This is a genomic window from Sphingobacterium kitahiroshimense (assembly GCF_025961315.1).
Classification (GTDB): Bacteria; Bacteroidota; Bacteroidia; order Sphingobacteriales; family Sphingobacteriaceae; genus Sphingobacterium; species Sphingobacterium anhuiense.
The window spans coordinates 4,902,079-5,017,421 of record NZ_JAOQNK010000001.1 but is presented as its reverse complement, the minus strand read 5'-3'; the positions used below and the strand labels follow the sequence as shown (position 1 = coordinate 5,017,421).

Annotated in this window: 85 protein-coding genes and 1 tRNA gene (2 of these 86 only partly in view); 38 read left to right on the top strand and 48 right to left on the bottom strand. The window is 36.1% G+C overall.

Going from position 1 to position 115,343, the window contains the following annotated elements; genetic code table 11:
* The 3 genes in view from M2265_RS21735 to M2265_RS21725 are tightly spaced (at most 25 nt apart) and all read right to left on the bottom strand, a layout consistent with a single transcriptional unit that may run on beyond the window.
* Window positions 1-249, bottom strand: the 5' portion of a protein-coding gene (locus M2265_RS21735) for a Glu/Leu/Phe/Val dehydrogenase dimerization domain-containing protein (protein WP_232789195.1). The gene continues 987 nt to the left of window position 1, outside the view; the window shows 249 of its 1,236 coding nt (coding positions 1-249); the start codon lies at window positions 247-249; the stop codon falls past the left edge of the window.
* An 18-nt stretch (window positions 250-267) separates the two neighbouring features.
* On the bottom strand, window positions 268-1,395 hold the full coding sequence (hppD, locus tag M2265_RS21730; protein WP_132770755.1) for a 4-hydroxyphenylpyruvate dioxygenase: 1,128 nt from the start codon (window positions 1,393-1,395) through the stop codon (window positions 268-270).
* 25 nt (window positions 1,396-1,420) lie between these two features.
* A complete protein-coding gene (locus M2265_RS21725; RefSeq protein WP_132770757.1) occupies window positions 1,421-2,578 on the bottom strand; it encodes a homogentisate 1,2-dioxygenase in 1,158 nt (385 codons plus the stop codon).
* 385 nt (window positions 2,579-2,963) lie between these two features.
* Between M2265_RS21725 and M2265_RS21720 the strand changes: the two genes are divergently transcribed.
* Together M2265_RS21720 and M2265_RS21715 are read left to right on the top strand one after the other, a co-directional pair.
* Window positions 2,964-3,938: a fumarylacetoacetate hydrolase family protein gene (locus M2265_RS21720; RefSeq protein ID WP_132770759.1), complete on the top strand. Its 975-nt coding sequence runs from the start codon at window positions 2,964-2,966 to the stop codon at window positions 3,936-3,938.
* Between the two features lie 30 nt (window positions 3,939-3,968).
* Window positions 3,969-4,874: a flavin reductase family protein gene (locus tag M2265_RS21715; RefSeq protein WP_132770760.1), complete on the top strand. Its 906-nt coding sequence runs from the start codon at window positions 3,969-3,971 to the stop codon at window positions 4,872-4,874.
* 144 nt (window positions 4,875-5,018) lie between these two features.
* On the opposite strand, the gene M2265_RS21710 is transcribed toward M2265_RS21715, so the two are convergent.
* Window positions 5,019-6,788: an aromatic amino acid hydroxylase gene (locus M2265_RS21710; protein WP_132770762.1), complete on the bottom strand. Its 1,770-nt coding sequence runs from the start codon at window positions 6,786-6,788 to the stop codon at window positions 5,019-5,021.
* Window positions 6,789-7,079: 291 nt separating this feature from the next.
* Window positions 7,080-7,616: a GNAT family N-acetyltransferase gene (locus tag M2265_RS21705; RefSeq protein ID WP_207902443.1), complete on the bottom strand. Its 537-nt coding sequence runs from the start codon at window positions 7,614-7,616 to the stop codon at window positions 7,080-7,082.
* Window positions 7,617-8,152: 536 nt separating this feature from the next.
* Between M2265_RS21705 and M2265_RS21700 the strand changes: the two genes are divergently transcribed.
* Entirely contained in the window at window positions 8,153-9,151 is a 999-nt protein-coding gene (locus tag M2265_RS21700) for a beta-ketoacyl-ACP synthase III (protein ID WP_132770764.1), read from the top strand.
* Window positions 9,152-9,245: 94 nt separating this feature from the next.
* Here the strand turns inward: M2265_RS21700 and M2265_RS21695 are convergent, their stop codons facing one another.
* The 5 genes from M2265_RS21695 to M2265_RS21675 form a co-directional block, all read right to left on the bottom strand.
* Window positions 9,246-10,928, bottom strand: coding sequence for a sodium/sugar symporter (locus M2265_RS21695; protein ID WP_132770765.1), 1,683 nt, complete (start codon window positions 10,926-10,928; stop codon window positions 9,246-9,248).
* A gap of 37 nt (window positions 10,929-10,965) precedes the next feature.
* Complete coding sequence (gene xylA, locus M2265_RS21690; protein ID WP_132770767.1) at window positions 10,966-12,294, bottom strand: xylose isomerase; 1,329 nt, start codon at window positions 12,292-12,294, stop codon at window positions 10,966-10,968.
* Between the two features lie 11 nt (window positions 12,295-12,305).
* Complete coding sequence (locus M2265_RS21685; RefSeq protein WP_132770769.1) at window positions 12,306-13,781, bottom strand: xylulokinase; 1,476 nt, start codon at window positions 13,779-13,781, stop codon at window positions 12,306-12,308.
* 515 nt (window positions 13,782-14,296) lie between these two features.
* Window positions 14,297-16,687 (bottom strand): glycosyl hydrolase family 95 catalytic domain-containing protein, encoded by a 2,391-nt coding sequence (locus M2265_RS21680; RefSeq protein WP_132770771.1) that lies wholly within the window; start codon window positions 16,685-16,687, stop codon window positions 14,297-14,299.
* A gap of 17 nt (window positions 16,688-16,704) precedes the next feature.
* Window positions 16,705-17,547, bottom strand: coding sequence for a sugar phosphate isomerase/epimerase family protein (locus tag M2265_RS21675; RefSeq protein ID WP_132770772.1), 843 nt, complete (start codon window positions 17,545-17,547; stop codon window positions 16,705-16,707).
* Between the two features lie 357 nt (window positions 17,548-17,904).
* On the opposite strand from M2265_RS21675, the gene M2265_RS21670 reads away from it, so the two are divergent.
* Window positions 17,905-18,186: a hypothetical protein gene (locus M2265_RS21670; protein ID WP_132770774.1), complete on the top strand. Its 282-nt coding sequence runs from the start codon at window positions 17,905-17,907 to the stop codon at window positions 18,184-18,186.
* A gap of 178 nt (window positions 18,187-18,364) precedes the next feature.
* Here M2265_RS21670 and M2265_RS21665 read toward each other — a convergent pair whose 3' ends face one another.
* The 4 genes from M2265_RS21665 to M2265_RS21650 all read right to left on the bottom strand — a co-directional run bounded on the left by M2265_RS21665 (window position 18,365) and on the right by M2265_RS21650 (window position 25,627).
* Window positions 18,365-20,746, bottom strand: coding sequence for a family 20 glycosylhydrolase (locus tag M2265_RS21665; RefSeq protein ID WP_132770776.1), 2,382 nt, complete (start codon window positions 20,744-20,746; stop codon window positions 18,365-18,367).
* 219 nt (window positions 20,747-20,965) lie between these two features.
* Window positions 20,966-23,614, bottom strand: a complete 2,649-nt coding sequence (locus M2265_RS21660) for a hypothetical protein (RefSeq protein WP_132770778.1) — start codon at window positions 23,612-23,614, stop codon at window positions 20,966-20,968.
* Between the two features lie 22 nt (window positions 23,615-23,636).
* Window positions 23,637-24,452 (bottom strand): GLPGLI family protein, encoded by an 816-nt coding sequence (locus M2265_RS21655; protein WP_132770780.1) that lies wholly within the window; start codon window positions 24,450-24,452, stop codon window positions 23,637-23,639.
* Window positions 24,453-24,871: 419 nt separating this feature from the next.
* Window positions 24,872-25,627 carry an MgtC/SapB family protein gene (locus tag M2265_RS21650; protein WP_021189984.1) on the bottom strand — a complete coding sequence of 252 codons (756 nt, stop codon included), beginning with the start codon at window positions 25,625-25,627 and terminating at the stop codon, window positions 24,872-24,874.
* A gap of 263 nt (window positions 25,628-25,890) precedes the next feature.
* Here M2265_RS21650 and M2265_RS21645 point away from each other — a divergent pair, with 263 nt between their 5' ends.
* Window positions 25,891-26,559 carry an HAD family hydrolase gene (locus M2265_RS21645; protein WP_132770782.1) on the top strand — a complete coding sequence of 223 codons (669 nt, stop codon included), beginning with the start codon at window positions 25,891-25,893 and terminating at the stop codon, window positions 26,557-26,559.
* A 173-nt stretch (window positions 26,560-26,732) separates the two neighbouring features.
* On the opposite strand, the gene M2265_RS21640 is transcribed toward M2265_RS21645, so the two are convergent.
* A complete protein-coding gene (locus M2265_RS21640) occupies window positions 26,733-28,979 on the bottom strand; it encodes a DUF5703 domain-containing protein (RefSeq protein ID WP_132770784.1) in 2,247 nt (748 codons plus the stop codon).
* A gap of 363 nt (window positions 28,980-29,342) precedes the next feature.
* On the opposite strand from M2265_RS21640, the gene M2265_RS21635 reads away from it, so the two are divergent.
* A complete protein-coding gene (locus tag M2265_RS21635) occupies window positions 29,343-29,936 on the top strand; it encodes an HD domain-containing protein (protein ID WP_021189979.1) in 594 nt (197 codons plus the stop codon).
* Between the two features lie 16 nt (window positions 29,937-29,952).
* Here M2265_RS21635 and M2265_RS21630 read toward each other — a convergent pair whose 3' ends face one another.
* From M2265_RS21630 to M2265_RS21585, 10 genes are all read right to left on the bottom strand, one after another.
* Complete coding sequence (locus M2265_RS21630) at window positions 29,953-31,146, bottom strand: metallophosphoesterase (protein WP_132770786.1); 1,194 nt, start codon at window positions 31,144-31,146, stop codon at window positions 29,953-29,955.
* 71 nt (window positions 31,147-31,217) lie between these two features.
* Window positions 31,218-33,143 carry a histidine kinase gene (locus M2265_RS21625; RefSeq protein ID WP_132770788.1) on the bottom strand — a complete coding sequence of 642 codons (1,926 nt, stop codon included), beginning with the start codon at window positions 33,141-33,143 and terminating at the stop codon, window positions 31,218-31,220.
* The gene (locus tag M2265_RS21620; protein ID WP_132770790.1) at window positions 33,140-33,883 is read right to left on the bottom strand and encodes a LytR/AlgR family response regulator transcription factor; all 744 of its coding nucleotides are present in this window, start codon (window positions 33,881-33,883) and stop codon (window positions 33,140-33,142) included. Before M2265_RS21620 ends, M2265_RS21625 begins: the two co-directional genes overlap by 4 nt.
* 277 nt (window positions 33,884-34,160) lie before the next feature.
* A complete protein-coding gene (locus tag M2265_RS21615; protein ID WP_132770792.1) occupies window positions 34,161-35,792 on the bottom strand; it encodes a PepSY-associated TM helix domain-containing protein in 1,632 nt (543 codons plus the stop codon).
* 9 nt (window positions 35,793-35,801) lie between these two features.
* Entirely contained in the window at window positions 35,802-36,083 is a 282-nt protein-coding gene (locus M2265_RS21610; RefSeq protein ID WP_021189975.1) for a hypothetical protein, read from the bottom strand.
* Between the two features lie 3 nt (window positions 36,084-36,086).
* Window positions 36,087-36,419, bottom strand: a complete 333-nt coding sequence (locus M2265_RS21605; protein WP_132770794.1) for a hypothetical protein — start codon at window positions 36,417-36,419, stop codon at window positions 36,087-36,089.
* 101 nt (window positions 36,420-36,520) lie between these two features.
* The gene (locus tag M2265_RS21600) at window positions 36,521-37,741 is read right to left on the bottom strand and encodes a DUF4374 domain-containing protein (protein WP_021189973.1); all 1,221 of its coding nucleotides are present in this window, start codon (window positions 37,739-37,741) and stop codon (window positions 36,521-36,523) included.
* Between the two features lie 35 nt (window positions 37,742-37,776).
* On the bottom strand, window positions 37,777-40,113 hold the full coding sequence (locus tag M2265_RS21595; RefSeq protein WP_132770796.1) for a TonB-dependent receptor domain-containing protein: 2,337 nt from the start codon (window positions 40,111-40,113) through the stop codon (window positions 37,777-37,779).
* A gap of 127 nt (window positions 40,114-40,240) precedes the next feature.
* On the bottom strand, window positions 40,241-40,948 hold the full coding sequence (locus M2265_RS21590; RefSeq protein ID WP_132770798.1) for a DUF4198 domain-containing protein: 708 nt from the start codon (window positions 40,946-40,948) through the stop codon (window positions 40,241-40,243).
* Window positions 40,949-41,254: 306 nt separating this feature from the next.
* Window positions 41,255-43,741: a ThuA domain-containing protein gene (locus M2265_RS21585; protein ID WP_132770800.1), complete on the bottom strand. Its 2,487-nt coding sequence runs from the start codon at window positions 43,739-43,741 to the stop codon at window positions 41,255-41,257.
* 272 nt (window positions 43,742-44,013) lie between these two features.
* Between M2265_RS21585 and M2265_RS21580 the strand changes: the two genes are divergently transcribed.
* A complete protein-coding gene (locus M2265_RS21580) occupies window positions 44,014-45,450 on the top strand; it encodes a DUF1080 domain-containing protein (RefSeq protein ID WP_132770802.1) in 1,437 nt (478 codons plus the stop codon).
* 21 nt (window positions 45,451-45,471) lie between these two features.
* Window positions 45,472-47,484, top strand: coding sequence for a c-type cytochrome (locus M2265_RS21575; protein ID WP_132770804.1), 2,013 nt, complete (start codon window positions 45,472-45,474; stop codon window positions 47,482-47,484).
* A 126-nt stretch (window positions 47,485-47,610) separates the two neighbouring features.
* Here the strand turns inward: M2265_RS21575 and M2265_RS21570 are convergent, their stop codons facing one another.
* From M2265_RS21570 to M2265_RS21515, 12 genes are all read right to left on the bottom strand, one after another.
* Window positions 47,611-48,969, bottom strand: coding sequence for an alkaline phosphatase family protein (locus M2265_RS21570; RefSeq protein ID WP_132770806.1), 1,359 nt, complete (start codon window positions 48,967-48,969; stop codon window positions 47,611-47,613).
* 1 nt (window position 48,970) lies between these two features.
* Window positions 48,971-50,179 (bottom strand): metabolite traffic protein EboE, encoded by a 1,209-nt coding sequence (gene eboE / locus M2265_RS21565; protein ID WP_132770808.1) that lies wholly within the window; start codon window positions 50,177-50,179, stop codon window positions 48,971-48,973.
* A gap of 11 nt (window positions 50,180-50,190) precedes the next feature.
* Entirely contained in the window at window positions 50,191-51,360 is a 1,170-nt protein-coding gene (locus M2265_RS21560) for a 3-dehydroquinate synthase (RefSeq protein WP_132770810.1), read from the bottom strand.
* 16 nt (window positions 51,361-51,376) lie between these two features.
* Window positions 51,377-52,231, bottom strand: coding sequence for a UbiA-like protein EboC (eboC, locus tag M2265_RS21555; protein WP_132771060.1), 855 nt, complete (start codon window positions 52,229-52,231; stop codon window positions 51,377-51,379).
* A 41-nt stretch (window positions 52,232-52,272) separates the two neighbouring features.
* Window positions 52,273-53,259, bottom strand: a complete 987-nt coding sequence (locus M2265_RS21550) for a TatD family hydrolase (protein WP_132770812.1) — start codon at window positions 53,257-53,259, stop codon at window positions 52,273-52,275.
* A gap of 14 nt (window positions 53,260-53,273) precedes the next feature.
* The gene (locus M2265_RS21545; protein WP_243655430.1) at window positions 53,274-53,969 is read right to left on the bottom strand and encodes an EboA domain-containing protein; all 696 of its coding nucleotides are present in this window, start codon (window positions 53,967-53,969) and stop codon (window positions 53,274-53,276) included.
* Window positions 53,970-53,980: 11 nt separating this feature from the next.
* Window positions 53,981-54,355, bottom strand: a complete 375-nt coding sequence (locus M2265_RS21540; protein ID WP_132770816.1) for a transmembrane 220 family protein — start codon at window positions 54,353-54,355, stop codon at window positions 53,981-53,983.
* Between the two features lie 147 nt (window positions 54,356-54,502).
* Window positions 54,503-55,096 (bottom strand): TIGR00730 family Rossman fold protein, encoded by a 594-nt coding sequence (locus M2265_RS21535; protein ID WP_132771061.1) that lies wholly within the window; start codon window positions 55,094-55,096, stop codon window positions 54,503-54,505.
* 10 nt (window positions 55,097-55,106) lie between these two features.
* Complete coding sequence (locus tag M2265_RS21530; protein ID WP_132770818.1) at window positions 55,107-56,264, bottom strand: esterase; 1,158 nt, start codon at window positions 56,262-56,264, stop codon at window positions 55,107-55,109.
* Window positions 56,265-56,702: 438 nt separating this feature from the next.
* A complete protein-coding gene (gene mnmE, locus M2265_RS21525; RefSeq protein ID WP_132770820.1) occupies window positions 56,703-58,079 on the bottom strand; it encodes a tRNA uridine-5-carboxymethylaminomethyl(34) synthesis GTPase MnmE in 1,377 nt (458 codons plus the stop codon).
* 465 nt (window positions 58,080-58,544) lie between these two features.
* Window positions 58,545-60,476 (bottom strand): LTA synthase family protein, encoded by a 1,932-nt coding sequence (locus tag M2265_RS21520; protein WP_132770822.1) that lies wholly within the window; start codon window positions 60,474-60,476, stop codon window positions 58,545-58,547.
* Window positions 60,477-60,485: 9 nt separating this feature from the next.
* Window positions 60,486-62,366, bottom strand: coding sequence for an LTA synthase family protein (locus M2265_RS21515; RefSeq protein WP_132770823.1), 1,881 nt, complete (start codon window positions 62,364-62,366; stop codon window positions 60,486-60,488).
* Window positions 62,367-62,704: 338 nt separating this feature from the next.
* Here M2265_RS21515 and M2265_RS21510 point away from each other — a divergent pair, with 338 nt between their 5' ends.
* The 4 genes from M2265_RS21510 (at window position 62,705) to M2265_RS21495 (ending at window position 67,174) form a co-directional block, all read left to right on the top strand.
* A complete protein-coding gene (locus tag M2265_RS21510) occupies window positions 62,705-65,320 on the top strand; it encodes a valine--tRNA ligase (protein WP_132770825.1) in 2,616 nt (871 codons plus the stop codon).
* Between the two features lie 292 nt (window positions 65,321-65,612).
* Complete coding sequence (locus M2265_RS21505; RefSeq protein WP_132770827.1) at window positions 65,613-66,485, top strand: hypothetical protein; 873 nt, start codon at window positions 65,613-65,615, stop codon at window positions 66,483-66,485.
* A 131-nt stretch (window positions 66,486-66,616) separates the two neighbouring features.
* Window positions 66,617-66,811: a YqaE/Pmp3 family membrane protein gene (locus M2265_RS21500; protein WP_021188471.1), complete on the top strand. Its 195-nt coding sequence runs from the start codon at window positions 66,617-66,619 to the stop codon at window positions 66,809-66,811.
* Window positions 66,812-66,880: 69 nt separating this feature from the next.
* Window positions 66,881-67,174 (top strand): DUF4342 domain-containing protein, encoded by a 294-nt coding sequence (locus M2265_RS21495; protein WP_037525171.1) that lies wholly within the window; start codon window positions 66,881-66,883, stop codon window positions 67,172-67,174.
* 60 nt (window positions 67,175-67,234) lie between these two features.
* Here M2265_RS21495 and M2265_RS21490 read toward each other — a convergent pair whose 3' ends face one another.
* Window positions 67,235-67,666: a Dabb family protein gene (locus tag M2265_RS21490; protein WP_132770829.1), complete on the bottom strand. Its 432-nt coding sequence runs from the start codon at window positions 67,664-67,666 to the stop codon at window positions 67,235-67,237.
* A gap of 287 nt (window positions 67,667-67,953) precedes the next feature.
* On the opposite strand from M2265_RS21490, the gene M2265_RS21485 reads away from it, so the two are divergent.
* The 5 genes from M2265_RS21485 to M2265_RS21465 all read left to right on the top strand — a co-directional run bounded on the left by M2265_RS21485 (window position 67,954) and on the right by M2265_RS21465 (window position 77,688).
* On the top strand, window positions 67,954-73,224 hold the full coding sequence (locus M2265_RS21485) for a translocation/assembly module TamB domain-containing protein (protein WP_132770830.1): 5,271 nt from the start codon (window positions 67,954-67,956) through the stop codon (window positions 73,222-73,224).
* Complete coding sequence (locus M2265_RS21480; RefSeq protein WP_237682784.1) at window positions 73,214-75,517, top strand: BamA/TamA family outer membrane protein; 2,304 nt, start codon at window positions 73,214-73,216, stop codon at window positions 75,515-75,517. Before M2265_RS21485 ends, M2265_RS21480 begins: the two co-directional genes overlap by 11 nt.
* A gap of 127 nt (window positions 75,518-75,644) precedes the next feature.
* Window positions 75,645-76,583, top strand: a complete 939-nt coding sequence (locus tag M2265_RS21475; protein ID WP_132770832.1) for a malate dehydrogenase — start codon at window positions 75,645-75,647, stop codon at window positions 76,581-76,583.
* A 49-nt stretch (window positions 76,584-76,632) separates the two neighbouring features.
* Window positions 76,633-77,160 (top strand): helix-turn-helix domain-containing protein, encoded by a 528-nt coding sequence (locus M2265_RS21470; protein WP_206368423.1) that lies wholly within the window; start codon window positions 76,633-76,635, stop codon window positions 77,158-77,160.
* Window positions 77,161-77,220: 60 nt separating this feature from the next.
* On the top strand, window positions 77,221-77,688 hold the full coding sequence (locus tag M2265_RS21465; protein WP_021188476.1) for an aspartyl protease family protein: 468 nt from the start codon (window positions 77,221-77,223) through the stop codon (window positions 77,686-77,688).
* Here M2265_RS21465 and M2265_RS21460 read toward each other — a convergent pair.
* The gene (locus M2265_RS21460) at window positions 77,650-78,870 is read right to left on the bottom strand and encodes an MFS transporter (RefSeq protein ID WP_132770834.1); all 1,221 of its coding nucleotides are present in this window, start codon (window positions 78,868-78,870) and stop codon (window positions 77,650-77,652) included. The two genes, M2265_RS21465 and M2265_RS21460, sit on opposite strands and share 39 nt — an antisense overlap.
* A 169-nt stretch (window positions 78,871-79,039) precedes the next feature.
* On the opposite strand from M2265_RS21460, the gene fsa reads away from it, so the two are divergent.
* The 3 genes from fsa to rnr all read left to right on the top strand — a co-directional run bounded on the left by fsa (window position 79,040) and on the right by rnr (window position 82,897).
* Window positions 79,040-79,699, top strand: a complete 660-nt coding sequence (fsa, locus tag M2265_RS21455; protein WP_021188478.1) for a fructose-6-phosphate aldolase — start codon at window positions 79,040-79,042, stop codon at window positions 79,697-79,699.
* A 100-nt stretch (window positions 79,700-79,799) separates the two neighbouring features.
* On the top strand, window positions 79,800-80,258 hold the full coding sequence (locus tag M2265_RS21450; RefSeq protein ID WP_021188479.1) for a Fur family transcriptional regulator: 459 nt from the start codon (window positions 79,800-79,802) through the stop codon (window positions 80,256-80,258).
* Between the two features lie 509 nt (window positions 80,259-80,767).
* Window positions 80,768-82,897, top strand: a complete 2,130-nt coding sequence (rnr, locus tag M2265_RS21445) for a ribonuclease R (protein WP_132770835.1) — start codon at window positions 80,768-80,770, stop codon at window positions 82,895-82,897.
* A gap of 74 nt (window positions 82,898-82,971) precedes the next feature.
* Here rnr and M2265_RS21440 read toward each other — a convergent pair whose 3' ends face one another.
* Both M2265_RS21440 and M2265_RS21435 read right to left on the bottom strand, forming a co-directional pair.
* Entirely contained in the window at window positions 82,972-83,538 is a 567-nt protein-coding gene (locus M2265_RS21440) for a DUF1572 family protein (protein WP_021188481.1), read from the bottom strand.
* A 145-nt stretch (window positions 83,539-83,683) separates the two neighbouring features.
* Window positions 83,684-84,619 carry an MBL fold metallo-hydrolase gene (locus tag M2265_RS21435; protein ID WP_132770836.1) on the bottom strand — a complete coding sequence of 312 codons (936 nt, stop codon included), beginning with the start codon at window positions 84,617-84,619 and terminating at the stop codon, window positions 83,684-83,686.
* A gap of 205 nt (window positions 84,620-84,824) precedes the next feature.
* On the opposite strand from M2265_RS21435, the gene M2265_RS21430 reads away from it, so the two are divergent.
* From M2265_RS21430 to rpsJ, 5 genes are all read left to right on the top strand, one after another.
* Complete coding sequence (locus M2265_RS21430; RefSeq protein ID WP_165905920.1) at window positions 84,825-86,675, top strand: acyltransferase family protein; 1,851 nt, start codon at window positions 84,825-84,827, stop codon at window positions 86,673-86,675.
* Between the two features lie 131 nt (window positions 86,676-86,806).
* Window positions 86,807-87,220 carry a 30S ribosomal protein S12 gene (rpsL, locus tag M2265_RS21425; RefSeq protein ID WP_002993550.1) on the top strand — a complete coding sequence of 138 codons (414 nt, stop codon included), beginning with the start codon at window positions 86,807-86,809 and terminating at the stop codon, window positions 87,218-87,220.
* A 19-nt stretch (window positions 87,221-87,239) separates the two neighbouring features.
* Complete coding sequence (rpsG, locus tag M2265_RS21420; RefSeq protein ID WP_021188484.1) at window positions 87,240-87,707, top strand: 30S ribosomal protein S7; 468 nt, start codon at window positions 87,240-87,242, stop codon at window positions 87,705-87,707.
* Window positions 87,708-87,835: 128 nt separating this feature from the next.
* Window positions 87,836-89,953: an elongation factor G gene (gene fusA, locus M2265_RS21415; protein WP_031287331.1), complete on the top strand. Its 2,118-nt coding sequence runs from the start codon at window positions 87,836-87,838 to the stop codon at window positions 89,951-89,953.
* Window positions 89,954-90,029: 76 nt separating this feature from the next.
* Window positions 90,030-90,335, top strand: coding sequence for a 30S ribosomal protein S10 (gene rpsJ, locus M2265_RS21410; protein ID WP_013667229.1), 306 nt, complete (start codon window positions 90,030-90,032; stop codon window positions 90,333-90,335).
* Window positions 90,336-90,571: 236 nt separating this feature from the next.
* Here rpsJ and M2265_RS21405 read toward each other — a convergent pair whose 3' ends face one another.
* Complete coding sequence (locus tag M2265_RS21405; protein WP_132770838.1) at window positions 90,572-91,681, bottom strand: AI-2E family transporter; 1,110 nt, start codon at window positions 91,679-91,681, stop codon at window positions 90,572-90,574.
* 127 nt (window positions 91,682-91,808) lie between these two features.
* Complete coding sequence (locus tag M2265_RS21400; RefSeq protein ID WP_132770839.1) at window positions 91,809-92,456, bottom strand: porin family protein; 648 nt, start codon at window positions 92,454-92,456, stop codon at window positions 91,809-91,811.
* Window positions 92,457-92,743: 287 nt separating this feature from the next.
* Between M2265_RS21400 and M2265_RS21395 the strand changes: the two genes are divergently transcribed.
* Window positions 92,744-92,814 (top strand) — tRNA-Cys (locus tag M2265_RS21395).
* Window positions 92,815-92,846: 32 nt separating this feature from the next.
* Window positions 92,847-93,026: a hypothetical protein gene (locus M2265_RS21390; protein ID WP_021188488.1), complete on the top strand. Its 180-nt coding sequence runs from the start codon at window positions 92,847-92,849 to the stop codon at window positions 93,024-93,026.
* Between the two features lie 41 nt (window positions 93,027-93,067).
* On the opposite strand, the gene M2265_RS21385 is transcribed toward M2265_RS21390, so the two are convergent.
* The gene (locus tag M2265_RS21385; RefSeq protein WP_132770840.1) at window positions 93,068-93,817 is read right to left on the bottom strand and encodes a copper homeostasis protein CutC; all 750 of its coding nucleotides are present in this window, start codon (window positions 93,815-93,817) and stop codon (window positions 93,068-93,070) included.
* 330 nt (window positions 93,818-94,147) lie between these two features.
* On the opposite strand from M2265_RS21385, the gene M2265_RS21380 reads away from it, so the two are divergent.
* From M2265_RS21380 to M2265_RS21355, 6 genes are all read left to right on the top strand, one after another.
* The gene (locus M2265_RS21380) at window positions 94,148-94,552 is read left to right on the top strand and encodes a hypothetical protein (protein WP_132770841.1); all 405 of its coding nucleotides are present in this window, start codon (window positions 94,148-94,150) and stop codon (window positions 94,550-94,552) included.
* Window positions 94,553-94,615: 63 nt separating this feature from the next.
* Complete coding sequence (locus M2265_RS21375; RefSeq protein WP_132770842.1) at window positions 94,616-94,909, top strand: Smr/MutS family protein; 294 nt, start codon at window positions 94,616-94,618, stop codon at window positions 94,907-94,909.
* A 52-nt stretch (window positions 94,910-94,961) separates the two neighbouring features.
* Entirely contained in the window at window positions 94,962-95,633 is a 672-nt protein-coding gene (locus tag M2265_RS21370) for a response regulator transcription factor (protein WP_132770843.1), read from the top strand.
* 176 nt (window positions 95,634-95,809) lie between these two features.
* Window positions 95,810-97,048: a sensor histidine kinase gene (locus M2265_RS21365; RefSeq protein ID WP_206368420.1), complete on the top strand. Its 1,239-nt coding sequence runs from the start codon at window positions 95,810-95,812 to the stop codon at window positions 97,046-97,048.
* A gap of 62 nt (window positions 97,049-97,110) precedes the next feature.
* Window positions 97,111-97,551: a PepSY-like domain-containing protein gene (locus tag M2265_RS21360; protein WP_206368419.1), complete on the top strand. Its 441-nt coding sequence runs from the start codon at window positions 97,111-97,113 to the stop codon at window positions 97,549-97,551.
* 12 nt (window positions 97,552-97,563) lie between these two features.
* Entirely contained in the window at window positions 97,564-98,019 is a 456-nt protein-coding gene (locus M2265_RS21355) for a PepSY-like domain-containing protein (protein ID WP_132770845.1), read from the top strand.
* A 49-nt stretch (window positions 98,020-98,068) separates the two neighbouring features.
* Here the strand turns inward: M2265_RS21355 and M2265_RS21350 are convergent, their stop codons facing one another.
* Window positions 98,069-99,070, bottom strand: a complete 1,002-nt coding sequence (locus tag M2265_RS21350; RefSeq protein WP_132770846.1) for a DUF1080 domain-containing protein — start codon at window positions 99,068-99,070, stop codon at window positions 98,069-98,071.
* A 277-nt stretch (window positions 99,071-99,347) separates the two neighbouring features.
* Here M2265_RS21350 and M2265_RS21345 point away from each other — a divergent pair, with 277 nt between their 5' ends.
* Window positions 99,348-100,493, top strand: a complete 1,146-nt coding sequence (locus M2265_RS21345) for a calcium:proton antiporter (RefSeq protein ID WP_132770847.1) — start codon at window positions 99,348-99,350, stop codon at window positions 100,491-100,493.
* Between the two features lie 105 nt (window positions 100,494-100,598).
* Here M2265_RS21345 and M2265_RS21340 read toward each other — a convergent pair whose 3' ends face one another.
* From M2265_RS21340 to M2265_RS21330, 3 genes are read right to left on the bottom strand one after another with little or no spacing between them, the layout of a single operon-like run.
* Window positions 100,599-103,067 carry a phosphocholine-specific phospholipase C gene (locus M2265_RS21340; RefSeq protein ID WP_206368417.1) on the bottom strand — a complete coding sequence of 823 codons (2,469 nt, stop codon included), beginning with the start codon at window positions 103,065-103,067 and terminating at the stop codon, window positions 100,599-100,601.
* Window positions 103,067-104,566 carry a SusD/RagB family nutrient-binding outer membrane lipoprotein gene (locus tag M2265_RS21335; protein WP_132770848.1) on the bottom strand — a complete coding sequence of 500 codons (1,500 nt, stop codon included), beginning with the start codon at window positions 104,564-104,566 and terminating at the stop codon, window positions 103,067-103,069. Before M2265_RS21335 ends, M2265_RS21340 begins: the two co-directional genes overlap by 1 nt.
* Window positions 104,567-104,579: 13 nt before the next feature.
* On the bottom strand, window positions 104,580-107,807 hold the full coding sequence (locus M2265_RS21330) for a SusC/RagA family TonB-linked outer membrane protein (protein WP_206368414.1): 3,228 nt from the start codon (window positions 107,805-107,807) through the stop codon (window positions 104,580-104,582).
* 220 nt (window positions 107,808-108,027) lie between these two features.
* On the opposite strand from M2265_RS21330, the gene M2265_RS21325 reads away from it, so the two are divergent.
* From M2265_RS21325 to M2265_RS21310, 4 genes are all read left to right on the top strand, one after another.
* Window positions 108,028-109,422: an aminopeptidase P family protein gene (locus tag M2265_RS21325; RefSeq protein ID WP_132770849.1), complete on the top strand. Its 1,395-nt coding sequence runs from the start codon at window positions 108,028-108,030 to the stop codon at window positions 109,420-109,422.
* Between the two features lie 22 nt (window positions 109,423-109,444).
* Window positions 109,445-111,613 (top strand): S9 family peptidase, encoded by a 2,169-nt coding sequence (locus M2265_RS21320; protein WP_132770850.1) that lies wholly within the window; start codon window positions 109,445-109,447, stop codon window positions 111,611-111,613.
* 351 nt (window positions 111,614-111,964) lie between these two features.
* Window positions 111,965-115,147, top strand: coding sequence for a SusC/RagA family TonB-linked outer membrane protein (locus M2265_RS21315; RefSeq protein WP_132770851.1), 3,183 nt, complete (start codon window positions 111,965-111,967; stop codon window positions 115,145-115,147).
* 4 nt (window positions 115,148-115,151) lie between these two features.
* Window positions 115,152-115,343: the 5' portion of a SusD/RagB family nutrient-binding outer membrane lipoprotein gene (locus M2265_RS21310; protein WP_132770852.1), read on the top strand. The gene runs 1,356 nt beyond the window's last position; the window shows 192 of its 1,548 coding nt (coding positions 1-192); the start codon lies at window positions 115,152-115,154; its stop codon lies off the right edge, out of view.

Below are 115,343 nucleotides of genomic sequence, written 5' to 3'. Positions count from 1 at the left end.
AATTCCAGATTTAGCCCCACCGATTGGAGGTCCAGAAACTGTAAATTTAACCTCCATGGTTTTAGCCAATGATTCAACTTCATTTTTATCTAACCCCTTTCTCATGCGTGTCCCTCCTCCTGCGGCACCTCCACGCAAAGAATTGATAACCACCCAGCCTTCAGCCTCTGTTTCCGTATCATTCCATTCAAATACGATCTCAGGTCTTTTACGCTCAAACGCCTGCAGCAGATCTTTCATGTTTTCCATATTCTCGCTAATCTATGATTATAAATTTCCTCGCTTTGCCTGTTCACGTTCTATTGCTTCAAACAAAGCTTTAAAATTTCCAGCGCCAAAACTTTGAGCACCTTTACGTTGTATGATTTCAAAAAACAAAGTTGGTCGATCTTCTACTGGCTTAGTAAAAATCTGTAAGAGATAACCTTCATCATCACGATCAACAAGTATTCCGAGGTCTTGAATAATTTTTATTTCTTCATCAATTTGACCGACACGATCGGGTAACATATCATAATACGCTTCTGGTGGTGCTCCTAAGAATTCAACACCTCGCGCTTTCAGCTCTTTTACTGTTTTGACAATATCTTTCGTCGCTAATGCAGCATGCTGTACACCTTCACCTTCATAAAATTCCAGATACTCTTCAATCTGCGATTTCTTTTGTCCCTCTGCAGGCTCATTGATCGGAAATTTCACATATCCATTCCCATTACTCATCACTTTGCTCATTAATGCAGAATATTCGGTATTGATCTGCTTATCATCAAAAGAAAGTACATTAACGAAGCCCATAACCTGCTGATACCACTCGACCGTTTCATTCATCTTGTTCCAACCGACATTTCCAACACAATGGTCTATATATAGCAAGCCTACTTCTTCTGGCTGATAATCACTTTCCCATGCTTGATAACCTGGTAAAAATACACCGTTATAATTTTTACGTTCTACAAATAGATGAACCGTTTCTCCGTAAGTATATATACCCGAGGTAACTGCCTCTCCATATTCATCAGATAATACCTGTGGCTCCTGATACACTTGAGCACCTCGCTTAGTTGTTTCTTCAAAAGCTTTTGTAGCATCATCTACCCAGAGGGCAAGAATCTTAACACCATCACCATGCTTTTTAACATGTTCTGAAATGAGGTGGTCTGATCGTAATGCAGTAGTCAACACCAGACGAATCTTACCTTGTCTTAAAACATAGGATGCACGGTCCCGTACCCCCGTTTCTGGACCTGCATATGCTTCGGACTGAAATCCAAAAGCCGTCTTGTAAAAATGTGCGGCCTGCTTCGCATTGCCCACATAAAATTCAATATAGTCAGTACCGTTAATGGGCAAAAAATCTTGCGCCAAAGCTATTTTTTCAGCAAAAGTCTGTTTCATTTTAGATTTCTTTTATAATTTATTATTAACTCAACCAGGATTTAAAATATTCTTGATCTTCAATTTCCAAAGCTTCTTCTGTCAGCATTAATGGTCTAAAAGGGTCGATCATAACCGCTAATTCATCGGTCTGTTTCTGACCGATACTTTTCTCCACTGTTCCAGGATGTGGACCGTGAGGAATTCCTCCAGGATGTAGCGTAATTTGACCACGCTCTACACTTTTACGGCTCATAAAATCGCCATCTACATAATATAGAACCTCGTCGGAATCCACATTGCTGTGGCTATAAGGAGCTGGAATCGAGTCCGGATGATAATCATATAGACGTGGACAGAAACTGCAAATAACAAAACTGTCGGTTTCAAAGGTCTGATGTACCGGTGGCGGTTGATGCAATTTCCCCGTAATAGGCATAAAATCATGGATTGAAAACGCCCAAGGATAGTGATAACCATCCCAGCCAATGAAATCAAAAGGATGACTACCATATATATACGGATATATTAATCCCTGTTTTTTAATTTTCACTTCAAAGTCACCTAATGAATCATTAGTCTCTAATTGTGACGGTTTTCTAATATCGCGTTCATAAAATGGCGCATGTTCCATCAATTGACCAAATTCATTTCGATAACGCTTTGGCGTACGGATCGGCGAAAAGGATTCAATAATAAATAATCGATTCTCAGATTGATCAAAATGAATCTGATAAATCACACCGCGAGGAATAACAATATAGTCACCATATGAAAATGGAATCTGACCATAACCTGTTTTAACGACACCTGATCCCTGATGAATAAAAATAATTTCATCCGCTTGACTATTTTTATAAAAATAATCCGTCATAGATTGTCTAGGAGCTGCTAACGATATATGCAAATCATCATTGACCAGAACCGGTACCCGACTTTCCAGATAATCGTCTTTCGACTTTATAGCAAATCCTTTTAGACTCGTGTGTTTCAAATGCTTTCGCCGTGCTATTTTAGGAGACACATCATAGGGTTCTCCAATCTGTTTAACTAATGTTGGCGGATGACAGTGATAAACCAACGAATATGTGCTTGAGAATCCGTGTGTAGAAACCAGTTCTTCGGAATACAAAGCACCATTAGGTTTCCGAAATACGGTATGCCTTTTAGAAGGAACTTTCCCCAATTGATGATAAATTGGCATAAGTAAATAAGTTTTAAAAAGTGAAATGATATATATAGTGAAGCATGGATCAAACGAATGACACAAGCACAGATAAATAAGAAAAGAGGAAAAATTTAATACTGCGCAAACACCACAGCAGCGATCAAGGCCTTCAAGAAAGCACTCATTCCGAAAATGACTCTTACATATGTGAGTCTGCTGGTGTTCATAATTGGATTTTTGTTTATATCAAATATAATATTTTAATTTTTAATAATTCATAAAAAACAAAGAAAGTTAACCCCGAACTTCCTATATTTAACCAAATTACATCAAACACGGTGTACAAAAATTCTTTTTTAACGTTGAAAACGTACATATAAATAAAAGAGAAAACCGATTTCAATACTATATTCATGACATTATGAAACTTGTTACCTGTATTCTGGAAGATAGTGAACACCTTGCTTTTTTAATTGGTACATCTATATATCCTTGTGGGAATGTTGATTCTAAATTTCCAGATTCTATGGATAAATATCTCCATGCAGCTTTAAGTATCAAAGCCGCCATGAAGGATGCCTATCAAAAGCTTTTTAGTTCAAAAAATGAAGAAACACACCATACACTTGCTAACACAATATTAGAAGCTCCCATACCCCGTCCAGGTTCTTTACGCGATGCTTATGCATTTCGTCAGCATGTAGCAACCTCCCGTAGAAACCGTGGTTTAGAGATGATTCCTGAATTTGATCAATTTCCTGTCTTCTATTTTTCAAACCACCGTGCTATCTACGGTCCAGGCGCTGTTTCCTGCATGCCCAAACATTTAGACAAACTTGATTTTGAATTGGAAGTTGCTATTGTTATTGATAAACAGGGTAAAAATATACCTGCATCAGAAGCGGACTCTTATATTGGTGGCTTCATGATCATGAATGATATCAGTGCCCGAACATTACAGATGGAAGAAATGAAACTTAACTTGGGGCCTGCTAAAGGAAAAGATTTTGCGACGGTGATAGGCCCCTGTCTAGTTACAGCAGATGAATTGGAAAAATATCGTGTTGATCCGCCCATGGGCCATATTGGCGTCTGCTATGATCTTGAAATGACCTGCTCAGTTAATGGAAAATTAGTATCCAAAGGAAACCTGCGCGATATGAACTGGACGTTTGCTGAAATCATAGAACGTGTATCCTATGGTGTTGAAGTATTTCCAGGAGATGTCATCGGCTCAGGTACTGTTGGTACTGGTTGTTTTCTGGAGCTTAATGGGACTGCGAAGCTGCATGATCCATCTCATAAAGAACAATGGTTACAGATCGGCGATCAAATCGTAATGGAAATTACCGGTTTAGGTCGATTACAAAATTATATTATCGCCGCAAATAATTAAGAACACTAAATTAAATAAGCTACTCAACATATGACTACAGAAAAAACAACAGTAATAGATCCAGTTGAACAACAAGCAATATTTGATAATCTTATCAAATATGCGGTAGCTCCGCGTCCTATCTGTTTTGCAAGTACAATTGATGCGGCAGGAAATGTCAACCTGAGCCCTTTTAGCTACTTTAATTTTATGTCTCAGCAACCCCCTATCTGTGTTTTTTCACCATTGCGGCGAATGCGCGACGGTTCTACTAAACATACCTTGGACAACATGCTAGAAGTACCAGAGGTTGTTATTAATATTGTGAATTATTCCATGGTGCAGCAACAGTCTCTCGCAAGCACCGAATATGGAAAGGGAATTAATGAATTTGATAAATCAGGTTTTACAGCTATTGCTTCAGATCTGATCAACCCTCCACGTGTGGCAGAATCACCAGTTCAATTGGAATGTAAAGTTCATGAAATTATCAATCTCGGTGATGGTCCGGGAGCAGGAAATCTCGTCATTGCAGAAATAGTCCGGATGCATATTCATGAAAACTTACTAAACGATAAAAATGAAGTCTCACAGGAATCACTTGATCTCGTTGCCCGTTTAGGTGGGAATTGGTACAGTCGCGTAACAAAAGAATCACTCTTCGAAGTTCCAAAGCCACTCCGCAATTTAGGAATCGGAGTTGACGCACTTCCTGAACATATCCGTTTTTCGGATATTCTTACGGGAAATCAGTTAGGTCGATTAGCAAATGTAGAGCAATTACCTGTATTGAATGACGAGAAGACTTTATTAGTAAATCCTGAAATTATAGCAATCTGGGAACAATCTCACGAAGATCTTGCCCTAAGACGTAAGTTGCTCCAGATGCATGCCGCAAAACTGTTAGACCAAGGTGAATTGATTTCAGCTTGGCAAATTCTTTTATTAAGAGTCTAATATTAAAATACGGTTCAAAATACCTACTGCCATGAGATATCAAACCAATAGCTCATGGCAGTTCTTTATTACTTAGCAGTCCTGGAAAGATTTATTAGTATCCCTGGATACATTTTTAAATTTCGTTCTAATCGTAGAAATGCATTACTTAGGTCCTAAAAGCAATGCTATTTGGTCGTTTTTAGCTAAGTTAATGCCATCCAAAATCAATTTACTCCAATGTTGATGATCTTGAATAATTTCCAGCAATCGATTTTCAATTTGAGTTGCTAACAAATGATCTCCATCATGAATAGCCAATTCCAGTGTTTCAATATAAGCAAGCCAATCTTCGGGATAGTTATGTGTTATATTCTGATAAATCTCACTAAGTGAAACATCCGGTTCTTGACCTGTTCTTCGGTCACGAATAACTTTATAAAGCTTATTTTTTGATTTTTCGACCTCATTTTGCTGATGCACGATTGTTTTAGTTTCTGACACAAAGGCTCCTTGCTCATAAGCTTCTTTATCTGCTGCTCCACAAAAAACCGAAACAATCTGTTTCCCTACAGCCATGTCATAAGTTCCCCATTCTGGATCAAATAGAATCTGACAGGATCTACTATCGACAACCTGACATGGGGAAAAGGTAATCAATTGATTTTTTTTATCCCGCTGTTCTATAGACTGAACAACTCCTCTTACCTCAATTCCAGAAGTAAAGATAAGTGTGGTGTGCTGCCCTATTTCAATGCCATATTCTTTTAGATCAGCAGCATCAAAATCTTCCAGTGCTTTGACTGCTCCTAACAGATACCCAACAGGAGACCCAAATCCATCAGCGTGATACGTCTTTCCATGACCAGAAAGCTGTCTATCTGCATAAGCTAATGCCGTTGGACCAACAGTCTTGATATATTCTATTTCACTCCCAGCAATACCTGTCTGAAAAAGTCCGGAGACCTGCAATCCGGAGCTATACACAATCGTACATAGGTTCTTACAAGCAATAGCCTTTTCCAAACCAACTTTTCCCCCTACCCGAAATGACATGGTATTGGCAAATTGATCTAAAACCTCTCGCAACTGATTAAAATCTTCCGTAACAAACAATTGAGGTTGTGGCTTCGTAATATCGTATGAATACGCTAATGCGTTTAAGGAATAAGGTAATTTGGGGACTTCTTTACGCATACAGGACGCACTTTCTCCAATTGATGACAAAAGCCCTGCACCATAAATTTTGGGATCATCTACTGTTCCGATTAGTCCATACTCAACCGTCCACCAATGCAATCTACTCAATAATGCCATTTCGGAAGGTTCACCCATATTTTCTTGTATAGCAATAAGCTTTGCTTCTGCACTTGACAGCTGCTCTTCGGTTGCACTACTACTTTCTTTAAGGATAGAAAGGTTTCGAATTGCCTCGTACAGTTCAAAATCTTTCTCTGAAAACATTGCCTTTGTACCAATCTCCCCAAAATATTGCAAATATGCCGCATACTCAGGCTCTCCAATGATCGGAGCATGTCCAGATGATTCATGAATAATATCTGGTGCAGGAGTATATTCAATATGTTCAATCTGACGTATATCTGCTGCTACCACGAGTACCCGATAAGCTTGAAACTCCATAAAAGCTGCAGGAGGAATAAAACCGTCCACTGTAGCCGCTCCCCAACCCATATGTTTAAGACTGTCGTTCATCGTTTGCAGATTTGGGATTTCCTCAATCGTTAATCCTGCTTTATGAAGCCCTGGAATATAGGGATAATATGCAATATTACGAAGATATGCATAGTTCTGACGCATGACATAGCGCCACACAGCCTGATCAATTGCCGTATAACGATCATATTGTTGCGGTACAATAAAACGTTTCAGATGTTGGGGTAAGCGATTTAATACTGGGTTGCCGTAAGTTTCCATTTATAATTGAGCTATAAACAAATTTAACTTATTTTCTTGAAGATAAACGATAGCATATGAAAGAGTTAGGTGTAGAAAAATCTATTTACACAAGCAAAAATGACAAGATTAGCAGTAAAATCTTGTTCTTTTTACAATCTTCTTTGCACTAAGTTGAAATCATCTAACTAAAAGTCCGAGTTAACTCAAATTTTCGCAAAAATTAATGATTCTAATATCTCCTAAACATATGCGCTTGCCCGTGTGCAGCATGCTATATTTTAAAATGCAAAAAGCTCATATTAGATCCCATCATACTTTGTAATAGTCATCTTTTCTAATTGCATACAGAACGTTAATACGGTTGGGTTCACCATGATAAGCCACTTCTTCCAAAGCTATTTTTTGTGCCCCTAATCTCTCCATTGCTTTTTTTGATCTTTCATTATTATTCCCAACATGAAAATATACAGTATCCACATGATCAAATATATAGTCGAGCATCATTTTTTTTACTTGAGGATTTACACCCGTGCCCCATGTCTTTGGACCATAAAAAGTGTAACCGATGAAAATACTGTTATCATCGGAACTATAATTGTAAAAACGTGTACTTCCTAAAATTTCATCGGACAGTTTATCCTGGATTAGGTAGGCACCTTTACTGATTACCGCACCTTCAAAGAAATTTTCAAACACAGGTCTTTTATACCGATCTTTATTAGGGTGTTGCTCCCATACTTTAGGATCATTAGCGACAGCGAAAAGCCTTTCAAAGTCATTATCCTGTAGCGGAACTAGTCTGATCTTACTATTTTCGAGTGGTGCTTGAATAGAAAATGGAATCATTGCATATATATTTTAATAACAGAAATTCAATTGGGTAAGCTTTGCCTCTATAAAAATGAGCTCCCGAACAACAAATTAATAAAACCATTCGTTAATTCAACAGGGATCTATGAAATATTTCTGGAAATTTATTATTTTCGTTTTTTTTCCGGCAGGTTATGGTTAAATAATAAAAGAAGGGCTAAAAATCTAAATAACAGACTGTTTTTTACCGTGTTTTAATTGCATTACAATAATTTCACATATTTTGTCAACAGCAACTTTATCAAAATTATATTCTAAACAATAAAACTAAAACGGTATCATAACTAGACCGTTTTGCAAAACGGTTCAAAAAAAGTGATTCATCGTAATCATTTTGTCACAATCTTAATATTTTTCATACTGTTGTAGAAATTATCCTATTTTTACACCTCCTTTACAACTCTTTTTAGAAAAGAGAAAAAGGCAGAATAAATAAAAATACTCATTAGAGATAATAAAATTAAACTAAATACCAAAAGGCGGATCATACTTGAATATGATAACCATAATATATGAATACAACTCTCCCGAATAAACTTTACGCTGCAATTACCGCAATCGGAGGTTATATCCCTCAAAATAAACGAACAAATTCTGACTTAGAAAAATTATGTGATACGAATGATGAGTGGATCATCAAAAGAACTGGTATCAAAGAACGCCGCATCTTAGAAGAAGAATTAGCGACTTCTGACATGGCCGTTCGTGCGATTCAGGATCTCGTAGCAAAGTATGGTAAAGATTTAGCTGAAGTAGATGCAATTTTAGTAGCAACTTCAACTCCTGACATGCCCATGCCTGCGACTGCGAACATCATCGCTGAAAAACTAGGTCTTACAAATGTTTGGGCTTTTGATATAAACGCTGCTTGTTCTGGTTTTCTATATGCGTTGGATATGGGTGCTTCACTTGTTGAGACAGGACGATACAAAAATGTACTTATCGTAGGAGCCGATAATATCAGCACTTATGTCGATATTCATGACCGTTCAACCAACATCCTATTCGGAGATGGTGCTGGAGTTGTATTATTGCAACCTTCGACAGAAGGAGGTGTTATGGACGCATACTTGAGAAGTAACGGAGATGGTCGCGCTTTCCTAAATATTGAAGCAGGTGGAACTCAATATCCAATAAGCTTATCGGATAATGATACACAAAAAAGATACTTACGTCAAGACGGTAAAACCGTATTTAAACAAGCGGTACAATCAATGAGTGATGCCTGCACGCAGGTCATGCAGCGCAACAACTTAACCGTTGAGGATATCAACTGGGTGGTACCACATCAAGCAAACCAACGTATTATCGATGCTGTAGGTCGCTCATTAAATATTCCTGAAGGCCGTACCTTAAGTAATATTGAGTACCTTGGGAATACAATCGCAGCGACAATTCCATTATGTATCTGGGAAAATGTAAAACAGATGAAGACTGGAGATCTTGTTATGTTAACAGCTTTTGGGGCTGGTTTCTCTTGGGGCGCAAGCTTATTCCGTTGGATGATATAATAAACTCACATTAGTAAGAAATGATATATAAAATAGGTCCGCTAACTGTAGCAGACCTATTTTTTTGTTTTATTTTTAATATTTATAGTTAACTCTACCAATAAATCATATATAGCGCAGTCGTTAACAGAATGATCAACAATGCACCAATGACGAAACCTGTATGTGGCTTGAACATTGTTCGGTCCACTTCCAATCCTTTTGATACAACACCATTTCGCTGATCGATTAAACTAATGATCAACATACCCATAATACAGATGACAAATACAAAACCCATGCGGTCTAAAAATGGAATTTCGTACAGTCCTGACGCTTTATTTAAAACAGAAAAACCAGTCGAACTTAAAAACGACAGATCTGCAATATGCGGTAAAAATTTAAACAGAACAGATAAAATAAACCCGCCTATTGTTGCAAATAAAGCTGCATTTGAAGTTGTTTTCTTCCAGAAGAATCCCAAAATGAACATCGCAAAAATACCTGGTGAAACAAATCCGGTATATTCTTGAATATATTGAAAACCACCTTTACTATCTATCCCTAAATGAGGTGCTATGATCACCGCAAGTACCATCGAAAATATAATGGTTATTTTACCGACATTGACCAATTGCTTTTCGCTTGCTTTTTTATTGAATACCTTCTGGTAAATGTCCAATGAAAAGATAGTTGCAATACTATTCGATTTACCAGCTAATGAAGCAACTACTGCTGCAGTCAAAGCGGCAAATGATAGACCTTTTAAACCCGAAGGAAGTAAATTTAATAATACTGGATATGCACGATCTGGATTTACTTCACCATTCTGAAGCATTTCAGGTTGAAATAACCCATCCTTCCATAACACATACGCAGCTATTCCCGGTAAAACAACAATAATCGGCATCAAAAGCTTGAGGAATGCTGCAAACAAAATTCCGTTTCTAGCAGTTTTAAGATCTGCACCTAAAGCTCGTTGCGTGATATATTGATTACAGCCCCAATAATTGAGGTTTACAATCCACATACCACCAATCAAGACCGTAAGCCCTGGTAAATCCAAATAATTCTCGTTATCCTGATGTAGGATCATATGAAAATGATCCGTGGCCTTAGTAGCCATAATCTGATATCCTTCTAGCACCCCTTCTCCACCGTAATTTTCTGCCACTAATTTCAGCGCCAAATACGTGGTTGCCAGACCTCCTAGAATCAAGAAGAAAACCTGAATAACATCTGTAAACCCAATAACCCGCATGCCTCCTAATGTAATAATAACAGCAAAGCAAGCGATAGCATACATACAGACCTCCAAATCGAAACCCGAAATGCTACTAACTGCGAGTGCTCCCAAATACAAAATTGAGGTTAGATTGACTACTACGTACAACATCAACCAAAATACAGCCATAATCATGGCAACCGTGCCGTTGTAGCGTTGATGCAGAAATTGAGGCATCGTAAATATCTTATTTTTAAGATATACCGGAATAAAAAAAACTGCAACAATAATCAATGTCACAGCTGCCATCCATTCATAAGTAGCAATAGCAAGCCCCATCTTAAAGCCCGAGCCGCTCATACCGATAAACTGTTCGGCAGAGATGTTAGATGCAATCAAAGAAGCGCCGATGGCCCACCAAGTTAGTGAGCCTTCTGCTAAAAAATAATCTTTAGAATCGGTACCATTGAGTCTGGTCTTCTTTTGCCGATAGACCCAAATACCGTACCCCGATACGATGATAAAGTAGATGAAAAAAACCAAATAATCTTTGGTCGCCAAGATATTATTCATATAATTAGAAGTAGGTTTATAATAAATGAATAATGTGCTATATATAACGGTTGATCAAATTCTCCATAAACTCCTGTTGACCACTGATCAACTTAGGTTCTCCCTCATTGATAGCATAAGCACGAAGATCTTCAAGAGACAGTTTACCTTGCTCAAAATCTGCTCCAGCACCTGTATCAAAACTGCTATAACGCTCTTTTCTCAATTCTCTATAAGGGGAATTTTGAAGTAAATTATCTGCAGTAACCAATGCGCGTGCAAAATTGTCCATACCACCGATATGTGCATAGAATAAATCCAAAGGATCTGTAGAATTACGTCTCACTTTAGCATCAAAATTGACACCTCCACCTTGTAATCCTCCTGCTTCAAGAATAATCATCAGTGATTCTGTCAATTCGGTTAAGTCGGTTGGAAATTGATCCGTATCCCATCCATTTTGATAATCACCACGGTTTGCATCAATTGATCCCAATAAACCAGCATCAGCAGCAACTTGTAGTTCATGTTGGAATGTATGGCCCGCTAATGTGGCATGATTTACTTCAAGATTAAGTTTAAAGTCATCCATTAGATCAAATTCACGAAGAAATCCAATCACTGTTGCGGCATCGTAGTCATATTGGTGTTTTGTTGGTTCACATGGCTTTGGCTCAATGAAAAACGTACCTTTAAATCCATTTTTACGTGCATAATCTTTTGACATATGTAGAAATTTCGCTAAATGCTCTTTCTCTCTTTTCATATTTGTATTAAGCAAGGACATATACCCTTCACGGCCACCCCAGAATACATAATTCTCACCGCCTAATGCAATCGTTGCATCAATTGCCGCTTTAACCTGAGCACCTGCATGGGACAAAACATGAAAATCAGGATTGGTAGATGCTCCATTCATGTAGCGATGGTGACTGAATAAATTTGCTGTTCCCCATAGCAATTTCACACCACTCTGTTGCTGTTTCTCTTTTGCATAAGCAACAATCTCATCAAGATGGCGTTCATTTTCATGAATATCATCGGTATAATCCACTAAATCAACATCATGAAAACAGTAATATGGCAACTGCATTTTCGTCATAAATTCAAAAGCAGCATCCATTTTATCTTTTGCACGCTCCATGATTGTTGCTTTCTTATCCCATGGAAAAAAATGCGTTTGACCACCAAATGGATCTGCCCCATTACCATTAAAAGAATGCCAATAGGCACAGGCAAATTTAAAATGCTCTGCCATGGTTCTTCCTGCGACAACACGTGTCGGATCATACCAGCGGAAAGCCAACGGATTGTCTGAATTTACACCCTCAAATTGAACTTGTTCTACATGTTTAAAGAACACATGATTTCCTGTCAAAATTTTCATCTTATCTTAATTTATAGTTTGTCTTCTAATAATTGTTTCCATTTAACATATACTTCTTCATATTGCGAAGTATGTTCTGGTTCGATTATTTTGTATTTTCGAAGCCCCTTAAAAGCTTCTTGTCGATCCGCAAATATGCCTATACCCAAACCGGCCCCTAAAGCAGCTCCAACACTACCATCATTATCATATAGCTCTACGGGTGTGTTTGTTACCCCTGCAAATGCTTCTTGAAAAACAGGGCTCAAAAACATATTGGCATGACCGGCTTTAATGACTTGCGGTGTGATCCCGTTTTCCCTTAACAGATCTAATCCATAGCGGAAGGAAAATGCTATTCCTTCTTGTGATGCCCTCCAAAGATGAGCCGTGCCATGTCTGAGGAAATCTAAATTTTGGATATGTGCTCCTATTGTTTTGTTATTCAACATCCGCTCGGCACCATTTCCAAAAGGCAGAATATTTACCCCTTCAGATCCAATTGGTATACGTGAAGCTTTCGCATTCATACTTTCATAATCATTTCCGTTACCAGTGACCTGACTGATCCAGCTATTTTGTATCCCTGTCCCATTGATGCACAATAGCACACCCAATCGTTCCGATTCGAACTCATAATTAACATGCGCGAAAGTATTTACTCGAGATTGCGGATCATGTGCTCTTTGATCAGTAACCGCATAGATAACGCCAGAGGTACCTGCAGTGGCAGCAACTTCTCCTGGTTCAAAAACATTCAAGGATAATGCATTGTTGGGTTGATCACCGGACTTGTAACAAACCATTGCTTGCGGTGATAATCCCAGTTCATTTGCTACATCCGAACGAAGCGATCCGTAATTAGAAAATACGGGTTGTACTTTAGGCACCAATTCGCGATCAATACAGTAAAAAGTTAGTAACGTATCTGAAATTTGCTGTTGTTCAAAATCCCATAGAATTCCTTCTGATATCGAACTTACATTTGTATTGATTTCACCAGTTAAGCGCATGCTCAGATAATCTCCAGGTAGCATAAACTTGTCTATTTTTTCATAAACATTTGGTTCATGTTCTTTCACCCATGCTAATTTTGAAGCTGTAAAATTACCTGGTGAATTGAGATGACTGTTCAAAAAACCCTTTCCCTCTAGTGCAGAAAATGCATTTTGACCTATATTTACAGCACGACTGTCGCACCAGATAATGGCATTACGTAGGGCGCGTTGCTCTTTATCTACCACTACTAGCCCATGCATCTGATAAGCGATACCGATAGCCTTAATATCCAAAGGGTCGTATAATCCAGATGCATTTGCTTTTTTAATGGCCAATTGTGTATTTGTCCACCACAGATTAGGGTCCTGCTCTGCCCAACCACCCTGTAGGGATATAATTTCTGCTTCCGTTTCAGGAAAATGACAAGAGATAATTTTCTTATTTGTAACTGCATCAATAACAGAAACTTTGATCGAAGATGTACCTAGATCTATTCCTAATAATAACATATTTATTCAAAATTATTTTTATATACCATTTCATCTTAACCTGGTCAATTAAACATTCGTACAGAATCAAGTAAATTAATATACCTCTCCAACGCTAGTCGTTTCTTTCGATCGTATTTTTTAAATTAAATGGCCTCTTTATTAATTTATGCTACTTCTATTTGAAGATTAAATTACTGAGGATATAATTTGGATCTGGTATGTTAGTTTAGAATCGTATAATACTATGTTTCTATCCCTTGACCAATATTATTGGTTTTCTACGTATCGCATTTATGCAACTCGTTTCTAACCTATAAATTTCAACAAATCAACTTTCGTTTAGAAGCTATATATTAACTTATTCTGACGCTATTTTAGCTTCTTTCGGAAACAACTTAAAAGGATTACTACAGTTCTTACGATACGACTCTAACCCTTTCACTAAAATGCATTAAAGTTTCATCTTGTCTAATCATAAGTCAAATCAGTTAATATATCAAAAGGTTTTCCACAATCGGTAAAACCGGTTTAAATTACAATTGAACAATCAGCGGTTTATTCGCAGTTACTTTCATTGTTTTTACTTTATTTTTATAACGCACTGTTACCTTTTTAGTCTCTATGGTATATAAAGTAGCTGAAGTCAGTACTCCATTTTCCCACTTCATATCCACAACCAGTCCGTTACGTGCCCGCAATCCTTTCATTTCACCCGTTGCCCAAGTCGGTGGCAATGCTGGTAAAAGATGAATCTCCTGATTATGGCTCTGAATCAGCATTTCGGCTATACCAGCAGTACCTCCAAAATTACCGTCTATCTGAAACGGAGGATGCGTGTTGAACAGATTATTTAATGTTGTTTTAGCTAGGAGCTCCTGCACATTTTTTCCAGCCTCATCGCCATACAACAAACGTGCATAAAAATTAATCATCCAAGCTCGACTCCATCCCGTATAGCTTCCCATACGGTTACCTTCATTCTCATTATAAAAACGACGACGGGCTATCGTTCTGCGTGCAGCTTCAAAAATTTCAGGGTCATTTGCATTAATTGATTTCCCGGGATATAAACCAAAAAGATGCGAAATATGTCGGTGCCCCGGTTCAACCTCTTCATAATCCTCTATCCATTCCTGAATCGTGTTATAGCGTGGACTAATTTTAACCGGAGGTAGTTTTTTCATTGCATTTTTCAAGCGATCAGAAAAATCAGATTTTTGACCTAAAATTGTTTCTGCTTCCACACATGCTTGAAATAATTCATTGATGATCTGTACATCCATGGTGGCACCATACGTTAACATAAACTGCTTTCCATCAGCCATGCGATATTGATTTTCAGGAGAGTTCGAAGGAGCTGTGACCAAATTTCCATTTTTATCTTCGACAAGATAGTCCAACATAAACTGCGCTGCTTCCTGCATTGACGGGTAAGCCTCTTTCTTCAAGTATTCTTTATCCTTTGAAAACAAATAATGATCCCATTGATGTAGTACCAACCATGAAGCTGCGATAGGAAAAGTACCCCATCCAACACCATCCGTTATCGCGGTACGTCCGAATAAATCCGTGAGGTGGTTCATTGTCCATCCCGAAGCATTGTATGTTTTCCGGGCGGTGACACGACCGGGTTCACGTAAAGCCGAAATAAAGTTTGAAAAAGGTACTACCGTTTCAGAAAGATTACACACCTCTGCTGGCCAATAATTCATCTGGATATTGATATTGGTATGAAAATCAGAACTCCATGGCGCATTCATATCCTGATTCCAGATACCTTGTAAATTAGCAGGAAGTACACCTGGCGCACGGGATGATCCCATCAATAGATAGCGTCCATATTGAAAATATAGACTAATCAGAGACAAATCCAGTTGACCGTCTTTCACCATTTTTAGACGCTCATTGGTGGGCAACAGAGAGGGGGTACCCATATTAAAAACCACACGGTCAAATAATTTACGATGATCCCTTACATGACGTTTCTCAGCCTCGTCAAAGGGTAAATTTTTAACCTTATCGATGATTTCCTGACAACGTAAAAATGGATCGATCGTACGATCATAATTTAATATCGAGAAATTATAGTCGGTCGTAGCGGTAAAATAGAACAACACCTCATCGGCATCTTTCACAAAAAATGAATTGGCTGTCGCCACTAGGCTACCTCCTTTGTTTACGCCTCGCATCAAACCTGCAAACTTCATATGTAGACCTGGTTCACTCGCATCTTTATGAGGCAGATCTGCAATCTGTCCCTGTATGCGCAGTTCCTTTTCACTCTGTGGCATCGCAGTAGCATCCTGCTCCCTGCCGTACGATAAACGGAAAGTAAGTTTACCCGGTTTATCTGCCGTCAAGCGGATGACGATCACATTGTCAGGAGCCGAGACAAAAACCTCTCTTTTATACTGTACCCCATTCAATTGATAGTGGACAGTTGTAATACCACTTTGAATATCCAATTCACGTCTATAATCTGTAATCTGTTCAGGTTTATACCGTTCGTTCGCAAAATCAATCTGTAGTTCTCCAAAAGACTGGTAAGAGCGTATTCTTAACGGGTCGCTTTTTAGGTATTTTTCGGATAGCGCAGCAGCTTTTTCAATTTCACCAGCGATCAATAACGCTTGTATTTCTGGCAATTTTGTAGCAGCATCCGCATTTGCATCTTGTTTGGTACCTGCCCATAAACTTTCCTCATTAAGCTGTATCGTCTCTTTATTATAATCTCCAAATACCATAGCACCCAAACGGCCATTTCCGACAGGCAATGCTTCATTCCAGTTTTTAGCAGGTTCTTTATACCATAAAACATGATCCTGATGTTGCGCCCTTACATCCACAACAATCATAAAGAAAAGCAAGAAGGATAGCCATACTTTCACTGATGTAAAATATGGGATTAACTTAGTTGAAAACATATAATTTATTCTAAAGATCAAACAGCACAAACACCTCTAAAATATCCCGTTGACTCGGCCAAACCTGCCAAAGGATTCTCCATATCTTTTTCATGTTCCAAGCTACACTTACCGCTATAGTTCACCTTACGCAATGCTTTTATAAATAAAGGAATATGAATGACTCCACGACCAAGCTCACAGGTAGTCCCTTCCGCAGTTGCTGAAGTGACATTTTTGAGGTGTATATCAAATATTCTTTTGTGATATTGTTGTAAATCTTTGATCGCATCCTGTCCATCCCGCGTATCATGTCCCATATCAAAACACATCCCCAGGTTAGCATCTAAATCTTTGATCAGATTATAAATCACCGTAGCATTCGGATACAATTTATCTTCAGGACCATGATTATGAATCGCAAATCGGATCCCTGTTTCCTTTGTCTTATTGGATAGATAGGTCAAATCTTCTTTATTCGGAATACCGATGATTAAATTAACTCCTACACGTTTAGCATAATCGAAAGCATCGTCGATTGCTTTTACCGAAGTGGTGTAAATCGGACCTACAGCATAACCCTTAACACCAGATTTCTTTAGCTTTTCATGAAAATTACTAATTTCGGCTGCTGTACTCTTAAAAGGAAGATGAAAATCTTTGATGCATAGGTATTTAATATCCATCCGCTTCATCATACTTAAAGACTCGTCTAACTTAAAATTGACAAAACTATAACCTGCAACTCCCAAATGGAAGCCATCTTCTTTTCCTTTTTTTACTAAAGTAGTTGCTTGTGCCTCCAATTGAAATGTACTGGCTAAGGCTAATCCAGATATTCCCAAAAATCCCTTTTGGAGAAATGCTCTTCTTGCGTTCATAATAATCTCGGTATTACTCGAATGGTTTAATTGATAGTGGTCATACCTGCTGTCGACCTAGTTTTAAAGATATTAATTTAACGCTAAATAACCGATAAATCACAATAATTTTACGCTCCAAAAAAGTATAATAGCGTTACAACGCTTCATACAACAATTGCCTAACATTTGCTTATTTAACTTAATTTCAGTATCTTACATAAATGTGATTAAAAAATGAGATTACGCTACGTCCTCGTTCATTGATAACGACATCTCTCCTTCTATCTTTCTGGCTTTAGGCAGATCGTCTGCACTTAGCGATTCCTGCTCTTCGTAGTGAGCGGCATCAACTATTTTTTCATTTTTATATTCAGTATGAAACAAAACATTATGGTCATCTATCCGAAGAAGACCTCTACTCCGGTCCATGTTCATTATAGCATTACGCAACAAGGAAATTTTAAAACTATCACCTGCGCAGTACCCGGTATCGAGGAGATTCCAACCTGGCTGGAACTACGCAAATTTGAACTTGTTGCAATGAAATATAACGGCAATTTTGAACTTCTATTTGAACATAGGAAGTATGAAAAAAATATGGATACTGTACTCTTTATGGACAAAGTATTTGAAAGCATCATCGCTGTTTCAAATTAATTTCCGACAGGACTATTACCTTTCGTCTTATATCCTAAAATAAAGTTTTTAAAAGATATCATCCAATGATTGGATGATATCTTTTTTTACGATTATACTCAAAACAAACATGCCTACCATTAAAAAATGGCAGGCATGAAAGATATAAAGAGCAGTTCGAAATGATTGTCAAAAAGTGCTAGTATGTTCTAAATTCACTCACAATTTCTTGACTGGTCAATTTTTTATTATAAACCTTTAGCTCATCTAAAATAGCATTTTTTAAGCTGATCTCGGACAGCGGAAAAACTAAGGTCTGCACTTTCTTATACTTGATTTCTTTACCATTATTCTTATCCTTATAAGGCATCACCACATCAAAAGGTTTCATATCCTTGATCAATTTACCGTTCACATACAATTGTGTACCGATATAATCACCTGTGATGCTTACCTGACTCCACTCATTTATAGGTAAAGTATAATCAAAATAGTATTGATAACCATCACGAGCATATCCAAGACCTTTACCATCACTGAAAACTTTTGCATTTTTCGATACAAACAGATCACCAACTAAATTTGTCTCAGGTTTGATCCAGAAAGACACCGTATACTGTTCACCAATTTCAGCAATAGGTAAAACCAATTTACTTGTTTCACCCGTAAACTTAAGACCACTATCTTTTATCCCCTTTTCAAATTGAGTCCCCGTAGTGCTAGCTTCTTTCCATTCGTTATTCATTTGATTGCGCGTTTGCGAATCAAAATTCAGGTGAACAATCACAGGATCAAGAGCCGCATAATGACCTCTCATATTTAGACCTGGAGCTTCAATGACTGATTTTTTCTTTTGATTGAAAGTAAATAAACTTGTGTGTTGATCTGCTGCTCCCCACATTTTCTCAGCTAGTACCTGTATGGCCGGGAACACACGGTTATGCACATCTTTTTCCGATATCCCATTTCCTGCGATATCATTCCAAACGGCAAACATACCACCATCAACGATCGGATCACCTTTTTCAAAGGTGATATCACCAATCATTCTCGGCTCCCAATTATTATACAGGTTGTCGGTATTGAGGTAGTCGTAATAATAACCCGCAGCCGGTACGATATATAACCAACCATCAGGTGTACTGATCTGTTGGTAACCCAATTTTTTCATCGCGATAGGATCGGCATAACCATTGTACCACATGTTTAATCGTACATCCTTAACCCGAACAGGTGTTGTTCCTTGAGCATGTGTCAAAGCACCCCAGGCACGTACTTTCTTACCATTATCCTGCACCACTTTGATCACGTAATCGGTGAATTTTCTAAATTTCTCAGATTCACTTTTTGCGTACTCATCTGTCCCGATATGTACCTCTTCACCAATAAATACCGGATTAGGACCTTTTGTATATTCATCAAAAATATTTTTGACCACCTCATAACTTTTTGGATTATCCAGATCAAGATGATCCATTCCAAACTTACGGCTCCCTACTTCAGGAATAGCATGGCTAATTGCCAATGAATGGGCAGGCACATCGATTTCCGGAATAATAGTAACCCCATAACGAAGCGCTTTTTTCTGTAACGCGATAAATTCAGCTTTGGTATAGTGTCCATCTTTAGAGGCAAGATTTGGATAGCGTTCATTTTCTAACCGAAAACCTGCATAGGTTTTATCCCAATCGTAGTTAAAATACTGTTGAAAAGCATTATCGTTGAGGTGAATATGAAAATTAGACATCTTGTAATAAGACATCATCTCCACATAATCATTTAAGAAATCGATCGTAAAAAATTTACGTCCCACATCCAGCATAAATCCCCGCACTTCGTATGTAGGATAATCACGAGAGAAACCTTTCTGTATGCTCAGTTGTTTTTTATTTTGAGCAAGCAATTGAAGTAATGTTCTCGTTCCGAAAACCTTACCATTATAATTTGGAGCCTGAATACTGAAGACATCATCAATTTTTAGCGAATACCCTTCATTGCCCAAAGCCTTATCACCTTTAGATCCAATAAAAATATCACCCGCTTTTGGTTCTCCAGTTCGCACAGGCAGATCCAGTCCGATCAACTTTTTGAGATCCTCTTTTAAAAGCTGTGCAGCTTTTGACGACTCTTCATTTTGTTGTTCCAGTACGATCGCTGATTCAGGACGCAATTGGAATACGCCATTCACACCATACCACTCGCGCAAGGAAGGAATTACGAAAGGTTGTTCCCCCACTCCTTTATCACCATATACACCTTTGATGACAATATCTTTCATCGGAATTTCACCAAAAGCCCGATCCGATTTACGGACGATCTTGTAGAGTACATTAACTTTTTTATCGATCAGAGGTTGCGATATCTGACCATTTAGGTCAATCACCACTTTATTATCGGACCCGATCAGGGAGACTTCATATCCTTTTATCTGCGGGACAACCAGCTTGTTATTCTTCAGAGTCGGTTGAGAAAAGAGGGGACTTAATTTTGTAACAGCAAGGCTATCGAGCTGTTCCTGTGCAAAAAGACCTCCAGCAATAAGCTGGAATGCCAATATTGCATAGATTTTTTTCAATTTCATAATGATCTTATGTTCTTTAGATTTGATGTCGCTAAAGTGCAAAAAAATTATTTAAAAGTGGGAGATTCACCATTTAAGAGCTTACAAATAAATCTTTATCATTGTAAAATCATGTTATAGCGTCGTAATTTTCATATTCTATTTCTTTACAATTCAAATATAAACCAAGACCTTAAAAACCAAAATCTGTTTGAAATCATCGAACATAGCGAAAAAGCTCTAAATTTTAAATCTCATTGCTATCAAAAACTGTCTGGGCCTTAATTCGAAATAACTTTGTATAAGCTCATAATCTGAAGAAAACTGTTGCAAATAATTCCTATTATTCAAAATATTGGATGCTGTTAACTCTAAATCTGTACGCCATCGTGTTAGCCTAAATCGATAGGTAGCATCCATAAAATATTGACTCTTTTGTGCCTTGACATTATTGCCATATAAAGAATTGGACAACGTGATCAAATATCGATCATGGGGTGCAAATACAAGGTTGAAAAAATGATTGTTATACAACAGCTTATTGCTCAGCCCATCGGCCAATCTATTATGCGTGCGCCCCAGAGAAATTCGATAATCTCCAGAAATCATGGATGAGGACGAATTGATCAACTCAAAAGTGAATGATTGACTATTTACATGTTGTTTGACCAACTGCTCATTGAGCAAATAATCTGAAGTACTCCAACTTAGGTTTCCACTCATCTTAGCAACAGTTTTGATGCTTATAAATAATTTGGAAACTCCTCCTCTTATCCCCTGAGACAGACTCTGTGCATCTTGGTTATTAATACCGGTGGTGCTGCGTCCCAGACTATCCAATGCGGTACTAAACATATAGTCGCGCCAGCTCATCCTGACATTATAACCCAGATTGGCAAAATTGGCCTTCAACGTGTTTTTATACTCGTAATTTATTCCAGTATTAAGATTTTCATCTTTCAGTAAGCGTGCATCATACTTTTGGATACTCCGATACTGACTAATGATGTAACCATTATAGAAGTTGCCAAGCCCACCAAAGTTTCTCCCTCCGCTCAGGTTTGTACCGAGACTGTTTTTACTGTTAAGCAGATAGGTCATCGAGGCAGATGGGTTCCAACTGCTCCGGAATTCATTTTTCAAGCGCTGTACCCCTTGCTGTTTGACATTATAGTAATATTGACTGAATGGCAGATTAAAACTGTATCTAAACTTACGCACTTCTTTTCCAATTTGGAGCGCCATACGCAACTGCATCTGTGCGCTATTCATATCATTGAAATAACCGGTGTCCAATTTGCGAACGTCTTCCTGATCTTGTATCTCGATATGACTGTTCAACTTACTGCTGTTATAGTTCAGATGAACACTGGGCGAGAATGTCCATCTTTTGATCTTACGTGATAGACTCAAGCCGTTTTCAAAATTAAAGCTCTTAAAACGGACGATCTGCCCCATCCGATCATATGGCTTCCCGTCATTGATCAACGATTCAAATTGACCTGGATTGACTGAAAGACGTTGGGGTGTACTGTGCCACTCTATCGTGGAGGTCATATTGACCAACTGTTTACCTATAAAACGACCAAGTGAAAAAGAATTAAGAAAGGCTTCGTCTGAAAATTTTTTGTCCTGATGTATAGGGGTGTCTTCATTAAAAAGGATATTTCCGACACTGTTGTTCCATTGCTTACGATAATTGGTACTATTCCTGAAGTAAACGTTGGATTCATTCTTCTCGACCATTACCCCAATATTTAACTCATCAACACCATAACTATTGTCCACGACTTCTTGATTTTGAATCACTTCCTTGTTTGTAAAGTACTGTGTCGTAGTTGTTCCTTGACGCTTTCGATTATCATGGAAGTAAGAAAAATTGCCTTTTACTTCGAGACCACACTTCAACTTTTGAATCATATTGCTACTCACTAGAAAAATTTGATTGTCCAACCATTTTTTCTGATCGAAACCCGGAGTGGCCACATCGCGAATAGAAAGATAAGTCGGACCATCGGAAAAGCTAGATCGGGCTGAAAAATACCCGGTACCTGAATAGAATGGTTTTAACTGATGTGACACATCGTCGCCAATATTGTTTGTCTGAAACGAATTGAGTGTTTGAAAGGTCTTTGCAAACGACATCGGCGTTATATTGGCATCCCAAAGCGCTGGGGTGGCACCCAAACCAATTTTCCCTGTACCTGTAGTGGTGAATTTCTTAAGCTGCAGATTAAGTGTGGCGCGATTGGAAAAAACCAACTTATCCAACATTTTAATCGGTTGATGATTTTCAAGAATCTGTACTTTCAAAACCGCATCTGCAGGAAGGTTTTGATTGATAAGGCCGTAACGCCCACCCATCATATCCAAGCCATTGACACGATACTGTTGGATGGGTTCGCCTTGATACAAGATCTGACCACCACGCATCTCGATACCTGGAAGCTTTTTGATGATATCGGCAATAACACGATCTTGCTTTCCAGTAAACGAAGCAACATTATAATTGATTGTATCTTTTCGATTGTAAACGGGTACATCAGCCACCTTTACCTCCTTGATTTTCCTGACCTCTCCTTTTAAAATATAAGCATAGTTAGCGCTAGCATTGACAACATGTACGCTACGCTTGGAATAACTAAGATGATTAAAATCCATCTGTACTGAATCTACATCGGTGACTTTGATCGTCAATTTGAAGGCTCCACCTGCATCACTTTTTGAAAACCCCAACAACGCTGCAGAACCGATCTTTTTATAGGATACCGAAACATTAGCGATCGGTTTTTGATTTTCGTCGAGTAATTTCCCCGTAATAACAGTTTGGGCAAAGGCATGAACACTAATCAATATAAAAATGACTGTAAAAAAGAGCTTATCTCTCATATGGATCTTTTTGCTCATTAAATTAATGCCGCTCGATGTGGTTATTATCTGTTTTCATTTCTGCACGGATATTGACTTTACTTGCGTCAGATAATCTAGCACCGGTTAATAGCGCATATTCGGCCATCGTGTTTCTTAAGTTTTTACGCGCTTTATAAAAAGATTCTTTAGTTGTCTTTTGAAGAGCAAGATCTGGACGTAGTTGATCGAAAGTAACGGAGACGCTATTTACTTTACTTATGTAAGCTATATCGAATGTAAAAAACTTATCCTGATCTGATATGGACAACACTAAACCAAGAAGTCCACAAAACTTGTAAGGTCCATCTGAAATAGGAATATCCATGGTAAACCACGCTGTCCATTTTCTCCCTCCCCAATCTGCTGTTGCTTTTTGACAAACAAAATCATGTATATGAGCAGTGTCCGGATGCATTTCCCATTGTAGATCCCCCTTCTTTTCTTCGTAATAGGACAGTTCATTATTCCAATCTAATTTGATCCCGTTGACAGGTTCATAGGTAGCAATAACATCTCCCCGCTTTACAATCAAAAAGTTATTGGGCTCTATACGACCATAAGTGTAGACAAACATATTACGACCTTCTTGCAGCGCCAATGCTGAATCGCTTCTAAATTTTGACAGGGTCTGAAAATGACTTTCTTGCTCACCGATAGTCAGTTGTGTAAAAACACTTCTTCGCGAGGCACTGGAGGTACTATCGTTCTGATAGGTAAACTTATAAAGTATCTTCGTATCAAATTTCACAGGTTTGACCTGAGCTTTAACAGTGAATTGAAACAATAAAAAAAATAGTGGAAAAAATATTATTTTCATAATGCATGATATTACAGAATGGTCAAACTAATTCTTGACTATTCTTATTTGATTCAGAAAGATCCACTGGTGGTTATTAAAATTTAAGTTTATACTTAAAGATAAATAAATGGTTTCAAATATTAAACTAATAAATTAAATCAATCGATTGCGTAATTTTCAGCGCAAATAAATAAGGTTCAGTGATATTACAGAGAAGGAATTGCTTTTAGCCTAAATAAAGCTAAAACTATTATGATAATGGCGAACTGATTAAGAAAGTGGATTTTCTATCTTTGGGAATTCCCTAATTCAGGATAAAAAAAGATGGTTTTTGATTATTCGAAAAGTGTAAAAGAGATGGATAATCCTGTCTGACTATCCATCTCTTTTACACTTTACAAAAAGAACATATGGCGATGAAAAAGTAAACCACTGATTTAATTCTCCATAGAATTACCTAAATAAAACCAACTTGCTTCCTGAACGTGCTTTACTTTGGTCAATTCAAAAATCAGTTCTTCAATCTTATCGTCACTTTTACCAACGGTGGAAAGTTTTACATTTAATATGACTGTGTTTGCATTCTCGACAGATACATTGCGTAAGACAGATCGTAGCAAATATGTATGTCTATTCTCAATCTGACCAACAATATGACTCCGGATATCCGTTTCATCTTCAACTTTACAGGTTACTTTGATTAAATAAAAGGCTTCCTGTACTTTTCTGCTTTTATACGATTTTAATGCTCCTAACCAATCACTAAAAGGTCCCATTGCAATATGAGTAAACAGGATCGCGCCGGTCACAATAGTAGCTTCGATATATAAGGCCATACCACATAACGTGCCGACCGCGGCCGAACACCAAATCGTTGCAGCGGTATTGAGTCCACGTATCGTCAATCCATCTTTCATGATAACACCTGCGCCAAGAAATCCTATGCCCGTCACAATCTGTGCTGCAATACGTCCTGGATCGCCACCATCGGCACCATATAGGTATACAGACAACAACATGTATGCTGCGGCTCCAATGGATACCAGCGCATTTGTACGTAGTCCTGCGCTCTTGTCCCGCCACTGACGCTCTGCTCCTATTGAAAGTCCTAAGGCAAATGCGATGGCAATTCGCGTAATAAAATCGACCGAATCTAAATAACCAGTTTGTATGAGTAAAAATTGAATGTTCATGCTTGTAAAATATCTTTTTAAAGTTAGTCTTTACTTCTTTAAGAAGATATGAAATCTTCACTTAAAAGAGCTTTATCCAATTATTATGATTTTATGTTAATTTCTACTTTCTATTGAGTGCGATCAATAAACTTCTGAAAGGATCAATGACCACGCCCATCGACCATACTTTGTATAAATTCGTTTATGTTTAAGTAGCACTATAGCAATCAAATCTTACATACACAAAATTGTTTTTAGATCATTTTTATTAGATTTAACCCATGAAGATTATAATATTTGATTTAGACGGAACATTGTTAGATACGTTACAAGATTTGGGTGATAGTTGCAATATGATCCTTGAGCAATATGGTTATCCAACTCATCCTCTTGAATCTTACAAGAAATTTGTAGGGAATGGTGTCCGAATGCTTATCGAAAGAGCACTGCCTCAAGATGCGAGGACAGACGATACTATACCCCACCTACTTTCAGCATTTAAGAAATATTACGAAGAAAAAGCCGAGAGCCATACTAAACCATATGCCGGTATTATTCAATTATTACAAGATCTGCAATCGTCAGGTTATTTGATTTCGATTGCATCTAATAAATATCATGAGGCTGTCCTGCCATTGGTGGCAAAATATTTTTCAGAGATTTCATTTGATCTGATATTGGGTCATCGAAATGGACATCCGGCTAAACCCAATCCTGATATTGTATTCGATACACTCAATATACTGAACGTAAAACCTGATGATTGCTTTTATGTCGGTGATTCGTCGGTCGATATGGATACTGCCAAAAATGCTGGTGTGCAAGCAATCGGGGTCTCATGGGGCTTTCGCGAAGTCGAAGAATTAAAGCGACATGGAGCAACATTCATTATTGATAAACCGAAGCAACTGCTGGATATTTTGACATCATCGTCAATATCGCTGCAATAATTAAAACCATAAAAGCCACATCGCTACGTTGTATCACTAAGAGTTAGACTCTTTTTATTCACAGTCAACGCGATGTGGCTTTTCATAAGTGTATAAATAATTAGTATTTTAAAACTATCTCTATTCATGCACTATGATTCGATTTTTTCAATATTTCTATAAGGGGCATCTAACTAAAAGATGAGATCTTTTCTCCTACTTTCGGGCATCACTTTCAAGAATTCCATTTTCCCATTTTTATAAGTACCTTCAATAACAGTGTTTTTAAAAGCATGTACTTTAAAATTCACATCCCAGTCTTTTGGCCAAGCCGGCAACATATAAATCTTATCTCCGTCACATTGAACCAACATTTCCTGTAAGGTATTCATCATATTGCCAACACCGTCATAATCTGGTTTCCAATCGTGCGGGCTATCCATGTATCCTTTAAATCGAAAACCTTTTAGATATGCACCGCTACGGGCTTTAATATCTTTGGCAGCTTCTGTGGCAAGACCCAAACGAGCGGCAAAAATTCCTGTTTGATACCAGCATACCCGACCTGGATTGGGCATATTGAAATAGGCTCGCTCAACTTCTTTAATATTGGGTTTATGGATCCCATAAATCCGAAATGGAAATAAACAATATAAATCCGGTGCTTCATAATTTGTTCTTTGAGGATTATAAAAAGCGGCATTGTCCACCACAACATTCCCAAGACTATCCTTTTTCTTCGGCAGATCGGGAATAGTGGACAGCATAGTAGTCCAATTCTGTTTATCTTCAGGAGTTAATGTACTTTGAGGTAGTTTTAAAAGTTCTTCTAATACATAATGTAGTCCGGCAGTAGAAGGCATATCATTGACAACATCCGTCCAATATGTTTCTAATCCGTGGCTTGGAAAAATATGTAACTTGCCCTGCTCATCTTTCTTAAAACGTGTATTGTAAAACTGAAGTGCTTTTCGTGCCCAAGGCAACGCTTTTGTTTTTAAAAATGCTTCGTCTCCAGTATAGTGATAATAATCGAGCATCATCACCGACATTTCTAAACATTGCTGCCATATATCTTTTGTATATTCTTCAGAATATACATCGGATTCCAATCCAAAATCGCCCATTCCCGGTAAGCCGAATGTACTGATACATTCCTGCATATAGATTCCTGATGCACCATAATATTTGTTTGATCTGGCTTCAAAAGTCTTCGCTTGCTTGATATAAAAATCAAAAAACGGTTTCATCATGTCAAAATTACCCTGTGCAAACTGTGGCAGGTATAAAAAGCGCACGTTCTGCCACCAGTAATTCACGCCATAAAATCGATAATCTGCCGAGTAATTCTTTTGACGTACATCAGGTCCATAATAGGCATACTTTGGATCTACATTAAAAATTCCTCCCTGAAATCGAGCAGGAAATTCATTTCGCATCTGACAGGCCATCTGATATTTAGACAGAATATAAGTCTGGGTGTACGTTGATAGACTATCAGAACCATTATTGATATCAATCCATCCTCTATTCCAAAAATTTGTCCACCACCTAGCGGTTTGTTCATAGGCTTTTTTAGGACTAGGAGACTGAGCAATCCATCCAGCAATTTCCTTTTCCCAAGTTGCCGGATCAGGCGTTTGCCGGGTATAGCCGGCTATCCGAATATCAATGTTTTTTAATGGTCTCTTGGTGTGTAAAACGCTATCAGAAAGACTTACTAAACCTGAAGCTTTGATATAACCTCCAAAAGTATTATCCTTCAAGGGATCAATAATCTGATTCGCATAGTCTTCCATTCCTTGTTTCTTAATGTGCACAGGCACACTGCTGTAAGCATTCCGATGATACCATACAAGGGCTTGTGGTTTTTTAAGAAACACATCTGCAGATTCCCAGGCTTCTGCCCCGTCCGGAACTCCGGTTCTATAGAGCCAGGTAGAAGCAAGTTCTTCCATATTGAGCTCATGTTTATTTTTTCTCCAGTTTTCCAAAGTCACCTTCACCTGAACTGGTTTTTCACTGTATCCAGAAATATACATTACAGGAGAGTTTGCATCAATAAAGATCTTTAAATTTAACTCCTCTCCTTTTTTCCCGGCTAGAATTTTTAATGTTCCTTCTTTCAGATTCAATTCCTGACGGAAGGGCTTCCCTTTAAAAAAAGGACTCTCTGAAAAGGAAATCCTGACCCCTCCTAACTTTAACAGCCGTTGTAATTCAGAATGTGAATCATTACGCGAGAGATATAATAATAGATCGCCATTCTCTTCTACCCAGACGTTACTCCCTAGACTTCCATTACCAATTGGAACATTACCTGTTTCGTTGATGGATGGTGTATTAAAAATGATTTTATAGTTATTCTTCTCTTCCTGCGAAAACGCTTCGAATATCAGCAATTGAACTATAAACAAGATGGTTAGTCGGAGTCTACTCATTTTTAAAAAATATTTTGAATACAAACTGCAGATAGCACAACTTTCTTAAATTATAGAAGATCGTTCAATCAATGTGTCAATACGAATTGATCTATTAATAGCTTGCCTAATCAACTTTTAAAATAAATAGATGCTAATTAGCTGCAATTGGTTATTATTAAATTGTTTTTCTTCCTATAAAGCTATAGAGTAAAGTCATAAAGTATGCATTCAATATTAACATGAAATGCATGCATTATTAACTTTTTTAGAAAAGGGCTAAATGACTTAGTAAATGATGCTTAATAATTTATCAAAGAGCCAAGAAGAATTACTTTTATAATTTAAACTATCTTTGTAAGACAATCTCTTAACACTGTCAAAATGGATTTTGAAATCTTATTGAAACAAATTGATTTTATAAAAGAAATCGATAAGGTCAAATACATACAACGGAAAACTAAATTGTTCAATAGTAACCGTAATGAAAATGATGCGGAACATAGCTGGCATCTGGCGATGATGGCATTGATTTTGGCTGAACATGCAAACGAACCAATTGATGTATTGAAAGTGGTAAAAATGGTTCTGATCCATGATATTGTTGAAATTGACGCTGGAGATACCTTCATCTACGATATGCAAAAAAATCATGTTAATACAGACCAAGAAAGACTGGCTGCTAATCGGATTTTTGGACTGTTACCTCAAGAACAGTCGAAAGAATTTATTGCAGTATGGGAAGAATTTGAGGCAGGTCTAACTCCTGAAGCTAAGTTTGCGAGAACAATGGATCGATTGGAACCTCTCTTGCAAAACACTTCAAATAATGGGGGAACCTGGAAAGAGTTTGATGTTGATTACAGTAAGGTATTCGAAAAAAAGAAAATCATTAATGAGGGATCTACTACGATATGGAAGTATGCTGAAGAACTCATCAACGAAAGCGTGGAAAAGGGTATTTTAAGAAAAGATTAAACTGCAAATAACTCATTTATTCTACTTGGTCGGTGGAACGTTTTAAGGTAAGAACTGTGATTTCGGGCCACACGCCCACCCTGCCTTTCAGACCATGATAACCGAAGCCTCTATTGACATATAAAAATTTTCCGTCTCGTTGGTACAGTCCTGCCCATTGTTTATAAAAGTACTGGATAGGACTCCATTTAAAACCAAAAAGCTCAATTCCAAACTGCATACCATGCGTATGACCGGCCAAGGTGAGGTGAACATGTTTAGCGTGATCTACAGTAACTGCATCCCAGTGTGATGGATCATGAGACATTAGGATCTTAAAGGAATCGGCAGGTATAGCAGCTGTTGCTTGATTGAGATTGCCAAACTGATGGAAACCGCCTTTGCCCCAATTCTCCACCCCCACTAATGCAATACGTTGTCCATGCTTATGCAGTAAGACAGCTTCATTAAGTAATAATTTGAAACCCATCTCACTGTGTATTTCTTTAACACGCATCAGATTTGCCTCTTTAAGTGATGTACTGGACCATTTGGTATAATCACCATAGTCATGATTACCTAAAACAGAATACTTCCCATAAGGGGCTTTTAAGGTGGTAAAAAGATCAATCCATGGATCCATCTCGGAAGCCATGTTGTTGACGAGATCTCCTGTAAATAAGAGCAGATCACTGTTTTGGGCATTCGCAAGATCAATACCTTTCTGTACACCTTTGATGTTACTTAAACTACCAGAATGGATGTCGGACAATTGTGTAATGGTAAAACCATCGAAAGCTTCGGGTAAATCTGAAAAATGCAAGATCTCTTTTCTAACCCTATAAAAATGACGACCTCTAGTCAGCCCGAAAATAATCGCCAAAAAGACTATGCCAGCAAGTACTGCGACAAGTTCACTGACGTAAAAATTCCTAGGCGGAAAACTACGGAATAGTCGACCAATATCTTCCAATAATAGAATCGGAACAGAAAATAATTTTGGAATAAAGATAAGCAACATCGCTGTGATCAAACCCGATGCATAACGCTGAATATCGCTAATACGTTTCCGCAAAAATATAGTGACTATAATAGCACCCAGTACAACAATATCAATAAGCCAATAAATGACATGGATCAGCGGATTTGAAAAAAGTGTAATTATTGCCTGATAAAAATAAATATCTCCTATGAGGAATAGTAATAAAATTAAAATAAGTCTCTGTGCCATATCGAATAATATTATATAGAGTAAGGCGAATGATGTGCCAAAACATAAAATGAGTTCCAGAACATTTATTCCTATTCGACAGGTATGCGTAAAATTACTAATGTACCGCCACCTTCTGGAATTTCTGTAATAGAGACACTTGCTTTTTTACCCAATAATTGTATTCGCTCGTGACTGATCGTACCTGATAATGAACGGTGTGCAGGATCAAAATTACTTTTTTCAGTTTTTCCACTATCTGCAATCTTTACTTGTAAGATATCTTGTTCTATCTCAAAATGAATACTAATATCTCCTAGACCTTCTTCCAAATCGATCCCGTGAAGTATCGCATTTTCTACATAAGGCTGTATAAGCATGGGCGGAACCATAATTGCTCCCAGATCATGTTCGATTGGTTGTAATATAGTATACCTAAATGCATCTTCATAACGCATTTGCTGCAGGCTTAAGTAGTTTTCTAACGTTTCAATCTCCTCATCTAGAGGTACACGATTTTCGCGGCTGAGCTCCAAACTGCTACGCAATAATCGACTAAAACGGTTGAGGTATTTGATGGCAATTTCTTTTTTATCCAACCGCACAAAACTCTGTACAGCTGCTAATGTATTAAAGATAAAATGGGGTTCCATCTGTGTGCGTAACAATTGTTGCTGCAATAGTATTTTTTCTTTTTCTTGAAGAAAACGACGTTGACGAAAACTATAAAACAAAAACAATATGGTGACACCAAGGAGGATAATACCTAAAACAGATACGGCAAGCCATAAACGATTTTGTTGCAATTGCAGTTTATTAATTTTTATACCTTCATTTAATTTATGAATAGAGCGATCTTTAGTCTGCAACTGATGAAGAGCATTCATTTCTGCAACAGCTTGTGTATTTTCTGTCTGATAGATTCCTTTTTGTAATTCTGCTGTTTGAGTCAATACCGCTATGGCTTCATTTTTCTTTCCCTGTAAATTGTACAATGATGCCAAGCTTTGCTGATAAACGAGATCACTGTCTGCGAAAATTAGTCCTGTATGTTTTTCCTTTAGAAGTTTTGCTTTTTCAAGAAATTGTGAGGCTAATGTTGCGTGTTTTTGAGCCGTATAAATAGCTGCAATATTGCAGTAATCGATAAAAAGATTATTAATTTCGCTCGAAGTTGCCTCTTCATTGTACAGATATCCATCTGATTTAATTTTAAGCAGCTGATAATGAAGTAACGAATCAAGTTGCGTATGTTTTTCAAAATATTGAATTTTAGAATCGTATAGAAAACTAATATTATATTTATCAGGGTTCTGCGCATGTAGTACTTCCAGTTTTTGAAGATAAAAAGCCATACTATCTGCTGGTTTCTGGCGCTTATTCAAAGTCTGTATCATTTGTACCAGCACACGTTGTCGATTAATATGTCCTTGTGGCAATGAATCTGCCATAGGCAAAGCATCACGGTTCATTTTTTCAGCTAAGTCATATTGAAAGCTTAGGAGGTTACTTTGTGCTGCAGATAGTAACATAGATGTTTTTGCTATAAATGACAGATCTACCGTTGAGTCTGCTAAAACAATTGCGGCTGCTTTGTTATAATAATAACTGGCTTCTTTCATGCGGGCACTCATGCTCAAAACATTCCCCATCCCATTGTATATAAGTGCCTTATTCTTAAAACCACCATCTATAGGATCTATCAGTTCAAGTGCATCTTCAATAAGGACACGAGCAGAATCATTGCCCTTCATACTGTAAAGCCTTGCCAATTGATATTTAACGGTTGATGATTGTATGGTATCATTTTTCACAATGGGGTTTCGATCGAGTTTTCGCCAAACAGTAATCAATGAATCTCTATTGGTGGGATTAGCTCCTACTTTTTCCAAATCCTTTATCTGAACCGAAATGGCATCATCAGATTTTGCCAACAAAACTTTCTTGTTATTGTCTTTACAAGATGAATAACCTATAACCATCCATAAATAAAAAATAAGTAGCTGTATACGTATCATTTTTTCAAAAAAAGTTGGGTTAATATCGTATTCTTCCGTCGTGTAGAGATTGGAATCTCTTCTTTATTTTTCAGAACAATATATTCGGATCGGTTAATGCCTGAGATATATTGCTGATTAACCAAATAAGACTGATGCGTGCGTAAGAAATGTGGAGCTGGCAAAAGTTCCTCGTAATACTTAAGAGGTCTTGAGATAAGCTCCTTATCACCATTACTTAAAATGAAAAGAGTATATGGACCATCACCTTTACAATAGACAATATCACTAACAGAAACAATGCGTGTGTTATTAATGGAATTCAAAACAATACTTTCTGGTAATTCACCTATCTGGATTGAGGTCTGTGCTAAAGACAATTGTTGCATCCATTGCGGATTATTTTCCCTTCGACGACGATATCGCTCTAATGCCTCCTGGAGCTCTATCTCATCAATAGGCTTGAGCAGATAATCGAGTGCTCCGTACTTGATGGCCTTTATAGCAAAATGATTATATGCAGTAATGAATATTATATTTTGTGGAATGGGCGTTAATTTTTTCAACAAATCGAATGCTGTTCCATCTTTGAGCTGAATATCCATAAATATTACATCTGGTTGCTTTTCTTCAAGCAACTTAATGGCTTTATGTACGCTGTCTGCCCAACCCACAAGTTCGGTATTGGTTTCTTGCTGTATCAGGTAAGCGATCTCTTTACGAACTGCAGGCTCGTCTTCTATTATGGCAACGGTTATCATCTTTTCACTTTTAGCTATTGTAAAGATAGTATATTGTAAGTGCTCTAAAATAAATTCATTTTTTAAATTTAACGATATAGCAATAAGAAATAAACATTTGGAAATAGTTTAAAGATCAGCATCGAGATTGGAACGATCATTTTTTTAAGTTCTATTCTCATGAGATGATAATCGAATAACGTATTGAATAACAAAAGCGCCAGATCTTTATTAGATTGGCGCTTTTGTTATCTATTGAACTGGATACTTATGTTTCCTGATCAACAACAGGACATACTTATTTCAATATTTTAAAAGATTTAGCTTGTTTCTTTACTTTAAAAAAAGCAAATGCACATAAAATCGACATTGTAGTAAAAAGCAAATCAATAAATAAGATATCATATGATTTTGTTTGAAATGTATTCCAGATCCAGAGATTTGTGGTGATACCATTTACAATCGGTACTGCCAAACACAAAATGGTTGATAAGAATAGGGTATGCTTGTTTACTTTCGTTAGATCACGCAGTATTAATAAATAGATGATCATCACTAACCAACTATAAAAATAAAGACTATAGATAAAACTCTGATTTACGACAGCTGAAAATTTTATGACAATAAAGGTAAATGCAGTAATAGGAAGCATACTCAATGACATGGATATGAAAAGATTGGCTGCCCAAAAATTAAACTTCCTTTTATATGCAGGAATATTAGGTTTTTCCCGTGCAACCAGCCAAATCATAATGCCTGAAATAATGACGACACAACCCAGTAAACCCAAAACGAAATAAACGATACGCAAGGTTCTGCCTCCAAAATCTCCAAAATGAAGGTGATAAACCAAACTCTTAACCCAATCAACATATGTTGCATCTGTTGTAGGTGATTTCACTGATGAAGGTTTTCCTTCAGCGGCTTTCATAAGAACGTAACCAGATCCCGCAAAACTAGCGCTGGGTTTAGGTTTAGTTTCTAAAGCAATTTCCATACTTTTATCTCCAAAATTTCGGATATAAAGTCTCGAAATGTCCGATTCCGGCCATTCATTCATCCATTGGTTTACGAATGCATTGACATCTAATTTTTGGGCTAAGGGTTGATAACTGTAAGTTGGCGCCATCGTTCTGTTATACTGAAGTTCCTGATATAATTTATCCTGATCACCATTGTAAATAAATTTACTAAATGGTGAAATCAATACATAATTGACGATAAGAACAACTCCTGTAATGGCAAATATCAATTGAAATGGAAATCCGATAACACCCAAAACAGTATGCATGTCGGTCCAGACTGTTTTCCATTTACTCCAGGGTCTAAATAAAAAGAAGTTATTTTTAATCTTATCCCAATGAAGAAATAAACCTGTAATCAAGGCAAACAGAAACAAAAATGAAACAATTCCTGCCAGGAGGTAACCAAATGGAGTTCCCAATCGAATTGGAATCTGATTGAGTGGAGCTAAGAAATGTAAGCGATATAAAAACTCACCCATATCATAACCTTCATCATAAGAACTCTGTGTTTTGTCTACAAATGAGTGTAAAAAATAGGCAGAATCTTCATTTTTTGCTCCCCGTCTCTTACGACCTTTTGATTTTTCGGTTTTGGGTTCAGGTTTACTGATCGTTGTATCTTGTGACACACTCATATTAACATAAGTCCCGTGTCCTTGCCTCAATAAATAGAAGTCGAAATTTCTACCTTGGAGATTATATTTTGTTCCCATCGAATCCAATATATAATTGAAGTCAGCAGGAGATTCTACATTGCTAAGTGATTTACCTTTTTGCCATGCGGCGATATCATCTTTAAAAAAAGAGAAAGAGCCTGCAAAAAAGATCACATAAAGCAGTGCTGCGATAACAATACCACTGATCGTGTGGGTATGAAAGTAAATATTATATTTTCTTTGATCCATGGTATAAACTTAATGATTGATAATATAAGGTAGCGAAAACAATAAAGTAAGGCCAATATAAGTTAGTGCCAACCGCCACAATTTAGGTTCTAAAAATGCCCAGAATAATAAAAATGCCCAAAGTAAATATCCGGTAAAGAAGGCCGTAGCAATTACATTTTCTGGTGGAAATAATGCTGTTAATAATACATGAAAACTGATCATGACCGTATAACCACCTAGGGTTCCCAACAAAATACGACAAAGCCTTATCCAGGGAGATTTTGTTAAATATTTTTTATTAGCAGGCATATATTAATGGATAAATACTTCAATCAGAAATGAACATAAATAAACTCCTAATACTACACGATAACCAAAGTAGGAAAAAGGAAAGAAAAAGACTACTAGACAGCCCATACACATCAGGATAACAAAAAAAGCAAATATTCCACTGGCTATACCTACAGCATAAATCAAGCAGGCAGTAGCTATTAGGAACAGAACTATTGCTATTGTACGTGATTGTTTTTTTCGATCGGCAAGATAGGACCAAAGTTTGGATTTATTCTTCCATGCAATACGTTTGGAAGTATTCATCCATAACATAAATGCAATAAACAATATTAAACATACTGTACTTATCATAATGAGAAAAGCAAATTAAAAGATAGAACTTGGGAATCTCTTTGAGATTCCCTTATGCTCTATCTGTTATTGATATGAAACAATTTTTTATACTAAAATATTTATTGAATACGTGTGACAGCAGTTATTGATCCCCCCTCAACTTTCAAACCCTGTGTTGCTACTGCAGTAGACGCATTAACTTTATATACATAACTCACCGCATCTGTTAATGCAACTCCAATAAAAGCATTTCCATCTTTTGCTGTATAATTATTATATGAAATCTCCTTAATTTTACTTAGTTCAGGCATTCCGGTTACATCTTGGTATGTTTTATTATAAACATCCAGTATACCAATACGTTTTCCATCTGTATACCCACCTTTTTCTGCTTTTGTGGTCATCTGAACAACAAATTTCCCCTTACCTACATAGATCCAATTTGTAATGTTTTTTCCCCCGCTGATAGCTTCGATATCGATATAATATCCTTTATCAAATTCAGTAGTTCCAGATTTTATACGTAAAATAGCAGAAGGTTTTTTAGAGGTAATAGCTCCACCTTTTGTGGCTACTGCCGAAGAAAAAGCATAGACATCCCCTTGCTCATCAACGGCTAATCCATCTCTAAAATAACGACCGATATAACTCATGCGATCATCTTTTATTACCTTTTCCAATTTCATTTCGGGGTATGAATAGACCGCAACATAAGCACTATCAGGATAAGCAGTATCAAATGCGGCTTTACAGCAAGCCTGGATGGACATATAAGGGGCATATACTTTATTTCCGACTTGTTTTATCCAAGTGAAGAATGCTGACTCTCCGTTTCCGGCAACTTTTTGTACATTTATTGTTCCTTCTCCTGCTAACAAGAGATTATCGGTATTCAATCGATAATAATTTACCAACGGATTAGTCATAGCACGCGTAATTTTCATCATCACGATATCCTCATTCACGGGTGCAAAAGCCTGTACAGTTTCTGTCACAAAATCAGAAAGCTTGTTTAATCTACCATCCAATAAATTATAAACGGCTACTGCTCCAGGGTTACCTTGGCCGTAAAGCATGGAAAAAAACTTATTGTTGTGTGTAACGTAATAACGATAGGTACCATCTTGTTCCACACCCTGCCCTGCAGTGGTTACTCTTCCCGATTCCAAATCTGGTGCAGTCAATAAATAATCTGCCACACCTGTCGATGCAACAGGAGAAACTGCCAGCACATAATTGCCCTTGACTGTATCAAGATCTATTTTATCCTTATCGCTACATGACACTGTCGTGCTTGCTAAAAAAGCGATGGCAATCACGGTTTTAAGTGTATTATTCATGCTATATGTATTAATATTTAAAATTTACTACTTGTTTATTTATGATCACGCTGAAAATAATAGCGTAAGTTAATGGCGAAAGAGCGTCCAGGTTTTTGCAAACTAAAATTGTCATAAAGATTTGCGTTCGCCAAATTGCGTCCCTCAACACCAATATTATATTTACCAGAACCTAAGCTATATACAAGATTAACATCGTGGCTTAACTGTTTAGGAATCTGTTTTTTATTGGCAGATGAATTTCCACGACTAGGCCAATACAGCCAAAAATCGTGTACGTACAATAGATTGTAACCGACCGTTAGCTTGTTATTTTTCCCACCAAAATCATGGAATGAAACATCTACATTGGTATTTCCAAATAGATAAGGAATATTTGGCATCTGGTCATTATAAACAGGGCTCACTCCTGTATACCCAGGTTCATACTTTTGCTTATTTTGTAAGTACTGGTAAGTCAATGAACCTCCAAAATTCAAAAAGTTTTTATAAGAATAATGTACATCTAAATCTCCTCCACGTGTGCTCACACCATCGCGGTTATCAGCCACCAATTTCGATTGATTATTATTCAATCTATTATAAATAAAATCAAAAGAATAGCGATATATCAGATTTCCAGCTACAGAAAAACGATGATCATCGCCCTGTTTCCACCCATATATAGCACCCAAATTAATATTGTGACTGCGTTCGGGTTTGAGGTTACCATTGGCTTCTTGATTTTCCAGATCACCAAAGATCTCGTAGGAAGTCGGCATTCGATTGGTCATTTCATAAGAAGCTTTTATCTGTAGATCCCGCTGAATAAAATATGTAGATGCGAGTCCATACCCGAAGCGGGTAACTGAAGCGGACTCAGCTTCCTCAAGTTTATTATTCTGTGTGATCATTTTTCCAAAAACTGTTGTACTCCAATGATCTTTGACATCATAACTATAGCCTAAACCCATCACGTTTTTGATAGAACGTTGGCCTTGTTCAAGATTACTATTTTGAGGATTGAGTTCATCCTCTCCTTTACGGTTAAAAGTAGTCGCGACATTACTTAAAGAAAGAGACTGACGATCAGAAAGTCTATAGTTAGCTGCTAAAGATGCAATACCTTCATTGTTTTTATAAACATACAGCTGTCTACTACGCTCCCCATTGGTACCCATTTCTTTATAATTACCGTACCAATCGTACCTTCTATTCAGCGTATCAATATTCTGCTCCTTACCAAAGTTGTAGTTAGCGTTTAAAGTAACATCCAGACCTTTTATCAAATTATTTTTCTGATATTTTAAAGTCGGCATAACTGTATTTCCGCGACGGTGCCAACCTCCAAATACCGAAACCATACGGGCTCCGGTTTGGATTTCTTTGTAGTTCTGCCCCAAAGTAAGACCTAGCAATAATTTGTCTGCATAACTTTTATTGGACACGCCAACCTGAGCTACTAAAGCCTCATTATGGTACTTATCATGAAACCGCTTTACTTTAACATTTTCTTTCGATTCCCAAGTATTGATATTAGAGACTAATGTTGTTACGGTATAATCGTTGTCTGAGTAATTTTGATAGGCATTTAACAATACCGTAAGACCGTTTTTATTGGTTACACCTGCATTGACAGCTGTTCTGTGGGTATTAAAAGAACCATAGGAATATGAAGCATCTACAAAGGTGCGTGCTTTAGTAGATGTAACAATGTTAACAGCCCCCCCTAAGGCATCAGAACCTAACCAAATGGGAACAACACCTTTGTATACTTCTACTCTTTCTGCTAAATTGATCGGTATATTATTTATTTGAAAAGAAGTACCGAAATTGTCCATTGGAATTCCATCCAAAAAGAAACGGATATGATTACCGGAGAACCCGTTAAGTGTCAGACTCGTATTCGAACCCACACCACCTGATTCACGTACACGTACGCCAGATACTTTATCCAGTGCATCTGCAATATTTAATGTGGAATTATATAATTTTGTTGCATCTATCGCTGTAACATTGAAGGCTTGACGATTTATCTCTTTAATTTTTGTAAGCCCCATCACTTCTACTTCATCGATCCCTTGACTATCATCTTGCATTTCGATAAGAATAGGACTATTGAAGTAATTGGACAAAACCACTTGCTGTCTATTGACCGTGATTTTACCAACGGCAGTTATTTGGATATCAACAGTAGATTTGTTAATTGTAAATGAAAAATTTCCATTTTTATCAGCACGAATAATTTGTTGATCTATTTTTACTGTTGCGAAAGGAACCACCTCAGTCGCAGATCTTACCTGGCCTTTATAACTATTGGTTTTATTTTGCGCTACGCCATTCAAAACGCATAACGACATACCAATAGTCAATATTATTTTGCTATTTTGCATTGTCTTTTAATTGTAACACTTTTAGGGATATACTACATGCTTAACGTAGTAGTAAAGGCAGCCTAATTACCGTTAGACTACCTTTGGCGTCATTCTAGAATTACCGTTCTAGATGACGCTTTTTCTTTTATTTTACTTGAAAACTTGCGGTAAGTCCCTGCCAATTCTTATTGTAGGTTTTATCGTTCCAAGTTCCTGATTGATCGGCCATATGACTGTTTTCGATTACGTAAGTACCAGCCCAGATAGCCTCTGCCTTAATTTTACCTTGACTATCAGTCTTATAGTTTTTGCTCCAACCGTTTGGAGACATCACTAAAACTTCTTTATCAGCGACTGGACTATTTCCACGTAACAACTGAATTTCTACCAGATCATTTGTTTTAAAGATTTTGTTTTGGAAGATAAAGTGAGCAGCTAACGGTATTGCTGCATATGCAGCGTCTTTACCTACTTGAATTTGGCTTTGCGCTAAAAATTCGTATCGTGTGGTGCCTCCAAGTTCTTTCGCAGGGTGAGAAACAAAGATCTGATAAATACCATCTTTAGCAGGTACAAAACTAGCTTCTAAATAATCTCCTTTATCAGTAAGTTTTAGTTCAACCTTATTCTCAGAATTTACAAGATTCAGTTTTAACTGATTCAAGTCAGAATACCAGTCTTTTGTTTTTTCAATTTCTCCAGTTGCATATTCTCCGTAATAAACCCGGATGGTATGAGATTGATTTTTAATACCCACAGGATTACTTTCAATCCAAATCGCGTGAGCTTGAACTATTTGGTTACCGCCAAAAAGTAAAATCATCGCAATTAATAGTTGCTTAACGTAGTACATTGTTATTTAGATTAATTAAAGATAATGGACAAATATACAAACATTGACAAAATATCCAAGTCAATTTATTAATTCTATTAAATGAATTTGTATGCGGAGTATAATGGTTTAGTGGATTGGCGCCCGTAATTACCTTTGAGCAATGAAGTATTAAGAAATACCAAAATATCATTGTATGAAAATTGATTACTCATTTCTATCTTCTGTAATTGTCTGAAAACAATCACAAAACCAGAGAAAACAAAAGAGGTTGTATCTGATGATACAACCTCTTTTGTAACGTTTAATAAAAATCTATGGAACCCCTTATAATGAAAGTATCCATTTAACAATTTCATTCGCATCCTCTTGCTTTAATGATGGATGAGCAGGCATGGCTACCTCACCCCAGACACCGCCTCCACCATTGATGATTTTCTTAGATAACAACGATAATGCGTCCTTATTATCTTTATAGTGTTTAGCAACTACAGTATATGCAGGACCAACTGATTTCTTGTCGACACCGTGACATGCCTGACAATCAGAAGCTAACACTAAAGCTTCTCCTTTTGGTGTATCTGATCCTTCTTTATGCCCCAATGCTCCGTTTGCTTTATCTAAATCTTTATAAGTCGTATCACTTGGTGATTTTTTTGCCGAAACATTTTTATTAACACGTTTTGAAGCTAATTCACCTGCATTATAATCGATTCTTGATATTGCTGCATCTGCATTTTTACTGAACCAACCGTTACCATATTCTAAAAGATATATTCTTCCATCAGGACCAACTTCCATATCAATCGCAGAAGCTAATTTTGTATGTGGCATAAATGGTTCCATTTTATCAAAGTCTCCATTTGGTAACATAGTGACTGCTTTGATCCATCCTCTAACCCAATCGTAAATAAATAGCTTGCCATCATAGTAATCTGGATACCTCGTTTCTTTTGGATAAAGATCCGAATAGTATACCGGCCCGGCCATCGCATTACGCCCTCCTGAACCCACCTGTGGAAAATCTGTTGATTCTGCATAAGGATACCATATAAAGGCCGGTTGTGCGGCCGGTAATTCTTTTATACCGGTATTATTCCGGGAACTATTAATTGGCTTTTGAACCTCAAATGCCTGTCCACTAACTCCAGTTTCATAATTATACGGATTGTAGGCATAATTATTACCTACGAAAAATGGCCACCCGAAGAAGCCTGCCTTACGCGCTTGGTTTACCTCATCATATCCGCGAGGACCTCTACCTAAACTATCGGTATTGGCATCAGGTCCCACTTCTCCCCAATACAAGAATCCATTTTTCGGGTCAACAGATATCCTATAGGGGTTTCTATTTCCCATCACGTAAATTTCAGGTTTTGTATTTGCCTGTCCCTCTGGAAATAAATTTCCTTTTGGAATCTGATATGAACCGTCTTTTGCTATTTTTATTCTCAAAATTTTACCACGCAGATCATTGCTATTTCCAGAGCTACGTGCGGCATCATACTGCTCATGTCCAGCCCTATCATCCCGCGGTGAATAACCATTGCTGACAAATTTTTGATCCTTTTCGTCAAATGGTGTTGAGTTGTCTCCTGTGGATAAATAAAGATTTCGGTCTTTATCAAACGCCAAAGAACCACCAGTATGGCAGCAGATATCTCGTTGTGAATAAAACTGAAGCACAATCTTTTCGGTTGCGAGGTCTAACTTATTATTTTTGAACTCAAAACGTGACAGACGATTAACAGATGTATCTTTTGGACTATAAAAAGCGTATATATAATGATTATCTGCGAAATCCGGATCTATTGTTAACCCCATAAAGCCTTCTTCTGCATTAACATTGGGTGTTTCAGTTTTGTGATAAACATCTAACAGTCCCACTTGAATTACCTTTTTTGTTTCTTGATTGTAATGAAGCAATTCTCCCCGACGTTGTGCTACTAAAATATCCAAATTAGGAAGTATGGCCATTTCGGTAGGTTCAAAGAACTCGCCTACAGCCAATGAAACTTTCGTAAATCTTTCCTCTTCTGGAACCCGCTTTGTTTTAGCCTTACCATAATCTAATTCGTAATTATCTCCGATTGCATATTCGATAGCACCTAAGATGTGCTTTAAGAATAAAGGGTCTGAATAATCTTCATCTTGATGACCTAAACCTGTATAAAAAGAACGGCCACCATCAAAATCATGATACCAGGCCATTGGTGTCTCGGCCATTTGTTCTGGATTTGCATATACCTCCTTATTGATATTCATTAACACATGGGTAGCTTCATAACGTTTTTTAAAGACATACCACTCATCTGTATGTACCCAAGTATCGGGAAGCATTTTTGTTGCTGGATGTTTTTTATCAACCACTGTTAATTTTCCTTCTTTGACTTCAGGATGAGTAGCAAAGTATCCACCTACCAACCTTCCATACCAGCCCCAATCATACTCGGCATCGGCAGCTCCGTGAATACCGACAAAACCTCCTCCAGCTTGTATATAACGCTCAAAATCAGCTTCCTGATAATTATTCAAAAGATCACCAGTCGTATTTAGGAATACCACAGCTGAATAATTTTTTAACGAATCTTCATTGAACCAATCTGCATTTGTTGTTGTATCAACATCAAAGTTATTTTCGAGTCCTAACTTCTGGAGGGCAATATTTCCTTTTTCAATAGAATTATGGTGGAAACCTGCAGTTTTACTGAAAACCAATACTCTTGGTTTTCCGGACCTCTTTTGATGGCAAGAACTCAAAACTGATATAAAAATCAATAGTAAAGAAATCTTAGACAAAAGTGTTTTAATCATAATAAATTTTAATATTATCGGTTGTACTTACTTTAATTTGTATTCTTGACATAAAGATGCAATTATAACCCCACTCATACTAGCTTTATTTTAGCCAATATATATATTATTTTGCTGATCCATTTTTAGAGGCTATTTTACCAGTAATATGAATATTTAGAAATCATAGCTTAATATTAACCGCAACAGTCAGTATATTCACTTTGTTACACAAAATCCTTTTAGCAAGCACAAAAATTACTATATTTAAATTTTTAAACCTAGTACTCCATATGAAATTAAACTATTTGAAGTTCGGAACAACCGGCTTATGCTGGTTATTTGGAACGACATTATTACTAGCCCAACAGCTAACCGATCAATCGGAAATTAAACTTAATGATCTTACTGCTTTCAATGCTGCAGGAAAATCTTGGACTATTGCTGAAAAAGTAATCTCTGACCCAAGAAATGAGAATGAATTGAAAGCTACAAAAGGATCCGGTATCCTTGTTAACATCACTTCTAATAAAATGAAGGGATCTGACTTGTTAACAAATGCAGTTCATGGAAATATAATTCTTGAACTGGATTACTTAATGGCAAAGAACTCAAATTCAGGAATCTACCTACAGGGAAATTATGAAGTTCAACTTAAAGATTCTTGGGGAGTGCTGCAACCCATGTCGTCTGACAATGGCGGTATATACGAACGTTGGGATGATGCTAGACCAGAAGGATCCAAAGGTTTTGAAGGTTATGCTCCTCGTCAAAATGCAAGCAAAGCACCGGGTCTATGGCAACACTTAAAAATTGCATTTCAAGCGCCTAAATTTGATGCTACAGGAAAAAAGACTTCAAATGCTAGAGTTTTAGCTGTGGAACTTAATGGTGTTTTAGTTCAGGATAATGTTGAATTGTTTGGTCCAACTGGCGGAGCAGCCGATAAAGAAAAGCCGTTAGGTCCACTGCGTCTTCAAGGCGATCATGGTTCAGTTGCTTTTCGAAATATTAAAATATCAAAACTTCCCGAAGAACAGATTAATGTAAACAATAGAGGTGGTGGTGACGCTGACCCTATTTATATAGATGCACCTTCTAATACCATGATTAGAAGTTTTGTGAATTATGCCCCTAAGTTGCTTGCTGTACACGCAATATCTGTCGGCAGTCCTTTAAAGACACATTACAGCTATGATTTGGACAATGGTCTATTATTGCAGGGATGGCATGGCGAATTTATTGATGCCACTCCTATGTGGGACGGTAGAGGAAACGGTACTTCTAGAGCCCGTGGAGCAGTAACATCTTTTGTAAAGAAAGCTACTCCTGCTTTAGCCCAGCTGGCAACTGTTCAAACCACATGGCCTACTGACAGTACTGGTAGTGGATTTAAAACCAAAGGTTATGTTATCGACAATGAGGATAGACCAAAATTTAAATATAATATATATGGCGCTGAAGTCACCGATCTCATCACGGTTTCAAATGATGGTAAAGGCCTGAACAGATCCATAAACATTGACAAAACTGTCCCTAACTTGTATGTTTTACTGGCAAATGCAAGTTCAATTGAAGAACTAGCGAAAGGTTATTACCTCGTTGATGGTCAGTCTTATTACCTTGAACTTGACAAAGGTGCTCCTAAACCTATTATTCGAGATGCTAACGGAGGAAAAGAATTAATCATTCTCCTAGACAAACAATTAAATTATTCTATTTCATTCTAATTGAGAGAGTACAAATATTATATGAAACACACTTTTAGAATGCTAGCAATGCTAGCTTTGAGTTTTGGCTATACTGTTTCCCAAGCTCAAGAAACACCAAAAGAAGAAGATTTTTTTAAGATCATGAAAGTAAGAATGCCCGAAGGACCTGTTTTAGAGGTTGGTGGCCTGGTTACTTTACCTAATGGAGATCTAGGCATATCCACCCGTAGAGGTGATGTATTTATTGTTGAAAACCCCACCAGCAACAGACCGTACTTTCGAAAATTTGCAACGGGTCTTCACGAGATTTTAGGTCTTGCTTACAAAGATGGTGCGTTATATGTTGCACAAAGAGGTGAGCTAACGAAGCTAATTGACAAAAATATGGACGGCAAAGCTGATGTTTATGAAACTGTGTATGCTTGGCCTTTAAGCGGACATTATCATGAATATAGTTTTGGTCCTAAAATCGCATCTGACGGTTCTTTTTTCGTATCTGGAAATGTTGCTTTTGGTGATGAAGAATGGTGGCGCGCAGAAAGTCGTGTTCCTATGCGTGGATGGATTATGAACATTAGCGCAGATGGAAAAATGCAACCATGGGCTGCAGGTGTGCGTTCTCCAGCAGGAATAAATGTGATTGACGGTCAACTCTACTATACAGAAAACCAAGGTGACTGGGTTGGTTCCGGAGGATTATGGAAGGTCAGTAAAGGAGATTTTATGGGACATCCAGCCAGTTTAGTATGGACAAAAAGACCTGATTCACCGTTAAAGTTATCATCTGAATCTTTCTATTCTAAAGTAGATGAACGTCGTATCAAAAATGCTGAAGGTCGCTACATCAAACCGGAAAATAGAGTCAACGAGAATTTCAAAACGGTATTTGAGATGAAAAAAGAAATTCCAGAGATTCGTTTACCGTCGGTATGGTTGCCGCATGGTATTCTTGGTATTTCAAACTCTGAACCGGTCAAAATTCCGAAAGGCACATTTGGTCCATTTGAAGGACAATTACTCGTTGGTGACCAAGGTATGAGCATCATTTCACGTGTTTTCTTAGAGACGGTAAATGGAGAAGAACAAGGCGCCGCATTTTTGTTTAAGAGTGGTTTCCGTTCTGGTGTTTTGAGAATGGCGTGGGGACAGGATGGATCTTTATTTGTCGGTGAAACCAACCGTGGGTGGGGTTCTGCAGGTGAAGCAAATGAAGGACTTGAGCGCTTAGTATACAACAACAAGACGCCTTTTGAAATGAAAGCAGTAAGAGCTATGCCAGACGGTTTTGAGATCGAATTTACACAACCTGTTGATTTAAAATCTGCTGAAGATCTAGCTTCATACAGCGTTGAAAGCTTCATATATAAATACCATCCTGTATATGGTTCTCCTCCAGTAAATAAAGAGACTTTAAACATAAAAGGAGTTAAGGTTTCTCCTGATGGACTAAAAGCAAGAATTGTTGTCGATGGATTACGTGAACATTATATCCACACCATAAGTGTAGATGGTATTCGTGAGAAACAAAACTTTTATTCAATTGTCCATCCTGAAGCTTACTATACTTTAAATGCAATTCCATCTGGAGAAAAACTAGCAATAAGTTCACTTAGCACCAGGAATTCTACTCATGATCCTGTAGTTGATGTTACAGCTAAACCGGCAGAAAAGACAGTAACAGCAAATAATAAAACTGTTGCCGGTAAAAAAACTGCGACTGTTAAAACAAAAAACACAGAAGCGAAACCTGTTGAAGCAAAGGCTAAAGTACATGAAGTGAAAACAGTAACTAAAGCTCCTACTTATGCTGAGGTGAAGGGAATTTTGACTAGTAATACTTGCTTAGCCTGTCACAATCCTACGAAAAAACAGATTGGACCGTCATTCACTGATATTGCAAAACGCAAATATTCAAATGAGAAAATTTTGCAGCTCATCTACAATCCTAAACCAGAAAACTGGCCTGGATATGCAACAGAAATGCCGCCTATGCCACAAGTTTCTAAAGCCGATGGCTTGAAAATCGCGGCTTATATCAATTCATTGAAATAATACTTTGATGGTATCAATGTCTTAAAACAAACAAAGCCATTCTGTAAAAAGAATGGCTTTCTTTATTTTAGAATAAACTATGTTCGGCTTGTTACTTATAGATGTATTATACAAGTAGTAGTAAAATTACTTCTCGCTATGCAAAGATTTCCAAATTAAATCGTAAACCTCAGTTGCCTGTACATTGCCTATACTTAGATCAGGATCTGTAATTAAAACAGGGTGAAATTCCTCAGGTGTATTCACGCTACCATGTGAACCTTTTACCAAATTAGCATTTAAAGGTATTACATCCATAACGTAACGAAAACCTGCTTTTTTTCTCAACAGTTTATATAATGCACGAAATTTAGAAGACATAAACATTTCAACAGGATCATATCCTGGTTTTTTATGGATATCGACGCATCTTGCATAATCGGGTGCTTTAGCATCATCCTGCCAGAAATAATAAGTAAACCAACTTTCTGGATTTGCAACCAAAACAAAATCTCCTGCACGGTCATGGTCTATCCCATATTCCTTTTTACCTTCTTTGTCAAGCACTATCGCAATTCCTGCTAATTTATCTAAAATATCCTTCACCTGATCGACTATCGATAAATCATTGATATAGACATGTGCAACCTGATGATCTGCCACTGCAAATGCTTTAGAGGCTCCAGCATCCAATAATTCCAAACCTCGTTCTACACGGATCTGTAATAATCCGGCTTCCCTTAGTATTCGATTAATATGAATGGGATTATTTACAGGTACAATACCATATTCCGAAAGAATAATAATGTTCGCTCCTCTTTTTTCATAGAATTCAACCAAGTCCTTAATCAGAATATCGATCTCACCTAGTTCCTTACCGATATTAGACCAATCATTTCCAAATTTTTGCAAGCAATAATCCAAATGTGGCAAGTAGATTAAAGACAGTGTAGGATCATACAGTTCATCTGTGATCATAGATGCATCAGCAATCCATCGGCTTGATTTAATATTAGCACCTGGTCCCCAAAAATTAAAAAGAGGAAACTGACCAAGCTTTTCCTGCAAAAGATCTCTCAATGTTGCCGGTTCTGCATAACAGTCCGGAAGCTTTCGACCGTCGGCCAGATAATTAGGTCGTGGTGTAACGCTATAATCTGCATTTGAATACATATTATACCACCAAAATAGATTTGCGCACGTGAAGTTCGGGTCTTCTTTTTTTGCTCTATCCCAGATCTTTTCCGTTAATACAAGTTTGTTAGACTGCTTCCAAAACTTAATTTCCGAATCTACATGATCATACCAACCGTTTCCAACCACACCATGCTCGGTAGGTTTTTTACCTGTAAGATAGGTAGACTGGACGCTGGTAGTAACAGCCGGTAACATTGGAGCTATAGTTGCTAAATTTTTTCTTTTTATGTATTGTTCCAAAAATGGGGTATATTTTCCAATTAAATTTGCAGATAGCCCAACTACGTCAATTACAACTGTTTTCTTCATCTTATACATTTGTTTTAATTACCCACTCCAGTTCATTACTGATAGATGCAGCTATTGGTATCTTTAACTGTTCGGGCAATACTTCCCAAGTATAGGTTTCCACTTCCAAATGTTCGGTAAAAGGGGCAACTTTTTGGAGATTCAACACTTCTATAATATCTTGTTGCGTTGATTGCAAGACTCCAATATCCCGAACAGATATAGGAACATGAAAATGTGCGCGCCACTGCATCACATCCTGGTGCTCAAAATCTGCTATGGCTGGTGTTAGATCTGTATAACGAATAAGCTTGCCATCTCTTTTTAAGGCCACTACCTGATGTAGATATGTCGGTTCGTTGAATTTTTGAAAACTTTCTTTAATAGCTATACGCTGATCAGGGGACTGATCCATATTTGCTTTCAAAGCAGCAGATATCTGTATCTTCCCTACTGCAATACCTTTCTCCTTAAGTTCTTTTAATACATCGGCGTGATCTTCATAGCCAATTGCAAAATGGCATACGTCATAACAAAGGCAAAGATGTCTCTTGGTAAGAGCTTCAGCTTCGATAGCGGTAATTCCAAATGAATCTACAAGATCTGAAATAGCAGTTGGAAGCAGATCGTCTGTATACCAATCTATAAATTCTCGTCCAGTTTCAATGATTCCATCAGGTTCTGGTTCCAAGTCAAGGTGCATAACCGTACCTGTTGCATTTGCTATTGTAACTAATGCTTTTATTACAGCAACTATATTTATCGTGGCAGCATTTTTGGCTTCCGTAAAATCAATAGTCGTTTTGAACCAGTGTCTATAACTAAGCGGCGATGTCGAAATTCCACCGACCATTCCTTCTGGTAATAAGGATTGAAGAATAGTGAAAAGTCTGATTGTATAATCTTTACGTGCTTCGGTAGTCCAGTCAGGGGTATGTACATCTTCTTTGACAACAGTACGATGAAATTCTCCATAAGGAAATCCATTCATTGTAAAAACATAAGCATTATTTTCTTTTAACCAATGTTTAAATTCCGCTATATTACCCTGCTCGCTAAGTTCTAAACTCGATACATTTGATAATCTCAATCCTATTCCCAATGGCTGGCCAGGCGAAACTGATTCTTTGATAAAAGAAAAATTATCTTTTAGAGCTGTAAAATCATCATTCCAATTTTTCCCTGGATGAATATTGGTGCAATAGGTTAGATGTCCTGTATTAACTTTCATTTTTAACTAATTTAATGATCCAAACCAGCTGTCGTGCTGGTAAAATTTAAGACATAGTTACTTGCCGCTATCAATAACTGGTGATCCATGTGGTGAACTTCCTTACCTGTTCCGAGATCCGTCAATAATGTAATGGTCAATTTACCGCCAAGATGTTCCTGGAATTCAGTTAAACCGCGAAGTATTGGTGATTCTTCATCATTGATCTGAATAAATGGATTAGAAATATCAAATGATAAATGAAGCAGCACATTCAATATGCGCAAAAGCTTATCTTCTGTTAACAATCCACTTAAGAAAGAATACGTGCTATCCAAAGCTATTCCCATGGCTACAGCCTCCCCATGCAGCACACTGAAATTACTCAATTGTTCTAATTTATGTGCACTCCAATGACCGAAATCTAATGGTCTCGCCGATCCCATCTCGAATGGATCGGCTGATGCGATATGGTTTAAATGCAATTCGGCACAACGTACAATTAAGTAATCCATGGTCTCTAAATCACGACTCACCAGTTTCGCTGCATTATCTTCGATCCAATAAAAGAATGTAGGATCTTTGATTAAAGCAACTTTAACTGCTTCAGATATTCCGGACCGCCAATCTCTATCCGTTAATGTTAACAAAAACTGATCATCATTAAACACAGCCGCGGGGGGAGCAAAAGTGCCTAAAAAATTTTTCTTACCCTTATAATTTATACCGTTCTTAACACCAATCCCAGAGTCATTTTGCGAGAGTACAGTCGTTGGTATACGAATGTGTTTAATTCCACGATGTGACACTGCGGCTGCGTAACCGACAAGATCAAGCACGGCACCACCACCGATCGCGGCAATGTAAGAATGTCGGTCTATTCCATATTGATCTACTGCTTCAACCAAACGATCGAATAGACCTGTATCATTTTTTGAGGCTTCTCCTCCTTGTATAATCAAAATTTCAGAAATCAGCTGTACTTCTTGCTGATGATCGAAATAGGTTCTGATCGCTGAAACCAGATCTGGGTGTGCATCAGCAACTCCCTGATCTAGGACGAAAAAAATCTTACGCAATACATCTGTAGGATTGCTTTTAAAAAAATCTGTAAAAGTAGGGTTATCGGTGTGAAATAACGATTTAGTAAAATGTATTTTATATTCAAATTTCACACTAAATGACTGTTCTAAAAAACTCATAATTGAAAATCATTAATTAAGTAACTGCGAATGCTTTACTCAGTATAATAGATAATGGTAATAAAAAAATAATGACAAGTGCAATTTTCCAATCTGCAAATACACTTGCCCATGCAGCATTCATGAGGATCAATGCAATCACTCCTGCTTTAACGGCTTTACCTATATTGGGGCCTATCGGATTATTTATAGCTCTTAATAGGGGTTTAAAAATCATCCAAGCGAACGGAATGATAAACAAAAGAGTAATAATAATATCCCCCTTTGTTTGTGCAAAAAATAAAATGCTAGCGATAACAACTGCATAAAGAACAGCGGCAAAATAAAGCATTTTTTTACTTCCTCCATGTACTTCTCCCCGACTAATCATTGTAATAGAAGCGATGTAGATAATAGGTACAATAGCCAAGAACCACCATTGACTTACCTCTGTACTTATAATACTAACTCCCAACAAGAGGTTTAGGCCACGGCAAAGTCCCATATTAAGCGGACCTAAAAATGAATGATGTTTTGCCCATCTGTTGTAGACAAGACAAGCTAAAATAATCGCTATGGCTAATATTACTGTGATATTTCCTACGAAATAGGCTGCTATTAGTCCAACTAAGAAGAATAAAGATCCAAATACTGTGGCCTCTTTTTCGCTGATCAATCCACTAGGTATGGGTCGCTCAGGTCGTTCTATTCTATCCAGATCTGCATCAAAAACATCGTTAAAAATAATTCCACCACTATACAGCCCTATTGTTGAAATGCAAAGTAAAATAATAGGTACTGGAGAATTCCATCCTTCGGTTAATAAATATCCGGATATTGCTATACCAGCGAGTGCGTCGGCTACTGCAGTAACGACATTTGCTGGTCTCATTAATCGTATATATCCTTTTAATTTTTTCAATATGTGTACGATTAAGTAATAATGATCGAATTCTTATCTATCCTTGGTTGTTGACCACCACGCAAAATAGAATTACTTTCAAATTTTTGAGACTGATCAATATTTTTTATAGTTACAAAATCACGTTCGTCTATCTGTCCACTTTGACCAAAAGCGGTAATTGCATTCCGGTAACTCACCAATTCAATATCATCTAAACTAATACCTGATTGTTTCATCAGAGCTGCCGTTTTAGGAACAGCGAGCGGATCAGAAATTCCCCAATCGGCAGCTGAATTAATCATAATTCTTTCAGAACCATATTGTTTAACAACCTCAACCATACGTTCATTTCCCATTTTCGTAAAAGGATAAATCGTAAAAGCTGCCCAAAACCCTCGATCTAAGACTTCTTTAACCGTTTCTTCATTATTATGATCTATAATCACTGAATACGGAGAAAGTCCATGTTCAATAGCAATATCCATGCTTCGTTGCGTGCCTTTTTTCTTGTCTCTATGTGGTGTATGAATCTGTACGGGAAGTCCAGCTTCTTTAGCAAGCTCCAGCTGTAACCGGAAATATTTTTCTTCGGCAGCAGTCTGATCATCAAAACCAATTTCACCAATACCGACCACACCTTCCTTGAAAATAAACTGAGGCAGTAATTCCATCACCTGCTCGGCTAATTGCTCATTGTTCGCCTCACGTGAATTTAATCCTATAGTACAGTAATGCTTAATACCAAACTGAGAAGATCTAAATCTTTCCCATCCAATTAAGCTACTGTAGTAATCCGTAAAACTATCGATCCCTGTTCGAGGTTGTCCTAACCAAAAAGCAGGTTCAATAATTGCCACAATCCCGGCATCAACCATTGCTTGGTAATCATCGGTAGTTCGTGAAGTCATGTGAATATGAGGGTCAAAAAACTTCATTCCACTAATATCATCTAAATCAAGAGTACTTTGGTTTCTTTCGCCTAAATTTCTTTCTTGGAAATTTTCATTACAGCACATAATTCAATATTTTTTTATTTTCCTAATTCTATTAATTGGTAGATTTCTGGATGAACAGTTCTATGGGCTGCCAAGCGTTCCTGTACATAATCGTTCAAGGTATTCGCTAAAGCCTGATTAACGCGCTCTTTTAATCCAGTAATTTTTTTAACATCTTTCTCTGTAAAAAATGCTTTCAAAATCATTTGATTCCATGCTCCTTCTGAAAGCATAACTGATGGATAAGGATTATGATACATAATTGCTTCCAATACAGTACCTATATTACTACGGATTCCTTCTTCACATTTACCGACCCATTCTTCGGTATGGCTCAAGAAAGGTAAAGCGGAGTATAATGCAATCAGTTCATTCATTTCTGAAGCAATAAATAAAGTCTTGATTTTTTTCAGATATTGTTCCTTGTTCTGATCAGGTAACTGCATCAACAACCATACTCTACATAATCGGTCAATGGTCCATGCTTCCAAAGAAAAGCCAGGTAATAATTGTTTTAGATCAAAAACATCTTCGGATTGGACAACAATATTTTCTTTTCCAAGCTTTCTTGGGAGCTGGGAAAAACTCAAATTTAATTGAAGTGTTTTTTCTTCATTTTTAATCAATTCCACTTTATTGTCCAACCAAGACCATGCATCTAATTTTAGGTTTTGTTGGATAATTTTTTGAAATATATCACTTAGCTGTTTTTTCTTTTTTAAATCAATCACAAGTATAAATTTTATAAATTAACAGCAACAAAATAATTTATAGCTAATGCGCCACTAACAATCAGAAGACCAAAAAACTCTCTTGTCTTCTCAATATATGGCTTCGTTGCTTGCATACTTTCCACAATACTTGGTCTACGATATTTCATCAACCAATCGCGAACGCCATCTTTTGCAAAAAAAAGTATAACTGCATAAACTAGATAAAATACAATAGCACCAAGGTATATAAATGGATAGTAGAAATTAAACACGGCTAGTCCGCAACAAATAGAGGCCAGCATATAAATTGGAATCCACAGCCAGGAATCTTTATCGTTGAGATTTACATAGGCAAATCCTATAAAAGCAATGCAAAAAATAATATTTAAAATAATTAGCGCCATACGGTTAGGTTTATTCGATGAAATTTCATCATTACTGATACACAAATAAACAGATTATAAATCTGTTTTAATCAGTCAAATTGTAAAAAAATTAAGACGAAAGTAAAATCACAATAAGAGAGATGCTTAAACAACTAATAAATAGGTTTAAATTTCATCTTTTTCTATCCATTTAGTAACCTTGGGTGCTTCGTACCGTTCCATTTTTTCTAATAACTCTTCAATGGTATTTCCAAAAAGAAGCATGGACTTATTCTCTTCTTTCAATAAACCTTCTGCCGTCATGTGATCAATAAATAGCAGGAGGTGATCATAATAACCATTCGTATTGAGAATTCCAACTGGTTTTTTATGCAACCCCAGCTGACCCCAAGTCACCATTTCAAATAGCTCTTCGAGTGTTCCAAAGCCCCCTGGCAATGCAATGACTCCATCTGAATAATCGTGCATGATTCGCTTGCGATCATGCATGGTATCTACTGTAATTAACTTTGTAACCCCTGTATGCTCTCTTTCCTTGGAATTGAGAAACTCAGGAATGACACCTATCACTTCGCCTCCTTTTTCTAATGCACCATTGGCAACTGCCCCCATCAATCCAACTCGTCCACCACCATATACTAGACAAATACCTTTTTTCGCAAATACATGCCCGACATGAGCAGCTTGCTCCTCATAGATATTTTCTTTACCTAAACTAGAAGCACAAAAAACAACGATACTTTTAATTTTTCGCATCATAACACTTTTTTTATTTAAACAATTGAGGAACAAAATCATTGAGATATTTCCTCCAGTTGCTCCAGGTATGACCGCCTTCTGATTCGACATATTGATAGCTAAAATTCATCTTATCGAGTTTATCCCTGAAGCCGGCAACATGCTTGTATAAAAAATCCGTTTTCCCAATGGCAATCCAGTACAAGCGGTAAGCGTTGTTTTTTTGAACCTGAAGCTTGGCATCAAGATTTTCGTAAATTGGACTTTTCTTATTTTCTGGAGGAAGAATTGCAGGAGAAAATAATCCAATATAATCAAAAGTTTTAGGTTGGTTAGCTGAAATATACAAGGAATGAAAACCTCCCATTGAAAGTCCAGCAATAGCTCGATTTTTCGCATCAGCTTTCACCCGATAATTCTGTTCTGTAAAAGCTATGATTTCATTAAAATTAGCTTCCATATCTCCTGTAAAAATATCTGGAGTTACCATATCAATTTTATAAAAACCCTTAGAAGACTCCCCTGGTGCAGCCGCATTACTCGTGTGACCATTAGGCATAATGACGATCATCGGCTTTGCTTTTCCTTGCGCTATTAGATTATCTAAAATTTGTGAAGCTCTCCCTAAGGTCATCCAAGCTTCTTCGTCCCCCCCCATCCCATGCAAAAGATAAAGGACAGGATATTTTTCTTTTGAAGCCTCATAACCGGGAGGTGTATAAACGGTTAATCTACGATCTTCTTTTAGCCCTCTTGAAGTATACCATCTTTTAGCAACAGTACCATGAGGGACATTTTGAACAGTATAATTGGATGATTCTGATCCATTTACGATAAACATGCTCATGACAGAACTCACATCCCGAACCTGATAAGCGTTATTGGGATCAGTAGCTTTAACTCCATCCACAATAAAAGAATAGGTATAAATATCGGGTTTCAGATCTTGATTTGTAAACGACCATACTCCCCTTGAATCTTTAATTCCAGAATTCAAGTCATCAGTTTGCATCCAATTTCCCTGTAACTTTACAGTCTTCGCTTCTGGAGCCAAAAGTCTGAAGGTTATCTGTTTTCCGTTAATCTCGGGAGAAACAATGGTCTTATTGCCACTAAAATCGAGATTTTCTTGGGCTTTGCCAATTAGGGGCCCCAATAGCAATAAATATAAAATGGATGTGATCTTCATTTCTATGTTTTTATGAACATTAACAATACAAGCTTGACAAAAAGCTTAAGGCTAATAAGATATTGATTAACTAAACCCGCTTAATATTGGAGTATTTAAATTTAAGGAATTTCAGTGGGAAATACGAATATTTAAAATCACCATATGCTTTTAAAATGATAAAACGAATATTGTATTTCATCACCCCATATTACAGGACTTTAAGTAATAGTCAATTGAATATAAAATAGACATCACAGTTAATTACCACACACTAGCATCAATCAGATCGATCGGAACAAAATAAACGTCAATAATAGAAAACAGAGTCAATTCTAATTTTTGAGTTCTACTATCCACTATAGCAAACACGAATTTTTATTCAGCAAATCATTAATCACAAAAAAAACACTAACAATTTGACTGTTAGTGCTTTTTAACTGTTAATTATTCCAATTATTATTTTCCGATACAGAATTTAGAAAATATATTATCCAACAAATCATCGGTTGAAACAGAACCTGTAATTTCGCCTAAATGATATAATGATTGACGTATATCCATGGCTAAGAAATCAGATGTAACCGGGTTGTCAATTCCGTTGAGTACGCGTTCCAAGGATGTTCGTGTATGCTGAAGAGCTTCTACGTGACGGATATTGGTTACTAAGACATCGTCAGTATTTAAGTTAGATAGATTTACTTGATTTAATAGTTCATCTTTTAGCTCTTCTACCCCTATTTGTTCTTTTGCAGATATGTATAGCGGTTTTAAAACCTCATACTGCTTTTTCTGCTCTACTGTAAGCAAGTCAGCTTTATTAATAATTGTAACAAAAGGTATGTTCAACACTGCAACTTCTGCAATCTGCTCCTCAATATCTACCACCTCGTCTTGTGTAGGATCAAATAAATAAATGATTAAACGTGCCTGCTTCATTTTTTCTCTTGTACGCTCTACTCCTTTAGCCTCGATAACATCGATAGTTTCACGAATACCGGCAGTATCAATAAATCGGAAAGTAATTCCTTTGATATTTATTTCATCTTCAATCGTATCTCTTGTGGTACCCGCAATGTCCGATACAATGGCGCGCTCCTCATTCAATAAAGCATTCAACAATGTAGATTTTCCGACATTAGGTTTACCTGCAATTACGACTGGAACACCATTTTTCAAGACATTACCTTGTTCAAATGAAGAAATCAACTTACTCACCACTTGATTAATTTGTTTAATTAAACTTTTCAATTGATCGCGGTTTGCAAATTCTACATCTTCTTCTGAAAAGTCGAGTTCTAATTCTATTAGTGATGCAAAGTGGATCAAATCATCTCTCAATTTTTTCAACTGATTGGAAAATCCGCCTCTCATCTGTTGCATCGCAATTTGATGGGAAGCGGCAGAATTTGAAGCAATCAAATCAGCAACAGCTTCTGCTTGAGAAAGGTCCATTCCCCCATTTAAAAAAGCACGTAATGTGAATTCCCCTGCTTTAGCTGCTCGTGCTCCTTTTTTAATAAGCAAACTCATCACACGTTCAATTATATACTTAGAATTGTGGGTGGAGATCTCAACTACATTTTCTTTAGTATAAGAATTAGGACCTACAAATAGTGAGACCAATACCTCATCAATGATTTCTTCTCCATCTCGTACTGTACCGAAATGAAGCGTATGTGAAGCTTGCTTGAGCAAATTCTTACCCCGAAATACCTGGTTGGTTATTTCAATAGCATCTTTACCAGAAAGACGTATTACAGCGATAGCACCATTACCACTTGCTGTGGCTAATGCCACAATTGTTTCTTGTTCCAAAATAGCGTGTTCAGACATGATGCAAAGATAAGGATTACTACTTTAGTTCATGGGCAAATAAATTACAAATTGACGTATAAAAAACGAATAGCGAATAAATATTTTTTAGTTATTTTAATCTTTCACAAACGTGTAATCTCCATCGATCATTTATCCTATTTCTAAAGTTTGTATTAAAACTTTTCAAAATGAGTTTCAACCTATAGTCATCCTATAAGCTCATTCGGCTATTTGTTGTATGTATATTGTGCATAGCAGGTGCATAGATAACCTATTCATTGTGTCGATCTAGGCTGATGGTATAGTCAATGTTATCTACTTGCAGGCTCAATCCTATGTCGTGCTAGGGTGATCGTATAGCCATTGTTATCATCCTGCAGGCTCACTCTTATATCGTGCTAGGGTGATCGTCTTGTTAATCTTAAAAATACAAAAAGCATCACCTTTGTGGGGTAATGCTTAATATAAATGATAATAATTCAGTTATTTACCGTCGTAAATTAATTTATTTTCGATCATTCGGTTATTATATTGCTGTTCAAAAGCTTTAAATTTTGTTTCCATGGTATCTAGCACTAGGGGTGGTTGTTTCAATAAATCATGTTTCATCAACCTATCTTCTTTTAGATTGTGGAGGGAAATATTTTTTATTCCATCGTTGATCAGCAAATAATCTTTGTAATAAAAATTAAATATTCCTGAATTATTGTTGACTACAAAATTTTCCTTTGTTGGATTTAATGCATCGAAACCAAATGCAAAATATGGTTTATCATAATTCAAATAATTTAATACTGTAGGCATGATATCTATCTGTTGCGCCAATTTATCACTTCTACCTTTTAAATCTCCTCCTGGATGGTAAAGGATAATAGGAATCGCATAACTATTGGCCGCAGTCTGGTATTCTGGCAATGCACTTACCGTTGCATGATCTGCACAGATAACAAACAAGGTGTTTTTATACCAAGACATAGAAGATGCAGTTCTAAAAAATTGACGCAGTGCATTATCAGTATAACCTATAGGTTCTTGAACAGGTAAAGGTCCCTTTGGAAAAACTCCTTCATATTTTGAGGGTACTTTAAAAGGGTGGTGAGAAGAAAGCGAAAAGAAGCTTGCAAAAAATGGCTGTTTAAAGGTGTTAATTTCATTAGCCATATATTGCATAAACGGTTCGTCCCATATGCCCCAGATACCGTCAAAGTCTGCATCGTTATTGTATTCGTTTTTACCATAATAATGTTGAATACCGGCTAACTTCATATATGCAGAAAATCCCATACTTCCATTTGGAGCACCGTGAAAAAATGCTGTTTCATAACCTTTATTTGCTAACAAATTAGCAATACTGGTCGTTTTATTACCTGAATATACCGACAATACAAATGGTTCACCTACAGATGGTATTCCTGTTATAACAGAAGGCAATGCATCAATTGATTTACGTCCGTTAGCATAGGTATGTTCAAAAGTATATCCTTCCCGGATTAAAGAATCCAAAAATGGTGTATATCCTTTATACTGTCCGCCTTGAATATCTTTATTTAACTCTCCAAAATGTTCTTTTGCAAAGCTTTCCAAAATTAGAAAGACAACATTCATTTTTTTAAAAGGCTCCTTACTTTGAGGATAATGAACAGGATTATAAATTGTAGTCAGCTCTTGTTCTGTATACGTATGAATAGGTTTTAAATTAACCGCTTTTAACGTCTTCATTAAACTAAAAGGGGTATTTAATACAATATTCATCTCTTCGGGATTCGTTACATAATCTCCTGCATTACTTAATGTAATAGGCCTTGTACTATGCGCCCATCCTCCACGAACACCTCCAATAAACAGAAAAATAGCAATTAAAAAACAAGCCGATTGAATGCTATATGTAGGCCATCTAAACAGTAGTGGACGCTGCACTTGTACGAGATCATATAGCTTAATTAAAGCATAAATCAATATCGCAAATAGTATAAAAAGATACCAGTAGTCAAGGCAAAAATCTATAGCCAAGGAACCTAAATTTTTTTCATTTGCAAACTGATCAAATACCGTCCCTGTAGTTCGTTTCAAGGTAAATGGATAATAAGCAAAATCAACTAAATTTAAAGCGATTCCGATTGAATTGGTAATAATAAAAATCCACTTTGCTATTTTTTGATATAAGGTATTATACTTGAATGGTGCAGGAATAATCTGCATCAATAAATAGAGTATATTTAAATATAGTAGTGCTACGATATCAAATTTAACCCCACCCCATAACATATACAATAATTGAGCACTATTTACATGGGGAAAAAGAGCATAATTAATCCCATAAAAACCCAGTCTTAAAAAAGCATAAATTAACAACAGTATGAGAAATCTAATCAGCAAACCGAGATATGGTGCAAATGAACCTTTCAACTTTATCATATTTTCTATCTAATATTTTAAAAACTCTTTATACACTTCTTGGTAATAAGCTTTTCCTATATTGAGTAAACTATCTGTTTTTACAGGAGAATAGTCACTATTCTGTTTATAATTAATAATCTTCCCTACATTATCAAAACTCACGACTTGATCTGGTGTAATTACACCAAAAGCATCTTTAGAATTGTAAAACGCAATTTGAGGTGTGGTTGGATTCAATAAGTCGCGACTCCAATGGTATCGAGTAGCCGGAAGATTTAATTGATGAAGCAATGTAGCTACCATATCGGTCTGATTACCGATACGGTCGATTTTTTTACCTCTGAATTCGGGTTTGATTACATCGCCAAAAAATAAAAGTGGGATATGAAAACGATGCGGGTTAGACAACTCCCATTTCTCTGCAGGCAACCGGTGTCCATGATCTGCTACAACAACAAATAGGGTATTTTTATACCAGCTTTTGGTTTTGGCTTGATTAATAAAATCATAAACAATCGAATCTGTATAGAAGGCCGTGCTTCTAAATTTATCTGCATTTGATTTGGTCCCAAATTTATAACGCCCTGGCAAGTTAAAGGGTTCGTGATTGATTAGTGTAAAAATTGTTGAAAAGAAGGGGGTTTTCTCGGTATCAAAATCATGTAGCATTCGTTTTAATACAATATGGTCATAGACACCCCATGAAGCCCGTGAAACATCTACACCAAAGTTTGCATTATCGACAACTTTCGAAACACCGTGCATCAACATGTACGATTTAAAATTGTAAAACTCACTTTGACCCCCATGATAAAATGAGCCATGGTAACCTGCACTGCTTAATTCTTGACCTACGGCCGGCAAATTCTCATGTTTATCGATATACTTGATAATGCTTTCGGGTCCTTGTGCCGGAAAGGCACTGAATATTCCCACCATTCCTTTATCAGATCGATCTGCGGCCGCATAAATGTGATCAAAAAATACGCCTTGATTAATTAATTTCTCAAAATTTGGTGTAATTCCTTTTTCTCCTCCCATTGATTCAATAAGACCGCCAACAAAACTTTCTAACATGATAACAACAACGTTGGGACGTTTCGTAGTCAATATAGAAACGGATGAATCTGGATTTGCATTAAATGCTGGTTTTAAAGTCGAATGGAGCTGGGCTTCATCATTATAAAACTGATAAGGACTTTTTAACCGGGTACTTTTCGCAAAATAGTCCCGCAACAGTGCCCATTGTGTATTTACCGCAGCATGATTATAAAAGCTTTGCTCAGAAAAATAAGCTTTGCTCGGATTTAAAGTTGCTCTTCCATATCCTCCTCTTATAAAGGTAAATAGCAAAATAGCACCAATCAATAATTTAATAGCATTCTGCCAAGGCAACTTAATATTATAAAAATGCACTTTTTTGAACATCCAACGATATAAAAAATAGCCCACAACGATTCCGACAATCATTCCAAAAACTGGAAAGAATACAGGTGTTGATTCGGCAGAAGCAACGGCTCCAGATGGTGATGCTAAAAAAGCATCAATTGCTCTCTTTGAAATTTTATCGCCCCATTCCCGATAAATATTGATATTAATAAAAGAAACAACAAAATAAATAACGAGCAAAGTGATGGTGTACACATCCAATATTTTTCTTTTATAATGTACATTCGGTAAAAAAGATAAGATACAGTAGATAAGAAATGGAACTGCACAGATATAGGATACTGCTGAAAAATCTAAACTAAGGCCGTGATAATAGATTTTGAAAATCTCTGAGAAATTTTTCGATCCAATTTTATCAAAAAAAGCTGTTATAAACAGCAATCGATCAATAAAACATATGATAAGCCAAAATAAAAAGTACTGAGTTAGGGCCTTTAACTCATTGGCAATTCTATTCATTTTTAGTATTTATGTAAAACACGCAAATGTACGCTATTTCAGTAATAATAGTCTAAAATGTTATGATTATGTTATAAAAATATTACCATAAGGTCAATTTCAATTTTACAAGAGAAATGGTTGCAAAACCAACACTACAACAAGATCATACTCAACACATTAAAGCTTGATAAAATTTAAGATATACTCTTAATTATATATTTACATTTACTAATGTGGTTTTATACGCAATGAAAAGCATAAATGAGTCGAAAACCAATTTTTGAAATAGCAATATTAAACTTCTATAAAACAACTAAATTCGCTAAATTTGCAAACGATTTTGAAAAAAAATTATCATGAGTATAGCAAAAACTTACAATCCTAAAGAAGCTGAAGACAAATGGTACAGCTACTGGATGGAGAACGGATTTTTCCGTTCTACACCTGATGAGCGTGAACCGTACACAATAGTAATGCCTCCTCCGAACGTCACCGGTGTATTGCACATGGGACATATGCTGAACAATACCATTCAAGATGTATTGATTCGTCGAGCACGTATGCAGGGTAAAAATGCTTGTTGGGTCCCTGGAACCGATCATGCCTCTATTGCAACTGAAGCAAAGGTTGTCGCTATGTTGAAAGAGCAGGGAATTGATAAAAAATCATTATCGCGTGAAGATTTCTTAAAACATGCTTGGGAATGGAAAGAGAAATATGGTGGCATCATCTTAAAACAACTTGAGAAATTAGGTGCCTCATGTGATTGGGAACGCACAAAATTTACAATGGACGCTGATTTATCAGAATCAGTGATTGACACCTTCATCAAGTTCTATAAAGAAGGTTATATTTACCGTGGTGTCCGTATGGTAAACTGGGATCCACAGGGAAAAACAGCTTTATCTGATGAAGAGGTAATCCGTAGAGAGGTCAACCAAAAACTATACTACATCCGTTATCAAATTAAGGATTCAAATGAACAAATCATCATTGCTACGACTCGTCCAGAGACGATCATGGCCGATGCAGCTATCTGTATTAACCCTAATGATGAGCGCTATACACACCTAAAAGGTAAATCAGTTATTATCCCATTAATAAATCGTGAGATTCCAATCATCGAAGATGAATACGTGGATATAGAATTTGGTACAGGTTGCCTTAAAGTAACTCCTGCTCACGATTTGAATGATTATGCTTTAGGTCAAAAACATAACTTAGAAATCATTGATTTATTAAACGATGATGGAACATTAAATGCCAATGCTCAAATTTTAGTTGGTGAAGACCGCTTCATTGCTCGTAAAAAAATTGCGAAACTTTTAGAGGAAGTCAATCAGATCGAAAAAATTGAAGATTATAAATCTCAAGTAGGCTTTTCAGAGCGTACTGATGCTGCTATTGAACCAAAACTTTCCATGCAATGGTGGTGCAAAATGGATAAATTAGCTCAACCTGCATTAGATTATGTTGTAAGCGGAGAAGTAAATTTAATTCCAGACAAATTTACATCCAGCTACAAGCATTGGATGGAAAATGTAAAAGATTGGTGTATTTCTCGTCAGCTATGGTGGGGTCAACGTATTCCGGCATGGTACAATGAAAAAAACGAATGGGTAGTTGCAAAAACTGAATCTGAGGCAATTCAAGAGTTTGAATCTCAAGGTAAAGTTGCTGGTGCGATCCGTCAGGAGGAAGATGTACTCGATACATGGTTCTCGTCTGGTTTATGGCCTATGTCGGTATTCGACGGGGTTCGCAACCCTGAAAATGAAGAATTCAACTATTACTACCCTACAAATGATTTAGTAACAGCTCCCGAAATTTTATTTTTCTGGGTAGCGCGTATGATGATCATGGGACATGCATATACGGGTAAAGCTCCTTTCAAAAATGTATATCTAACAGGTATCGTTCGTGATAAATTGGGCCGGAAAATGTCCAAATCATTAGGAAATTCTCCTGATCCGATCGAACTGATGGCTCAATACGGCACCGATGGTGTACGCGTAGGTATGCTACTTTCTTCGCCTGCTGGAAATGACTTAATGTTTGATGTCTCTTACTGTGAGCAAGGTCGTAATTTTGCGAATAAAATATGGAATGCATTCCGTTTAGTTAAAGGTTTAGAGACTATAGATGCTCCTGCAACTGAAGCTCAGAAAACTGCGGCAAAATGGTTTGAAAGCAAATTTAATGCTACTTTAATTGAGATCGAAGATCACTTTAATCATTATCGCCTATCCGATGCCCTGATGTCTACTTACAAATTAGTATGGGATGATTTCTGTGCTTGGTATTTAGAGCTTGTAAAACCTGCGTATCAAACTCCTCTTGAAACGGAAACTTTTGAAGTGGTAAAGGGATTTTTCAAACGTATACTTACATTGGTTCATCCTTTTATGCCTTTCTTGTCTGAGGAACTTTGGCATGATGAACTATTTGGAGAACGCGATGCAAAAGATTGTATCATTGTTGCAGAGTATCCAACGGTTGGCGCTATCGATCAAAAAATCATTAAGGAATTTACTTTTGTTCAGCAGATTATTTCTGAAGTTCGAAATATCCGTAATACTAAGCAGATTTCACCTAAAATTGCTTTACCGTTAGCTATCAATGCAACAGAAATTGATTTTACAAACTATCAAGAAAGTATTATCAAGTTGGCTAACATTGAAAAACTAACCTTTGTTCAAGAAAAAGTAGCTGGAGCAGTTAGTTTCTTAGCTGGCAAAGAAGAATGTTATGTTGCGCTTGAAGAAAACATAGATGTAGACGCTGAACGTGAAAGAATCACAAAAGAAATTGATTATTTAAAAGGATTTCTCGTTTCTGTAGACAAAAAATTATCGAATGAGCGTTTTGTTCAAAATGCGAAGCCAGAAATTATTCAAAATGAACAAAACAAGAAAGCTGATGCTGAATCTAAAATTAAAATATTAGAAGATAGCTTAGCTAGTCTTGCTTAAATCATTTCAGAATTAAAAATTTAAGAGGGCCAATTTTAATGAAAATTGGCCCTCTTAAATTTTAGCGTTTCATCCCCATAGCCAATGCTACCCTATATTAAAAATATGTGCGTTTAAAAGACGATATAAACAATTAAAATTCAAACGCATAGAACTGAACAATATTTTCATTTATAATGATGTGTAAAAATAATTACATTCATATCCCTAATTGGAATCAAATTTGTCATCTAATTGATTATGATCATTCCAAAATAAGTATTTTACACAAAAAAACTAGATTGTTAAAAACATGAAAAAAAAAGCACTTCTCTTTCTATTTTCAATTACCTTTTTATTGGTTCGTGCACAGGAACAACCTGCAGCGTATGCTGTCAGTGATGAATACACTTTATGGAATTTTCAGAAAGGTGATACAGCTTATGTATTCGCTGACGTGGCATATGTCCGTGAAAATGCGGATACTAAATCGAAGTTGGTCGATTCTCTACAAGAGGGCGCAATGGTTGTTATTAACAGTGAGGGGTACAATGGAAGTACGATAAGAGGATTTTATGCGCCATGGTATAAAATTAGTTTTATAAAAGACAATGTCAAAAAAGAGGGTTTTATATGGTTAGGTTTACTAGCTCTCAACAGCATACTTAACCAGGAGGGCGAACAGTTCATTTATGGTTTTAAAAAATTCAGATCCTTTACTGAAAATTCACCATCTTATTATGACGCCGAACTCAAAGTTTTTGATCGAGAAAAAAACGTTATTGCGCGCGCTTCATATCAAGCTGAGGTAAATGATCAAACTGGTACCGAGACTAAGATCTTAGGAGGAATGGGATTAAAAAACATTAAAAATATTCATCGTTCTGCTTTTTTAGGTGAGGCATGTGGAATCGCTACCCAATATTACTATTTTGCATGGACTGGTCAAGAATTAATTCATTTTCCAAGCAAAATGTCTGTTTCTGATGCGGGTGTATTCTATTATGATGAAACAATCTTGTTCCCCTCCGAACATAAAGGTGATCCCACTATGATCTATAAAAAAATAGTTGAAGGCGAAAATATTGATGACAATTTAGATGAGCCGAATTACAAGGAAACAAAAAGTCAAAAGAAATACACCTGGGATGGAAAAACGTTAAGTGAGCTCATCGAAATGAGGTAAGCAATTGAAAGAAGGAATTTATTCACCTTTTTATAACCTATGTTCGCCGATGCTTTTTCTAGGTTTACCTAAAAAAGACGTGAATAAATTATTGTAGGATTTATCTTTGGCTAAACAAAGAAACAAAAGATATGATCTTAATAGCAGTATTATTACCTTGGCTTTCCTTTTTTTTAAGAGGGAAAATATTTTCTGGAATTTTATGTTTGATTTTGCAATGCACACTTATCGGTTGGTTGCCCGCGGCAATATGGGCAGTAGCTTCACGAGTTGATGGTAAAAATAAATCCAGATTTAATCAGTTTAAGCGTGAGCAACGCTTTTAACATTTCTATCCAATTATTTGGACAATAATGATTATATTTATTGGACATCATTTTAAAAATCAAATCATTATGAGCATTAAAGAAACTTTCTCGATTACAGGTGAAAATCTACTAAAGAAGATTAAAGAACTCATTGCGGATGGAAATGTGACGAAAATCAGCATATCCGATAAATCAGGAAAAGAAATCATGAGTTTCCCTGTTACTGTAGGTGCTATAGGCCTCATCTTTGCCCCTATATTTGCAGCAGTTGGTGCTATGGCGGCTTTATTGACAGAATGCAAAATAACTGTCGAGCGACAAGAAAAAGATGATAATGACCAAGACAATCAAAACACATCTCAGAGTATTGAAGTAAAATGATAGACATATGAAAGAGAGCACTTATGATCCTCTCTTTCACATTATGCTTTTTATTAAGAACTAGCTAATAACCGTATCTTTTACTTCTACTTTTACCCAATACTTACTATATTGATCAATCCCAGCTAGATGATCTGGATGTTCTTCATATTTTGTAATTGCTTCCAGATTTTCAAAGGTCAACATGATATGATATGAAAAAGAATTATCGACCACTGGTCTTGGATTAGTTTTAGCGGGTTTACCGATATGGCAAGATTGTACTCCTGGCACTTTTTTCAAAATGTCAAAAAACTTTAAAAAATCCTTATCTTCCTCTGCCGTGATTCCTTCTTTTAACCAGAAATAGACGCTATGAAATATAAATCCGGCATTGAATCCGGCTTGTGTTATTGTTGTTTCATTATTACTTTGTGTATTTAGACATGAAGTCAGTACTGTTCCACCAACGCTCGCTAGCGCTAATGAGCTTAAAAATTTCTTTCTTTCCATTTGTTTTATGTTGATTATCTCGAATATACGTAGAAAAAAAGCAAAAAACCAATCTAAAAGCCAAACTTAAAAATAGAGGTTGTATACTAGAAATAAGGCACTATTTTTGATTAATTTCGACAACATTACAAATACTTCTCCCTATATTTAGTTCTTGGAGAAAAACTGGAATATCCATCCTTCTTTGTAATAAAATTAAATGTAAAATAGTAAATAAGATATAAACATAATCACTTGTTTTACGTTATAATAATAAATTAAGGTTTATATAAAGACTAAAAAATATTTTGAATAAATTTAGCCGTATCGCATTAAAGACCCTTTTATGGATTATTGGATCTGTCATTGGACTCTTACTTCTCATTATTTTTTTGATTCGACTTCCTTCCGTGCAAAATTTTATTGCCGGAAAAGTAGCCACTTATGTTGAGGGCAAAATTGGCACGCCCTTTCATATTGGTAGCATCAATATTGAATTTCCAAAAAAACTTGTTTTAGAGAACATCTATCTGGAAGATCAATCTAGAGATACATTAGTAGCAGGTGAGGCCATCAAAGTGGACATCAATATGATGAAACTACTAAAAAGTACAGTAGAAATCCAGCAACTGGAGGCTACTGGCATTACCGCAAAAATACGTCGGTCTATGCCTGACAGCAGTTTCAATTTTGACTATATCATAAAAGCATTTGCGAGTCCTGAAAGTACCAAAGCAAAAACTGATACTTCTTCTGCTATGGTATTCAATATGGACAAAGTTATCTTTGATCGTTTTCATGTGGTATATGCCGATGACGTAATTGGCACGAGCGCTGACGTCTATTTGAAACATTTTGACACCAGGATCAAGAAATTTGACTTGACAAAAAATATGGCATTTGATATGCCAAAAGTTACTATTGACGGCTTAAGTGCATTAGTCACACAATGGAATCCTACCCAAGAAGGCGATGGCCCCAGTGTTGAAGATTTTGGAATTACTGATTCCACTGCAATTGCCACTTCTTTATTACCTGATATTGGTATTAATACGGCAGACCTGCGAAATATCAATGTTCGATATGAAGATAAAGCGGGAAAACTGAGAACAAGGTTTGCCATTCAAAAGCTACACGCGGATATTAATAGTATTGATCTTAATAAGGAAATTGTTTCAATAAAAAAGATTAATTTAGAAGGATCTGATTCACAGGTGTTTTTTGATAAAATAGCAAAAATAACTAAACCAGCCGCAGATAAAAATACAACAGCATCAGCACCATCCAAGGTTAATTGGATTGTTTCTGTTTCGGACATCAACATCAATAATACCAATGTATGGTATAAAGATGACAATCAAGCACGGATGAAAGGATTTGATTATTTCAATATTAAAATCCCTGCGATCAATACTGCGATGACTGATTTGTATTATAGCGCAGATTCAATTAGCGGATCGCTAAAATCATTAACAGCAAAAGATCACTCCGGTTTCGAAATTAAAAATCTAAAAGGTGATTTTATCTATACCAATACAGGTGCTGAGATCAAAAATCTGTATGCTGCAACTTCTAAAACATTATTACAAGATTATATTAAAATATCTTATCCTTCTTTAGAGGCTATATCGGAAAAACCTGAATTGCTTACTGTCAATGCCAACATTAAAAAGAGTCATGTTGATATGCGCGATATTTATTATTTTGCTCCGTTCTTGGATACTATGGAGATCATGCATCCGCTCATGAATAAAAAATTCAATATTGACGGAAAAGTAATGGGAAAACTGAACGATCTCAATATCCCACACTTAGATTTCAGCACATTATCGAATACAAAAGTAATTGCCAGTGCTAGACTCAAGGGTCTTCCTAATGTTGATAAGATGTCTATTGACCTTACGCTCAAAAAATTCACAACTGGCCGATCTGATATTGAACAACTTGTTGCCAAATCATTATTTCCTAAAAATCTTGAACTTCCAAATGCAATAGGGCTTACTGGAACATTTAAAGGGGGAATGCAATCATTCAACACCAATTTATCCTTAGTGACGGAAAAAGGAACTGCTAAAGTAAATGGTAAATTTGATATGGCAAAGCGTGATACGACATATGATGCTTACGTATCTATTAAAGACTTTGACATCGGAAAAATTTTGAAACAAGATTCTGTTTTAGGTATCTTATCATTTGAAGCCAACGTAAAAGGGCATGGATTAGATCCTAAAAAAGCGATAGCGAATGTGGACGGAAAACTAATCCGTCTGGATGCTTTAGGATATCAATACCATAATATCGATATGAATATGAATGCTAATGCAGGCGATATCGAAGCTTCAATTAATAGTATTGATCCAAATGTCAAATTCAATTTAAATGCTACCGCGAATATGCATGCAAAATATCCGAAAGTCGATTTTGAACTGATGGTCGATAGCATTAATTTACAGAATTTAAAGTTAATGGATGATGACTTCCGTTATCATGGCAAAATGGTCGGAAATTTTGAAACAGCAGACCCTAATTTCCTGAATGGAGAAGCACATATCATCAATTCTTCAATTGCATACAATAATGACCGCTACACTCTTGATAGTATTTCAATTATCGCTCGTTCGGATAGCAGCTCAAATCTTTTAATGTTAAAATCTGCCTTTTTAAATGCCCATTTAGTTGGTAAATATAAATTAATGGAGCTTGGTACAGCAATACAAGACATTGCACACGTTTATTATCAACCTGGAGCTCCTGTAACCATTCCAAAATACGAAGATCAACAATTTGAATTTTCTGCTCAGTTGACCAGAACAAAATTTATAAAGGACTTCTTACCTGATCTGACTGAAATGAAAGACATCACACTTGATGGTATGTTTAATAGTAAGAACAAGTTAATCCAGGCTAAGCTCGATGCACCAAAAATTGTTTATGCAGGCACAGATATTAATAGTGTGACTTTTGATCTGACAACAGTTGACAGCACCATGTATTATTCTGCTTTGATTAACAAAATAAAAGTTAGCAATATCGAATTGATCAATACGGTACTCAGTGGTAAAGTCATTAAAAATAACTTAGATTTTGGCGTTTGGATTAAAGACAAAAAAGATAAAGAACAGTACCATTTAGGTGCCCATATGAAAGTAGATCGTGGCAACTTTCTTTTTAGCTTACTAGAAGATGGATTAATGCTAAATTATGATAAATGGAATGTCGATAGTACGAATGTTTTATCCTTTGGTAAAGCGGGTATTCAAGCTCATAATTTCATTCTGGAAAACAAGGGACAGTTATTGGAAATTAAATCACAGGATAGTGTTCTGAATTCACCTATAGATCTACTTTTTAAAAATTTCAGAATTGAGACCCTCAGTAAAATGATTGCCGCTGATGACATGAATATTGGTGGTGGTATTAATGGACAAGCAACGATTTCACGCCTTGAAAGTAACCCTGTTTTTGTATCAGATATTGGAATTGATAAATTTTACTTAGGGACGGATACAATTGGAAATGTCAATATTAAAGTTAATAATGAAAAAGAAAACACGTATGCAGCCAATGTCAGTATTACTGAAAATGGCAATAACGTCAGTTTAATCGGAGAGTTTATAAGTCCTCCAACTGGAGAAGCTACTTTTGATGCTACGCTCAACATTGCTCCTTTAAAAATGAAGACAATTCAAGCTTTCAGCTTTGGGTACTTAAAAGAATCTAAAGGGGATGTCCAAGGAGAGCTTAAAATATCCGGTACGACTGATAGACCTGTTATCAACGGTGATCTGAATTTTAATGGTGCTGAATTTAATGTTGCTATGCTTAATGCGGCGTTCTTAATTGATAACGAAAAAATTAGTTTTGATAATAGGGGAATCTCTTTATCCAATTTCAACATCAAAGATAAAAAAGGCAATACTGGTGATTTGAATGGTACCATTTTAACTAAAAACTATACAGATTATGACTTTAATTTGAATCTTAAGACTGATAACTTTGAAGTTGTGAATTCGACTCGGGAGGATAATGATCTGTTCTTTGGTAAAATGTACGTTTCTTCTGATCTACGTATAAGAGGCACATTGGATAAACCTGTTGTCGATGGAAATATCAAAGTTCAAGATAAAACTGATTTTGTATTCATTATGCCGAATGATGACCCTGGTATGGTGGAGCGAAAAGGTGTCGTAGAATTTGTTGATAAAAGTGATACAACAAGAGCAAATGTTTTTGCAAAATTGGATTCACTAACAACAACAAAATTAACAGGAATCGATGTGACGCTGAATCTTCAAACTGACAAGAATGCTAAATTCAAAGTTATTCTTGACGAAGGATCTCAGGACGCCTTAAACATCCAAGGTGAAGCTGAATTAAATGCAGGTATCGATGCGAGTAACAAAATCACCATGTCGGGAACTTATACGGTCGACAAAGGAAGTTATTCGTTTTCTTTTGGGCCTGTGAAACGTGAGTTCTTATTTAAAGAAGGAAGTACAATTACATGGGCAGGAGACCCGCTAGATGCGAGAATGGATATCACTGCAGTATACAAAGTCAAGGCCCCTACCCTGGAATTGGTACAAACTCAACTTGGTGCAGATAATTCTAATCTATACAAACAGCGAGTACCATTTAATGTCAATTTATTAATCACAGAAAAGTTATTCGAGCCTAAACTAGGATTTGATATTGATCTGGATGAAAATAACGCCATTGCGTCTCAAGATGTGGTGAGTAAAGTCAATAATGCCCTTTCACAAATACGAACAGACCCTTCTGAAATGAATAAGCAGGTTTTCTCATTGATCGTATTAGGACGCTTTTTGGCTTCTAATCCATTTGAAAGTTTATCTGGTGGTGGCGGTGTCGAATCTATGGCACGTAATAGTGTGAGTTCATTACTAACGTCACAGTTAAACCGACTAGCTTCGGATTTAATTAAAGGAGTGGAATTAGATTTTGACTTACAATCCGAGCAGGATTTTACAACTGGAGTTGGGGAAACACGTACCGATTTAAATATTGGTGTTTCAAAAATGCTATTTAACGACCGTTTGAAAATCACTATAGGTTCGAATTTTGAAGTTGAAGGGAATTCAAGACCTGGAGAGCAAGCTGCGAATATTGCCGGAGATATTAGTCTAGATTATCAACTGTCTCAAGATGGTCGCTATTTCGCTCGCGTATATCGGAAAAACCAATATCAAGTAACACTTCAGGGCCAATATGTTGAAACAGGTATTGGATTTATCATCAATATGAGCTACAATAAATTCAGAGAAATTTGGATGAATTCTAAAAAATTAAATGAATATAATACCCGAAGCAAAAATTTCCGTAAACGTTTTGACGTAGAACGTATGGAAACCGACTCCGTTTACAGGGACAGCGTCCGCTTTGCAATTCGAGATAGTATGATGCGTAACGATCCTAAGAAATATAAAGAACGTTACTTGGATAGAAAACAAATCCAGCAAACCAAACCAAGCAATAAGACTGATTCAACGAATCAGAAAACAGATACAATAGGAGAAAAAGTGATTAGAAATGAAGAAAGGGAGAATAATGAAAAATAGCAATCAATTTATAGCTTTTGTTGTATTTATAGGGCTTTTCATTGCTTCTTGTTCGACCACAAAAAATTTAAAAGAGGGTCAGTCCTTATATGTGGATGGCCATGTCGATATTGAATCGGATACGATTTCCAAAGAACATAAAAAGGCCTTAGCTACGCATCTGGAACAGGTATTAATGCCCAAACCCAATAAGACACTTTTTGGATGGCGTTACAAACTAGCTTTCAACAACATGGCTGGTGATTCAGTTGGAAAAAACTTCATTCGCAGACAACTAAAAAAAATGGGTGAAGAACCCGTTTTATTGAGTGATGTAAATAGGGAATATAATGAAAACCTGTTAAGAAATCGACTTGAAAATATTGGTTTCTTTAATGCAGAGGTAAAGTCTGACACTACAATTAAGGATAAAGAAGCGACCATACACTATATTGCGACGACTAATCTGATTTATAAAATAAAATCTGTTACGTTTAATGTAGACAGTACGATACAGCTTGGCCGAGATATACTCCTATCTCGTGATAAGTCTCTTTTAAAGGTTGGTAAGCATTATAGTTTAGATGATATCCTGAATGAACGTGATCGGATTGATAATGAACTTAAAAATATTGGGTACTATTATTTCAGTCCTGACTATATATTGGTGGAAGCAGATAGTACAATTGGAGATAATAAAGTCAATTTATATGTCACTATTAAACCTGAAACACCTGTTATAGCTAAATCACCATCCAAGATAAATAATATATACATCTATCCAAATTATACGGACGAAGGTACAGGATATCAACGTGCTCCACGTAATGCGCAATTATTCGATAGTTCATATTACTTTATAGATCCAAAAAATACCTTTAGAAAACCCGTTATAGCTAACCATATCTTCTTTAAAAAAGGAGATCGTTATAATCGCGGTGCCCATAATAAAACAATCAGTCATCTTGTAAATCTAAATAGCTTCAAATTTGTTAAAAACAACTTCGTTGATAGTAAAGATGTCAAAAACGGACTAGATGTATATTACTATCTTACTCCTCTTCCTAAGAAATCTATTCGTCTCGAATTGTTAGGAAAAATGGCTTCGGTATATAATGGATCCGAACTTAATGTGAACTGGCAATTACGCAATGCCTTTAGAGGTGCCGAACTGTTAAGTCTAAATGTTTTTGGTGGATACGAAACACAGACCGGTGGAAGTGTAAGTCTAAACTCAAGCTATTATCGCTATGGTGCAGATCTTACTTTAACATTTCCCCGTATTCTTTCGCCTTTCAAAATAAATCCCAGTCGTAGATTTATACCAAAAACCTACATCAAAACGGGATTTGAATTCTTAAATAGAACTCGAGCATATACATTACGATCTCTAAAACTAGACTATGGTTATATCTGGCAGGAATCTGAAGAGAAACAACATGATTTGGGATTATTAGAGATTACATATGTACAGCCCAGCCGTATTTCAGACGAATATAAAGCCCAGATGGATACGGTACCAACGCTAAAACATGCTATAGAGCCACAGTTTACTATTGGTCCAAATTATAATTTTACTTTATCCAATATGATGAACAAAAATCTAAAAAACACCTTTTATTTTAAAGGAAATTTAGATTTATCTGGTAATGTATTGGGATTGATAAAAGGTGCCAACTACAATGAGGGTAAAACATTTAAATTATTCAACGCTTATTTTTCTCAATATATCAAGGTAAGTGGTGATGGTAGACATTATTTAAAACTAAGTGAAAATTCACAATTAGCATCGCGAGTCAGTTTAGGTCTAAGTTACTCTTATGGTAACTCCCGTGCTTTACCCTATCTAAAACAGTATTATGTGGGTGGTCCAAACAGTATTCGCGCTTTTGCTGCTCGAGCAATTGGTCCAGGAACTTTAAAACCTCAAAACATTGGGACCAATAAGTTCTATGCTGATCAAACTGGAGATATAAAATTGGAAATGAGTACAGAATATCGTGCTAAATTGGCTGGTTTTGTCCATTGGGCGGCATTTATTGATGCCGGTAATGTGTGGCTACAAAATACAGATGATGAAAAGCCCGGAGCAAAATTTAGCAAAGATTTCTTGACTGAATTAGCTGTCGGTGGCGGTTTAGGTTTAAGATTTGACTTTACTTTTCTTATATTAAGAACAGATTTTGCTATTCCATTCCGTATTCCATATTTGGATAAAGGAGAGCGTTGGGTCTTGAAAGATATTGATTTAGGAAGTAGCAGATGGCGCAAGGACAACTTAATGTTTAATCTAGCTATTGGCTATCCATTTTAATAAAAAGGAGAACGAAAGTTCTCCTTTTTATTTCCTATCATTTTTTATACAACTTAATTGCTTTCCTACTATTTATTGAGTAAATTCAAAGAAAAATTAATGTCTAAGGACCAAAATTAAAAGGCTTATGAAAGTTACAATAGTTGGTGCAGGAGCAGTTGGAGCGACAACTGCAGATAATTTAATTAGAAGAGAGGTTGCTGAAGAAATCATCCTTTTAGATATCAAGGAAGGGTTTGCTGAAGGTAAGGCACAAGATATGTCACAGACTGCTGCTTTATTGGGATTCGACTCAAAAATAATAGGTGTAACGAATGATTACAGTGCAACCGCAGGCTCCACTGTAGCAGTTATTACTTCAGGAATTCCGAGAAAACCGGGCATGACCAGAGAAGAACTAATCGGCACTAATGCAAATATTGTTAAAACAGTAGTTGATAATTTGATCAAACATTCTCCTGAGGTCATTATTATTATTGTTTCAAATCCAATGGATACCATGACATATTTGGCTTTAAAAAGCTCTGGTCTTCCAAAAAATAGAATCATAGGTATGGGGGGAACATTGGATTCTGCACGATTTAAATATCAGCTAAGTCAAAAATTAAACGCTTCTGCAAGTGACCTTAATGCAATTGTTGTCGGCGGTCACGGCGATACGACTATGATTCCTCTGATCAAACATGCCACATGGAATAGTATTCCTGTAACTGATTTTTTAACAGAGGAGGAGCAAGAAGAAATTATTCAGAAAACAATGGTAGGCGGTGCAACTTTGACATCCTTAATCGGAACCTCTGCATGGTATGCTCCTGGGGCAGCGACTGCAGCTGTCGTTGAAAGTATCGTTAGAAATCAAAACAAGCTTTTCACAGCAAGTGTATTTTTGGATGGAGAATTTGGATTATCGGATATCAATTTAGGTGTTCCAGTCATCATCAATAAAAATGGATGGGATAAAATTGTACCTTTGAAGCTTTCGGAAGAGGAAAAGCAAAAACTACACAAAAGTGCGGATGCTGTTCGAAACATGAATAATGTACTAAAAGATATTAACGTTTTATAAAAATAATATGCAACTCTTTATTAAAAATATGGTCTGCAATAGATGTAAGATGGCTGTAGAAAATATATTTAAAGAGTTGCATATCCCTTATCATGATCTACAACTAGGTGTTGTTACGTTGGACCATTCACTACAACCGGAACAACGAAAGAAAGTGAAGGAAAATCTGCATGCTATTGGTTTTGAATTAATCGATGATAGAAACACGCGTCTTATTGAAAAAATAAAATTGCTGATCATCGATTATACACGCTGTCCTTATAACTATCTGAATAAAAATTTATCAGATATATTAAGTGATCATTTACATGTTGAATACAGCTCTTTAAGTGCCCTCTTCTCTTCTGTAGCAAGTATCAGTATTGAAAAATATGCTATCTTCCAAAAAATAGAATATATTAAGGAGTTATTAATTTACGATGAACTTTCATTAGCTGAAATCGCTGAAAAGCTTAATTATTCAAGCACTGCATATCTCAGCAATCAATTCAAAAAAAACACAGGTTTAACACCAACGCAGTTTAAAAATTTAAATAATCCTACCGCTTTACGGCAAACTTTAGATCAAGTGCATTAATCTATCTAAATAAAGATACTTTAACTTTCATGAAGCACATATTTTTTCTATGTTTGGAATATGGCAATCATCCCCTTACAGATTTTACAATTACAGGAGCAAGGCACTCATATTTTAATAGAGGTCACTTTATACGAAACTACCCATTTAATGGTTTTAGATACTGGAGCTTCAAAGACTGTTTTTGATAAAAACCAATTAGAAAAAATTCACACAGACCAATTCCAATTAGAAAGTACCGATACGCTTTCAACAGGTTTAGGCACGAATAACATGGAAAGTTTTTTGATTCATATTCCTCTTTTTAAAATCCATGATTGGAAAATAAAAAATTATAGGGCTGCAGTTCTTGACCTCAGTTCTATTAACTATGCTTACGAACAGATGAATCTACGTCCTGTGATCGGAGTGATCGGAGGAGATATTTTAGCTCCTTATGGCGCAGTGATTGATTACAAAAAGAAAACGCTTAAATTACTCAAGAGAAAGTTAAAACTTAAAGAGCCTTTTATGAATATGCAGACGTAAATATAAATAATAAGATAAAGCAATCAAAACACCTGCACCGCCCATAAAGTATAAGACACTACGCAATCCGAAATAGCTTGCTAAAGCCCCTATAAGCAAACTACCTATAGGGAAAACACCTTGAAACGCCATTACATAATAAGAAATTGCTCGTGCTCTATAGATCGGCATCGCATGCGTCTGTATATACGTATTAATACTGGAGTTCTGCATCATCATAGCGAAAGAAACGATCGCCGTATATAAGAGAGCAAGAACTAAAACAGATGAATGCCCGAGTAAAAACAAGGCAGCTCCCATTAACAATGCTGCGCCCATTACTTGGTAGCGCATATTAGTCCCCGATTTTAGCCGTGCCATATTAATAGCACCTATCATTGCCCCAAGACCAGCTGCACTTTCAAACCATGAAAATGTACCTGCATCGCCATTAAACATTTCTTTTGCTACAGCAGGTAATAAAGAAGTATATGGAATCACTAATAAGCTAGAAAAAGTCATCACTATAATAAGCGAAAAAATATGGGGCGATCTTTTCAAATAATAAAACCCTTCGACCAATCCCTGCCAATTACTTCCTTTGCTTAAGCTTGCTGTACTTTCTGTGACATTCATCATCCATAAAGTAATCAAAACAGGGATAAAACTCAGAAAATTACTGCTGAAACACATCATTTCACCGTATGTACTCAATAATATACCACCAATAGCCGGACCAACCATACGCGCGGCATTAAATATAGAAGAATTTAGTGCTATTGCATTAGGCAGATCTTTTCTATTATCCACTAAGTGTACCATCAACGATTGTCTTCCTAACACATCGAAAGCGTTGATTACTCCTTGTGCAAATCCCAAAATAGATAACCACAATACTGTTTCCATCTTCAGGTACACTAATAGTGTTAAGATTCCTGCTTGAATCATTAGACCTATTTGTGTAATAAAAACAAGCTTATACTTTTTATGTTTATCGACAAAACTTCCAATAAATGGAGATAATACCAAAGAAGGAAGCAGGGAGATGAAAGATACAAAACCTAACCAGAAAACAGAATCTGTTAACTTATATACTAACCAACTTATAGCAACACGTTGCATCCAAGTGCCCATCAATGAGATTGCCTGGCCAATTATATGTAATCTAAAATTTGGATACTGAAGCGAACGAAATATCTGCATATCAATGAATAATAGAAGTAAATGAAAGGAATGATCTAAAATGAACAGTAATGACTAAGCAATATTTGTGCAGTAATTTCATTTCTGCACAAGATTAGTGAATTTTAATCGATAACTTTGCCACTTAATGGTAAATAAACCAAACAATTAACAATCAATTCAATACAAGATGAAATTTTTTATTGACACAGCAAACTTAGAACAAATCAAAGAAGCACAAGATTTAGGTGTATTAGACGGGGTAACAACAAACCCAAGTTTAATGGCTAAAGAAGGAATCAGTGGTGACGAGAATGTAATCAATCATTACAAAGCGATCTGTGCTATCGTAGATGGCGATGTAAGTGCGGAGGTAATTTCTACAAACTACGAAGAAATGATCAAAGAAGGAGAAGCACTTGCAAAGTTAGATGACAAGATTGTTGTTAAAGTTCCTATGATCAAAGATGGTATCAAGGCAATTAAATATTTCAGCAAAAAAGGAATCAAAACAAATTGTACTTTGGTTTTCTCTGCAGGTCAGGCACTCCTAGCTGCAAAAGCTGGAGCTACTTATGTTTCACCTTTCATTGGTCGTTTAGATGACATTTCTACAGATGGTTTAGGACTTATCGAAGAAATCCGTTTAATCTATGATAACTACAGTTTCCCAACACAGATCTTAGCCGCTTCGGTACGTAACAGTGCACACATTTTAGGTTGTGCTAAGATTGGAGCTGATGTGATGACGGGTCCTTTATCTGCAATCACAGCTTTATTAAAACACCCTTTAACAGATAGTGGTCTTGCTACTTTCTTAGCTGACCACGCGAAGGCAGCAGGGAAATAAAATCGATATAAAACGACTTTAAAGAAACGGTCAGAAACGAGTATGAATAACTTGTTTCTGACCGCTTTTTTATATTAGAATAATGATGTATTTTTGTATTATGAGTAAAGAGCAACAACAGGAAAAAACAGTACATGAGCGTGTCGATTTTACAACTTTACTAAAACAATATCAGCTTAAGGTTACACAGCCTAGACTGCGAACTTTGGAAGTTATATCGACTAAGAAATCAGCCATTTCACAACCAGAGCTCGAAAAATTAATCGGTAAAGAAATTGATCGTGTCACCCTCTATCGCGTTTTAGCTTCATTTGAGGAGAAGGGAATATTGCATAAAATTTTTGATCTAAATGGTACAGCTACTTACGCCCTCTGTTCGACCAACTGCTCCGAGCACAATCATCATGACCAACATGTGCACTTCATCTGCAGAAGCTGTAACTCCGTATTTTGTATGGATGAAATCACACTTCCCTCCTTCAACATTCCTGAAGGTTACAAACTTGAAGCTGTAGCTATAAATGCCCTGGGTCTATGCGATCAATGTCAGGAAAAATAATAAAAAAACAAAATTTTACTGAATTCAAAGGAAGGTACCAGTATTTCTAAAAACCTTTACTTTGCACACGCTTCTACTAAATCCTGATGCTAAGATTCTTTCTTAATCATCAACTAAAATTCAGCAAAAAGAAATCTAAATAATTGATACAATACACTTTATTAAATTTTAATAAATAAGAATTTGATAAAAACACATTTAGCAAAATATTAAAAATCGAGCAGAACCTGAAAGTATATTGTTTATCAACATCACAAATAATGATTCATTAAGCTATTTAATACTCACTATACTGGTTATCAAAATATTAAATAAGCTAAATAGAATTAAAAATACACTTAATTCTATAACAAAAACAAAGAACATTTAGATATCCACAATTTCGGATTAATATTTGTATATTGTATGTGATAAGACATCGGGAATAGCCTAAATAGCAATGGTATTATATTGCAAACTACAGTAGCCTTCTCCCCCACTTACAACACGATAAAAGTAAATAAAAACGTATGACGACAAAAAAAGAAAACCCGTACCAAGAGGTTTTAACACAGCTCATCATCGACATCTTCGAGAAGTCAAACAACAAGCCACTCAACTATAAACAAGTCGCATCAAAGCTGAACGTTCACGATTCAGATTCCAAAATAGCAATCGCCAACATTCTGACTGACCATCCGAAAAACAGCCCTTTTTTAGAGGTTGAGAAGGGTAAATTCAAACTTCGTCAACTTAAAGTTTACGTGACGGGAAAAGTCGATATGACTGCTGAAGGATCGGCTTATATTATACCTCAAGACGAATTTGAGAATGATATCTTTGTAGCACCTCGAAAATTACGTCAAGCACTGCATGGAGATATTGTTAAAGTACATACTTTTGAAAAGAGCAGAGGCCGTAAAAAAGAAGGAGAAGTTGTTGAAATTATACAGCGTGCAAAAACAGATTTCACAGGTATTATCAATCTTTCTCAAAACTTTGCATTCTTTATTGCAGACGATAGAAAGATGTTGCATGATATTTTTATACCGCTTGATAATCTTGAGGGTGCTAAGGATGGAGAAAAGGTTGTAGTCTCTATTATTGAATGGCCACAAGGTGCAAAAAATCCGATTGGCAAAGTCAAGACTATTTTAGGTAAAAAAGGAGAAAACAACACGGAAATGAATGCTATATTGGCAGACTACGGATTTCCATTAAAGTTTCCTAAAAAAGTTGAAGAAGAGGCAAATGCTTTACCAGAAACCTGCTCTCAGGATGAAATTGCAAAACGTAGGGATTTCAGGGCAATCACCACATTTACAATTGATCCTGCTGATGCAAAAGATTTCGACGATGCAATTTCTTTTCAGCAATTAGAAAATGGGAATTATGAAATCGGAGTCCATATTGCCGATGTTTCGCACTATGTTATTCCAGAGACTGAACTGGACAAAGAAGCTTACGAAAGAGGTACTTCAGTATATCTTGTCGATAGGGTAATCCCCATGCTTCCAGAGCGACTTTCCAATGGTGTGTGTTCATTACGACCACATGAGGATAAACTTTGTTTTTCGGCGGTCTTTGAGCTTGATGAAAAGGCAAATGTTGTAGAGCAATGGTTCGGAAGAACTATCATTCATTCTGATCGACGCTTTTCTTACGAAGAAGCTCAAGAAGTTATTGAAACAAAAACAGGAGATTTTGCTTCAGAGATACTAAAACTAAATGAACTTGCTTATATTCTTCGTGAGCGCAAATTTAAAAATGGTGCAATCGCATTTGAAAGTGAAGAAGTAAAATTCACGTTGGATGAGAACGGTAAACCAACGGGTGTCTATACCAAAGTAAGAAAAGATGCGCATAAACTCATTGAAGATTTCATGCTTTTAGCCAATAGAAAAGTTGCTGAATACATTGGAAAACAAGGAAAAGGAAAAAATAAATTACCATTTGTTTATCGTTTTCACGATGTCCCCAATCCAGAGACATTAACTACATTTTCTCAATTTGCTGCTCGATTCGGGCATAAGTTAACGATCAAATCTGACAAAGAAACTGCAAAATCTCTCAATGCTTTAATGACTAAAATTGAAGGCAGTAAAGAACAAAATATGTTAACATCCTTGGCAATTCGTTCGATGGCAAAAGCGATCTATACGACTAAAGGAACAAGTCATTATGGTCTTTCATTTGATTATTATACGCACTTCACTTCACCTATTCGCCGATATCCAGATGTAATGGTACATAGATTATTAGCATACTATTTAAGTGGAGGTGATAAAATCAATGCCGATCATTATGAAAAAATGTGTGAGCACACTTCACAAATGGAGAAGAAGGCAGCAGAAGCCGAACGTGCTTCAATTAAATATAAACAAGCTGAATTTTTACAGGAACAAATTGGGACTGAATATACAGGAATTATCTCTGGTGTAACTGAATGGGGTATGTACGTAGAAATTGAAACCAACAAATGTGAAGGTATGGTTAGATTACGAGACATTAACGACGACTTTTATGTATTAGACGAAAAGAACTTTGCAATCATAGGTCAACGCAAGAAAAAGAAATATCAATTAGGTGACGAAGTACAGATCAAAGTTAAAAAGGTTGATCTTGATAAACGTCAAATCGATTTTACTTTAATCAGTTAAGTTATATTAAAATACAATGGACGCCTCCAATCAAGTAAAACACTTTTTTGGGGGCTTTTCATTTCAAAGAGAAACTAACCATCCAAATGTCTTAACATCTCATCTGTAAAATGCTCAATATGCCTAGTCTGCGTAAATTTAACAGCATTAAAAACTTCTGATTCGCCTTTCGGGATGGATAATGACTTCCAATTATTCCCTTTCATCATTTTTCCCAACATAACAATTTGTCCTACATGATAGGGATAATGAGCCAATTGTCGATTAATTGCTTCTACGACTGTATGGCCCTGATTACGGATATAAATTAGCTTTCCTAGATCTTCAAATTCCAAACACTTCAAGGTGTTAAATAAATTGTCCCATGCTTCATTCCACTCCCGAAACAACCTATTCTTGTCCTGATCCACCAATTCAAACTCTGCATCACGATTTCTCCATTCTTTTTCACCATCAGAAGTAAGAAAATCTGTAAAACGAGACTTCATATTACCGGATATATGCTGAATAAGTACAGCTACACTATTACTTTCATCATTGTAGCGCCAAAATAACTGGCTATCACTTAACTGATTCAAAGTACTATCAACTAAATGCTTATAATACAAAAACAATTTTTGAACATCCTCTAAATAATTCATAACAATCTGATTTACAAAATAAAATAATCTCTCATACACCTTCCAATTATTCTTAAATCTAAGTAGAAAAATTCACTTTTTTTTAGGTAAAACACAAAAATTGACATTCAATTGAAAAAAACATAGCCATCATTAATAGTATATTTTAAAAAACCATTCGTTTTCCTTGCTCCGGAAAAATAAAATTAACTTTATAAGAATTATTTTCCAGCAATTGCCGTTTAATCGTGTCAACATTATCGGAAACAGGCTTCATATGGGTAACAATAACATTTAAACCTTGTACCATATCTATTCCGGTAAAACTTGCTAGCTTTCCCAATTCCTCGTTTAAAAGTTGAGGTGTTAAATGTCCAAAAAGTGATTTTTCTGGTTGAGCATTAGGAAATGAAACTTCAATCATTAAAGCTTTCAATCGTCGTGATTTAATTATGGGTGCTATAGATTGCCATAAATTTTCAAGATTTGTGACCTTTTCCACACGGTCTGCTCCTGTATCTCCTAGGTATACGATAGAACTGTCGCCTATAGTTACTAAAACTGCTGAACTCTTCATCGGGTTCACATGGCTTAAATCAAAAGCCTGAATAGTCATTCCGGTATTTGTTACCGTATCGATCTGACCAATTTTTAAACGTTTATATTGATATTTCCGTATGGGTAAATCACCTTCATTAGCAAAATTAGCCCATGTATCGTTTATAAAATAATGCGCTTTCAATACATCTATCATTGCTGCTGTTGCGTAAATATTTTTTGCAGCATCTGAGGGAGAATTGATTATCATCCCTGCCAGATGATCAAGATGTCCGTGCGAGATGAAGTACCCTTTGATATAATCTCGCAATACCCTGCCTGCTGGAACCTCAAATGTTTTTAAGGTTATCGCTTTTCGAATTCCAGCATTTATAGTACCGGCATCTAGCGCTAAATACGCATTTGCCTTATACTTACCAATCAAGTATGAAGATAGATTATCTTCATGATCTCCTCCATAAACTCCCAACGGCACTACTTCAAATGTCTGACTATATACTTTAGAACACAACAGAGTCAGCGTAAGCAGGATGATTTTTTTCATATTTATATTTTCGATTTTGATAAACGATACAAAAATATCATAAAAACATGAACGCAATTTCATGTTTTTATGATATTGTCTAAAAAATAAAATGGAACAAAATTTCATGTTTTTATGATATTTTCTAAAAAATAAAATGGAACAAAATTTAATAGGTGAAATAAATTATTTTGTTCAGATTTGCAGTTTACAAGTTACTTTAAAAATGAAATTTAGAAATGATATAGGGGCATTACGTGCTTTAGCGGTACTGGCAGTAATTTTTTTTCATTTCAAAGTACCCTATTTTGACGGTGGCTTTAGTGGTGTGGATATTTTTTTCGTCATCTCTGGCTACTTAATGACCCGAATTATTTTAAAGAGCTTTGAGAATAGCAACTTTTCTTTTAAGCAATTCTACACTAAACGTATAACACGCATTATTCCTGCACTTTTGTTTCTTCTTGTAGGTGTGTCTATTATTGGGAGTTTTATATTACTTCCAAAAGACTTACAACAACTTGGAAATAATGCAATTTTCAGCATAATCTTTAGTTCCAATATTGAATATTATTTAAATAGTGGGTATTTTGATGTTGCCTCTCAAAATAACATCCTTTTGCACACATGGTCATTATCGGTCGAATGGCAATTTTACCTTTTATACCCTGCCCTCTTATTCCCTTTTAAAAGTCTTTACTCGAACAATAAAATAAGGTTTGTTAGCTTTTTCATCTTTTTGATTATCCTGTCATTAGGTCTGAACTTATATTTCAATAATACAGATCAATCCTTCAGTTTTTATATGTTCCCTACTCGGGCATGGGAAATGTTAATTGGTGGACTTGCATTTTTAGGAGAGTCTTATACTCAGAAATCGATATCCAAGCTCTTTAGAAAAGTAGTTGCAATTACGGGATACGCTATTTTAATTGTTAGCATCTATTTATTTAACGAAAAAAATATAAGCTGGCCTTCCTATTATACACTTATTCCTGTCATTGCGACCTTTGGTATCATTATAGCACAGTGCGATTTCAATTTTTTATCCATTAAACCAATACAATGGGTAGCGAAACTATCCTATTCTTTATATCTATGGCATTGGCCAATTTATGTGTTCGCCATTTATCTCGGATTGAATCAACCTTTTATTATCATTCCCATCCTCGCACTATCTTTACTCTGTGCAAGTATTTCCTATTATTTCATCGAGGCCAATAAGAAATTTGATAAACTACCATTTACAATAACTGCTAGTACCGCTGTTGCGCTGCTAACAGGAATTATGATGATATTTCCTTATAATCGATTACAAATAAACACAGAAATTGATTACCTGACCAACTATAACACCAATTACAGAAAAAACAGACTTGCGTCACAATTCAGAAAAGGCACATGCCATCTGGATATAGACAATACATTTAAGCAATATAATTTTGAAAGCTGTGCCACCATCATTCCAAACAAAAAGAATATTCTTTTATTAGGGGATAGTCATGCGGGTGTTTTCGGACAGAGTTTAAAAGAGCAATTAGAAAAACAAAATATCAATCTTTTACAAGCAACCGTATCCACCACTTATCCACTTTTGGACACCAAAGGGCCAAAGGCATCTTGCGAACTGATCGACTATATGTATCAAAAATTTATACCAGAAAATACGAAAAAAATTGATGAAGTGATACTTGTTGGTTTTTGGGGCTCACAACAATATCCAGATGAAACCTTAAAAATAAAACTTCAGCAAGTAATTCAATATTTCAAAGAAAATGGTATTCCGCTTAAAATGATCGGACAGACCCCTAGTTATTCTATCATCTTTCCAAATATTTTGGCTCTACAGATAAAAAATAAAAGTGTAAAAGAAGAAAACTACGTTGAATCCCGATCTGCACACATCAACACTTATCTAAAAACCTTTATTCCAGAAGATATTTACATTGATATTTACAATTTACCTGAAATAATTAAATACAATGGTCAAGATCCCTACATGCATGATGACGATCATTTATCGAAATATGGAGCTGATCAAGTTGTTCGTTACTTATTACAAAAAAAACTAATCTAACAGCTAACTCTAAGATTTTCAAGCAAAATGTGGAAAACTAATTGACTGGACATTTCGATTTAACAATAAAATGGTTATCTTTGCGAACTTATAATAATTTAAGAATAAAATTAAATAACAAAATCAGGTAAATGCCTACTATTCAACAATTAGTTAGAAAAGGTAGAGTAGCTCTGGTTGACAAGAGTAAGTCACCAGCGTTGGACTCATGTCCACAGCGAAGAGGTGTATGTACACGTGTATATACTACTACCCCTAAAAAACCAAACTCAGCAATGCGTAAAGTAGCTCGTGTACGTTTAACAAACGGTAAAGAGGTTAACGCTTACATCCCAGGAGAAGGTCACAATTTACAAGAGCACTCAATCGTTTTGATTCGTGGTGGTCGTGTTAAAGATTTACCAGGTGTACGTTACCACATTATCCGTGGTGCATTAGATACTTCAGGTGTAGCAGGTCGTAACCAACGTCGTTCTAAATACGGAACTAAACGTCCTAAACCAGGACAAGCAGCGGCTGCGCCAGCAAAAGGTAAAAAGAAATAATTAAACGGAGGAAAGAAAAATGAGAAAATCAAAACCAAAAAAGAGAATCATTTTACCTGATCCAAAGTTTAACGACACTCAGGTAACACGCTTTGTAAACAATATGATGTACGATGGTAAAAAATCTACAGCATACGAAATTTTTTACAATGCAATTGAATTAGTAGAGCAAAAAACTAGCGAAAGCGGTTTAGAAGCTTGGAAAAAAGCTTTAAACAACGTTATGCCAGCTGTAGAGGTTAAATCTCGTCGTGTTGGTGGTGCTAACTTCCAAGTTCCTATGGAAGTTCGTCCTGAGCGTAAAATTGCTTTGGGTATGAAATGGTTAATTTCATATTCACGCAGACGTGGTGAGAAAACAATGTTTGAAAAATTAGCAGGAGAAATCATTTCAGCTTCTAAAGGTGAAGGTGCTGCTGTTAAGAAGAAAGAAGATACGCACAAAATGGCTGAAGCTAACAAAGCGTTCTCACACTTCAGATTCTAGTTTTGAACTTACACACAAAAATATGATTACACCGATCTTTGGTAAACGTTCATTCTTTTATCAGGATCGGTGTACTTATTTAGACAGAAAAATATTTAGCTCCATCTGGGCTAATGCTTAAAAATATTATGGCAAGAGATTTAAAATTCACTAGAAATATTGGTATCGCTGCTCACATCGATGCTGGTAAAACAACTACAACTGAGCGTATTCTTTACTACTCAGGTGTTAATCATAAACTTGGTGAAGTGCACGAAGGTGCTTCAACAATGGACTGGATGGAGCAAGAGGCTGAGCGTGGTATCACGATTACTTCTGCAGCTACTACAGTTTTCTGGCAGTACCGTGGTAACAAATACCAAGTAAACGTTATCGATACTCCAGGTCACGTAGATTTTACGGTTGAAGTAAATCGTTCATTACGTGTATTAGACGGATTAGTATTCTTATTTTCTGCAGTTGATGGTGTTGAGCCTCAATCAGAAACTAACTGGAGATTAGCTGATAACTATGCCGTTCCACGTATCGGTTTCGTTAACAAAATGGACCGTTCTGGTGCTGATTTCTTAAAAGTTGTTGGTCAAGTAAAATCAATGTTAGGTTCTGAAGCTGTAGCTTTACAATTACCTATCGGTGCTGAAGATACTTTCACTGGTGTTGTTGATTTAATTAACAACCGTGGTATTGTTTGGAACGAGCATGATAAAGGTATGACGTTTACAGAAGTTCCTATTCCAGAAGATATGTTGGAAGAGGTTGCTGAATACCGTGAGCGCTTATTAGAAGCTGTTGCTGGTTATGATGAGTCTTTGATGGAAAAATTCTTCGAAGATCCTAATTCATTAACTGAGCGTGAAATCTTAAATGCTTTACGTGCAGCAGTATTGGATAACTCTATCGTTCCTATGGTTTGTGGTTCATCTTTCAAAAACAAAGGTGTTCAAACTATGTTGGATTTAGTAATGGAATTATTGCCTTCTCCAATGGATTCAGAAGGTGTTAAAGGTACTCATCCAGATACAGGTGAAGAATTATTACGTAAACCAGATGTTAACGAGCCTTTCGCAGCATTAGGTTTCAAAATTGCAACTGACCCTTTCGTAGGTCGTTTGTGTTTCATCCGTGCTTATTCAGGTAAGTTAGATGCAGGTTCTTATGTATTGAACACTCGTTCAGGTAACAAAGAGCGTATTTCTCGTATCTTCCAAATGCACGCTAACAAACAAAACCCTATCCCTTTCATCGAGGCTGGTGATATTGGTGCTGTTGTTGGTTTCAAAGACATCAAAACTGGTGATACTTTATGTGATGAAAAACACCCTATCGTGTTAGAGTCAATGAACTTCCCAGAGCCAGTTATCGGATTAGCGATTGAGCCTAAAACTCAAGCTGACATCGATAGATTAGGTATTGGTCTTGGTAAATTAGCTGAAGAAGATCCTACATTCGTAGTAAAAACTGACGAAGAAACTGGTCAAACAGTTATCTCTGGTATGGGTGAGCTTCACTTAGAGATCTTGATCGATCGTTTGAAACGTGAGTTCAAAGTTGAGGTTAACCAAGGTGCTCCTCAAGTATCATACAAAGAGTCTATCAATGGAACTACAGAACACCGTGAGGTATTCAAAAAACAATCAGGTGGTCGTGGTAAATTTGCGGACATTAAAGTTGTTATTTCTCCAGCTGATGCTGACTACGATTTAACTAAATCTCCTCTTCAATTCGTAAATGAAATTGTTGGTGGTAAAATTCCAAAAGAATTTATCCCTTCAGTTCAAAAAGGATTTGAAACTTCAATGAAAAATGGTGTATTAGCAGGATTCCCATTATCAGGAATGAAAGTTCGTTTGATTGATGGTTCATTCCACGCTGTCGATTCAGATTCATTATCATTTGAATTAGCTGCTCGTTCAGCATACCGTGAAGCATTGCCAAAATGTTCTCCTGTTTTAATGGAACCAATTATGAAAATAGAGGTTTTAACACCAGAAGAAAACATGGGTGATGTAATGGGTGACTTAAACCGTCGTCGTGGTTTGATGCAAGGTTTAGATAGCCGTAATGGTGCTCAAGTAATTAAAGCATTAGTTCCACTTTCGGAAATGTTTGGTTACGTAACACAATTGCGTACTATCACTTCAGGTCGTGCCACTTCTACTATGGAATTTGATCACTTCGAAGAAGCTCCACGTAACGTAACTGAAGAAGTTGTTGCAAAAGCAAAAGGTAAATTAAAAGGAGAATAATCCTTTCTAATATAAAGTAAACCGATCTCCTGTTGATAATAGCTCTAACAGGAGATCATTTTAAACAAAAACAAAAATGAGCCAAAGAATCAGAATCAAATTGAAATCATACGATTACAATTTAGTTGACAAATCAGCTGAGAAAATCGTAAAAACAGTAAAACCTACAGGTGCAGTTGTTAGTGGTCCTATTCCATTACCTACTGAGAAAAAAATCTATACAGTTTTACGTTCTCCACACGTTAACAAAAAAGCGCGTGAGCAATTCCAATTATGTTCATACAAGAGATTGTTAGATATTTATTCATCTAACTCTAAAACTGTTGATGCATTGATGAAACTTGAATTACCTTCAGGTGTTGAAGTAGAAATCAAAGTGTGATAGAATTGCACTGATTGAAAACAAGAAAGGCTTCCAATGTTAAATTAGAAGCCTTTTTTATATGCTGCTTTTTACTACTTATGGCGCCCTGTAATGAATAATTTATATAATTCCTAACTAGGGTGTGACTTGAAGAAAAAACAAGCTTTAAGCTCAAATACAGTATTTAAATCACAATGACTTTTAAGTCAATTCCAAATCATGGCTTTACGCTGAAATACTCCAAAAAAACTAATTTACTGCTTCTTCTTAGAACTTATTGTATTACGTATAGTGGAATAAGTATCTCCTTTATGATCTTCTTCTCCAAGCAAGTAACCCCATGGCTTCAATTCTTTTACACGGTCCATCACAATTTTGCAGATAGCCAATATAGGAATTGCTAAGAACATACCTGAAATCCCCCATATCAACTCTCCTACGATTATTGCCATCATCGCAAATAAAGAATTTACTTTTACTTTTGAGCCAACTACCTTTGGAACAATAAAATTACTATCGATAAGATGTATAATAATAAGTGCTCCAGTCACAATCAGTACATGTGTAAAGGAGGTCGTCGCAAAAGTAAGTAGTGCAATTACTAACATAGACTTGAAAATCCCAATATAGGGAAGCACATTAAACACGCCCGTGATAATAGCTAACAGTAAACTATATTTCACTCCAATGATACTCAAAGCTGCAAATACCAATGTAGAAACGATCAGCATCTGTAGCAATAAACCAATCAAATATTTTTTCACTACATACTGCACTTGGCCAACGACATCCATAACGATATTGTGGTGTTCTTGATGATTTAACAATAACAGAAATCGCACGATGTGACTACGATAGATAAGTAGAAAGAAAGTATAAAGGAAAGTAAACACAAAAAGTATCAACAGAGAAGATAAAGATAACAAAGCTGTTCCCAGTAAGAGCGTACCGCTATCAAGTGACTTAGTTGCCGTCTTATTAAGGATATCCATTTGTTCATTATGCATAACGCCAAAGCGATCCGTAACCCAGATCTGCACATTATGAAATCCCACTAATATTTGTTCCTTAAAAGCTGGCCAATCTTCCTTAATCATCGATAATTGTGAAGCAAGCATGTAAAATCCAAATCCTAAAAGGCCAAAGAAAAGTAGAACGGTAATAATTCCAGCAAGAGTGCGAGGAAATTTCAATTTTCTCTCAAAAAAATTACTTACGGGAACGAGCAACAACGCTAAAAGCAGACCCAGTATAAAGGGGACTAATATTGTATCCCCTATCTTTGCGAGATAACCTAAAATAACAATGGAAATTAGCGTACAAGCTAATTTGACGTAAAATGGTAAGCCCAGAAATTTTATCATAGTATCATCTAATTGTAATTGTCAAACAATACAACTAATGTAAAGTTTTAGTTGACAATAAAAAACCCCTGCTCAAAAAGCAAGGGTTTAATTTTAAAAGATTTAATTACAATCTTAATTCTTTTAATTAAATTCCGAATCCGAGGCCTATTGACCAAACTCGATTTTTAACATCCCCATTAAACGTTTTTGCTCCAGCAATATTAGTTAAACCTAAACCGTAGCCAGCATTGATCGATAATCCACTACCCAACTGATATCCTGCTAAAAAATTCACACCGAAGTCTGTACCTTTAAGGGTTTCATCTTTACCAAATTTGAAATCATCGCTAATGGAGGTTGTTCCGCTACCGGATTTAGCTTCATATTTATTTTTTCCGCTTAGACCAAATGATACATATGGACCAGCTCCAACGAAGAATTTACCTTCACCAACTGTTGGAAATTTCAACACAAAATTCACAGGTACTTCTAACCACATTGTATTTTGTTTCAATTCATATGTATTGCCATTAAGTTTAACATCTGCAAACTTAGCTCCTTTTCCTTGTAAAGAAACTCCTGGTTGTATATAAAAGTTGCTCGTAACGGGTGCATCTAAATAACCAGTAACATGAAAATTAACAGTGGATTTTGAATCAGAAAGGTCACTTCCTCCGTAACTGTAAGAAGGAAGATTGACACCTGCTTTAATTCCGTATCCTAATCCTCCTTGTGCATATGCACCAACAGAAAGTAATACTGCTGCAGTAGTTGATAATAATAATTTTTTCATCGCTCTATTATGTTATTAGTGTTTTCACAAACAATGCAAGTTACACGCCAAATGGATAAACCACTAATATTCAGATATATATTAAAAAAACAAAAGTCAAGATTACTGTACAATAAAATAGACAAGGACCTGTTTCTTGCTACAGTCTTTCTGAAACGAGGAGTATCAAAAAAAAACATAAAAAACAAAACAGCTTGATAATGATTATTTTAAAAAATAATTGCACAATAGTCTTTTTTAATCCAAATATTAATTTTACTTTTGCATTCCCCTAGGGGAACAAATAGGGTCGGATGGCCGAGTGGCTAGGCTGAGGTCTGCAAAACCTCCTACAGCGGTTCGAATCCGCTTCCGACCTCGTTTTATTGAACAATAAAAAAATTTATCAAAATGGGAGTTACACGTTTAAAAAGAAAAGATAGAAGAAATAAAACTACTTCACGTGTTGAAGTTCAGTTCTTAAGTTTAGGTAGTAATGTTGAACTTGGTTCAAGATCTAAAATGAAGAAATCAAATCAAATCGTTAAAAACGATGCTATCTTAAACCAATTAGTTTTAGAAGCTAAATAGGTTAAAAAATATTAAGAACAATAGCGTTGTAAATTACAACGCTATTGTTTTTTAAGGATGTCTACCAATTGGTGGACTTTTTCTTTTGATGTACGATAGATCGGTTCATTCATACCTTCCACTTCACTTCTATCATAAGACATTTGTGAAAAAACTGTTTCTTTCGCGGAACTATGTATAGCAGTCGCTCCAGTTGTCTTTAAGATCATTTCAATATTATTACTATCCACTCCTGCACCAGGCATAATAACAATTTTTCCTTCCGCAGATTTGACCAATTCTTTAAGTAATTCAACTCCATCCACTGCTTTATTCTGCAATCCTGAGGTCAATAAACGATCAATTCCCAATTCGATTAAAATAGCTAACGAAGACAGTGGATCGGCGCACTTATCAAATGCGCGATGAAAAGTTACATGCATCGGTCTTGCAGCATCGACAAGGGCTTTCGTTCGTTCAATATCAACTGTTGCATCGTTCTTCATTACTCCTATCACCACACCATCACAGCCAGCCTCTTTACAAAACTGTACATCAGCCAACATCTCATCAAATTCCAAATCGGAATAAACAAAATCACCTCCTCTTGGACGTATGAGGACATGTATGCCAATATCGATCAACTTTCTTGCTTGAACAATCTGACCGTAAGAAGGAGTGATACCGCCATTTTCCAAATTTTGACAAAATTCGATCCGCGTAGCCCCACCTTGCGCAGCATACAATGCAGATTGAGGTGAATTGGAACAAATTTCCAATTGATACCCGTTTATAGTGATTTCTTTTCCCATTAATTTAATATACAATAATCTTTTCTGAAGTTTTCGAATAAAAAGGGAGAAAGATCAATTTGAACCTTCTCCCTTCTATATTAAGTACAAAATCCCAATTATACTCAACCATTAGGTAGATGTAGAGTCCTGTAAAAGCCTCTAATCTTATTTACTTAACAAAGGTACAATAAACTAATAATATACACTAAAACTTCTTTAAACTGGGTGTATGCGTGATATAAAAAGCTCAATGCAAAGCAAAAAAACTTTATTTCGTTTTTTTTGTTTTACACTATTGTAATTTAAAATGATCAAAATTTTAATTATATTCATACAAAAAGGGGTATTATGTCAATCGTATCAAAAGATTTTGAAATTCAAGAAAATCTCATTGTACTCATTGAAGATCTTGAAAGCACGATTTATGATCTTAATCATCGGCTTGCTGGTTACAGCCAGCTCTATAATAAGGCACGTAACCAAACGAATGACTCTAGCGTAGCGTATGAAGAAATTGCAGATCAAATTGGTGAAAAGCATCATATTTTGTATCACAAGATGAAATCGCTTAATCATTTGCTCGAAATAATTAATGACTATCGTGACAGCAATGGTATTTTTCAGGACCATAATGATCTAATAATACAAATACAGGATATTATGCTTACTCATGCTGAAAAAGAGTCTTATGAGGAAGCTGCGACTATCAAAAAATGGTATGACCGACTCTATTCAGCTGTCGACGTTAAGTAAAGCTCCTTGAACTTTATTTGTAGTCTGTTAATCTTACTTTTGTACCTTTGCAAAAAGATTTACATGAAAAAACCCCCTGTACAAATAGATTTACATGCTGAAGCCTTTCTATACGACTGGCAGGATTATACACCAGATGAATTAGCTAATGAGTCTCTCATCTACATGCGCGATATGTTGGATGCTGCAATATATTGGGATATGCCTGAAATAAAATTTGTACATGGAAAAGGTAAAGGAATTCTGAAAAAAATGGTCTATGATGAACTGATGATTTATAAAAATCAAAGAGCAATTTCCCATTTTCATCCTGCTTATCATAATGATGATATTGTCGTAGTTGTTATTGGACTTTAATTCCTAAGTCTTTCCTAATTTCAAAATTAACTTTGTTAGCTAATTAAAAGATATGAAAATATTACTAATCGAAGATGAAGTTGCCTTGAGCCAGGTTATCATGCAATCTTTAGAAGCTGAAAAATACCTTGTTGAACAAGCTTTTGATTACAATAGCGCATTAGAGAAAATATCAATTTATTCATATGATTGTATTTTACTCGATATCATGTTACCCGGAGGTTCTGGATTGCAACTCTTAGAAAAGATTAAAGAAATTGGAAAAGAAGAATCGATCATCATCCTGTCGGCCAAAGATTCTGTAGACGATAAAGTAAAAGGTTTAGAGCTAGGTGCTGATGACTATTTAGCCAAACCTTTTCATTTGGCAGAATTACATGCACGGATCAAATCGATTATTCGCCGAAAGAATCAACATGGTGATGATATCATTACGTATAAAAATATTGCAGTAAACACAACAGACAGAAGCATACAGATTAACAACAAACCTGTGATTCTCAATCGAAAGGAGTTTGATTTACTCTATTATTTTATTATCAGGCCAACTAAGCTTATTCAAAAAAATAGCTTAGCAGAGTCAATTTGGGGTGATCATATTGATCAGGCTGACAGTTTAGACTTTATTTATTCACAAATAAAAAATTTAAGAAAAAAATTAAAAGATAATCATGCTGACATCGATATTCAGGCTGTTTATGGTATAGGATACAAATTGATTTAATGACCCACAAAGCAATAATGGCCAAGATCTAAAAATATATTCACGATTGTTTGAATGGCTTCTAAAACTGGTGAAGTGATCTTTATATTGCCACTAACTGCTAATACCATTATTTAAAACTAAATATTTTAATGAAAAAGTCGCTCAAGAATTACACTATAAGATACATTACAATCATGATTTTGATTGTAATTGCGGTGTGGGCAACATTATTTTATGCATACATCACAGAAGAAGTGTATGATAATGTAGACGACGGCTTAAAGAATCAAAAAATTGAAATTATTCGTGCTGCATACCAAGATGAATCGATTCTAAAAACGGATACATTCGGTATTAATCAGTTTAAAATCACCAAATCTGATGTGCAAGTAAACATGGATGAAAAAAATATTTTCAAAAACGATCTCATATACATGCCATATGATGAGGATATGGAGCCTTATCGAATTTTAAATACTTACTTCTATGGTAAGGACAAACAGCTATATCAACTGGAAATTCGAACTTCAACCGTAGAAGAAGATGAACTAAAATATGATCTGGCAACTGCTTTGATAATACTATACATCTTGATTATTGTGAGTATATTTTTACTCAACACACTTGTATTTCACCGAGCTTTTAAGCCTTTTTATCAAATTCTTGACAAGTTAGAGCGCTATCAGTTTGGGAAAATAAAAACAGCTGTACCGATCAACAGTAATGTTAGAGAATTTATGCTATTGGATACCGAAATCGATAAAATGCTTGATCGCAATGAAAAAATATTCCAGCAACAAAAACTGTTTATTGAAAATGCTTCCCATGAGTTACAGACGCCTTTGGCTATCAGTAGTAATAAACTAGAGTTACTGCTAGAAGATGAACAACTGACAGAACATCATTTAATCACGATCAGTGAAACTAAAGAAGCTTTAGAACGTATGATTAAATTAAATAAGGCATTACTTATGCTATCTCGCATTGAAAACAATCAATTTGATTTTACGCAAACAGTGGATTTTAATAGCGTGATTCGCGAAGCGTGTGAAGAGTTAGCAGACTTGATTGAATTTAGGGGAATCACTTTAGAAGTTCTTGAGCATGGAAAGTTCTCAGCTGATTTCAATGCGGATCTGGTAAAGATATTAATTTCCAATTTACTCCGTAATGCTATCAACTATAATAAATCAAAAGATGGATTTATAAAAATCGATATTCATAAGGATTTCTTTACAATTGCAAATTCAGGCAAAAACACTGCACTACAAGCAGAAAATATTTTTGATCGATTTCACAAAGAAAATACTGCAATCAATTCAAATGGATTAGGTCTTTCTATAGTTAAAACAATCATAGAGACAAACAAGACCATTAGCATAAATTACTCATACTTAAATAATTTTCATATTTTTAAGATACAAAAGCTATAATTCCTAATTCTTTACCAAATTGTATAGGAACTTTGTTATATAAATAAATAGGAGGATATATTATGAAGAAAATTAAAACAATGGCGATCGTTGCTTTAGTAGCATTATCGACAGTTAGCTATGCACAAAAAAAGGTGATTAACAGCAATCAATTACCTGCAAATGCACAAACATTTATTAAAAACAATTTTGCCAGCAATCAGATCACAAGTACAATTGAAGAAAAAGAAAATCTACTTTCAAAAGAATACCAAGTGATTTTAAATAATGGTACAAAAATAGAATTTGATAAATCAGGAGATTGGGAAGAAGTGGATGGTCACCATAACGCTATTCCTTTAAAATTTGTACCAAAATCAATTCAAAATTATGTTACAAAAAGTTTTCCTAATACCCACATTGTAAAAATCAAAAAGTCAAGCCGTAAATTTGAAGTTGAAATTTCAAATGGTCTTGAATTGGAGTTTAATAAAAAAGGGCAGTTTACTAAAATAGATGATTAATAGAATTAAAATATGAAAAAGTTAATTTTAACATTTACGGCGTTAATTACAGTTGCATTCATTTTAGTATCTTGTGACAAAGATGATGATCATCAAGTCCCTGCTACATCTTTACCAGCATCAGCATCCACATTTCTTAACACCTTCTTCAAAGATGTAACTATTCGAAAAGTTGAGAAACAAACTCCTACTGCAACAAATAAAACAGCTTACAGTGTGGAGTTAGCCAATGGAATCGAAGTTGATTTTGATCAAGAAGGTAATTGGAAAGAAGTAGAATCCGACAATGATACTGCTATTCCTACGGGTTTTATCTCAACTACTATAGTCAGCTACGTGGATACAAATTATAAAACTGCACAAATCAGCGCCATCGATAAAGTTACTGCTGGATTTGAAGTTGAACTAACAAATGATATCGATTTATTGTTCGATCCAAGTGGTCAATTTGTAAAAATCATCTTATAAAATTAAAAGCCTCCTTCAGTAGAAAGAGGCTTTTTTATTTGTATTGTTATTATTTCTTAGCCGGTGTGATCTTTATTTTTCTAAATTCTACCGGAGCATGATCTCCTTGTAAATATATAGGTCCTGGTTCACCTTCTTTACTATCTAACGCACCACCTGTTATTCCTGGTATTTCTTGATTATTAATAATCGTCTTACCATTTGCGACAATAGTAACCAATCTTCCAACCAATGTAACTTCATACTTCTGCCATTGATCTGGTCCTAATGTAGCCATTTCATTTGGAGCTAGAAAGCCATAGATACCGCCAAAATAGAGACTTCCTGGATGTTGATCCTTTGGACTGTCTTCAATTTGCAATTCGTATCTTCCTCTTAAATAAATACCAGAATTACCACCGGTTGTATATCGAAATTCTGCTTCTAATTTAAAATCTTCAAATTTTTGATCTGTTACCAAATTAGCACCCGCCTTTGCGTTCGTCAAGATACCCTCTTTTACCGACCAGTTATTCTCGCCACCAATCGTTTTCCAACCTGTCAAATCTTTACCATTAAAAAGCTCAATAGCCTCTCCCCATTGAACAGTTCCTGTACGATTTAAATAAGGTGCTTTTTCACCTGTAAAGTTATAGCTAACACCTTTATTAGTCGTCACGGTCCCTTTAATACCCGTAGCCGTCAATTCACCTGCAATCACAAAATCACCTTCTCCACCTTCCCATTGTGGCGGAATAGCAAATGAAAATTTTCCATCCTCAAGCTTTACATGAGAAACAGGGCGAGCACTGCCACTGTCACCAACATAACTTCCTACCAATGTGTTAAATCCAGATAGTTTTACTTCAATCCAAGATGGTACTACTTTTCCATCTTTATCCACATTCAAATCCCAACGACCGATCAAATCTTTAGCTCTTTCAGGTACGACTTGTTTTGCAGGATTATGTTCTACTTCGGGTTCTTTTTTTTGATCTGCCGTTTGACATGAACTTACACTTGCTCCCAATAAACAAAAGAGAACACTATATTTTAAATGATTTCTTAACATTTTTTAAAGAATTGTAACAAAGATTTAGATTTTTTATTATAGTTATCAAAACGAATATACTAAAAATATCAATTATTGAATCTAGTAACTCCGAATCAACACAAAAAAATTACGAATACAGGCTTGAATATAATAAGAAATACTCTTCCTAAACTAGAAATCGTGCATCTATCACTAAAACAAAAAAATTACGTTACATATAGTTTTTATCAAATGTTAAAATTAATACCACTTTTAGTAAAGATATTTGTATCAGCAATTTATATACGGAAACAATATGAAAACAATACTGAGTACAAAGACAATAATCCGATTAATGACCATCTGGATTATTGTCATCGGTTTAATGGTATTTGACCAACAGATTTTTAAAACAACATTTTCTCCTGTATCGGCAATCACCATATTTATTATTCTTTTGGCTACAATTTTAACCGCTTCATTCGGTGTTGTAAAAGAAGCGGACGAGCTTGCACATAAGTTAGGTGAACCTTTTGGAACACTTATCCTTACACTTTCAATCGTTACGATCGAAGTGGTTTTGATTGCTGCTGTTATGCTTGGTCCTGCAGAATCTCCAACAATCGGAAAGGATTCAATCTTTTCTGTCATGATGATTATCATGAATCTTGTGGTAGGACTTTGCATTTTACTTGGAAGTGCCAAATATAAAGAACAAGAATATAATGCTCAGGGAACACTGTCTTATTTTTCAATGATTGTAATACTTGGAGCAACTTCATTATTACTTCCTAATTTTATTCAAGGAGCAGGCAATGGCGCATTTACGACTTTACAAGCGATATTCATTTCAACTTTAATTATACTTGTATACATCGCATTTCTTTACTATCAATTAAAAGGATATAGTCACTTATACATACAACCGGCAAAAGGAAATCTTGAGATTCAATATCCTAGCCAGATACAAAATTCTGTTAATAAAGATGCCCCAAAATCTCAGGATAAAAAGGAAATATGGATTCGTTCAGCCCTTCTTATTTTAATGATTCTACCAATAGTATTGCTATCACATCAAATGGCAGTGGTGGTTGATTATGGTATTGCTACCGCAAAACTTCCAATAGCATTGGGTGGTATTCTTATTGCTATCATTGTATTTACCCCGGAGTCTATTACAGCGGTTAAAGCAGCTCGTAATAACGAATTTCAAAGAAGTATCAACTTATGTCACGGCGCTTTTGTCTCGACTGTAGGTTTAACGGTTCCCGCTGTACTGCTAGTAGGATTACTAAAAGGAAAATTAGTTCTATTTGGATTAACTGGTACAGAGACTGTTTTATTTACAATGACCCTCTTACTAAGCTTGATCAGCTTTTTAGGGAAAAGGACTACTCCTATTTTAGGTATTATTCATTTGGCTCTATTTGCTCTGTACATGATGCTGGTATTTAATCCATAAGTTTGAATTTCGTCATCTTATCGCCAGATAAAAAAGCGCACCTATGTAGTGCGCTTTTTTTATGAACCTTAAAAAAACAACGATCTACATTATATATTGGTCGACCTAAGAATGATTAATTACATCTCCCATTAAAGGATCAGTCTTACTTGGCATCCCATTTTCAATATGTCCAGCAAATACAAAACAAAATTCTGGATCTTCTTTACAAGTTACCTCAAGATCATACCATCCATGGCTTTTGCTGAGGTCAAGTATTTTGGTACCTGAAAAAGATTGATCTAGCGAAAAAGGCTCAAAGCAACCATAATTCCGATCTTTAATCAAATAACTGTGTCCTTTATTAATCTTTTTCAGTTCCAATGCTATGGTGTTTTTTTTGTGATATTGTTTAACGATGATGGCATGTGGCTTTTCTTTATGCAACTTGAACATTCTGAAAAAGCCGTTAGGACCATGTAGCTCCATTTCGATACTATCTCCCTTTAATTGATCCATATGCCAAGCATACCTCAAAGGTTCATTTTCTTTAACCGCAAAATTCCAAACCTGACCTGCACCTACTTTTCCATAAGCCATTTGGGATCTAACCTGAAAAGGAACTCCAATTTTTTTCTTCGATTTAACAGGAACTTTAGTTTCAAAAGTAATTTCAAAACTATTATGTTCCAACTCTGCATTGACTTCCAATGCATATGGCAGTGCACATGCTGGTTTGATACCTTTCTCCTGTATAGCTTTTATTGAAGTTGGTAAACCTTTTTTACGAATTTGATCCAATTCTGAAGGTGCGATCTGTACAAATTCTGTTGGTAATTTCTTTGCACGTGCACTATAAATACGCTCTACATACTGATCCCGATTAACAGGAACTAAAGAATTAAGGGAAGTATCTGTTACTTTACGAAATACAGAATTTAAATCTCCACATACCAATCTTCTCCATGAGGAAATATTTGTTTCTTTGATATCTTTTCCTGTTTTCTGGAGTAGAAATTGTTCCAAGAACTGTAAACAAGAGGTATGATCGAAAACTTCCGAATTTACCCATCCGCCTTTAGACCAAGGTGAAGCAATCACTAATGGAACTCGAAATCCTAGTCCTATCGGGCTTTCCAGTTCCGAATCGGTTTTCCCTGTTCTTCTCCGCTCCTGTTCTTTAGTGACATATTCATCTGCCGTATGGATACCTACAGCAGTCTTTCCGGAATCTCTATTACCTTCCATTGGAGGGACAAATGGCGAAACATGATCGAAATATCCGTCATTTTCATCATACGTCAATATAAAGATTGTTTTTTTCCAGACCTCAGGATCCTTTGTCAAAATATCTAATGCTTCTGAAACATACCAAGCTCCATACCAAGGCGACCCAGGATGGTCAGAAAAACGACATGGGGCTACCAACCACGACACTGTAGGTAAGTTCTTCTCTTTAACATCTTTACGAAATTGATAAAACACATCTCCAGCAGGTACATCAACTTCCTGCTTACCCTGGCTATCTTCGTAAACCAATTTTTCTACCCGATGATAATCAGGATCACCAATATTAGTTACAAAAGCTTTTTTATGAATGGCCTGATGTAGATCGGATAACTTTTCGAAATTCTGTTTTGAAAAGCGCTGTAAATCTTGTTTTAGATCTTCAATTTGCTTTTTTAACTTAGATTCTTCCACTGAGTCTTTTAAACCGATCACATCTTTTTCTAGCTGTTTCAATTTGCATTCCATCCAGGTACGGTGCGCAGGGTGATAGCGGACACCGTATTGTTTGTGAAATTCCAGATTATTATCTGTAAAGTTGGCCAACCAGTCTTCTTCCTCACCTTCAAATCCGACAGGGATGCTCAGTTCGTTTTGATATACCTTCCAAGATACTCCAGATTCTTCTAACCGTTCTGGATAAGATTTCCAACTTACATCTTTGTAATTGATTTGGCCATTATCCACATGGGCGGTTGATTCAGGGTCACGTGGATTTTCGCGCACTGTTCCTGTCCAAAAATAGGAGCGATTAGCACTTGTCCCTGTCAGAGAAGAGCAAAAATGTTGATCACAGACAGTAAAAGCATCGGCAAATGCATAATAGAAAGGTAAATCTGCCCGATTATAATAGCCCATCGTAAGCGGCATAGCTTTATAATCTTTAATACCTGAACTTTTTGCTTCCAGCCAATTGTCCATCCGGCCATCATTACGCGCGGCTACCATATCTCGCCAACCATGTGGCAAAGAACCCATCCAAGTGGATTTACTATTAACAATATCTAAATGAAAAGGTGCAAAATATTCTCCTTTTTTATTTCCTTGTATCCAAACAGGAAGACCGTTAGGTAGTTTTAGTGCTCGAGGGTCATTAAAACCGCGCACCCCTTTGAGTGTACCAAAGCAATGATCAAATGAGCGATTCTCTTGCATTAAAAAGACAATATGCTCTGCGTCCATATAGGTCGATCCCAACGGTGCTTCAATAGCTAATGCGCGTTGAATTGATTCAGGTAACCAATTAACGACTGCTGTAGCGCCAGCTAATGCTGACGCTTTTTTTATAAATTGTCTTCTAGATTCCATTATTTCAACCACCAGGTCTGTAAGTTTATATTATCATTGCCTGCAAATTGACGTTTAATTGCTTCAGAGACTTGTACCGTATTATTATTGTATTCGTCTTGAGGATACATCCAACGGTAAGCAATTTTTACTTTATCGGCTTTAAGCAAACTTGGATAACCCGTTCTTAAATGATCAAAATATGCTGTATAGCCTCCTTGATGAAAAGAGCGTAAATATTTTTGCATAAGGATACGTTCCAATTTTTCTTCCGAAGTTTTTGCGTTATCCAAATTAACCATTTTTTGTGACAAATAACTTTCTAAACGTGATGCATCAACGTAGGTATTTAAATTTTTAGCATAATTCTCATAAAATTTAAAAGATGCCTTAATACCATTCACATAACAATCTTTCTCATTTCCTGTAATCCATCCTCTTACTATTGCCTCCGCTATTATAAATTGTAATTCTGAATAGCCTATCAGAACCAACGGTTCGGCAGTTGGATCTTTGTAAAAGCGCTCGTGTACCTTAGATAGTTTCCCTTTTACAGCTTTTTCATTGACTTCTGCATAAGGTACAATAGGATCACCGCCTTCATATGAACTAAAATCATCAAGTGCCTTACCCGCCTCTTTTCCTAAACGTGTTTGTGTGGCCAAAACAAATAAACGTGGATCTTTATGATCCTGCAATCGTTGAATAAAAGTGGAGTCCATATACATACCCGATCCATAACCACTTGAATTAAATTCGGGATATCGATTACCTTCTTGATTTAAAAAGATTAATTGTCCGTCCTCTGATCCTGTGGCATCAGCGATCAAAGTCTCTCCTTTATAAATCTTTGCAAACTCTGATTTAATATCTATAGGAAAGTCTGCACTTTTACGGGATAAAGTAAGTAATACTTTTAATCGAAATGAATTGATCAGCTTTCGCCACTTATCAGAATTTCCTCCATAAATAATATCTCCATTAATCGGATTGGTATTTGATTTCAATAAAGTATTTGCTTCTTCTAACTCCTTTAAGATTCCAACAAAAACTTCTTTTTGTGTGTCATACTTCGGCAGAAACATTTCAGAACTTTCTCCTTTTGCAGCTTCCGCGTATGGAATATCGCCAAAAGTCAAGGTTAAGTTATAAAAATAATATGCCCTAAAAAATTTGGCTAAAGCTTGATAATTATTATCAGTGATCTTTTCTGCCTCCTCAGTCATTTTAGTGATATTACGCAAAAAACTATACTGCTCAAAACTACCACGTTGCCAGTTATAAATTTGGTTGGCATTTTCACCATCTGTTTGCACAATCATTTTTAATGCATATAAAGGCGAAGTTCCATGCCAAGTCCTAAAGACATCCCATTCAACTTTTGTCAATAGCGCCTGCGGATGTGTTGTAGATGCTTCATTTGGATTAATATTGACATCTGTCAATTTTTTACATGACTGCAATCCTATTACAGTAAGCAGACCAAACCCTAGTATTATATGTTTGAAAACAAGTTTCATCTTATAGAATTGTTTAAAATTTAAAATCAAGAGATAAACCAATATATCGTGTAGATGGATCTTGCAGATTACCGTCATTCCCCACTCCAAAATCTGGATCTAGGTATGGTACTTTTTTCCACATAGCTAAGTTGTAACCAAATACAGACGCGTCTAATGTTTTCAGATGCTTCAATTTAAATAGTTTATTAACATCATAGCCAATCGATACTCGACGTAGTTTGACAAATGAACGATCAAATACATTGGCAAATAGTTTGTTTTCGGCTTCTGAGACACGAGCTTGATAAGGGTAATTTTGACTCCATGCCTGCCAATCTACTGCTCTGCTATTTTGAGCATAGGTACGTGTATCAGAGGTAATATTACCATTAACATCTCTAGTCAGCTCACCGCCGGTTACAACAACACCTTCAGGTACATAAATAGGTTTTCCAGCATCATATTCTTCTTGTCTGTACAATACTGAAGAAGGGTGTTTTCCTCCCCACCACATCTTTTCAATAGTAGTCGAATTCATAACCCCTCCAATAGATCCGTCGATATCTATATTGACCGTAAAATCTTTAACCTTAAATCTGTTCGCAAAACCAAATTGCCAATCGGGTTGAAAGTATCCTAGATACTGGGGAAACGGATTACGAATTGGCATACCTGTATTGGCATTAAGGACCAATTGTCCATCAGCTGATTTCTCCCAGACTGTTGCATAGTAGCTATCGGCACGATCACCAATTTTTAAGTTACCCATTTTAACCTGGTCTTTATAAATCTCTTCCAGTCTCTTTACTGCTCTCGACCAATTAACTGTTGAGGTCCATGAGAACTCTTGTTGTTTTATAATATTACCGGTTAAAGAGATCTCTAAACCTTTAGTGCGAAACTTGTTTGCATTAACTTTACGGGATGTGAAAGCTGAAGCTGCAGAAATACTTAAATCAATGATTTGGTTTTTATCAATAACCTCATAATATGTTACATCTGCTGATAATCTATTTTTAAATAATGCAAATGCGGCACCTATTTCTAAAGAATTAGATTGCTGTGGTAAGATATTAGGATTCACAATTCCTGCAGGATAAGTCACTGAAGGTGTAGAACCATAAGTTACATCTTTTTTATAAGTCGCTAAAATGCTATACGGATCTAAATCGGATGAAACTGATGCCCAAGAACTATATAGTTTAATAAAATCAATTTGCTCAGGTAGTTTAAAGTAGTCCGACACTACGGAACTTAGTGATACAGAAGGATAGAAAAAGGATTGGTTTTCTTTTGAGAAGGTAGATGACCAGTCATTACGTCCTGATAAATTAAGATATGTTGATTTAAATAAATTAAAATTTACAGTGGCATACGCACTTCTGACTATTTTTTCACTAAATGCACTTTCTGCTTTAACAGGTCCTTGCGTATTCCCTAAGCTGTATATAAAAGGTACTACTAATCCATCGGTCGTTTGATATAACTGACGGTATGTTTTTTTGAAAGTTGAAGCACCCGCATTGACGGTAAGCCCAAATTGATCTGAGAACTCCTTATTGTAAGTTGCCAAAACATCAGCATCAAAATTTAACTGATTACTATCCCAGTTTTTATAATCTCCATTTCTTGAATCACCATAGTTCATATAAGACTTAGGGCTTTGCATATCTTGAAAAACATTTTTTTGTCTGGCAGAAGCACGACCTTTTAGTGTAAAATCGGGCGCTACTTTCCAAGTTAATGCTGTCTGACCTTGCAACACGTCCTGGTCATATATTTGATTAAGTTCGTACGCTGCGAAATAAGGATTATTATACCATGCATAATTATAATTTGCTTGACGATATCCTTCTTGACCAGGAATATAGTGATGTTCGTTAAGCTCTTTGCCATTGACATCATTACCCATCCACAATAAAATGGTATACATATGATTTTTGGGACCATAGTTATACCGAGGATAATTAGGTGATTTAACTTTATTATAAGAAAGATTCAAATCCAACTGCACTTCTGGTCTAAAACGAAAAGATGTGTTTAAATTAAGACCTCCGGTCGTCAATTTTGTATTCGGCACCTGCCCTTTTTGAAAGGCATATTTTCCAGAACCAAATATGCTTACTTTTTCAGAGCGGTAAGATACCGTAGCATTATTTTCTGTAATCAATCCTGTTCCTAAGAAGTCTTCCAAGTTATCGTGTGACACCCAATCTGTTGGTATTCTTTCATAGCGTGATTTATCGTCGTATTTTGTACCTTTTACGTCGCCCCACCATGGTGTCACTTCACCTGTAACCTTATCTCGGATCGGACTATTCCATTGCGGTACTTTAAGTCCTGCATTTAGCTTTGGACCCCAAGCCATATCACCATCAGAAATACCCCCGTCTGCTCCATCCCAAAATTCGTATTTCCCATTTGATCCACTTCCAAATTCCTTTTGTGATTCAGGAAAAACGGTAAATCCTGCAGAAAACATGTTGGTGGTACCAAAAGAAAACTCTAAGTCTTCATTTTTAGCACTTTTTGTAGTAATTAATATGGCCCCATCCTTACCTCGTAAACCGTAAAGTGATGAAGCGGATGTACCTTTCAACACATTGATGTTCTCAATATTTTGACTTGGTATATCAAAAAAATCTGTTTCCACAGGAATACCATCAACCACGATCAATGGGGGTTTTCCACGCAATTGAAAAGAGGGTGCTTGGAAGATCCCCGTAGGGTTATTTACAATCAAACCTGATACCTGCCCTGTTAGCGCTGTCCCGATGTTCATGGTTTTCGACTCTTTTAAGACATCGACTTTCACCTCTTGTGTTGCATATCCAATTTGTTTTTTCTGTTGCTTGATACCAATAGCTGTTACAACTACTTCATCTAATTTTGATGCATCTTTTTCTAAGGTTATCTCTAGAGTAGCGTTTCTGATCTCTACAAATTGGGTCTTATACCCCAACGAAGAAATCCGAAGTCGATCTCCAACTTTTCCCTTAATAGAAAAATTCCCATTAAATTCTGTTCTTGTACTTTGTTTATTGGCTTCGTTTATGATGGTTCCCCCGTCTACAGGATTACCTTGCTGATCACGAATTACTCCTTTAATGAGTTCTTGATCTATTACTGTTCCAACAGGTGAAACAGAAGCAATTTTGTTTGCCCAAACCACTTCTGTCTGCACAGCATATAGAAGTGCTACACAGAGTGTCATTTGGGTACTTTTCTTAAATAATTTTAATGAGTATGGTTTCATCATGCTAAGCGATTTGGCGCAAAGTAATGATCTACATATTAAAGAAAAATGAAAGCAGTATTAAGTTTAAAAGGATAAAATTAAAGCAACGATAGGTTAACATACCAACCGATTTTTAACATTTAACAACCGTAAAATAGCACAATCAGAAAAATAGGTGTCTTACATGTTTTTGTTCAAGTCTATTTTCATAAATTTATACTTTATTAAAAAGCATTCCATCATGTTTGAAAAAGAAATATACGTCCACAGAAGAAGAGAACTAAGCTCTAAATTTTCATCAGGTGTTCTCCTTTTTTTAGGAAACATTGAAAATCCTATCAATTTTGAACACAATACCTATCCTTTCCGTCAAGACAGTAGTTTTTTGTATTATTTCGGGATCAAGAGTCCGAAATTAGCGGCTGTTGTCGATATCGATGCCGGAGAAACTCTTTTATTTGGTGATGAAATGACCATTGATGATATTGTATGGATGGGTCAACAACAAACTTTAAGAGAAAAAGCGCAATGGGTAGGAATCGCAGCAATTCGACCTTTTCATGAACTCCAGCCGTATTTGGAAAAAGTGCTTAAAAATAGTAATCAGGTACGTTACCTACCACCTTATCAAGCACACAACAAGTTATTACTTCAACATGTATTAGGCTTATCCATTGACCAGATCAAACCATCTGTCGAAATGATCCAAGCCGTCGTAACACAGCGCAATATAAAAGCAACAGAAGAGATCGCAGAATTAGAAAAAGCGGTGGACGTAGCTGTGGATATGCATCGTCTAGCAATCAAAATGACAAGGCCGGGTATGTATGAGTATGAAATCAGTAATGCTATTCAACATCTTGCACAAAATAGACAAATGTCATTTTCATACCCTCCCATTGTGACCAAACATGGGGAGATATTACACAATCATATCCAATATCATAAAATAAAAGCTGGTGATATATTGCTAAATGACTCTGGTGTTGAAACTGCGCTAGGATATGCATCAGATTTAACACGTTCATTTCCTGTAGGAAAAAGATTTAACCCGCTACAAGAAGAATTATACGCTGTTGTTTTAAATGCTTTTAAAACTGCTGAAGCAGCATTAAAGCCAGGAGTTGCTTTTAAAAACATCCATTTAAAAGCCTGCGAAGCACTTGCTGAAGGATTAATCCAAATTGGTTTCATGAAAGGAAATGCGCAAGATGCTGTTGCGGCACATGCACATGCTTTATTCTTCCAATGTGGTTTGGGTCATATGCTAGGACTAGATGTACACGATATGGAAGATCTTGGCGAACAATATGTGGGATACACCGCAGACGAGCCAAAAGACACCAAAACCTTCGGTATAAAATCCTTACGATTAGGAAAAAAATTAGAGGCAGGTAACGTAGTGACAGTAGAACCCGGTATCTATATCATACCTGAACTCACTCAAATGTGGGCACAGCAAAATTTGCATCACGAATTTATTAATTATGATCTGCTCAATAAGCACCTTGACTTTGGTGGTATACGAATCGAAGATGACTATGTTATTAAAGATTCTGGATATCATCGTTTAGGAAAATATCTAGAACGTGAACTCAATGAGATCTATGATCTCAAAGATCAAGGAACAGATTAGAAGCACCTAAGTAAAAATATACATGAAAAATATACGTATTATAATACTATTACTAATAGTATGCTACTTTCCAAATTTGCTATTGGCACAGCGATTTTGGGCAGAAGATGATGGACAATATTATGAATTCTCTGAAAAGGGTATTGAACTCATCAATCCCAAAAGTGCTCAACGCACGCTATTTCTAGCAAATAAATTGCTTGTACCTACAGGTAAAACTAATGCATTAGAGATAAGTCATTTTTCCATTTCGAATAATAAAGAACGTATTTTATTGTACACCAATAGCAAAAGAGTCTGGCGTGAGGAAACGAGAGGCGACTATTGGGTCTTTGACAAGAAAACAAACCAGTTGACTCAACTGGGCGCATCTTTCCCTGTGTCTCAACTGATGTTTGCTAAATTTAATCCACAAGGTACCAAAGTAGCATATGTGGTTAAATCCAATCATAATATTTATGTTGAAGATCTTGCAACAGGGGCAATAAAACAAATTACGACAGATGGTACTGATCGTATTATAAATGGAACATTTGATTGGGTCTATGAAGAAGAATTTGGATGCAAAGATGGTTTTAGGTGGTCTCCAGATGGAAATGCTATTGCCTACTGGAAACTCGACGCACGCGCTATTCGTAATTTCTTAATGATCAATAATACCGATAGTATCTACTCTTATACAATACCTATTGAATATCCAAAAGTGGGTCAAGCACCTAGCGCATGCACCATTTGGACTTACCAATTATCTACAGATGCAACGACACAGATACAAGTTCCTGGAGATGCTATTCAGCACTACATTCCAAGGATGGAGTGGAGTCTAGACGGCAAACAAGTCATCTTACAGCAACTTAATAGAAAGCAAAACGAAAGTAAAATTTATTTAATAGATGTTGCTACTAATAACGCTAAAAATATCCATAGTGAAAAAAATGATTCATGGATAGATATCAAATCACGTTGGAACAATAACGATCCAACCGGATGGGACTGGATTCAAAATGGCAAAGCTTTCATTTGGGTTTCAGAAAAAGACGGTTGGCGTAAGATCTATCAAATCGATCTTCAAGGCAATGAAAAATTAATCACGCATGCAGACTATGATGTCATCGATATTGAATTGTTCGATGCAAAAAGAGAAATGATTTATTTCAGTGCTTCACCGAATAATGCAACACAAAAATATCTTTATTCGTTATCAACCAAAGGTGGAGCTCCAAAAAGACTTACACCAGAATCATTTTCAGGAACTTGTGAATATGATATTGCCAAAAATGGGCAAATCGCGATGTTCAATTTTAGTAACAACAAAACAGCCAAGAGCAATGCTTTAATTGAATTACCAACCCACAAAACTTTAGTCGATTTCAGAGGTACAATAAGTAAAAAGCCTGAAGATGGGATAACTGAATTTTTCAAAGTAACAACAGCAGATGGTGTTAGTTTAGATGGTTGGATGGTCAAACCTTCGGATTTCAATCCCAACAAGAAGTATCCCGTAGTTTTCATGGTGTACGGCGAACCTGCTTCACAAACTGTATTGGACAATTTTAGAGCTGGTATGAACAGCTTATATAGTGGCAATATGTCTAAAGACGGTTACATCTACATTTCACTGGAAAATAGAGGTGCACCTGCCCCCAAAGGTACAGAATGGCGTAAAAGCATCTACCGAAAAATCGGACAGCTCAATATCAGAGATCAGGCATTGGGAGCAAAAGAAATACTTAAATGGTCTTTTGTAGATAGTTCGCGGATCGCAGTATGGGGCTGGAGCGGTGGAGGTTCCAGTACTTTAAATCTATTGGGACAATATCCCGAAATCTATAAGACAGGGATAGCTATTGCTGCTGTTGCCGATCAATTATTGTATGATAATGTTTATCAAGAAAGATATATGGGTTTACCACAGGAAAATTTAGAAGATTTCCAGAACGGTTCACCACTAAAATATGCCAAAAATATCAAAGGTAATCTTTTGTACATTCATGGCACTGGAGATGATAATGTACATTACCAAAATGCAGAAGTTCTCATCAATGAACTCGTTAAAAACAATGTGCAATTTCAGTTCATGTCTTATCCAAATCGAAGTCATTCCATCAATGAAGGAGAAGGAACTTCTCAACATCTGAAAACTCTGTTTACAAATTATTTAAAACAGCATTGTCCTCCAGGTGCAAGATAAAAATCAAATAACTTTAACATAAGAAAAAGTCGATATCTTAAGATATCGACTTTTTTTATAAATCGTTAACAAGCATGAATAAGATTACATATTTGAATCCAACCAATTTACAAAGGCGCATTTAAACGTAGTGGGAATACATTTTAACATTTTTTTAACAAAAAACACAAAAACAAAGACTACTTATCAGGTGGATTTTATATATTTGCATCATTAACAATAAATAATGAAAAAACACAGTACCTGTATGTACATAAAACGAATGCTTCTAGGAGGTACTTTAGCTTAATGATACACAACTATCTCCTATAACAAAAGACTCCCTAACTTCATATATTACATCTTATTAACATGATAAAACATACAACAAATTTTGTCGTAGCAGCAGCGCTTTGCCTCAGTTCAAGCGCACTATATGCACAATCTACCATAAAAGGAAAAGTAGTTGACGAGCGCAATACAGCCATTCAAGGCGCTACTATTACTGATATTTCAAGTAAAAAGCAGGTTCAAACAGATGTAAATGGTTTATTTGAATTTCCGTCAAACGAAAATACGGTTACACTACAAATACAATACATTGGATTTGAAACTAAAACGATTCAAGCAAATATTTCAGGCTTAAATACGATACAGTTATCACCTACTAGTTCACAGCTTAACGAAGTTGTTGTAACTGCATTAGGTATATCAAGAGAGAAAAGATCTTTGGGATATGCTGTACAAGAAGTAAAAGGAACTGAGTTACAAACTCGCCCTACCAATGCGTTAAGTGCATTATCAGGAAAGGTTGCTGGTCTTCAAGTTACAACTTCAGGTGGAAATATGGGCGGTTCATCCTCCGTCTTGCTCCGCGGCATCAATTCAATCTCAAACAATAACCAGCCTCTCTACGTAGTTGATGGTACGCCTATTGACAATACAGACTTTAATTCAAGTTCTACAATCAATGGTAGCGCGGGAAAAGATATAGGTAACATGATTCAGGATCTTAATCCAGATGATATTGAAAATATCTCTGTATTAAAAGGGGCGACAGCAGCAGCACTATATGGATCGAGAGCAGCAAACGGTGTTATTATGATCACCACAAAACGTGCATCAAAGGGTGAAAAGGTCGAAATATCTCTTAATACTGGTATTGACTTTGAGAATATTACCAGATTGCCCAAAAGACAACATCTTTACGGCCAGGGTTATTCGACCAATTTTCAAACTCAGAAAATCAATGGAAAAGATTATAAGATTGTCGATTATGCTTCCGATGAAAGCTGGGGTCCAAAACTTGATGGAACACCGGTGTTACAATGGTATAACCTCAACCCTGAAGATGAAGCGAATTATCTGAATCCAACACCTTGGCTTTATCCAAAAAATGATGTTAGCTATTTTTTCAGAACTGGAATAGCTAATACCAACAATTTTGCCATTGCAGGTAACAGTGGTAGCACCAATTACCGCTTTTCATACACCAATAAAAATGTAGAGGGTACCACCCCGAATTCAAGTTTGACACGAAATGCATTTAATTTTTCTGGTGGCACACAATTGGGAAAAGTCAAAATAACCTCCAATTTTAATTACATCCGTAACTCTTCTATAGGCCGCCCATGGACTGGTGCTTCCAATAGAAATATTATTCTTGAAGCTTTCCAGTGGGGTGCAGTACAAGTCGACTATAAAATACTTGAAAACTACAAACGTGCAGATGGAACACCATTAGCTTGGAACCGTACAGGCTGGCAAAATACACCTGCTGCTGAAGCAACTCGTTTTATCGACAATCCGTACTGGTCAGCATATGAATCTTACATGGAAGACAGTAGAGATCGTTTCTATGGAAATATCGGAGCTGAATACAATGTGAATAGCTGGTTAACCGTGGGAGCAAAGGTACATGGTGATATCTATTCATTGCAAGCACAGGACCGTATTGCCGTATACTCGCGAAGCACATCGCAATATGAAGAAACAAACAATAAACTCAATGAGTATAATTATGAGTTTATAGCGACTGCTAAAAAGAACTGGGATAAATTTTCACTTGTGGCATTTGCTGGTGGAAATATCCGAGACAAAAGCTGGCAAAATAACTATGCTATAACCCAAGGAGGATTAATTCTACCTAATTACTATAATTTAAAAAATGCAAATTCTGTTAAAATAGATAATTTCAAATATCACAAACGCATCGCTTCAGTTTTTGGAAGTGCCTCTTTTGGATATAATGATTTATTTTATTTAGATGCTACAATTCGTAATGACTGGTCCTCAACGCTTCCTTCTTCAAATTGGTCCTATATTTATCCATCTTTAGCGGGAAGTTTTGTTTTTAGTAATCTAGAACCATTTAAAAATTTGCCATGGTTAAGTTTTGGTAAAGTTCGATTGGGTTGGTCGGATGTAGGTAATGATACGGAACCATATCAACTTGCAAAATTGTATGAGGCAGAACAATCTTTTGAAGGTTCCCCTTCTTATACAGCACCAGCAATAAAACCAAACGATCAACTTGTTCCTGAACGGACAGGATCATGGGAAACGGGTATCAACTTTCAGTTATTCAAAAACCGTCTAGGTTTGGACGTTACGTATTACAACAACACGACAAGAAATCAAATTTTCCCAGTTCCAGTATCTTCGTCTTTTGGATATGAAGCCAAATGGCTTAATGCAGGTAAGATGAATAATAAAGGTATCGAAATTGTTCTTAATGGTACTCCGATCAAAACAGAAAACTTTAGTTGGGATGCAACAATAAACTGGGCAAAAAATAAAAACAAAGTTGTTAAACTAGACGACCAAGTCAATACGCTAAATTTAAGCAATTCCTTAGTCCAATTAGTGGCAAGAGAGGGACAATCTTACGGTCAATTTTTGGGTAATGATTTTGTTTATGCTTCCGATGGACAACGTGTCATTCAAGCAGATGGCACCTACATGAAGACCTCACAATTAGTACCATTAGGATCAATTCTTCCTGACTTTACTTTTGGTTTTCAAAATAGCTTTCATTACAAAAACTTCAATTTAGGATTTCTAGTATCCGGTCGTGTTGGAGGTAAATTCTTCTCACAAACCTATAAGGTAGGTATGTATTCCGGTATTCTGGATAAAACAGCCGCCAATAATATACGTGAAACAGGAATTGTACTTGATGGAGTTAAAGGTGACGTTGCATTTAATAGCGATGGGACATACGATGTAACTAATATTCAACAAAACACAACTAATATCACTGCTCAACAATGGGCACGTAATGAATACAATGGTCCGACTACATTTTCAATTTTTGACGCTACATTTGTTAAATTAAGAGAAGTTACCTTAGGTTATAATTTCAAATTGACCAATACCAAAGTCATTAAAAATATTGGTGTAAATGTCTATGGCCGTAATCTTTGGAATATTTATACCAAAAGTAAATACATTGATCCCGAGTTTACTTCCAGTGGCGGTAATGTCCAAGGCATTGAAGGAGGAAATATTCCTTTGCCTGTCACTTATGGTTTCAATTTGAATCTTAAATTCTAAAAAAATGAAAATAATTAATATATTATATACTTCAGTAATCGGTATTTCAATTGTTGCATCTTCATGTTCGAAGTCTAAATTTGCAGAGATCAATACCGATCCCAATCGTCCCACTTTTGTAACAACACCGACATTACTAGTGACGGCCGAAAAACAATTAGTGAATGCGCTACGCAGCGAAGATATCAGTTTAAGA

Coding starts and splice junctions, on each gene's coding strand:
- M2265_RS21655 (WP_132770780.1), bottom strand. CDS start 24,452: ATGAAAATAATATTTTTTCCACTATTTTTTTTATTGTTTCAATTCACT.
- M2265_RS21640 (WP_132770784.1), bottom strand. CDS start 28,979: ATGAGTAGACTCCGACTAACCATCTTGTTTATAGTTCAATTGCTGATA.
- M2265_RS21530 (WP_132770818.1), bottom strand. CDS start 56,264: ATGAAGATCACATCCATTTTATATTTATTGCTATTGGGGCCCCTAATT.
- M2265_RS21600 (WP_021189973.1), bottom strand. CDS start 37,741: ATGAATAATACACTTAAAACCGTGATTGCCATCGCTTTTTTAGCAAGC.
- M2265_RS21475 (WP_132770832.1), top strand. CDS start 75,645: ATGAAAGTTACAATAGTTGGTGCAGGAGCAGTTGGAGCGACAACTGCA.
- M2265_RS21610 (WP_021189975.1), bottom strand. CDS start 36,083: ATGCCTGCTAATAAAAAATATTTAACAAAATCTCCCTGGATAAGGCTT.
- M2265_RS21510 (WP_132770825.1), top strand. CDS start 62,705: ATGAGTATAGCAAAAACTTACAATCCTAAAGAAGCTGAAGACAAATGG.
- M2265_RS21360 (WP_206368419.1), top strand. CDS start 97,111: ATGAAGAAAATTAAAACAATGGCGATCGTTGCTTTAGTAGCATTATCG.
- M2265_RS21355 (WP_132770845.1), top strand. CDS start 97,564: ATGAAAAAGTTAATTTTAACATTTACGGCGTTAATTACAGTTGCATTC.
- xylA (WP_132770767.1), bottom strand. CDS start 12,294: ATGAAAATTTTGACAGGAAATCATGTGTTCTTTAAACATGTAGAACAA.
- M2265_RS21680 (WP_132770771.1), bottom strand. CDS start 16,687: ATGTTTTCAACTAAGTTAATCCCATATTTTACATCAGTGAAAGTATGG.
- M2265_RS21700 (WP_132770764.1), top strand. CDS start 8,153: ATGAATACAACTCTCCCGAATAAACTTTACGCTGCAATTACCGCAATC.
- rpsL (WP_002993550.1), top strand. CDS start 86,807: ATGCCTACTATTCAACAATTAGTTAGAAAAGGTAGAGTAGCTCTGGTT.
- M2265_RS21645 (WP_132770782.1), top strand. CDS start 25,891: ATGAAGATTATAATATTTGATTTAGACGGAACATTGTTAGATACGTTA.
- M2265_RS21340 (WP_206368417.1), bottom strand. CDS start 103,067: ATGGAATCTAGAAGACAATTTATAAAAAAAGCGTCAGCATTAGCTGGC.
- rpsJ (WP_013667229.1), top strand. CDS start 90,030: ATGAGCCAAAGAATCAGAATCAAATTGAAATCATACGATTACAATTTA.
- M2265_RS21405 (WP_132770838.1), bottom strand. CDS start 91,681: ATGATAAAATTTCTGGGCTTACCATTTTACGTCAAATTAGCTTGTACG.
- rnr (WP_132770835.1), top strand. CDS start 80,768: ATGACGACAAAAAAAGAAAACCCGTACCAAGAGGTTTTAACACAGCTC.
- M2265_RS21480 (WP_237682784.1), top strand. CDS start 73,214: ATGAAAAATAGCAATCAATTTATAGCTTTTGTTGTATTTATAGGGCTT.
- M2265_RS21460 (WP_132770834.1), bottom strand. CDS start 78,870: ATGCAGATATTTCGTTCGCTTCAGTATCCAAATTTTAGATTACATATA.
- M2265_RS21490 (WP_132770829.1), bottom strand. CDS start 67,666: ATGGAAAGAAAGAAATTTTTAAGCTCATTAGCGCTAGCGAGCGTTGGT.
- M2265_RS21515 (WP_132770823.1), bottom strand. CDS start 62,366: ATGAATAGAATTGCCAATGAGTTAAAGGCCCTAACTCAGTACTTTTTA.
- M2265_RS21440 (WP_021188481.1), bottom strand. CDS start 83,538: ATGAATTATTTAGAGGATGTTCAAAAATTGTTTTTGTATTATAAGCAT.
- M2265_RS21715 (WP_132770760.1), top strand. CDS start 3,969: ATGACTACAGAAAAAACAACAGTAATAGATCCAGTTGAACAACAAGCA.
- M2265_RS21590 (WP_132770798.1), bottom strand. CDS start 40,948: ATGTACTACGTTAAGCAACTATTAATTGCGATGATTTTACTTTTTGGC.
- M2265_RS21675 (WP_132770772.1), bottom strand. CDS start 17,547: ATGAACGCAAGAAGAGCATTTCTCCAAAAGGGATTTTTGGGAATATCT.
- M2265_RS21685 (WP_132770769.1), bottom strand. CDS start 13,781: ATGTTATTATTAGGAATAGATCTAGGTACATCTTCGATCAAAGTTTCT.
- M2265_RS21315 (WP_132770851.1), top strand. CDS start 111,965: ATGATAAAACATACAACAAATTTTGTCGTAGCAGCAGCGCTTTGCCTC.
- M2265_RS21430 (WP_165905920.1), top strand. CDS start 84,825: ATGAAATTTAGAAATGATATAGGGGCATTACGTGCTTTAGCGGTACTG.
- rpsG (WP_021188484.1), top strand. CDS start 87,240: ATGAGAAAATCAAAACCAAAAAAGAGAATCATTTTACCTGATCCAAAG.
- M2265_RS21495 (WP_037525171.1), top strand. CDS start 66,881: ATGAGCATTAAAGAAACTTTCTCGATTACAGGTGAAAATCTACTAAAG.
- M2265_RS21605 (WP_132770794.1), bottom strand. CDS start 36,419: ATGATAAGTACAGTATGTTTAATATTGTTTATTGCATTTATGTTATGG.
- M2265_RS21540 (WP_132770816.1), bottom strand. CDS start 54,355: ATGGCGCTAATTATTTTAAATATTATTTTTTGCATTGCTTTTATAGGA.
- M2265_RS21380 (WP_132770841.1), top strand. CDS start 94,148: ATGTCAATCGTATCAAAAGATTTTGAAATTCAAGAAAATCTCATTGTA.
- M2265_RS21385 (WP_132770840.1), bottom strand. CDS start 93,817: ATGGGAAAAGAAATCACTATAAACGGGTATCAATTGGAAATTTGTTCC.
- M2265_RS21450 (WP_021188479.1), top strand. CDS start 79,800: ATGAGTAAAGAGCAACAACAGGAAAAAACAGTACATGAGCGTGTCGAT.
- M2265_RS21320 (WP_132770850.1), top strand. CDS start 109,445: ATGAAAAATATACGTATTATAATACTATTACTAATAGTATGCTACTTT.
- M2265_RS21630 (WP_132770786.1), bottom strand. CDS start 31,146: ATGGCACAGAGACTTATTTTAATTTTATTACTATTCCTCATAGGAGAT.
- M2265_RS21520 (WP_132770822.1), bottom strand. CDS start 60,476: ATGATAAAGTTGAAAGGTTCATTTGCACCATATCTCGGTTTGCTGATT.
- M2265_RS21660 (WP_132770778.1), bottom strand. CDS start 23,614: ATGAGAGATAAGCTCTTTTTTACAGTCATTTTTATATTGATTAGTGTT.
- M2265_RS21465 (WP_021188476.1), top strand. CDS start 77,221: ATGGCAATCATCCCCTTACAGATTTTACAATTACAGGAGCAAGGCACT.
- M2265_RS21435 (WP_132770836.1), bottom strand. CDS start 84,619: ATGAAAAAAATCATCCTGCTTACGCTGACTCTGTTGTGTTCTAAAGTA.
- M2265_RS21595 (WP_132770796.1), bottom strand. CDS start 40,113: ATGCAAAATAGCAAAATAATATTGACTATTGGTATGTCGTTATGCGTT.
- eboC (WP_132771060.1), bottom strand. CDS start 52,231: ATGAGACCAGCAAATGTCGTTACTGCAGTAGCCGACGCACTCGCTGGT.
- M2265_RS21635 (WP_021189979.1), top strand. CDS start 29,343: ATGGATTTTGAAATCTTATTGAAACAAATTGATTTTATAAAAGAAATC.
- M2265_RS21650 (WP_021189984.1), bottom strand. CDS start 25,627: ATGAACATTCAATTTTTACTCATACAAACTGGTTATTTAGATTCGGTC.
- M2265_RS21570 (WP_132770806.1), bottom strand. CDS start 48,969: ATGAAGAAAACAGTTGTAATTGACGTAGTTGGGCTATCTGCAAATTTA.
- M2265_RS21580 (WP_132770802.1), top strand. CDS start 44,014: ATGAAATTAAACTATTTGAAGTTCGGAACAACCGGCTTATGCTGGTTA.
- hppD (WP_132770755.1), bottom strand. CDS start 1,395: ATGAAACAGACTTTTGCTGAAAAAATAGCTTTGGCGCAAGATTTTTTG.
- M2265_RS21535 (WP_132771061.1), bottom strand. CDS start 55,096: ATGATGCGAAAAATTAAAAGTATCGTTGTTTTTTGTGCTTCTAGTTTA.
- M2265_RS21720 (WP_132770759.1), top strand. CDS start 2,964: ATGAAACTTGTTACCTGTATTCTGGAAGATAGTGAACACCTTGCTTTT.
- mnmE (WP_132770820.1), bottom strand. CDS start 58,079: ATGTCTGAACACGCTATTTTGGAACAAGAAACAATTGTGGCATTAGCC.
- M2265_RS21330 (WP_206368414.1), bottom strand. CDS start 107,807: ATGATGAAACCATACTCATTAAAATTATTTAAGAAAAGTACCCAAATG.
- M2265_RS21365 (WP_206368420.1), top strand. CDS start 95,810: ATGATTTTGATTGTAATTGCGGTGTGGGCAACATTATTTTATGCATAC.
- M2265_RS21345 (WP_132770847.1), top strand. CDS start 99,348: ATGAAAACAATACTGAGTACAAAGACAATAATCCGATTAATGACCATC.
- M2265_RS21470 (WP_206368423.1), top strand. CDS start 76,633: ATGGCTGTAGAAAATATATTTAAAGAGTTGCATATCCCTTATCATGAT.
- M2265_RS21725 (WP_132770757.1), bottom strand. CDS start 2,578: ATGCCAATTTATCATCAATTGGGGAAAGTTCCTTCTAAAAGGCATACC.
- M2265_RS21705 (WP_207902443.1), bottom strand. CDS start 7,616: ATGATTCCATTTTCTATTCAAGCACCACTCGAAAATAGTAAGATCAGA.
- M2265_RS21500 (WP_021188471.1), top strand. CDS start 66,617: ATGATCTTAATAGCAGTATTATTACCTTGGCTTTCCTTTTTTTTAAGA.
- M2265_RS21670 (WP_132770774.1), top strand. CDS start 17,905: ATGAAACAAAACATTATGGTCATCTATCCGAAGAAGACCTCTACTCCG.
- M2265_RS21710 (WP_132770762.1), bottom strand. CDS start 6,788: ATGGAAACTTACGGCAACCCAGTATTAAATCGCTTACCCCAACATCTG.
- M2265_RS21560 (WP_132770810.1), bottom strand. CDS start 51,360: ATGAGTTTTTTAGAACAGTCATTTAGTGTGAAATTTGAATATAAAATA.
- M2265_RS21695 (WP_132770765.1), bottom strand. CDS start 10,928: ATGAATAATATCTTGGCGACCAAAGATTATTTGGTTTTTTTCATCTAC.
- fsa (WP_021188478.1), top strand. CDS start 79,040: ATGAAATTTTTTATTGACACAGCAAACTTAGAACAAATCAAAGAAGCA.
- fusA (WP_031287331.1), top strand. CDS start 87,836: ATGGCAAGAGATTTAAAATTCACTAGAAATATTGGTATCGCTGCTCAC.
- M2265_RS21350 (WP_132770846.1), bottom strand. CDS start 99,070: ATGTTAAGAAATCATTTAAAATATAGTGTTCTCTTTTGTTTATTGGGA.
- M2265_RS21335 (WP_132770848.1), bottom strand. CDS start 104,566: ATGAAACTTGTTTTCAAACATATAATACTAGGGTTTGGTCTGCTTACT.
- M2265_RS21620 (WP_132770790.1), bottom strand. CDS start 33,883: ATGATAACCGTTGCCATAATAGAAGACGAGCCTGCAGTTCGTAAAGAG.
- M2265_RS21375 (WP_132770842.1), top strand. CDS start 94,616: ATGAAAAAACCCCCTGTACAAATAGATTTACATGCTGAAGCCTTTCTA.
- M2265_RS21370 (WP_132770843.1), top strand. CDS start 94,962: ATGAAAATATTACTAATCGAAGATGAAGTTGCCTTGAGCCAGGTTATC.
- M2265_RS21325 (WP_132770849.1), top strand. CDS start 108,028: ATGTTTGAAAAAGAAATATACGTCCACAGAAGAAGAGAACTAAGCTCT.
- M2265_RS21625 (WP_132770788.1), bottom strand. CDS start 33,143: ATGATACGTATACAGCTACTTATTTTTTATTTATGGATGGTTATAGGT.
- M2265_RS21665 (WP_132770776.1), bottom strand. CDS start 20,746: ATGAAATTGAAAAAAATCTATGCAATATTGGCATTCCAGCTTATTGCT.
- eboE (WP_132770808.1), bottom strand. CDS start 50,179: ATGAAAGTTAATACAGGACATCTAACCTATTGCACCAATATTCATCCA.
- M2265_RS21550 (WP_132770812.1), bottom strand. CDS start 53,259: ATGTGCTGTAATGAAAATTTCCAAGAAAGAAATTTAGGCGAAAGAAAC.
- M2265_RS21585 (WP_132770800.1), bottom strand. CDS start 43,741: ATGATTAAAACACTTTTGTCTAAGATTTCTTTACTATTGATTTTTATA.
- M2265_RS21575 (WP_132770804.1), top strand. CDS start 45,472: ATGAAACACACTTTTAGAATGCTAGCAATGCTAGCTTTGAGTTTTGGC.
- M2265_RS21400 (WP_132770839.1), bottom strand. CDS start 92,456: ATGAAAAAATTATTATTATCAACTACTGCAGCAGTATTACTTTCTGTT.
- M2265_RS21615 (WP_132770792.1), bottom strand. CDS start 35,792: ATGGATCAAAGAAAATATAATATTTACTTTCATACCCACACGATCAGT.
- M2265_RS21505 (WP_132770827.1), top strand. CDS start 65,613: ATGAAAAAAAAAGCACTTCTCTTTCTATTTTCAATTACCTTTTTATTG.
- M2265_RS21390 (WP_021188488.1), top strand. CDS start 92,847: ATGGGAGTTACACGTTTAAAAAGAAAAGATAGAAGAAATAAAACTACT.